We start from the raw sequence: 115343 nt of genomic DNA on the forward strand, positions 1-115343 counted from the left end.
CACGACCGAGACACCCGTGGGCGGGGACCCGGCCGAAGAGCCCTCCGGAGCGCCCTCCGAAAAGCCCTCAGGCAAGCGGAAGTTCACCTTTCCCAGCGCGCTGACCGTCCTCGCGATCGTCACCGTCGCCGTCTGGCTGCTCGCCTTCCTCATCCCCTCCGGGCAGTACGACCGCAATGACTCCGGCGCGCCCGTCGAGGGCACCTACCACCGCGTCGACTCCGGCCAGTCCTTCGTCGACCGGCTGAGCGACCTCTTCCTGTCCCCGGTCAACGGCCTCTACGGCATCCAGGACGAGAAGACCTCGCTGGTCGCGCCCGACAACGTCGGCTCGCTGTACGGCAGCGCGGGCGTCTTCCTCTTCGTGCTCGCCATCGGCGCCTTCATCACCGTCGTCTTCGCCACCGGCGCGCTCGACCGCGGCATCGGGCGGCTCGCGCACCGGCTGCGCGAGCGCGGCGCGCTGCTCATCGCAGGCGTCATGGTCGTCTTCTCCGTCCTCGGCACGGTCGAGGGCTTCGCGGAGGAGACACTGGGCTTCTACGGCCTGATCGTGCCGCTGATGCTCGCCCTCGGCTACGACCGCATGACCGCCGTCGGCGCGATCATCCTCGGCGCGGGCGTCGGCGTCCTGTGCTCGACCGTGAACCCCTTCGCGACGGGCGTCGCCTCCTCGGCCGCCGACATCTCGCTGGGCGACGGCATCGTGCTGCGCTTCGCCATGTGGATCGTCCTGACCGGCGTCACGGTCGCGTACGTCATCCGGTACGCGAAGCGCGTGCGGAAGGACCCAGGGCGCTCCCTGTCCGGGTTCCTGCCGGGCGACCGCGAGCAGTCCGCCGCCGACGCGGGCGAGGTGCCGGAGCTCACCCGGCTGCACAAGGCGGTGCTCGTCGCGACCGGCCTCGTCTTCGCCTTCATGATCTTCTCGGTGGTGCCCTGGTCCAGCGCGCTCACCGGCAAGGCGGACGCGCGGCCCTACGGCTTCGAACTCGGCTGGTCCTTCCCGCAGTTGGCGGCCCTCTTCCTGTGCGCGGCCGTCCTCGTCGGGCTCGTCGCGCGGATGGGGGAGCAGAAGCTCAGCTCGACGATCATCCAGGGCGCGGCCGACTTCGTCTCGCCCGCCCTGGTGATCCTGCTGGCCCGCGGCGTCACGACGATCATGAACAACTCGAAGATCACGGACACGGTCCTGCACTCCATCGAGGGGGTGGTGAAAGGGACGTCGTCCGGGCTCTTCGCGATCATCGTCTTCATCGTGAACCTGCCGCTCGCCTTCCTGATCCCCTCCACCTCCGGTCACGCCACGCTCGCCATGCCGATCCTCGCCCCGCTCGCCGACTTCGCCGGTGTCTCGCGCGCGGTCGTCGTCACGGCCTGGCAGTCGGCCAGCGGCTGGATGAACCTGTGGGTGCCGACCACGGCGGTGACCATCGGCGGCGTCGCGCTCGCCAAGGTCGGCTACGACAAGTACCTGCGGTTCGTGTGGCCGCTGCTCGGCATCCTGGCCGTGCTGATCTGCGCGTTCGTGGCCCTGGGCGCCGCGCTGACCTGACGTACGTACGTGCTGGCCTGACGTACGTACGTACGGTGGAGGGCATGGACGGTCTGAGCGAGCTCGACGCGCGGCTCGTCGACTGCCGGGCCTGCCCCCGCCTCGTCGACTGGCGCGAGGAGGTCGCGCGCACCAAGCGCGCGGCCTTCGCCGACCAGGACTACTGGGGGCGCCCGGTGCCCGGCTTCGGACCGCACGACGCCGCGCTCCTGATCGTCGGCCTCGCGCCCGCCGCGCACGGCGCCAACCGCACCGGGCGGATGTTCACCGGCGACCGCTCGGGCGACGTGCTCTTCCGCGCCCTGTACGACGTCGGCCTGGCCTCGTGCCCCACCGCCGAGAGCGCCGACGACGGACTGACCCTGTACGGCACCCGCATCACCTCGCCCGTGCACTGTGCGCCGCCCGCCAACAAGCCGACCCCGCAGGAGCGCGACACCTGCCGCCCCTGGCTGGTGAGCGAGCTGAGGCTGCTCGCGCCGCGGCTGCGCTCCGTGGTCGTGCTCGGCGCCTTCGGCTGGCAGGCCGCGCTGCCCGCGTTGGCGACGGCGGGCTGGACGGTGCCGAAGCCGCGGCCGGCGTTCGGGCACGGGGCGCGCATCAGGATCGACGGCGCCCCCGGGCCCCTTGACCTCTTCGGCTGCTTCCACGTCAGCCAGCGCAACACGTTCACCGGGCGGCTGACGCCCGCGATGCTGCGCGACGTGCTGCGCGAGGCGGCCACGGCGGCGGGCCTACGCCCGGACGGCCCAGCAGAGCGGGCCGGTGCGGGTGGTGATTCCTAGCGTGGGGGCGTGGACGAGACCCTGGCAGCCAAGCCCTCAGCCGCCGCCTACCGCAATCTGGCCGTCGCCACCGTCGGCTTCACGCTCACCTTCTGGGCCTGGGACCTGGTGGCGCCGCTCGGCAGCGACTTCAAGGACCGGCTCGGGCTGAGCTCCTTCGAGCAGTCCCTCCTGGTCGCCGTGCCCGTCATCGTCGGCTCGCTGGGCCGCGTCCCGGTCGGCGCACTCACCGACCGCTACGGCGCCCGCCGGATGTTCCCGCTGGTCTCGGCGCTCACCATCGTCCCGGTGCTGCTGATCATCCCGGCCAAGGACAGCTTCGGCGCGATGCTCGCGGTCGGCTTCCTGCTCGGCCTCGGCGGCACGACGTTCGCCATCGGCATCCCGCTGGTCAACTCCTGGTTCCCGCCCGCCCGCAGGGGCTTCGCGCTCGGCGTCTTCGGAATGGGCATGGGCGGCGTGGCCCTCTCCGGCTACTTCACGCCGCGCATCGCCAAGCACGGCGAGAACCTGCCCTTCCTCGTCGTGGCGATCGCGCTCGCCGCCTTCGCGGTGCTCGGCGCGCTCCTCATCACCGACCGCCCGGACCGGCCGGTGCCCACCAGCTCGCTGGGCACCAGGCTCGGACAGGCCGGACGGCTGCGGGTCACCTGGGAACTGTCCGCGCTGTACGCGATCGGCTTCGGCGGGATCGTCGCCTTCGGGGTGTACCTGCCCACGTACCTGAAGACCTGGTACGACCTCTCGCCCACCGACGCCGGGACCAAGGCGGCCGGCTTCGCGCTGGTCACCGTCGTCTTCCGGCCCGTCGGCGGCTGGCTCTCCGACCGGATCCACCCGGCCACGGTCACCTCGGCCGCCCTCGCGGTGGTCGCGCTCTTCGCCGTCGTGCAGGCCTTCGACCCGGCCCTGAACCCGATGGGCACGATCTGCTTCCTGGTGATGGCGGCGGGCCTCGGCACCGCGAGCGGCAGCGTCTTCGCGCTCGTCTCGCAGGTCACCCCACAGCCGCAGGTCGGCTCCGTCACGGGCATCGTGGGCGCGGTGGGCGGCCTCGGCGGGTTCGTCCCGCCGCTGGTCATGGGCGCGATCTACAGTGCGAAGGACTCGTACTCGATCGGCTTCATGCTGCTCTCGGACCTGGCGCTCGCGGGCTGCGTGTACGCGTACGGGCGGATGAGAAATGCCAAGGCGGACTGACCCGGCGCCGAGTTAAGGTGCCGCGATGGGCCTCTATCCGGACATCGAACCCTACGACCACGGCATGCTCGACGTCGGCGACGGCAACCACGTGTACTGGGAGGTCTGCGGCAATCCGCTGGGCAAGCCCGCCGTGGTGCTGCACGGCGGACCCGGCTCCGGCTGCACGCCCTTCTTCCGCAGGTACTTCGACCCCGACGCCTACCGGATCTGCCTGCTCGACCAGCGGGGCGCGGGCCGCTCCACGCCGCACGCGAGCGACCCGGCCGCCGACATGGGCGTCAACACGATGAAGCATCTGCTCGCCGACCTGGAGCTGCTGCGGCGCCATCTGGCCGTCGAGCGGTGGCTGGTGTGGGGCGTCTCGTTCGGCTCCGTCCTGGGCCTGAGGTACGCGCAGACGTACCCGGACCGGGTCTCGGAACTGGTCCTCACGGGCGTCGCCACGGGCAGCAGGGCCGAGGTGGGGCTCCTGACGCGAGGCCTCGGGCGGGTCTTCCCCGAGGCGTGGGAGGCGTTCCGCGAGGGGGTTCCCGAGGGGGAGCGGGACGGCGACCTGGCCGCCGCCTACAACCGCCTTCTGGAGTCGCCCGACCCCGAGGTGCGGGCCGCCGCCGCACGCTCCTGGACGGACTGGGAGACCGCGTGCGTGCCGGCGGCGCCGCGGTCCGTGCCGCGGTACGAGGACGCGGCGTTCAGGGCGGGCTTCGCCCGCACCGTCTCGCACTACTTCGCCAACGACCACTGGCTGGGCGGGGACGAGGTGGTCCTGCGGGACGCGCCTTCCCTCGCGGGGATTCCGGGCGTGCTGGTACAGGGGAGCCTGGACTTCGGCAATCTCACCGGCATCCCGTGGCGGCTCCATCAGGCGTGGCCCGGCAGCGAGTTGGTCGTCGTGGACGATGTGGGGCACGACGCGGGCGCGCGGGGGATCTCCGACGAACTGGTGGCGGCGACGGACCGCTTCCGGGGCTGATGCTGCCGTCGGAGTGATCTTCCGGGTGAACTGCCGACGCCTCGGTGGGGGACGGGCCGCCGCCGGGGCGGGGCGACCGCAGACTCCGGGGAACGCGCCGGGTACGGCCGGCGCCGAGCACCCTGGAGCCGCCCGGTGTCCCAGCCGTCGTCCTCCCGCCTGCCCCGTCCCCGTTCCCATCCCCGTCCCCGTCTCTCCTCCCTCACGCGCGTTGTCGCCGCCGCTCTCCTCCTGGGCGCGGCGGCCACCGGCTGCGCGGAGGCCTCCGGCGCGGTGCCCACGTCCCGGGCCGGGGAGCCCCGCGCCGGGGAGCCTCGCGCCGGGGAAGCCGTCCTCGCCGAGGAAGGCGCCCCCGTCGAGGAAGCCGCCCCCGCCTTCTGGGTCGACCCGCACAGCGCGGCCGTCCGCCAGGTCGCCCAGTGGCGCAGGCAGGGCCGTATCGCCGAAGCCCGGCTCGTCGAGCGCATCGCGGGGCGCCCGCAGGCCGTCTGGCTGAACAAGGACGGGCCCGGCGCCGTCGTGCGGTCCCATGTCGAGGCGGCGGCCAAGGCGCGCCGCACCGCGGTCCTCGTCGCCTACTTCATCCCGCACCGCGACTGCGGCGAGTACTCATCGGGCGGCGCCCGCGACGCGGCCCAGTACCGCCGGTGGATCGACGCGTTCGCCGCGGGGCTCGGCACCCGCGGCGCGTACGTGATCGTCGAACCCGACGCCGTGGCCCAACTGGTGGCGGGATGTCCGCGCGCGGACGCCCGGGAGCGCTACGACCTGCTCGCCTACGCGGTGCAGCGGCTGGGGAGCAGGCCCCACACCAGGGTCTACCTCGACGCGGGCAACGCCAGCTGGATCCCCGACGAGCGGCGCCTGGTCACGCCGCTGCGCCGCGCCGGGATCGCCCACGCCGACGGCTTCGCCCTGAACGTCTCCAACTACCAGACGAACAGGGCGAGTTCCGCCTACGGCCACCGGCTCGCCAAGGCGCTCGGCGGCGGCAAGCACTTCGTCGTCGACAGCAGCCGCAACGGCAACGGTCCCTACGACGGCGTCCAGGCCTGGTGCAATCCACCGGGCCGCGCGCTGGGCACCCCGCCCACCACCCGCACCGGCGCCCCCGCGCTCGACGCCTATCTGTGGATCAAGCGGCCCGGCGAGTCCGACGGGACGTGCAGGGGCGGGCCGCGCGCGGGGCAGTGGTGGCCCGAGTACGCGCTCGGCCTCGCCAAGCGGGCGCGCGGCTAAGGGCGTTCGGGGACGACCGCGGTGGCGGTGATCTCCACGAGCTGGCCGGGGTAGCCGAGGCAGGAGACGCCGAGCAGGGTCGAGGTGTGCGGGCCCGCGTGCAGGTCGCAGCCGCGGACGACCTCCCATGCCTCGGTGAGCGCCGCGGAGCCGTCGCCGACCACGTACACCGTGCTGGCCACCACCTGCGACAGATCGCTGCCCACCGCCCGCAGCGCCTCGTCGAGGTTGGCGATGACCTGCGCGGTCTGCCGGGAGACGTCTCCCTCGCCGACGAGCTTCCCCTCGGGGTCGAGGGGGACGGAGCCCGCCATGAACGCGAGGCGGGTCCCCGCTTCGACGACGGCGGCGTGGGCGTATCCGGGAGGCGGGAAGAGGGTGGGCACGACGGTGCGTTCGGGGGTGGTCATACGGCGATCGTGCGGGACCCCGGCCGCGTACGCATCCGAATTGTCGCCGTTCAGCGCACCGCCGCCGGTGAACTCCCGCCCCGTACCCGCAAGGTGGGCTTCCCGGTGCCGTCGGCGGGGGTCGACCAGATGTCCTGTTTGCGGCCGTCCTCGCCCGGCAGCGCGTAGGCGAGGGTGTCGTCGTCCAGCCAGGCGGCCTGGTCGTCGACGTTGCGCCGCTCGGCGAGCGGGCGCTCGCGCATCGTGCGGAGGTCCAGGACGTACAGCCGCCACGGGTCCGAAGTGCCCTTGCTTACGCGCTTCTTGAAGGCGAGGCGCGTGTTGTCGGGGGAGAGGGACGGGCATTCGACGTTCTCGCGCAGCGCGGTCGCCGCCCACTTCCTCATGTCGCCGCGCACGAGATACGTCCTGCCCTTGGTCGAGACGGTCGCGTAGAAGCGGTTGTCGTCCTTCGCGAAGGTCACGCCCCAGTAGTTGACGTCGGGCGCGTGGTAGCGGCGCCCGTCGATCGTGAGGGGGATCTCCTCCATGTTCTTGATCAGGTAGCCGGTGCGGGTGTCCAGGATCGAGGTGCGGGTGGAGAAGGACGAGCCCGCGTAGGAGTCGCCGGTGGCGAACATCGTCCAGGACAGCATCCGGCCCGACGCCGAGACGCGCGCCCGGTTGGGGATGCCGGTCAGCGCGATGCGGCGCTTCTCGCGGAGCCGGTCGTCCAGGACGACGGCGTAGGACTTGGGCGGGATCCCGGCGCGGCGCTGCAGACAGAGTCCGGTGCCCGCGGCGGCGTAGAAGCGTTCGCAGGAGGGGCCGCCGGTGGTGCGCGGCCCCTTTCCGGGGGCCGTCCCGCCGGACGAGGGGAGCCGGGCCACGCGGCCCGCGCCCGCCTCCGTGCTGCGGAAGTACAGCTGCCCCCGGTCGAGGCCGAACTCCGAAGTGGCGTCGGCCGATTCGGCGCGCTGGGCCGCGTGCAGGGTGTACGCGACCGCGACGCCCGCGAGGACGGCGGCGGCCGTGGCGACCGCGACGATGCGGGCGCGCAGGGACCGCGGAGCGGTGGCGGCGGCGGTGGCGCCGGTGGTGGTGGCTGCGGTGCCGGTGTCGGGCCGGGTCATGAGGGCCTTTCGGTGGGGGAGTGCGGAGCCGTCCCGGACTGGGGGTGCGGAGTGGTCCCGGACTGGGGGAGCTGAGCCGTCCCGGCCCGGGGGCTCGGGGCCGTCCCGGTGGGCGGGAACAGGGGCGTCTCCGTACGAGGAAGCAGCGCCGTCGCCCCCGCGAGCGCCGCGGCCAGGGCGAAGGACGCGCAGGTCAGCGCGGGCCCGACGCCCCAAAGGGTCCACGCCGCGCCGAACCCGGCGGCGGCGACGAGCCGGGCGAGGGCCTGCCCCGTCTGCAGCACGGCCATGCCGCTGGCCCGCCGCTCCGGGGCGACCACGGGTGCGGCGAGGGCCATCAGGACGCCGTCGGTGGCGGCGTAGAAGACGCCGAGCAGCAGCAGGACGCCGACGAGCAGGGGCCAGCCGCCGGTGGGCGAGAGCAGCAGGAGGTAGCCGCCGAGCAGTGCCGCGTGTCCCGCGAGGAACGGCACGCGCCGCCCCGTGCGGTCGGCGAGCCGCCCGGCCGGGATCGCGAGCAGCAGATAGACGGCGGCGGAGCCCAGCGGAAGGAGCGGGAACCACGACACGGCGAAGTCGAGCCGCCGCTGGAGGAGGAGGTAGAGGAACGCGTCGCCGATGGTGGCCGCGCCGAGCAGCGCCGCCGCCAGGAGGACGCGCCGGAAGGCCGGGATGCGGAGGAGGTCGAGTGCCTTGTGCCGCTGGGCGGTGGCTGTCCGGCGGTCCGGAGCGGCGACGGCCGTGTGCCCTGGCACGAACGCGACCAGCATCAGGACGCCGAGCAGCCCGAAGCAGAAGCTGACCACGAACACGGCGTCGTACGCGTCCGCGGTCGCCCACAGCAGCGCGAACGCGGCGAGCGGACCGAGCAGCGCGCCCGTGGTGTCCATCGCCCGGTGCACGCCGAAGGCGCGGCCCAGCGCGTCGGGCGGGCTGCTCAGCGAGATGAGGGCGTCGCGCGGCGCGGTGCGCACCCCCTTGCCGATGCGGTCGGCGGCCAGCGCCGCGCCGATCCCCGCGGTGGCGCCGCCCGCGAGGAGCAGGCCGAGCCGGGAGAGCGCGGAGAGGGCGTAGCCGCCGCCGGCCACGAGCTTGTGCCGCCCGCCGCGGTCGGCCGCGTACCCGCCGGCGAGGCGCACCAGCGCGGTCACGCCGTTGTAGAGCCCGTCGAGGAAACCGAACGCCAAGGGGGACAGGCCGAGTTGGAGGACGAAGTAGAGCGGCAGGACGGCGGTGACCATCTCGGAGGAGATGTCCGTGACCAGACTGACCGCGCCGAGCGCGAGGACGGGCCCCGCGACGCGGCCGCGCGCGGTCCCGGACTTCTCCGGGACCGCGGCGGCCGCGTCGCCCTTGGTCTTGGTCACCGCGCCGTTGGAAGCGAGGTACATCGTTGGGCTCCCGCTGGTCTCAGCGGCACTCGTAGGACGGGCTCGTGTCCTTCGTCGAGCCGTCGGTGGCGACGAGGTTCCAGGAGAAGCCCGTGTCGGTGAAGTTCAGCTTGACGACGCCGAAGGTGTTCGTGATCCGCTTCTGGCTGTTGGGCTGCACCTCCTCGATCTTGTACGGGTTGGCGCCGCCCATGCCGCCGAGCAGTTCGACGATGCCGTTGGCGTCGGCCTTGCCGTCCGGGTTCTGCGGGGCGAACCGCTCGTAATGGTGGTCGTGGCCGCCCAGGACCAGCTCGGCCTTGTTGTCGTGGAGCAGCTTCCAGACGGGGCGGCTGACCGGGTTGTTGCCGTGCTCGCCCGAGGAGAAGAGCGGGTGGTGCCAGTACGCGGCCACGCACTTCTTGGAGTTGGCGGCGAGGTCGGCCTTGAGCCAGTCGATCTGCGCGTCGTCGTCGAAGCTGTTGGAGTCGAGCGCGATGAAGTGCCAGTTGCCCTGGTCGTAGCTGTAGTAGCTCTCGCCGTCGGGGTAGGCGACGGACCCGAAATAGGACTTGTAGCCCTTGAGCGCGCCCGCCGGGTCGTACGTCTCATGGTTGCCGGGGACGGGGCGCGTCTTGCTCTTGAAGGCGCCCCAGGACTTGTCGTAGTAGTTCTGGAAGTCCTTCAGGCGCGCGTCGTCGTACTGGTTGTCGCCCATGGTCATCACGAAGGACGGGTTGATCTGCTTGACCAGGGCCGCGGTCTTGGGGTGCTTGCAGCTGCTGCTGCTCGACGTGCACTGCTCGGCGATGTCTCCGGCGGCGACCGCGGTGAAGCCGGCCCTCGGCTCGGCGGTGGGGGAGGCGTCGGCCTCCTCGGCGGGCGACCAGAGCAGTACGCCACCGACGAGGGCGAGCGAGGCGCCCGCAGCCACAGGGATGCCCCAACGGGCCTTGTGTGTACGGGAGTTGCTCGTGCGGGAGTTCATGGCGCGGGGGGTGGGCGACATGTCCGTCTCCTCGATTGGCGTGGGGGGTGCCGGTCGGTCGGTGTGGATGTCTGGCCGTCTCGGGGGAATCCTGGCGATGCGGCATGTGCGCGTCAAGAACTCCGGGTGAACTATTGTTAGGAAACTTTCCTTCCAGTGTTCATCCGTTGGTCGTCCGCAGGCGGTTGCCAGGGGTGGGGGGGGCTGCGCCTCTGAGGGGGGAGGGCCTGCGCCTCTGGGGGGGGGCGGGGGCTTGCGCCTTTGAAGGGGTGGGGGCCTACACCTCTGGGGCGGGAGCCTGGGCTCCCGGGGGTTGTCAGTGGTCTCGCCTAGGGTGGCGGTTCGGGAAAGTGCCGGTGTGAGAGCCGGGTGAGCAGGGGTTGAGCTGGGCGGTGGCGATGACGGCGGATGCGGTGGCGGGCGACCGGGCCCTTCTCGTGCGTTCCTGCGCCGCCGTCTTCCTTCCGGCGGAGCTGCCGCGGGCGGGGCGGGTCGCGTTCTGGCGGGCGGACGGCGGGGAGCTTCCCGAGGGGCGCGGGCTGGACGGCGCGCAGGGGGAGCCCTTCGGCGTGCGCGGTGATCTCACCGTCGCCCGCAAGCACGGCAAGGGCGCCCGTGGCCGCACGGTGCCCGCGCTGTTCCTGCCCGTCGCCGACGCCGTACCGCTGCTGCTCGGTGCCGCGCGCCCGCATCCCGCCGTGGCCTGCTGGGCCGCCGCAGCCCGGCACGCGCTGCACCTGGCGGCGCGCGGAAGGGTGCTGCCCGGCCTGACCGCGGGGGACCTGGACGCCTGGCGCGCGGGACCGCTGGAGGAGGCCGACGTCGCCCAGCTGCGGGCCGTCGCCGCCGCCCTGCCCGCCGAGGGCCACGCGGTGCCGCTGCCGTCATCGGGGCGCGGGCCGTTGCAGCTGCCCCAGCCGTTCGCGCTGGTCAGGGCCTTCGTCGATGCGGTGGTAGACGTCCTGCCGCGTACCCCCGCGGCCGCGTTCGCGGTGGGCGCGCCCTTCGCCGCGCGTGAGCCGCAGCGGCTGCCGGGCGCCCGGGACTGGGCGGCGGAGGTCGCGGCCGGGGTCGACGCGGGCGTACGGGTGTCGCTGCGGCTCGACCTTCGGGCGCACGAGGTGTTCGACGGGGCGGAGGGCTCCGACGCCTCCTCCGGCTCCGACGCCTCCTCCGGCTCCGATGCCCCCTCCGGCTCCGACGCCCCCTCCGGCTCCGACGACTCCCGCGGCTCCGGCGGCGCTGATGCGGGCTCCGCCGCGAGGGTTCCCCGCGCGGCGGTGGCCAGCCCGGCCGCCGCCGTCGTGCAGGTGCACAGCCTCGCCGATCCGACCCTGGTCACCGACGTGCCGGGGCTCTGGGCCGGCACCGACCACTTCGGGCCGCGCGCCCGTGTGGACACGCTGCTCGCGCTGCGCCGCGCGGCCCGCGTCTGGCCGCCGCTCGCGAGGCTCCTGGAGCGGCCGCGCCCGGACGTACTGCCGCTGAGCGAGGAGGAGTTGTACGACCTCCTGGGCGCGGCGGCGGGTCGGCTCGGCGCGGCAGGCGTCGCCGTGCACTGGCCGAGGGAGCTGACCCGCGGCCTCACCGCGACGGCCGTCGTCCGCCCGGCCCCCGGTACCGCCGCCGACAACTTCGACTTCTTCAAGACCGAGGAACTCCTGGAATTCCGCTGGCAGTTGGCGCTGGGTGACCAGGCGGAAGAACCGCTGACGGAGGCGGAGCTCGACCTGCTCGCGGAGGCGCACCGCCCGGTCGTCCGTCTCCGTGACCAGTGGGTCGTGGTCGACCCCGAGCTCGTTCGCAAGGCGCGCAAGCGCGACCTCGGCCTGCTCGACCCGGTGGACGCCCTGTCCGTGGCGCTCACCGGCACGGCGGAGGTGGACGGCGAGCGGGTGCCCGCCGTGCCCATCGGCGCCCTTGCGAGGCTGCGCGAGCGCGTGACGGGCGACCTCGACACCGTCGCCCAGCCGCCCGGCCTGCACGCGACCCTGCGGGACTACCAACTCCGCGGCCTGGCCTGGCTGGACCGCATGACCTCGCTCGGCCTCGGCGGCTGCCTCGCCGACGACATGGGCCTCGGCAAGACGATCACGGTCATCGCCCTCCATCTGCACCGCGCACGGGGCGGCGGTTCGGCGCCGACGCTGGTGGTCTGCCCCGCGTCGCTGCTCGGCAACTGGCAGCGGGAGATCGAGCGGTTCGCGCCGGGCGTGCCGGTCCGCCGCTTCCACGGCGCGGGCCGCAGCCTCGCCGGACTGACCGGCGGCTTCGTCCTCACCACGTACGGCACGATGCGTACGAGCGCTCCCGAACTGGCCGTCCGGAGCTGGGGGTTGGTGGTCGCGGACGAGGCGCAGCACGTGAAGAACCCGCACGCGGCGACGGCGAAGGCGCTCCGCACGATCCCCTCGGCGGCCCGTGTCGCGCTCACCGGCACCCCCGTCGAGAACAACCTCTCCGAGCTCTGGGCCCTGCTCGACTGGACGACGCCGGGTCTGCTCGGCCCCCTGAAGGCGTTCCGCGCCCGCCACGCGCGCCTGGTGGAAGGCGGCGCGCCCGCTGAGACCTCTGCGAACGACGAGGCCCTGGACCGTCTCGCACGTCTGGTCCGCCCCTTCCTCCTGCGCCGCAAGAAGTCGGACCCGGGGATCGCCCCGGAGCTGCCGCCGAAGACCGAGACGGACCACCCGGTCACGCTCACCCGCGAACAGACCTCGCTCTACGAGGCGGTGGTGCGCGAGACGCTGGCCCGCATCGAGGCGTCGGACGGCATGGCGCGCCGCGGCCTGGTGATGAAGCTCCTGATGGCGCTGAAGCAGATCTGCAACCACCCGGCGCAGTATCTGAAGGACGGTGCCCTCACGACACGGACCGGGCGTTCGCGGTCGGGCAAGCTGGAGCTCCTGGACGAGCTGCTCGACACCATCCTCGCGGAGTCCGAGAGCGCGGGCGCGGTCCTGATCTTCACGCAGTACGTGGAGATGGCCCGCCTCCTGGAGACGCACCTGTCGTCCAGGGGCATCCGCTCCCAACTCCTGCACGGCGGTACGCCGGTGGCGCGGCGCGAGGAGATGGTGGACCGCTTCCAGTCCGGCGAGATCCCGGTGTTCCTTCTGTCGTTGAAGGCGGCGGGCACGGGCCTGAACCTCACCCGGGCGGGCCACGTGATCCATTACGACCGCTGGTGGAACCCCGCGGTCGAGGAGCAGGCCACCGACCGCGCCTACCGCATCGGCCAGACCCAGCCGGTCCAGGTCCACCGCCTGGTCACCGAGGGCACGGTCGAGGACCGCGTCGCCGAACTCCTCGCGGCGAAGCGGGCGTTGGCGGAGGCGGTCCTCGGTGACGGCGGCGAGGCGGCGCTCACCGAACTGTCCGACGCGGAGCTGGCGGACCTGGTGGCGCTGAGGAGGACGGCATGAGCGGGCGGGGCGGAACCGGGCGGGGCGGCGAGCCGGGCGGTGCGTCCCGGCAAGGCGGCGGGAGTGGCGGTGCGTCCCGGCGGGGTGGCAGTCCGGGCGGCGCGTCCCGGCCGGGCGGCGGTCGTGGCGGTGGCCTGGGCTGGGCCAGCGGGATGAGTGAGACGAGCCGCATGGGCAGCGGCCGCGTCTTCCCCGCGCTGCCGGCCCACCCCGACCCCACGGCGCCCTTCGCCGCGTCCTGGTGGGGCAACGCCTGGATCGACGCGCTGGAGGAGAGCGCCCTGGACCAGGCACGCCTGGCACGCGGCCGCACGTATGCGCGCGAGGGAGCGGTGGACACCATCACCGTCGCGCCGGGCCGCATCGTCGCGTACGTCCACGGCAGCCGCCCCCGCCCCTACCGCGCGGAGATCCGCCTGCGGACGATGCTCCCCGAGCACTGGGACCGCTTCCTGGACGCGGTGGCCACCGACCCCGCGCACATCGCGGCGCTCCTCGACAAGGAGATGCCGCACGCCCTGGCCGACGCGGCGGTGCGGGCGGACGTCCCGCTCCTGCCCGGCGCCCGCGAGCTGGCCCCGGCCTGCACCTGCCCGGACCGGGGCCACCCCTGCAAGCACGCGGCCGCCCTGGCCTACCAGACGGCCCGGCTCCTGGACGCCGATCCCTTCGTCCTGCTGCTGATGCGGGGCGGCGAGGAGCAGGACCTCCTGGACGAACTGGCGCGCCGCAACGCGCACAGGTCGGCGGCGGAGGCGGCGGAGGGAGCGAAGGCGGCGGTCGGCGAAGGGGCACCCGAAGAGACATCCGAGGAGACACCTCAGGAGGGCCCGCCCCTGCCCGGCATCCCGGCCCGCGAGGCCCTGGCCACGAACTACCGCTCCCCGCTGCCGCCCCCCATGGCGCCACCGGCCCACCCGGGCGAACCCCCGGTCCTGCCGGCCCTCCCCGGCGCCCCGGACCCGACGGCCCTGGAGTTCCTGGTCACGGACGCGGCAGCACGCGCCCACGCGTACCTCACCGAAGGACACGCGTACCTCACCACAGGCGCGGACCCCTTCACGTCCGTGTCCCCCTGGCACGACGCGGTCCGTCTCGCCGCCTCGCACCCCGGCCTCACAGGCCGCCGCACCTTCAGCCGCCAGTTCGCCGAGCTGGCCAGGTCGGTGGGGAGCACCCCCGCGGACCTCTCCCGGGCGGCGGCGGCCTGGCGCCAGGGCGGCGAGGAGGGCCTGGCGGTCCTCGAATCCCCCTGGGACCCCCCGGCGGGCCCCTTCGACCGGGCCCGCGGCGCCCTGACCGCGGCGGACCTCCCCCGCATGACGATCCACCGCAACCACCTCACGAACGCGGACGGCTCCCTCCAACTCCGCTTCGGCCACGACGCCCGCTGGTACCCCTACCGAAGCGAGCCGGGCGCGGACGACTGGTGGCCGGAGGGGGAGGCGGACGTGGATCCGGTGGGGGCGGTCGCGGGAGTGCTCGAAACCTGACGTCGATTTCACGACGGCAGCAAGGGCTCCAGGAACCGGCTCGGCGCACCGTGCCAGAAGATGGCAAGGGCATCACGTGACCGCGTCGCTGCCACGAACAGCAATGAACGGGCGCGCTGCAGTTCGCGTCGATAGCGCAATGCGTCGGTGCGCCGAAGCTGTACTACGGCCTGCCGTGGTACCAGGCCCTCGCTGACACCAGCGATGATCATGCGCTGGTATTCAAGTCCCTTGAACCTGAACATGGTGCCGATGTGTACTCCGTCGTCACCACGTGGGCCGTCGGGACCGATCTCAACCGCTCTGATGCCTGATGGTGCGAGCGCTACAGCCACTTCGCGGGCCATCGCATTGGTCGGAACGCAGATGGCGATCTGTTCCCGGGGGATGTCGTCCCACTCGGCGACGAGGGCGGCGATGGACTCGCACTCCGATGCCCAGTCGGCACTGCCGTGAAGCTGCGGACGGGCGCCACTGAGGACGGACCGATACCCGGCGAGGGACTCTGCGTTGCCGTCGAGATCGTCGAACGTCTCGCCACTCAGGACCTCGAGTGCTGACCCGAGAATCTGCCGCGTGGTGCGATAGCTGAGGGTCAGTTTTGCTGAGCGGCCACGGATGTTGACTCCCAGGCTGCCGAGCGTCACTTGGTTGTTGTAAATGCGTTGATGTGTGTCGCCGACCAGGAAGATGTCGTTGCGATCCCGTGCCACCATTGCCCGGAGCAGCTTCCAATGACCAGGCCGCAAGTCCTGGGCTTCGTCCACGACGATGTGCTGGTAGCGGTATCGGAGCCAGCCCGCCGAACCGTCCTGCAGGTGGATGTTGTCGAGTCCTCCGGATTCCGCCCGTTGCTGTTCGACAGCTCGGATTCGTTGCTCGCGCTCCATCTCCAGACGGGCGGCTCGTTCGGCGACTTGGGCCCACGTCTGGCGGCTCAGCCGATCGAGCCGCTGAGTGAACTTCTCAGCGAGCTGCCAGATCTCGGCGCGTTCGCCGCGCGTGACGTTACGGCCGCGGCCGGCTCGGCGCGCACGGAAGTACTCGGTTCGGGAGACGACGGCCTGGCCAAGGATCACCTGGGTCCACTCGTCGTGCAGGAATTCCGCGTCCCACCTGGTTTCCCCGAGCTCGTCGAGCATGGAACGCCACTCGCGGAGCACTTGGTTGTCGTCGATGGTCTGCTTGCTGCTGCCGGGTTCGGCCTCCCGAACCACGCGCAGGGCCACCTGGTCGACGTGGCTGATCTCGACGCGCGACAGCAGCTGTTCACCGCCGAGCTCCAGCAACCGGGCGCGGAGGTCGGCGGCGAGGTTCTTGTTGTACGTGGTGAGCAGCACTGGTTTGTTGCGGCCCTGCGGAAGATTCTCGACGAGATGCTTGACGCGGTGCAGGGCGACGATGGTCTTCCCTGTGCCAGGGCCACCACCGACGCGAGCGGGACCGGAGTAGTCGCGCTCCACCAACTTGGACTGGGTGGGGTGAAGGAAGACTTTCCAGCGCCCGAAGTCCTCGCCCTCAAGGGCTTCGCGAAGCGCCTCGTCGGTTGTCGTAACCATCGTCGCCGGGCGTTCTGCGGCGGCCTGGAAGTCCTCGGTGTCGATTGGCTCGGGTGCGGTGACAGGGGCCGTCACCTGCTCCAGAACGTCGTCGAACGACTTGCCGTCGAAGAGCGAAAGTAGAATCTCGCCGGTCAGCTGAGGCGCATACTCGATGAGTCCGAGCAGTTGGTCCTCAGTGGTGAGAGTGCGGACCACCGGTACCAGCGGTTCGGCCACGCCGAGCTCGGTGAGCTGTTGGTCCGAGAAGCCGGCGAAGAGAGGCTCTGGCTGAGGTCGTTCGGCCGGCGCCTTGGGGAGGGGGGCCGGGGCGGGCCGCGCGGGAGCTGCCCGTCGGAGCACGCTTTCCTCGACGACCTGCAGGTCGACGTACTCGATACCGCCCGTGACCTGATTGATGCCGTAGGCGAGCCGATCGAGATTCTCGTAGGCCTCTTTGCGGTGCTTGACGGAGGCGATCAGCCAGTCGTTGTCGGCCAGCCTCAACAGCAGGGCGCGGTACTCGTCGTTGACGCGTGCGGACCAGAGCCTGCTGTCCCCCTTCAGCTGCTTCAGCTGAAGCCCCGTGGCCTGTGGATTGGCCTTGAACTTGTGCTGAAAGTCGTACAAGGCGCCTTTGACGGTGCGGGGGAGTTTGAGGATCTCCTTGTCGGCTTTGTCGAGCAGACGCAGCGTCACACTCGTGGTGTTCATCGGTGGGGCTCCCCGTGGGTTGTTCCTTCGTCTTGCCGGTCACTCTGTGCGCTGGTCGTGGGTGTTTGTGCGCCGAGTCGTTGGGCCAGGTCTTCGGCGGTCCAATCGCTCGCGGATCGCACCTCCCACCCGGCGGCTGCGAATGCCCTGTCCCGGTCCTCTGCTTCATAGTCCGGATCGGTGCCCACGGGGCGATGGGCGGCTACCACGCCGACCTTGCGGTCCGGCCAGGCCAGCTCGGCCATCCAGCCGTGGTCGTCGAGTTCGAAGCCGTCCACGGGCGCAGGCACTGCGCTGGAGGCGAGCGCGACGGCCAGCAGCAGGAGATCTGGCTCCTCCGGATCCAGGAGATCCAGGATCGATTCCCAGCCCGTGGTCCTGGGCTCGGATTCCTGTTCCACGATGTCTGGTTGGGGGTCTGTAACCAACTGTGTTGCTTCCTGGACCTCGGGTTCCCCGACCAGTCCGAGGTCGATCCGCGTGGATGTCAGCCATCCGGCACCACCGGTGACCGTGAGGGCATCGGTGGAGAATCCGTCCAGAAGGCTCGTGGTGAGCTGGGCACTGTCGCCTCCACCGTGTTCGAGGAATTGCAGCAGGTTGCTCCAGAACAGCCAGGCTCGCCAGCGCTTCTTGTGCGCATCGGTGTCCGCGACAGCGGCGGCGCTGTCGTCCAGGGTCGTGACAGCTGTCCAGGCAGGGGGCTTGCGCCGGCCGTCCACCGCTGCTGTGATCCGACATCCGGACTGATCGACTGCGGCGAGGACGCGAATCGGCCCGCTCCGACCGTGCAGGGGAGTTCCTCGCAACGCGGCGGCGAATTGGGCGCCCACGGCCTCCTCGGGCACGGCGGCCACATCGGGCCGAGTGCCCGTCAGCCCTGCCACGACAGCCTCTGCCCGCCAAAGCCATACCGCCGCATCGGGAGAGCGGAGGTAGGCGAGCAGAAGGTCTGCCGGATTGATCCATACATTCTCGGCCAGCTCGCCCGGCAGACCGCCGTGTGTCTTGGCGTAGTAGTCGCGGGCTTGCCGCTGCCCATTGTCTCCATACGGCTGCCACGCCGGATCGATCGGGCCCGCGGCGGCGTAGCCGGTGTCTCGTACCTGAGCGCGCCATGCCTTGACGTCGTAGTACGTGAGCTGGAAGACCCGTAGTCCCTCAGCGCGCAGGCGCGTGCGCTTGGTGGCGTCGTCAGCAAGCCGGTTGTGCTTGGCACTGGCATGGAATTCGTAACCGTCGAGATAGAGCGCGAGGCGTGGGCCAGGAGCGTCCAAGCGCTCGAAGAGCACATCCGGCCGTGTTCCGTCCAGGACGCGTTGCTGGGAAACCCGCCAGCTGAGCGTGGCCCCGTCCGAGCCGGTCAGCCGTAGGTCCAGCGAGTAGGTGCCTGCCGTGGTCGTGTATGCGTCCGCGCTGGCCTGCGAGTCGGGCTGACCGGCCCACTGCTTGAGAGTGTCGATGAACATGACCTCGAGATCACTCTCGGCCTGACGTTCCAGAGGGATGTGGTGCGTGGTGGCGACCGGCGAGGTCCTCCAGCCCTCGCCGCTCTCTCCGAGCAACTCGTCCAGCATCTGCCGCACTTCGTTCCTGCTGACCCGGTCGTAGTCGGTGGCCGGGACGCGGCGCAGGAGGCAGCGGTGGCAGCCGTCAAGACCCTTCTCGATGCACGGGCAGCCCTCGATCACCTCCCGTGCCTTGAGCAACACCTCCCGGAACCCGTCCGCGGATGCGAGGCGGTGAAGATAGCCGGTGCCGCCAGGGAGCCGGTCGTAGACGACGAGGAAGCGTCGGGGCCATTCGGTGTCGGTGCCGTCAGGCATCGAGGCAGCAGCGATGTCGATGTGATCGGGGTCGCCGCCGTACCGAGCAGCGATACCCACGAACAGAGCGGCGGTGAAGGACGCAAGCCGCTCCTTGGCCCGCGCGACGGAAGCCGGGAGCAGGATGCGTACGGCTTCCGTGACGAGTTCGTGGGCGAGCAACAGCGGCACGTCCTGACCGTTGCCCTGCCCGTCGGTGCCCGTGGACCGCGTCTTGCGGCGCGGGCACCACAACAAGTGGTGGGCGCTGGCTCTCGTGCTGGACGCCAAGGACTCGGTGAGGGCGCTTTGGGCCTGCTCGACTACAGGGCGGCCGTCAGCGGTGGAGCCACCGCAACTAGTACATACGTAGAAGGGGTTGAGCCGGACATCATCTCCGGCGATGGGGGCGGTGCTGCTGCCGTCCTGGCGATCGAGCCCCACGTTGAGCGTTCTGATCACGGCACGCCGAGAGAAGTCCACGCCGAAGATGGCCGTTTCATGCCGCCATGATCCCGGCGCCAGGTGGACCGGGTCGATGTCGACCGTGGTGAGCATGGCGTAACGGCGGCGATCCCGCTCATCCTTGTCGTCCCGGACACGCGCGTCATCGCGCTTGTCCCTGGCGATGACGCGCTTGGGCTCGAGCACGTACTGGACGCACCCGGCGTCTGCGATTTCCCGGCCGTTGCAGCGCGGACACGGTGACGTATCCGACTTGGCGTTCTCGGTCCTCGCATAGCCACAGGCAGGGCAGAGCCGCCACACCGACCAGGCGCGACGGTCCGGGCTGCCGATGTCCAGGGCGCGTACGACGTGTTTGTAGCCGTTGACGTAGAAGCTGTTGCCAGGCGCGAGTTCGGAGAGGGAGAGTCTGCGGGACCGCTCGTAGTCCCGTACTTCACTGCGGTACGTCTTCTTGGCGCCGCCTGCCTCTTGGTCTCCGTCAGCCTGCTCCTCGGTCCAATAGAGGGTGGCTTCCAACTGAGTGGTCGTATCGGCGAGGCTGTAGTTCGGCAGGAGGCCGAGGTCGACCAGTGCACCATGGGCGCTGGTCTGGCTCAGTTCGCGCAACAAATCACTTGTGGCGCGCCGCTCCGCAAGCAACTCCCTGTGCTCCCGGTCCTGTTCGGGGTCGGACCGGACGAGGCCGTCCATCGCCGCGTCGATGGCTGCGATCCGCCGCCGCAGGTCCTCGCGCCGCGCTGTCCAGTCTTCCTCGGCCTCCTGCAGGGCACGGACGATTCCGCCTGTCGCATACGTCCGCAGCTCGTCGGCGGCATGAGCGGAGACTCCTGTGCGGTCCGTGCCCGAGCCGGGAAAGAGAGCCAGGAAGTCTTCGATCAGGGAGGCGCCGTGGGTGAGGGCGGCATCCGCGAGGTCCTGGCACCAACCGGTGGTACCGAAGAGCGCCGATACCAGCCGCGGGACTGGCTGAAGCTGCTCACCATCGGCAGTGGTGAGCAGCTCTCGGGCAGCGAGGTCCAGCAGATGCGCCGTGTACTGGCGACGCAGGATCTCCACCGCGGACAGGTAGCACCCGGGCGGCACGATGTCGCCTGCGATCATCTCTCGCGGCTCGTCGAGGTAGTACAGGTCACGCGCACGACGTCCGCCGAAAGCGAGCACCAGTGCATTGCCGGTCTTGCGGCCGGCCCGCCCGGCGCGCTGGACGTAGTTGGCCGGGCCCTTCGGCAGTGAGCCGAGGAGTACGGCCGACAAGTCGCCGATGTCGATGCCGAGTTCGAGTGTGGGGGTGCAGGACAGCACATTCGGGTCGGTGTAGTGCGTGCCGTCCCTGAAGGTCCGCTCCACGCGTTCGCGCTGCGGTCGGGTCAGCATGCCTGTGTGTTCCGCCGTGACCACGCGGAAGGTACCGCCTGTCATGTACAGCCGGCGGTAGTAGTCGTTCTGGTAGTCGCGTTCGCGCGAACCGCCGAAGCTGCCGGAGGTGTTGGTGTTGTTGACGGTGACATCGGACTGCGGAGGCCGCAGCATGCCCTTGCATCGATAGCGAGGGCACGGATGGCCGTACCAACGCGTCCTGCGATCAGGCAGGACGACCTGTTCCCAGCCGCAGTCCGCGCAACTCACGAACGCTTTGTTTACCGCCTCGTCGTCGAGCAGGCACACCTGAATGTGGCCCGGTTGCAGCCCGTACACGCGGGTCGTCCGATCCTGTGCTGTCCGGACTGCGAGGAGGCGCTCCTCGGCCATTACGGGCAGCAGCCTGCGCAGATACTCACCGGCTCCCGCTGCGTCGAGGCCGAGGCACCGCCGGGTCCAGTCCTGGTACCAGCCGAGTCTGCCGGTCGCGGCGTCGAAGGACGACTTCTCCTTCGGCGCGTCCAACAGGAAGCGAGGGGCTGCAACTCCGTCGGGGAAAGCCGGCATGCCGTCCGGTCGCCCGCCCCACACTTTGAACCGAGTGACGCCCGCGTCGCGCATCCACGGTTCCAGCCAGCGGTGCCGCACGCCTCCGCGCAATCGGACGCGCTCCAGCAGGCCGCGCACGAACGCCAGATAGCGATCGGACGTCGGAAGCTCGCCCGTCGCCACCAGTTGTCCCGGCAGGGACAGATGTAGATCCCTGGCGAGGGCGGTGATGCGCTCCGGATCGGGAAGGGCGATCTCGGCTGCGGCAGTGCGGGTGAGCTCGAGAGTGCGACCTTGGCGCGAACGCAGCCCGAACTCCATCACGGTGGCGAAAGCAAGCCGCTCCCCGATGAGCTTCCATGTCCGGGCGTCGCCTGTGCCACGCCCGGACAGCAGCCGGTCCACGCCCGGTTCGTCGTGCAGATCCGGTGGCACGACGGCGGCCAGCGCCTGGGGGTCGTCGACGGAGTCGAGCACGTTCCCGATCAGGTCGTTGAGCACCAGGGGCTCACCTGAATCCGCGAGATTGTGGGCGAGTAGCGATCGCAGCGAGAACTTGTACGAGGCATTGGCGACGTATCCGGCACGGTGCGCGGCATCTTGGGTCGAGTCGTTGAAGAGGAGCGTCTTGCGCTCCTCCGGGACGAGCGCGATGTCACCGCCGGTGAACAACTGCGTGACTGTGGCGGAGGCGAGGGCAGCCAGCGCGGTACCGAGGAACCGAATGCCGTTGTCGGTGTTGCAGGCCGGGCAGCGGTCGTCGACGGCTGCCTTGTCCGCCGACTTCTTTTCCGTGATGGCGAGTGCGAACCACCCGTCCTGCAGGTCATCGCGATCCGTGGCCACCGGCATGCGGTAGGTCCCCTGCGCTCCATCAAGCACCACGACCGAGAGGGGGGTGACGCCGCCTGAGGACGGTTTGGCACCCGTGAGGGCGTTGAGGGCATCGTCTCGCTCGGCGGGGGTGGCGGCGATGAAGTACCGAATCCGCCGCTTGTCACGCCCGACCCCCGCGCGCCACACCTTGTCCTGCGCCATGACGAGCTGCTGCGGATCTGCCTCGGGTGACAGGGCGGCCCAGCCGGACCGCCCGCAATTGCGGCAGTAGACGGCCGGCAGATGCACGGCGGCGGGGCGTGCTGCAGTATCCGACCCGGGCTGTGCCTGCGCTCGCCGTGCGTCGCCCGATGGCCAGCCCCCGGACGACCGCTCGTCCTCTTCGCCGATTCCGGCGGGAGGCGCCGCGAGGGCCGCACGGCGCGCGGCGGTGCGGTCATCTTCGTACCACCGGAATTCGGGGCTCGGCCCGACACCGCGGAGTACACGTGTGACGGGCCGCACCCAGAGATGGGCCTCGACGTGGAGCAGCGGCCGTGGGCGCTTCTCGTCCGACTCGGGATCTCGGGCCGCGGACAGCAACGCCACGAACCGAGAGAGGGCCTGCAGTACCAGCCGCGGGTTCTCCCTGGCAGCTCGCCCCCATGCATATCCGAACCGGCTCATCCGGTCGCGCAGTTCCCATTCACTGAGCGGCTCGCCGTCCAGGAGTGACAGCACACCGTGCGTGAAGTCATGCCTCTTGAGCAGCCTGCCGATCTGAAACGCATCGAGGCCACGCCGCCCGAGCAGTCTTTCGGCGAGCCCATCGAGATCCAGTGCATCGGGTCGGGCCTCGACCCCCGGCCCACCGGAGCTCTCAATGACTTCCTTGGGGGACGGGGGTTCAGGCAGTTCGTAATCGACCTCTCCGGTGAATTGCCCGGCGGACATTCTCTCTTCGCCGATGACCGCGTCCTCGGGGAAAGGCATCCCGAAGACCTGCTCAGCCACGTCGAGGATCCCGCGGTCCTGACTGCCGGAGCTTCCGCCCCCGCCCTCGCCGAGTGTTGCTGACGTGGCCACGGGACAGATCGACCCGAGTGGTCGTCCGGGACGGCTCTTCCCTGTGGCAGACGCCAGTCTGCGCAGCAGCATGGCGACATCGGTGCCCTGGGCACCGTCGTACGTGTGGAACTCGTCGAGCACCACATACGTGATGTCGGTGCCCTCCCACAGCGGCCGGTCCTCCCCGCGCTGCAACAGCAGGTCGAGCATTTTGTAGTTGGTGATCAACACGTCCGGAGGCGAGACCCGCATTTCTTCGCGCCGGGTCAGCACACGCCGGAAATCGGTGTCGGGCCGGTCGCCGATGTAGAGGCCGGCAGTGACCTGAGCGAGCTCAGGCTGCGCGAGGTAGTCCCCGATTCGGCCCGCCTGGTCAGTGGCGAGGGCATTCATCGGGTACAGCAGCACGGCCTTGATTCCGCGCCGCCCCTGCGCCTTCTCACGGCGGCAGTGGTCCAGGACGGGCACGAGGAAGGACTCGGTCTTTCCGGATCCGGTCCCGGTGGTGATGAGCGTGGGCCGGGCCGGCCCGTGGAGGGTGGAGAGTCGCTCCCAGGCCTTGGCCTGGTGACGGTACGGCGGGAAGCCGGGGATCCACTCGAGGTGTCGCTGCCACCCGTCGTCCGCCGTGTGGAACGGCGTCCTGATACGCAGATAGGGGCCGCGGAAGATCCCCGTCTCGGGGTGCCCGAGGAACCGCTCCAGAGCGATGCGGGTGTCGCCGTCGGTGAGGGCGTAGGTCGTCGTGAGGTACTGGGTCAGACTGCCGCGGATCTGGGCGGCGGCCAGGGTGGGCCTCACGACGTACTCCTTCGTACCAGGCTGTTGTCCAGGTCAACCGTATAGCGGGCAACTGAGGACGTCCTTCGAATCACGGCTCGTATGAGCGGAACGTTGCCTGGATCGCGCGGAAATGACATGGCTCATCCTGGTGTGCCATGTGGGTGCCATTGACCCTGACCAAAAGGTGTTCGCGCCTTCCCGAAGCCCGCGTAGAGTCACCTGGCTGGTCCATGAGCTGGTCTATGAATCGAGTGCGGGACACGAGCGGGAGAGATCGGGGGAGCGTCTGCATGGCGGAAGCCAAGAAGCCGTATCCGGTGGCGGAACTACTCAAAGCCGTTCGATCGGAAATCCTGGCAGAGCGGCGAGGCGACGGTGGTGATGCGCAGAAGGTCTCACTTTCCGGTGGCCGCCTCGTGTCATCGATGGCAGACCGCTTTGAGTACCTTTTCGTGTGCAGGAAGTGGCACGAGTCCCTGGACGGTATGCCTGTGCTCGTCCGAGCCTCACGCGCGCGTGGCCTGTGGGCGACGGCGGAGGCATCGCGCATGCCCGACGGAGGCGTGCGGCTGGTCACGGCCGAGAATCTGGGGCAGTCGGTGCCCAATGCCCAGATCCGGAAGGACGATTCAGCGGGGCTGGCCCTTGTCGCCCAGCGTCTCGAATCGGTGGGCGAAACCGACAGCGCAGTACGCGTGGAAAGCGCCGGCTGGATCGTCGGCCAGGGCAGCCCGGTGAGCGCACGCGACACCGATCCCGGCCGTTGGATCGCAAACTGGCAGTCGTTGAAGCTGAATTCACGCCAAAGGAATGCCGTCGAGCAGGCGCTGGCAAGCCAGATCCTCTTCTTGTGGGGGCCGCCCGGAACGGGAAAGACGGATGTCGTCGGGCACATCGTCGAGGGCAACTTCCGCCAGGGACTGAATGTCCTCTTCCTAGCTCCGACGAAGGTCGCGGTCGACCAGGCACTGGAACGCATCTGCGACCTCCTTGCCGCTCAGGACGGCTTCTCCGAGGGATTGGTTCAACGCGCCGGCGACATCGAAGTGCCGTCCTTGCGCGAGCGCTACGGCGAGTACGTCGACACGACGCAGATCGCTGCCAGGATTGCCGCCCAGCTGGACGAGGCCCTCACCCAGGCGACGGAAGCCCTCAAGGAATCCCGCGCCCTCATCGCCCTGCATGATGACCTACGGTCCCTTGAGCAGCGGCTTGCAGCGGCCCGCGCGACGACCGTCGAGGCTGCGGCGGCAAGTGCCGCTGCTGAACAGGAAGTACTGCGTGCACAAGCCGACGCAGCGCAGTTGCGCTTCAAGATAGGCCAGCTGGGGCAGCCGGGCGGTCTCTTCGCCAAGCGGAAGGCAGCGCAGCTCGCTGTGCTCCACGCTGAGCTCGGACAGGCCGATGCGGCTGCGTCGGGTGCCGCGCAGCGCCACGTAGATGCCAAACGCTGGGCCGGTGAGGCCGCTGCGGAGATCGGCGAGTTGAGTGGACGTCTCGCCTCGGCCCGGTCTCGTCTCGCAGGGGCTCCCGCACGTCCGTTGCTTGCCGGACAGGCCGAGGCCCTGCAGAAGCAACTCGACGATCTCGATCAGCAGCGCAGGAAGATCCAGGACACGGTTCGATCCAAGTGCCGGGTCATGGGGGCCACCGTTGCCAAGGCGGTCCAGTCGCGCAAGCTGCTCGATCGTGTGGACGTGGTCGTGATCGACGAGGCAGGCATGGTCGATCTTCCCTCTGCCTGGCTCGCCGCGGGCCTGGCCGGGAAACGAGTCATTGTTGCGGGTGACTTCCGGCAGCTGCCGGCTGTGACCAAGGGCGACGGCGACCGGAAAGCGACGGACGAGGAGCGCGCGCACTCACGGCAGTGGGCTGCTCGCGACGCCTTCCACGCGGCCGGTCTGGTGTCCGCTTCCGGAGGAGTCCGCCAGGATCCCCGGCTGGTGGCTCTGGACACTCAATACCGCATGCGTGAGCGCATCTGCGGGCTGGTGAACGCGGTTGCCTATCCGGATGCTCCGCTCGCCACAGGCCGTGACGATCGCAGCAGAATCCCCTTCAACCCACTGGTTGAGGCTCCGGTCCTCCTCATCGACACTTCCAAGCAGCGCATCGCTGGGCCCGACTACAAGGCGAACACGGTGAACGAGGCCGTGGTGCATGAGCTCGTACGCGGTCTCCAGTACGAGGGTGTGCTTCCGGGACGGAAGTGGGGCAACGGCGAAGCGCCAGTGGACGGACGGGCCACCGACAGGCTTGCTGTCATTGCCCCATATCGCGCCCAGGTGAAGGCGCTTCAGGGCAGTTTGAAGTACCGGTTCGGGCAGGAATACGAAGGCTTGGTCGACACGATTCACCGGTTTCAGGGCAGTCAGCGCCCGATCGTCGTATTCGACACAGCCGTCGGCGCAGGCAACGACCCCGGCATCTTCTACAAGGGGACCGGCCTCTCTTCGCAGACCTGTCGACTCCTGAACGTCGCCCTGAGCCGTGCCCAGGATCATCTCGTCGTCGTCGCCGACCTCGACCACCTGCGGAAGCACCTCGCGCCGCACAGTGAGGCCCGCGTCATGATCGACCACCTTGAGAGTCACGCGCAGGTGATGTCGGCCGACCAGCTCGTGCCCACCCGGGAAGCGGCCCAACTTTCCGCCCTCTCCGAGGAGGAACTGTCACGCCCCGCCTTCTTTCCGGCCGACGAGGTCTACAAGGCAGTGGAGTGGGACATCGAGCGGGCTAACACGAGCATCGAGGTCTATTGTCCTTTCCTCGACCCGGCGCCGGTCCGTAAGTGGTCCACTCTGCTCGGGCAGCGCGCGAGTGACGGCGTCCGGGTCGTCCTCTACACCCGTGCCGCAGAGGAGCAGCGCGACGATGCCTCGGCCGAGAAGCATCAGCAGCGGATTGATCAACTCCGGGCGGTGGGTTGCGAGGTGGACTTCCGGGAGCGCATGCACGAAAAGGTACTCATCCTCGACAGCACGGTCCTCTGGCATGGTTCGCTCAACTTGTTGGCGAACAGCGGCCCGACAGACCTGATGATGCGCTTCACCGACCCAGCGTCCTGCGAGCGGGTCAGCCGGGTCATCGAACGGGCTCGGAAGGACAAGCCGGCGTGGAACCCGAGAGCGGCGAGTACTGGTGTGCAGGGCGGTGGCGCAGGCGGTACTCGCCGCGCGGCAACACCGTCGACCGGCGGCATCGGCCCTGGAACGGTTGTGGACGGACGCCTTTATCTCAATGTCCCCTTTGCCGAGAAGGACGAGGCGAAGAAGCTGCTCGGTGCTCGGTGGGACAAGCCGAAGGGGCTCTGGTACGTCGATGCTGCACGCGTCAGCCGTGATCAGGCACGTCGGTGGCTGCCGTGAAGTGTGAGGTGAGGTGCCGGCGTGAGCTCTGCAGGTCGGCGTGTGCCGGGCGGAAGCTCTTCACCGTGGACGGGGCGCTGGTCCCCAATGAGACAGTTCGCACAGAAAGTCTGTGTAGGAGCGGTTCGTCCCCATAGGGGTCATGAGCAGCCCGTGACGGTACGCCTCTTCGGCCAGGAGCGGGCCGTCGCTCTCGCGGAATGCCGGACTGCCGAGAGCGTGCTTCAACTTGTCCTTGGGCTTCTCGATCAGGCCCGTGTCACGGCCGCGGAGTTGCGCGGGAACTTTCCACTTGGGCCGGACCTGGGAGAACGCGGCAGGGAACAGTAAGAGCCACGCCTCGGACTCCCAAGCGGCGAGAGCGAAGGCGGAATCGCAGGGGCTCTCGCGAGAGAGCTCGCCGGCCACGGTCTTGCGGACGGCTTCGTAGCGCTCGTTCGTGTAGCCGTCCAGGTCCTCATGGACGGCGATTCCGACGAGCTGTGCCTTTTGCTGGAGCGCCTTGCCCTTCGCTTTCCCCACCAGGGTGCGCACTCCGTTGGTCAGGTCGGTGCCTGACTTCTTCTTGAGCCGTACGGGGTCGTTGATTCGTACGAGCTTGGTGTCGCCGAGGCCGGGATGGTGGGCCCTGATGATCGGTGCCAGGATCGCGCAGTCATGGGCGTCCTCTCCGGCGAGCACGATCACCCGTCGCGTTCGTTGGCCCGAAGTGGACACCCTTCTGCTCACAGGTCATTCCCCGTCAGATCGCCCCCGAGAACACCAGAGAACCAGAGCTCGCCGAGAGGCTGGTCCCCGGTCTCTTCGACGATGGCGTGCACCTCTTCGACGGAGAGGGCCGGGATGACAGAAGCCCCGTCCTCGTCCCGGTCGCAGACGACGAACTCCTCGGGACGCAGTCGATCGACGAGGGCAGGCGAGTGGGTCGCGACGAGGTACTGGCTGCGCGCGGAGGCCTCGCGCAGTCGCTCCACGATCAGTTCGAGTGCCTGTGGGTGCAGGCCGTGATCGATCTCTTCCACGCAGGTGAGCGTGGGCGGGTGCGGGTCGTACAGGAGGGCCAACAAGCCGAGGAGGCGCACCGTCCCGTACGAGGCATCGGCGAGCGGCGTCGGTCTGCGCAGGCCACGTTCGCGGAGATAGACGGTGACTTGGTCGGCGCTGCCGCCCACAGCTGCGCACTCGATGTCCTCGAGTTGCGGCAGGACGGTGCGGGCGTCGGCGACGAGGTTGTCCCAGACGTCGTCCTCGCGATTGAGGTACAGCAGGAACTCGGCGAGGTTGTCCGCCTGGGGGGAGAGTTCGACGGAGCCCCTGCGAATACGAGAGGGACGCCGGGCGGCCGTCACGTCCATCTCGAATACGCGGAAGGACGATAGCTGTTGTGCGACCTTGGAGACTTCTTCGCCGCCTTCGGCGCGGGCGAGGCGCGGCAGAGTGGACAGACCGCTGCTCAGCCGCTGGATGCCGAAGCTGCTGTCGGACTCCTTGCCTGCTCGCTTCTTGTCGACGATGCGGGCCTGTTCGCCAGAGATGGTGATGCGGCGTCCTCGCCCTTGAGTCCGTTTGAACTGGAAGCTCTCACTGCGCGAGAGGCTGTAGGCGTCCGCTGAGCGTTGGGGCAGGGAACGGCGATTGATGGTGAGCTCGTACTCGTCGGGAGCCTTGAGGCTCGCATGAGTGGTCCAGGTGGCCTTGAGCCGGATCTTCAACGAGGTGGGCGGTCGGGATCCGCCCCAGAAAGCGATCTCGTCGAAGCCGCCGCGTGTGTCTAGGGCGGGCTGGAGGTCGGTGCGGATGATGTCGGCGAGCAGGTCGAAGACCTTCAGGACGTTCGACTTGCCGACGCCGTTGGTGCCCACCAGCACGGTGAGCGGGCCGAGGGGGACGGTCACGTCGCGCAGGCTGCGGAAGTTCTCGACGTGCAGTTCGAGGAGGCGGCGGCCGGTCATGAGGCGCAGCCTATCGGTGAGGGCCGTGTGGCAGTCGATGAGCAGGGCCGATGGCAGTCACTCCTCTCTCTGAACCGTGCAGGTGGAGTTCGGCCCAGACCGTCTTGCCGGGGGCGCCGTTGCGGGGTGTGGTGCCCCATTTGGAGGACAGGGCGGCCACGAGGAGGAGGCCGCGGCCGGATTCGGACTCGATGTCCGTGGAGGTGGTGAGAGGGCACTCCGCTCGGGTGTCCGTGACTTCGATACGGAGGATGCCCTCGGCCTCGGTGAGGCGGAGGTGGAAGTCGCGACCGGCGACGTGGCCGTGGCGGACGGCGTTCGCGGTGAGCTCGGCGGTGATGAGGGCGACGGTCTCGTTGGCGGGTGAGGCGTAGGGGTGGCCCCATTCGTTCAGGCGGTGCGAGGTGAGGCGGCGGGCGAGTCGTGCGCCGCGTGGGGTTGAGGTGAACTGCATTGCGAACTCGTGTGCGGGCGCGGGGTGTTGGGGCATATGCCCTTGTGAGGGAGTTGCTGGCTTCATGGGGGTAACGGTCGCGGTGTGTGCGTAGCGTTGAACAGGCGCGATGCGCTGACCGATGCCGGTTGTACGCGGTCGGTGTGCGGTTGTACGCGGGGTGGGGCGTGACCGGCCTCCTGCGTGGCGCGTTGGCTGCGGGGCTGTGTGGTGCGTAGGGACGGGTGGTGTCGGTCGTGGAGGAACAGCAGCAGGCGGAGGACGAGTACGAGTCCGGGTCGGGGATTCTGCATGTCTTCGGGCGGCAGTTGAAGCTGTGCCGGGAGCGGGCGGGGCTTGACCCGGCGGAGTTGGGGACGCGTACGGGGTGCTCGGCGTCGACGATCGCGTCGTTCGAGCAGGGCAGGCGGATTCCGCCACCGAAGTTCATCGACAAGGCCGATGAAGTGCTCGATGCGGGTGGGGTGTTGAAGGCGGGGAAGGAGGAGGTGGGGCGGGCGCAGTATCCGGCTTTCTTTCGGGATGCGGCGCGGTTGGAGGCGAAGGCGGCGGCCCTTCACGTGTACGCGACGAAGGCCGTACCAGGGCTGTTGCAGACGGAGGAGTACGCACGTGCGGTGTTCGGCATGTGGCGCCCTTTGCTGGACGAAGAGACCATCGGTCAGCGGGTTGCGGCTCGCTTGGCGCGTCAGGAGATCTTCGCCCGTATGTCGCTGCCTACCGTCAGCTTTGTCATCGAGGAGTTCGTGCTGCGTCGCCCGCTGGGAGGATGGCCAGTGATGCGGGGGCAGTTGGAGCAGATCCTGTTGCACGGGCACCGTCGGAACGTCGAGATCCAGGTGATGCCGATCGAGCGCGAGGAGCATGCTGGGCTGGAAGGCCCCTTCACCTTGATCGAGACACGGGAAGGGCAGAGGATCGCATACGTGGAGGGGCATAAGGACAGCCGCCTTTACACGGAGCGGAGGTCGGTGCGGGAGATCGAGGAGGAGTACGGCATCCTCCGGGCCCAGGCACTCACTCCGCGCGAGTCGCTGGCCCTCGTCGAGAAGCTACTTGGAGAGAGATGAACATCGAAACGCCCGGACGGTTTGTGCCCAAGTCGGCATGGTTCAAGAGCAGTTACAGCACAGGCTCGGGTGGTGAGTGTGTCGAGGTCGCGTCTTGGGCGGGTGTGACGCATGTTCGCGACTCGAAGGACAAGGCGGGGCCCATAGTGAGCCTCACGCCGATGGCCTGGACACAGTTTGTCGGCTTTGCCGCCCGACACACTTCGTAGAGTGAAGCGCGACTCTTGCAGTGCCCTGTGATCCTCCACGATTGGTCACGGGGCACTGGTGATGTCCGTCGGCGTCAGGCGTCGGTTGCCTCCAAAGCCGAGGCCGAGGCGGATGCGCGCGGGGTCCAACGGCCGGCGGCGATCTCGGCGTCCAGGCGGGCCTGGAAGTGGGCGTGGGCGGCGCGCATTTCGGTCTCGCGGTCGGCCTTGTAGAAGGGGGCGGTGTAGCCGTCCGGCGGGGGTGTGGCCTCGGGGTTCTCCAGGTGGTCGAGCAGGTCGAGGTAGTCCTGCTTCGTCTGGCCGTGGCCGTACGTGTTGAAGTCGGCGGCGATCTTGCGGCCGTTGGCGTCGAAGTAGGTCGCTGACTCGTAGTCGTACAGCTGCGGGTAGCGCGACTTGAAGATCGCGGCGAGCTGGTCGGCGGTGATGCCGAGCCAGACGGCGACGAGGGCGTCGAGTTCGACCAGTGCTGCTCGGCGCTCGTGCTCAGTGCGGAGCGGGGTGATGTACTCCCAGGTGGGTTTGAGGCCAGCGGCGAGAGGCTTCAGGCCGGGCCAGTTGGGGTTGGCCCAGTCCTCGTAGCCCGCCCAGCGGGGGTCGAACAGTTCCGCCCAGAGTGGGGCGTAGTGGGTGGTGAGGGCGTTTAGGCGGAGAGCGCGGAGGATCAAGGCGGGGGTAAGAGGATGCTTCGGGTCGGGAGCGGGCATCTTGCGGGTCTCGCCGGTTTGGAGGTCGGAACGGCCGGTGATTCGGAGTAGGTAGTCCAGGGGAAGGGATGCCCAGAAGCCCGCGTTGAGGGTGGTGAGGCGGTTGTTCTCAAGTGCCATGGACTGCACAGTGTGCACGTGGGCCGGGCCGGGTGGGATGAGGGCGGCTTGTAGGCTGCGGCTGGTGTTGAATGGGATCATCCGCCGCCAGGCCAGTCGGAAATAGGTAGTGAAGGGTTTCCCGAGCCAGGAGTCTTGGGTTGCCAGATATGTCTTCTCATCGGCGGCTCGCACATAGTTGGCTACGGGCACGCACGCTTCGGGCAGCGCTGTCGGCACGAGCATGTCCCAGTCCCTGTTGCTCCGGCAGGGGATCCTCGGCTCCTTTGAGAAGGGAAGCGCCGAGGCGAAGTGGGGGCCTTGGAGGATGACATCCGCGAGCTCGGGGACGGTCTGGTTTCCCCAGCGGATCAGACCATCCTTCTTGGCGTTCGCTTCGTCGTATCCCCTTGTGATCATGGGGGCGTAATCGGCCAGACTGCCGCGATAGGCGGCCAGCGCCTCGATCGCCCCCTGCTCGCCCACGAGAACCGGGTACAACAGGGGGGTCTGTGCCGCTCCTCCAGGCGCGCCGGTGAGTGCCTGCCAACTGGCCAGCAGGGACGTGTCCACATGCACCACGCGCTGACGGTGCGGGCGAATGTCCCACGAACCGTTGTGCTTGATGCCGGGTGCCGCGCCCCGTCCGTCATGGGCCAGCGAATCAGGCAGCACGTCAGCATCGCGCAGCTCGCTGAGATGCAGGAAGTCAGGATCCCGTGATGTGCCGTAGATGTGCATCCCGAATTCCTGTGCACGGTCGAGGTCTTCGAATGCCCAGTTGGCCGAGTTCACAAAGTGCGCATGGACCCGGAGATGGCGGTACGCGGCAGCTCGGATCGCGCCCTCGCGCGTGCCGCCGAAGTGCGTGTCCGGGTGGATCAGGCCTGCGCTACCGCGCGATGCAGTGTGCTGCCAGACCTGATCCATGAAGGCTCGATACAGGTCTCCCTGCGTGCCGACGAGAAGTGGGTACGAGGCTGGGCTGCCCAATACTGAGACGGCTCCTGCGTGGGCTGCCAGCTCGGTGAGAAGGAAACTCCGGTTCTCCGCATGCGCACCCAGAACGTCTTCCTTCCGGAGGCGCCATTCCGCCGGATTAGGCTTCTCCGCCAGCACAAACCAAGGTTCCAACTCCGCCAGAACCAAATCCTCCTGCCACCGAGGCCGCACCCAAGGCGGATTCCCCACCTGAAGATCAAACCCACCCCGCGCGGCGAAGACCTGCGCGAACTCCAACTCCCAATGGAAGAACCCCTGCTGCTCAGCGATCTCCGTCGCCACAGCCGTCCACGGGAACCGACTCTCCAGCCAGTACGAACGGTCCATGCCCATCCAGTCGGGCAGTTCGTCCTCGTAGCGCTCCAGATCATCGAGGTTGTCGAAGGAGCCGACGAGGAACTTCCCCGAGACATCGTGCGTACCCAGCAGCGCCTCGGCGAAGTCGAGCCAGTCGCCCAGGTCGGCCAGAGGGATCACATCGCGGCGCTGCCCAGCGAAAGCCTTCTCCTCCTTGCGGGAACCCTTGCGGCGCTTGTCGATGTCGGCCCGCGTGACCTCCCGGACCGTGACGTTGCCGAGGAGGTCGACCTCCTCGTACGTACGGACCACTTCAGCGGCGTCCGGCACATCACCGGTAACGCCACCACCCAGCGCCGAACCACGCGCTGCCGCATCCTCCGCCCGCGGGTAGATCCCGTCCGAACCGTCGAGAAGCCCCGCCTCCTGCACCGGCCAGAACCACAACGCGCACCACGCGTCCATGACCTTCTTCAGGCGCCAGTACGGCGTGTCCACGGCCTCCAGGTCGGCCAGCACCTTCTCCCGCTGCACCGCCACCTCAGGCGTGCGCAGCCAGCCGTCCTCCGCACCCCACACCTCGATCCGCCGCGAGATGTCCCGCTCCGAGATCTCCAGGCGGCGCGTCACAAGACCCCACAGGTACTCGGCCCGCCGAGCCAGCCCCTGCAACCGCTCCGTCTGCCGCTTCGACGGCGACTTGGTGATCGCCTTCCGCCACGCGGCCAGCGCCTTCGCCTGCTCCGGTGCCAGCGTCTTGGCTTCCTTCTCGGCGGCGACCGCGCCCCACTCCTTGGCAGGAAGGAGGAAGTGATGCACCGCCCCAGCGGGCAGACCGCCAGGCGCCTCCGACAGCGGGAAGCGTTCCGGCGTGCAGCCCAGCCAGCCGCCCTTCTTCAGCCGCTCCTCCGAATAGATCTCCCGCCGTCCCCCAATAAGCGAGTTGCCCCGCCGCAAATGCAGCCCGAACCACGGCGCCTCCATCCCCGGATGCATCGTGTTCAGCCACAACGAGACCTCGGCTAGCTCCACAGCCGTCGAATTGAGGTCCACACCATAGGAGTTGTGGAGCGCGATGTACGCCTTTGCTCGCTGCAACTCAACCGCGTAGCGCTCCGTATCAATCGCGACGCCCAGCTCATCCTGCCGCCGCCGCAGATACTCCGCCGCCACCTGATTGATGGCCTCGTTCAGGAACGCGCCCGAACCCAGCGCAGGTTCACAGATCTTCCAGTCCAGCAGCTCACGCGCCTGCGTCACCGCCCCGTCCTGGTCCAAGCGGTGCTGCAACGCCAGCTGCACCGTCACCTTCGTCAGCGACTCCGGCGTGTAGTACGACGCCGACGTCTGACGGTCGCGTCCCGACAGGCGGTACACGAACGACCCAGGCCGGTACCGGACCCGTACCTCCTCGCCCGTCTCCTCGTCCTTGCGCCGCACGAAGACGGAGTCCGCGTACTCGTCCGCCTTGGAGGCCGGGACCAGCCACGAGCCGTCCTTGGAGTCGCCGCCCTTCGCGACCTCGTACAGCTCCTCGCTCGCCACGAAGCCCGAGTACGACATCAACCCCTCGTACACCGCGCCCAGTTGGTTGATACCGAGCTGTGCGTACGAGATGAAGCCGCCGCGCTCGCCCTTCTTGCCACGCGTCAGCATGAGCAGGCGCAGGACTCGGTACAGGGTGGCGTTCCTGAGCCGCGTGTCCACATACCTGGTCACGCCCGTCTCGTCCTCGTCGAACCGAGGGTCCCGGACCGACTCCTTGCCGATCAGCCGGATCGACTCCGGCTCGAAGAGCTTGGAGTGCAGGGGTTCGAAGCGCAGTCCGATGCCCTCGGAGACCTTCTGGCCAGCGGCACCGGAGTCGGCTGTCGCCGCCTCGCCATGCGTGCGCCGCGCCCGATACCCCTCCTGCACCTTCCGGAACAGCAGGTCGAGTGACTCGTACAGGTAGACGCCTTCCCGGGCCTTCTCGCCGACCAAGTCCCGTTCCGCCACCAGTTCCCCGAGGCGTCCAAGCCCGTACCCCTGGTGGTACTCGGGGTAGTCCGACGGCACGATGCCCAGTTCCGGGCGTGCCTCCGCGTACAGCAGGAACAAGATCCGGTACAAATACCGCAGCGATTCCCTCGTCAACTGCCGGGACAGCTCAGGAAGTTCCTTCACGTCCTCAGGGCGGACCCCCGCACACCGCATCCGCTCCAGGATCTCGTTCGCGATCAGCTCCACCGACAGGCGCAGGCCGTCCCGCAGCTCCGATGAGACTCCCACCGCGTGCTTCGTGGATTTGTCGACGAGGCCCGCGAGCGGGTTTTCGCCGCCCTCTTCCGGCGTACGCAAGGAATCCGCGCCGAACAGGGCCGCCACGGTGTCCAGCTCGCCGCCCGCGCGTGCGTCGTTGCGCTCCAGTGCCGAGTCCAACGACGCCGCCAGGTAGCGGCCCTCGCCCCACACCGCCCGGTCGGCCAGCACGATCACGCCGCCCACCAGCAACAGGACGTAGCGTGGTGCTTCTTCGCAGGCGAACAGGAACGACGCCAGCTTCGAGCCCGTCCTGATCTCCGCGGAGCCTTCCAGCGGGAGGCGGTGCAGCAGGCGCCCCGCCCCGTCCGGCTGCAGTGCCGCATCCGGCTCCGCCGCCCAGCCGCAGTCCAGGGCCACCAGGCCCGGCTCCGCGTGTGCGACTCGCACTTCGTAGGTGTGGTCCGCGCGTGCCACCGTCAGTGTCTGCGGCTTGGCGTCGTAGCCCAGTGCGCGCAGCACTGACGCGTTGAGCTCCGCTGCCTGTTCCCGCCACGCGGGCGCGTCGTACGTCGACGCGTCGGCGTCAGTCTGTTCCGTCGCCGCCTCGGCGAAGAACGCACGCGCCTTGAAGTAGGGGCGGCGCAGCTCGCGCAGGCCGACGCGCGGGGTCGTCGGTAGGGCATCGGCGGAGACAGGCGGGCCGGACGTGTCGTTCGCGGAGGACTCGGCGTCCTTGGCTGCTTCTTCCCGCTCCTTCCACGCTGCGAGCAGGCCCGACTTGAGGTCCTTCGGGAAGACCTCGGCCAGGTAGTGCGCGGAGAAGTAGTCGCCGCGGTTGACGAGGGAGTCGTACGTCATGGCTGAGAGAACCTCGTGGGATCAGGCGGCGGAGTCGAGGACGGCGAGGACCCGGAGCATCGGGCGGCCGGTGGTCAGGAGCGAGTCGGCCAGGTCCGAGAGGTCGGACTTGGTGTTATCGCCCCCCAGCGTCGGCTGCTCCCACTTGCCCAGGCGCAGCTTGTACTCCTCGATCGGTTTGTGCAGCGCCCTGTCCCAGTCGTCGCTGTGGCGGCGCAGGAAGTCCTCCGCCGCTTCCAGCGCTCCGGGGATGCCGGCGCTGAGCAGGTCGAGGTCGTGGTGGTGGAGCGGGTTGGCCATTTTCGGGCCGACGCCCGCGTTCCGCAGTATGCCGACCATGTCGTCGGTCACCTCGCCTGCCCGTACCGCCATCCACTTCACTACTGTCGGGCGGCCGAGAGCGTTCGAGAAGATGCCTTGGACGAGGTAGGTGGGGGTCTCCACGTCCGCCGTGATGACTGGGGCCTCCTGGCGCCCCAGGCGTACGAGGACCTTGTCCGTCAGCCATTCCACGACCGGGTGGAGGTCGGTGAGGAGGGAGATCTCGGGCCAGCTGGACGATGACGACTCTCGGGCGCGGGTGAGTGAGAGATCCGCGAGCTTGCGGTTCAACGTCACCAACAGGCGCTCATGCAGGCGCTGTTCGCGTCGGTAGTCCGGCGGGAGCGCCTTCATGCGGTGCGTCAGGTCCGACGGCGGCTTGAAGGAGATCAGACCCGTCTCCGGGTCCTGGTCCAGCTCCAGTTGTTTCTGCGCGTCCGGGAAGACCTCGCGTACGGCCTCGTCGATGAACTCGCGCGTGCCGGTGAACAGGCGGGGCACGTCGGCGGGGGCGGGCGGTGCGTCGCCGTCCACCTCTTCGGGGTCGTCGCCCACCGCGCCGAAGAAGTCCGCCAGGAAGTCCGTGCCGGAATCGTCGGAGGCGGCTGCCGTCGCCGTCGCGTCCAGGGACTCGTCGACCGTGCGGCCGCGCAGCAGATCCTGGATGAGGGACTTCTCTTCCGCCTCCGCCCGGTACAGGCCCGAAACGGCCTCTGCCGTGCCAAGGCTCCGGTGGGCCTCGTCTTCGCGTTCCAAGAGGCGTTCGGCGACCGTGCGGTCGTCCTTCGCGTCCTCGACCTCGCTCGTCAGGATCAGCGCGCGGAACTGCGGCTTGTGTGCCTGGCCGTAGCGGTCGATGCGGCCGTTGCGCTGCTCGATGCGGATCAGGGACCACGGCACGTCGTAGTGGATGAGCTGGTGGCACTGGCGGTGGAGGTTGACGCCCTCGGAGGCCACGTCGCCCGTGAAGAGGATGCGTACGGGGGTGTCGGCGAGGCCGAAGTCCTCCACGCACTGCATCTGTTGCTCGTCGGAGAGACCGCCGTGCATCACACGAGCCGCCTCGCGCAAGGCCTTGCCCTTGAAACCGAGGGCCGCGGGGACGGCCGAGCGCAGCCACTCCAGAGTCTGGACGCGCTCCGAGAAGACGACCACTCGCTGCTCGCTGCGCGGACCGACGCCGATGGCCTTCAACTGCTCGACCAGCGCCGTGAACTTGGCCGAGTCCGTGTCGGACATGCCCTCCGAGAGCTCCGCGAGGCGGTGCAGCGCGGTCAGTTCCGCTGCGGTCGCGGCCGGGGAGTCCTTCTTCTCCAGGGTCTTGATGCGGGTGGCGACCGTTGCTCGCAGAGCCGTGGGCGAGGACAGGAAAGACTTCAGCAGTGTGTATGGGAAGAGTGGCACGTCACTCACCGAGGTGCCCTCGGCCGGCAGCCACACCTGCGCCAGCTCCTCGAAGATCTTCTCCTCGGCCGGGGTTGCCGCACAGTGCACCGACTCGCTCGGTCCTCGGTCCGCCCACTGGCCCTTCATCTGCTCGCGGACTTCGGGGCTCACCTTCGTCCGGCGGATGAAGAGATGCTCGATGTCCTTCGACTCGTAGCGCTCCGGGTCGCGGATCGCGGCCGGGTCGAGCAGCGAGATCAGCTCGGCGAAGGAGCGGGCGTCCCCGTTGTGCGGGGTTGCCGAGGCCAGGATGAGGGCGTCCGTCTGCGGGGCGAGGACACGGGCTAGCTGGTTGCGGAGCGAGCCACGGTTGATGAGGTTGTGGGACTCGTCGATGACGACCGCATCCCACTTGATGTGTTCCAGGTGGTGCTTGTACTGGTCGGTGTTTTTGAGCGTGTCGATGGAGACGATCACGCGCTTGAAGTACGTGAAGGGGTTCCGCCCCGCTGGGATCTCGCGCTGCACCTTTTCGATGCCCGCCGAGTCGAGACGGATCAGCGGGATCGCGAAACGGGTCCAGAGTTCGTGCTGGAACTGTTCCAGCACGTGCTGCGGTGTGACCACCAAGATGCGTTCGCCGCGGCCCCTGCGGATCAACTCAGCTAGCGTCAGGCCGATTTCGAGGGTCTTGCCGAGGCCGACCACATCCGCGATCAGCATGCGGGGGCGCAGGTTCTTGCCGGAGAGCGCGAGCTGCGCGGGGCGGTGCTGGTAGGGGAGGGAGTCCAGCAGGAAGCTGTCTGCCAGAGCCAGGCCGCGTTCCGACTGCGGGAGCGGGGTCTTGCGCAGCACCGCTTCGAGGAATAGGCGGCTTCGGCGGAAGTTGGGGGAGTCGTCGACGGTCAGCGTGGTCCGGCGCGGATCCAGCAGTTGTACGTCGTCGAGTTCCGTGAAGAACACGGCCTCCTGGTCGCGTACGAACTCCGAGACCCCGACCACATCAAGGCGGTCGCCGTCGTTGTCGGTACCCGACACATTCCGTACGAGCCATTCCTCGTCACGGACCTCGATCTGCGAGCCCGGCGGGTACTTGGCGATCTCCGGCGCGTTGTCCTGCGGGACATCCTGTGCGGCGCCGGCCTGGTCGACGGTCACGTGCCGTGCCTCCTGTGCTGAATGAATCTCACGTGGTGCGGATGGCGCCTGTCCTGCGCGGGACTCGGCGGGTCGAGCTGGGCTCAGAACTTCGCGCCCTGGGCGTAGGCCTCACGAAGCTGCTGGGCGACGCGCCTGGCCTGCGCAGAATTGCGGAGCGGCCCGGGGCCGGTGCGCTCCCGGCCGCGACGGGCGGGCGGTGGCGTGCCGGGGGCGGCGATGGGGCGGCCCGGGGGCTGGTCGCGGGCCGTGGGGCTCGGCTCGACTTTCACCGTCGGGGTGTACGAAGCCGGTGCCGGGGCCGACTGAGCGAGCGGGACCGTGGCAGCCGTCGGCGCAGGCAGCGTCTCGGTGGGCAGGTCTGCGAGCGCGGCTGCGGTGGCAGGAGCAGAGGGCGGGGGCGGAGCGACGGGAGCGTCCTGCTGGGCGGTGGCCATGGTGTGCGCGGTGAGGCGGCGCCTGGCCTGCGCGACCTTGAGACCCTGCGCTTCGATCACGGCACGGCACTGCTGAACGATCTCCCTCAGTGAGGGCCGGGCCAGTGGGTCGTAGGCGAGCATCCCCGAAAGGAGCGGAACCAGCTCGTCCGGGGCTCCCTCCAGGTCAGGTTCCTGGTCCGCCTTGGTGATCAAGTGGAAGAGGGCGTGGATGTTGTCGGCCTGGAAGGGATAGTGACCCGTCGCCGCGTGGAGCAGGACGGCTCCGAGTGCATACGCATCGACCGCCGGAGTCAGCGGCTTGACTCCGTTGGCCTGCTCGGGAGCCATGCACGCGGGTGTGCCGAGCACGGTGTTCGGGGCGGTGAGCGACGCGCTGGACTCGGTGAACACCGCGAGACCGAAGTCGATGATCTTCGGTCCGTTCGGGCCGAGCAGGATGTTGGCGGGCTTGAGGTCGCGGTGGAGCAGCCCCTGCTTGTGGACTCCGGCGAGCGCCTCGGCGAGCGTGGCACCGAGCGAGGCGACCAGGACCGCTGGCAATGGACCATAAGTGGTCACGTGCTTGCGCAGGTCCGGCCCATCGACGTATTCAGTGGCCAGCCAAGGCTGCTCGGCCTCGGGATCTGCGTCCATGAAAGCGGCGATGCGCGGACCCCAGATCGTCTTCAGGACTTCGATTTCCTGGGCAAAGCGCAGTCGAGTTTCCGAGTCGACCACTGACGGCTTGATGACCTTGACCGCAGCAGGCTCACCACCTTGGGATTCCCCCAGATAGACCTGGCCCATGCCGCCGTGGCCGATGCGTCCGAGCAGCTCGAAATCGCCGAGCTCGGTCGGATCCTCGGGGCTCAGCGGCGCCGCATTCACTTGAGTCGTCCCTTCGCCCTGGCCAGCCGGTATGTGCCAGTCGTAACGGTAGTCGAACGGGCAGCGGTGCGTACCCGGTCCTGCGTGACCGGGGAATCGGGAGGCGAGCGGTGACTTTCGGGCATACATTTCAGGCCTTTCGGTCTGGCGGAAAATACCGTTCCGGCCATGTCACATGAAGGCTGCTGATACATAGCGTGGTAGGGGGCCGCCTGTGCAGAGGGCGGCCCCGTGCTGATTTCGCCCTGTTCCGGAGGTTCCGCCCGATGCACACCACGCCGACGAGCGGTAATGCACGCCCCGGCGAAGGCGATCCCGGACTCGAACGGCTGCGGGCCTCGCTCAGCGGATGGCGGGACGCACTGCTCGACATGGGCGGGCGGAACCAGCTGCTGAACTTCCGGCACACCAAGACGGCGACGCTGGAAGTCGAGGCACCGCAGGTCGGCGACGTCCTCGCCGGACTGGAGCGGGGCTGGGACTTTGCGCCGGTCGGGAGTGTTACGGAGGGCGCGGAGTCCACGGATGGCGTCGAGCTGACGAAGCCGGTGCCTGCGGGCCGGGCTGCTGGGCTGGTCACGCAGAAGACCACTCAGGCCGGACTCGACAGCGCCCTGTACCGGCTGCGCACGCAGTCCCGCCAGGCCTTCAACGACTACGGCCTGTGGATTCTGTGGCTGGGCGTCGGGATGCTCGACTGGAAGGAGGGGGACGTGCAGGAGGGCACCAGTGCTGCCCCTCTCGTACTCGTTCCCGTCGAGCTGGACCGAGACGGCCAAGGCCGGGTGCACCTAAGGGCGGCACAAGACCAGGAGTCCTTGCACAATCCGGCACTCGCTGTCCGGCTGGCGCGGGCGGGCGTGGACGACTGGGAGGCGGTGACGGAGGCGGACGCCGACGATCTGCATGCCGTCCTTGCCGCTGCTCGCCGTGTCGCCGCCGCGCAGAACGGCTGGGCGGTGGCCGAGCGGGTCGTGCTCGGTCTTTTCCATTCCCACAAGGAGGCCATGTATCAAGACCTCCAGCAGAACGAAGAGCAGATCCTTCAGCATCCGCTGATCCGCGCCGTCGCCCTCGGGCCGGATTCGGGGCTGCCCGACGATCTGATCGGGTTCGATCCGCCTGAGCTGGAGCGGATCGACGAGATTCAGCTGCCGGAGCGGACACCGCTGGTCCTGGACGCCGACGCATCGCAGCGCCAGTGCATCGCTGCGGCGCTCGACGGGCGGTCCTTCGTGATGAGCGGCCCGCCCGGCACGGGAAAGAGCCAGACCATCACCAACATGATCGCCGCGTTGATGCACGCAGGGCGGAGCGTTCTGTTCGTCAGTGAGAAGGCGGCTGCGCTGGATGTCGTACGGAACAGGCTGTCCGATGTCGGACTGGGTGACTTCGTATTGGCCCTGCACAGTGGCGACACCACGAAGAAGGCGGTCGCGACCGAACTCGGGCGAGTGCTGACCACACAGGTCAGAGCCACGGGAGCAGCGGCCCACGAGCTCGACCGAGCGAGGCAACTACGCGAGGAGTTGTCCGCGTACGCCGCTGCCATGAATGAGCCGCGGGGGGTGCTTGAGCGCACCCTGCACGAGGTGCTGGGGCGCCTCGTCCAGCTCGATCAGGCAGGTACCCCACAGCTGACCGTCCGCATGGGCAACCCCGACCGGGTGCGGACGCTGAGCGCCGGCGCTGTACAGGAGTTGATCACTGCGGCGCAAGCGGTCGGAAGGGCATGGCGGCCTGCTGTCGAAGGCGAGACTTTCGCCTGGCGTGGACTGGTAGGGGGTGCACCGCTCGGCACACTCTCGGAGGCGGCCGATGCGCTCGCCGACCTGCAGGCGGCGGCCGAACGCAGGCCGTTCGCCGCCACCACTCCGGAGCCGAGCACGGCCCACGAAGTGAGGGAGGTCCTGCGCCACGTGCGACCGGGCCTTCCCATGCGTGAACCGTCGAGCGTGGAGGCTCTTCCCGACGCCCCTTCGGCGGTTCTCGCGAACCTCGCCGATGTGCTGGGGATGCGGAAGCCCGAATCCGTGGAGGAGGCCCTCGTTCTCTGCGAGTTGGCGGATCTTGCCACTGCCGCCAACCGCCCACCGACGCAGTGGTTCGACTCGGCGGTGCTGCGTGCCGCACAGGACGCAGCCGACGAACTGCGCCGGGCGAGAGGTGCAGAGAACACAGCCGGTGCCGCAGCTGCGGATCTCTTCGGCGAACAAGTCCTGACAGCTGATGGGCTGCCTGAGCTCGTGGAGCGCTTTGCCACTCAACACCGGGGTCTGATGGCACGGTTCTCGTCCCAGTTCAAGGCTGACCGAGATGCGGTCGTGGCGCTGACCCGTAGTGGCACGTGGGACAAGGCTTGCGTGGGGCGATTGGAACAGGCGCTCACCTGGCAGCGTGCGAGCGCGGAGACCAAGCGGCTTGCCGACGCTCATGTGGCTCTGCTCGGCGGTTACACGCCGCGTACCGAAGACGAATTCGTGCCGTTGGACAAGGCGCTGGCTGTCGCGTGGCGCATCGACGCACTCGCCGAGCGTTCCGAGCGACGTGATCTGCTCGCCGCACAGCTGGCGGACGGCACGGTCGCGAACCCGATCATCGCACTGCAGGCCAGGACGGCACGTGGTGCTCTTGCCGACTGGTGCGACATCGCGGAACGGCGCGTCGCTGAGTGGGAGAAGACCGCGGGCCGGCTCCTGGCGCTCTTCGACGATGCACGGCAGATCCAGCTCCACCCGGAGACGATGGGGACGCTGGAGCAGGCCCGACGCGCGATGGCAGTGCTCCAGGCGGATCCCCACGGGCCGGACGAGTGGCAGGCCTACAACCACGGGCTTGCCGTACTGAACCGCTTCGGCGCGGGAGAGCTCGTGCAGCGCTGCGTGGAGCGCGGCATCTCAGCAGAACAGCTTCCTGAAGTGGTGGAGCGAGGCCTTCTGCAGGCATGGGCCGATGCGGTGTTCGCCGACGACTCACGGCTGCGGACCACACGATCCGCGGACCTTGACGCGCGGCTCGAGGAGTTCCGTAACGCCGACCGGCGGCTGGTTGAGGCTGCTCACGGTGCGGTCATCGAGGCCTGCAACAGCCGCAGGCCACGCAGCTTCGGGGGCGGCTCCGCAGCGGTGATCACCCGTCAGGCTGCGCTGAAGACCCGGCACATGCCGGTGCGGGAACTGCTCGGCCGCACCCGAGAGGTGGTCCACGCAATCAAGCCCTGCTTCATGATGAGTCCGTTGACCGTAAGCCAATTCCTGCCCGCGGACTACAAGTTCGACGTCGTCATCTTTGACGAGGCGTCCCAGGTGCGACCGAGCGATGCAGCCAACTCCATCTACCGCGGCACTTCACTCATCGTCGCCGGTGACGAGAACCAGCTCCCGCCCACATCCTTTTTCGATGCAGCTGTGGGGGACGAGCCGGATGAGTACGACGAGGATGTGCCCGACGTCTTCGAGTCTTTGCTCCATGCCTGTAAGGCGGGCGCCATGCGGGTTCTGCCGCTTCGTTGGCACTACCGAAGCCGTCACGAAGACCTCATCGCTTTCAGTAACCGCTCGTTCTACAAGAACTCGATGGTCACCTTTCCCGGAGCGCGCGACCAGGGCAACGACGTGGGGGTCGCCTTCTTCAAGGCGGACGGCGTGTACGACAGGGGAGGCCGCAAGGACAACCGTGCCGAAGCGGAGCTTGTGGCACGACGGGTCATTCACCATTTCGACACTCGCCCCGGCAGCAGTCTCGGTGTGGTCGCGCTGTCGCAGGCACAGGCCTCGGCGATCGAGCAGGCCGTCGAGCAGGCGCGGATCGACCGGCCGGATCTGGACCGCTGGTTCACGGAGGACCGCCTCAGCGGCTACTTCGTCAAGAACCTCGAGTCGGTGCAGGGCGACGAGCGTGACGTCATGATCATGTCCGTGGGCTATGGCCCCGACGAACACGGCAGGATCGGCCTGAACTTCGGTCCGATCAACCGAGACGGCGGCTGGCGGCGCCTCAATGTTGCGGTCACCAGAGCTCGGTACCGTATGGAGGTCGTCGCTTCCTTCCGAGGCAGTCAGCTCGGGGAGAGCACAAACGACAGTGTTCAGCACCTCAAGCGCTACCTCGAGTACGCGGAGAACGGCCCCGCCGTCCTCGCGCAGGATGTCATCCAGCAGGAGGCCGGGACCGACAGCCCCTTTGAGGAGTCCGTGCTGAGTGTGCTGCGAAACTGGGGCTACGACGTGCAACCACAGGTCGGGGTCGCCGGGTACCGCATCGATCTCGGACTGAGGCATCCCGAGTCTCCGGGATCGTATGCGTTGGGAATCGAATGCGACGGTGCGATGTACCACTCCTCGCGGGTGGCGCGCGACCGTGATCGGCTTCGCCAGCAGGTCCTGGAGGGATTGGGCTGGCGGCTGTATCGCATCTGGGGTACCGACTGGTATCGGGATCGGGCAGCCGCCGAACTGAGGCTGCGCGAGGCGGTGGAGCATGCCGTTGCTCAGGCGCCACTCCAAGACGCCCGACGCGAAACATCCGAAGCCGAAGTATCGAGTGACGATGAGGCTTGCCCGGACCTTGCCCGGCGCGACGAGGCATTGGTCAGGGGGAGCCTGGTCGAAGCGGTCAGGGTTCCGGTCGACCTACAGCAGGAGAGGCCGTGGAGCGCTTCGTACGAGATGGCCGACGTGATCGTCTCCACGGTCGCAGAGCTGCACACTCCTGAGGCGCGCCGAGCGCTACGGCGCGCTCTCATGCAGGTGATCGAGGTGGAAGGCCCAGTCCACGAAGAAGTGTTGGTACAGCGGACCCGTGAGGCGTGGGGTGTGGCCAAGGCCGGTAGCCGGATCCGGGACAACATCACCTACGTGCTGGATGCCCTGGTGAGTGAGGGTGGGGTGGAAAGGGCGGAGGGGTTCGTGCAGGTCTCCAGCTTCCTCGACACGAGGGCGCGTAGGCCGGTCCCGGGGTGCGTGCGCAAGGTAGGCCATATCTGTTCGGCAGAGAGGCAGTTGGCTCTCTTCGAGCTGGCTTCCGAGTGCCCGGGAATGTCCTCGGAGGAACTTCACCGGCAGGTGTGTGAGCTCTTCGGATGGAAGCGGCTCGGCCCTGACATCAGAGCTGCCTTGGAAGCTGATCTCGATGTGTTGTTCCGGGAGGGGCACCTGACCGGATCGAAGGAACGGATCGTCGCACGCATGAGGTGACGGAGCCTCATGGAGGCTCCACGCCGTCACGCCCCGAGCGAGCCGGAACGGAGCGCTGAGGTCAGGCTTCACGGGCGCCCGAGTTCCGCCATCCGCTGGATGACTGTCGCGAAATGGTGGGATGCCGACCAGGCCAGCCATTGAGTGGCTCCGCCGGCCTTGCCGCTGATTCGCTTCCGGCGTGCGCATTCGTGCAGACATGCGTCGCCCCAAGACGTTGCGGAGCCGGAGGCCGGCCAGTCCGACGACTTGGTGAGGTCGTCGCAGAGGGTGAAGAAGTCGTCATTCCCGGGGAGTTGACGATCGTAGATGCGGATTTGCCAGCTGTCGGCGACGGTGTACGCGAGGAACGGATGGAGGGAGCTGGGGTCCGCGACGGCACGCCGAAGGGGATGAACGATGCCGTAGTCCGAGAACTCGATGCTGCAGTCCAGGACGTGGTCGGTCGCCTGTTGCCAGAGCTCGGCATCGCGCCGAAAGACTGAGAAGGGGACGCGAGGCGTTACGTCCTCAAAAGTTGCAGGGAAGGCTCCGGCTGCGAGGGAGATGGAGCGCCACCGGGCTCGCCGCAGCCAGGACAGGGCGTTGACGGTGCTCTGCAAGGTTCTGGAGAAGTCATCGGCGGCACTGAGCGGTCCGGCGTCGAGGAGAAGGTCTGTGTCGTGAACGCAGATCCCCACATCCCGCAGCACGCCACCAATGCGGTCAGCCGCACGGTCTGCGCCGGGCGCGACGTCGTGGACAGTGAGGCGCAGGCAGGCTCCGCACTGGTGCCGTTCGATGATCTCGCGTGCCGCTGTGAACGTCTTGGCTGCCGAGCTGAATCGGACGACGGGCACGAGGAACGGCATGTCTGCTTCGGAACAGACCGCCGCTATCCGCGAGACGCGAGCCGCGGCGCTGGGCGGTGCCTCCAGCTCAGGGCAGTCGACTGCGATCACTGTCCCCGGTTCCAGGAGGCGCTTGCTGAGATGCAGGCAGAAGGTCCCGATGGGGTCTTGCCCGATGGGATCCGGGGCTACCTCGAAGAGAGCGGACAGTGCCACGCGCTCTGACGGCGAATGCTTGCTGAGCGCCAGGAACTCCCACTCCTTGCCTTTCAGGATTGGCATGTAAGTGGTTGTCACCGCTACCCCCGAAGCAGCTGGTTTCCGCTTACGGAGCACCACGTATTTCGAGAGTCAGTGACATAAGGGGATCAGGAAAGTTCACATTCGGTCAGATAGCGACTCTCCGCAACATGCCCACCCTCCTCAGGCGCGTAGGTGAGACAGGAGGTCTTCGGAGGCTGGGTAAGGGTGTTCGGCCGGGAGCAGTGCGGTTGCCGCGGACAGGTTCCTGTCGCGTACCAGAGCGTGGACCTCGTGCGCCAGGCCCGTGACGTCCGTGATGGAGACCGTCCACTCGTCCGCGTAGCGGCCGGACGCCTCGCCCGCCAGGCCCAGTTGGAGGGAGCGGTGGGGGAGGGCGTTCAGGTGGAGGTCGCGTTCCGGGTCCCACTGGACGCGGGCCGGGGAACGGCGCAGGTCGCGCTTCCAGGCCGCCTGGTCGGGGTGGAGACCGCGGACGTAGTGCGACAGGCAGGCGTGGCGCAGCGCCCAGTCGAAGCCCTCGCGAGTGATCTCGACGGCGAGCACCGTCTGCTGGCCCTCCTTCGTCGCCCAGCCGCAGCGGTACATCATCCAGAGGAAGGACGGCTTGATCCACGTCATGCGGTCCCGCTTCCAGGCCGCGGGGAAGCGTCCGGTGCGGGCGGCGGGGGCGCCGAGTTCAGGGGCGTACGCCTGGTAGACGGTGATCGTCGAGTCGGTGTGCCGGGCGCGGATCTGGTGGCTGGGCGTGTGCGGTGCGGTGGGGGTGGGGGCGGCGGTGTGCTGGGCGTTCATGGGGCCAGCGTGCGGGCCCCCGCGGTGGTACGCCACTGAATTGTCGGCGGGCCGCGTTACGGTGAAGGCCTTCGACGTGGAGGAAGTGGAGAAGGGGGTCTCGTGGACGCTGAGTTGACCGCGCTGGCGGCGGCCGGGGCGACGGCGCTCGTGCAGCAGATGGTGACCGAGGGGTGGACGCAGGCGCGGGACAGGATCGCGGCGCTCTTCTCGCGCGGTAGCGGCGGCACCGGTGATGCCGACGAGGAGGTCCTGGTCGGGGAGTTGGAGGAGGCCCGCGCCGAGGTCGTGGCCGCGCGGGACACCGGGGACGAGGAGACCGCCGCCGACGTGCAGACGGAGTGGCGTTCGCGGCTGCGGCGCAGACTCGCCGCCGATCCCGCGGCCGCAGCCGAACTGCGGGCCCTGCTGGACGAGTTGGCAGGGGCGGAGGGCGACGGGGCTCCCGGGGGCGGCATCACGTACAACAACACCAACCATCTCAGCGGTGGGGTGTACCACGGCACGGTGATCCAGGCCCAGAACATCGGCAGGCTGGACCGAGGCAACTAGAGGCAACTACTAGCACTGGCAGGACAGTTCACTCATGCACGCGATGACCGACGAGGCCTTCCTCGGCCATGTCGCCGAGCGGCTCGCCGCGTTGCCCGGCGTGCGCGCCGTCACCCTCGGTGGCTCGCGCGCACAAGGCACCCACACACGCGAGAGCGACTGGGACACCGCCGTCTACTACCGAGGGTCCGCCTTCGACCCCGCCGAGCTGCGCAAGATCGGCTGGGAGGGCGAGGTCTTCGGCATCGGGGACTGGGGCGGCGGCGTCTTCAACGGAGGGGCCTGGCTGACCGTCGACGGGCGCCGCGTCGACGTGCACTACCGCGACCTGGACGTCGTCGAGCACGAGCTCGCCGAGGCGGAGCGGGGTCGCTTCCACTGGGAGCCGCTGATGTTCCATCTGGCCGGAATCCCCAGCTACCTGCTCCTCGCGGAGCTCGCCGTCAACCGCGTCCTCAGCGGCGAACTGCCCCGGCCCGCCTACCCCGACGCGCTGCGTCGCGAAGCCCCCGGCATCTGGCTCGACCGCGCCCGCCTCACCCTCGGCTACGCCCGCGCCAACAACGCCCCGCGCGCCCAGTACACCGAGGTCGCGGGCGCCGTCGCCACGGCGGCGATGGCGGGCGCCCACGCGGTGCTCGCGGCGCGCGGGGAGTGGGTCACCAACGAGAAGCGGCTCCTGGAGCGGGCCGGCCTGCGGGGCGTGGACGCGATCCTCGCCTCGCTGGGTGCCGGAGGCGAGGAACCGCAGGCGCTCGCCTCCGCGTTGACCGCGACGGAGGAGCTGATCACGACGGCCCACGAAGGCGCGGCGTGACTCCCGATCAGAAGTCCACCCGCGTCCGCTCGTCGAGCCGCGCCACGGAGTCCTGCGCGAACGCCTTCTCGTAGTCGCTGCGGATCTCCTCGATCTGGACGTCCCGCTTGCGCGCCTCGCCCGTCGGGTACAGGAGGATCAGCTCGTACGAACGCTCGCGCTCGATCTTGCCGTTGGAGTCGCGCCACTGCCCGCGGCCGTCCTGGATGGTCAGCCCGTCGGAGAAGGCCGGGGTGACCTCCTTGTCGATGAAGGCCATGAACTGCTTGTCGGTCACGGCGGGCCCGCCGTCGGGCCGCTCCGTGCCGAAGAAGAGCCGCGTCTCGACGAAGGGCTTGCCCCGGGTGACCGTCGACGTCGACGCCGACGTGGCGGCGCGGTCGGCGGAGTTCGTACCACCGTCGCCGTCCAACGACGCGTACGCGGTGGGGGCACCGACGGCCAGCAGGGCGGTGGCGGAGACGGCGACGGTGATCCGGGTGGCGGAGAGGCGGGGGAGGGTGAAGGCCACGGGGCGTTCCCTTTCTGGGCAGGTGGGTCCACTGCTTCTGATCACGGCGGGCAGGTCCGCCGCTTCCGGCGGACAGATCCACAACGGCCGCACACCGTAGCGGACCTCCGTGCCCCGGACGCCCCGCTTTCGTCGGTATGGCCTGATTCACGCCCGGCGGTTTCACGCCCGCGTGGCACGCCCGTCACAGAGCGGCGGGCCCAGCCGGTACGCCGCGAGGTCACGCCATCCCGTGCCCGGCCCGTCCGTCACGATCAGCCGCACCGTGTCGACATGGCTGACGAGCGGCAGGTGCGGGGCGAGCTCCGACTCCAGGGCGTCGTAGGCCGCTTCGTAGGTGTCGGGGCCCTCGTGGTTCGCGAGGGTCAGGTGGGGGTCCAGGGGCGGGGTGAAGATGCCGCGGTAGGGGACCGCCTCGGGCCAGCGTTCCGTGAGGGAGGTGGTCAGGGCGCGGATCGGGGCGGCGGGGGCCGGAGGGAGGTAGAGGACGCCGGGGTAGCGGCGGAACTCCGTGAAGGAGAGCGTGAAGGGGGAGTGGGCGGCGAGGAGCGACGCCAGGGCGTGGGTGGTCGACGGGGTCAGGCGGGATGCGTTGAGGAACGGGTAGAGGACCGTGACGTGCGCCGGGAAGCCGGCCCGCACGAGCGGGTTGGCCTCGGGGACACGGATCGTGAGGGCGGTGTCGCCGGGGAGGTCGGGCCAGCCGGCGTCCACCGGGTCGGCGTCGTCCGTGCCCGTGTGTACGTCTGCTGTCGTAGCCCCGTACACCTCTTCTGTCTCAACACTCACGATGCGTTCTGCCTCGACACTCACGACGCGTTCTGCCCCCAACACTCACAACGCGCCAGTGTCCCACGCCCCTCCTTAAGACGCCGTCTTCCCCTGCGTCACTCGACTCCCGTACGTTGCCCGAGACTTGACTGGAGCATGGCGTGAGGGGGCGGTGGGCGTGAAGGTGCGCAAGGGTGTGCGGGGTCTGATGGTGGGGGCCCTCGTGGGCTGGGGAGTGCTCGGTGGGGCCGGGGCCTCAGCGGGAGCCGACGGCACCGCCGACTCGTACTCCGCCACCACCGGCGTAGGCGTTCACAACGCCTACGAGAAGGACAAGTACCCGTACTTCGCCGACGCCCTCGACTCCGGCGCCGGGATGCTCGAACTCGACGTGTGGACCAACGTCTTCGGCAGCGGCTGGCGGGTCTCCCACAGCAACCCCCTGGGCAACGCCAACAACTGCGAGAACGCCCGCAGCGCCGCCGAGCTGCGGACCAAGCCGCGCAACCAGAGCCTCGCCGGGTGCCTCCAGGACATGCGCAGCTGGCACGACGCCCACCCCGGGCACCGGCCGATCCTCGTCAAGGTCGAGCTGAAGGACGGGTTCCAGGCGAAGAACGGGCGCGGGCCCGCCGATCTCGACGCGCTCCTGAAGGGCGTGCTCGGCGACGCCGTCTACCGTCCGGGCGAGCTCGCCGCGGGACACGCCACCCTCGACGACGCCGTGCGCGACAAGGGCTGGCCGGGGCGCGCCGAGCTCGCGGGGAAGTTCGTGGTCGAGCTGATCCCCGGCACCGTCGAGCAGGGCAACCCCGCCGACACCCTGTGGACCGACCGCGAGTACGCCACCCATCTGCGCGACCTCGCGGGCGCAGGGCGTCTCGGTGACGCCGCGGCCTTCCCCGCCGTGCTCGGCGCGGAGGCCGGTGATCCGCGCGCGCGGTACGCGGACGCGTCGATCCGGCCGTGGTTCGTGCTGTTCGACGGGGACGCCTCCGCGTACGCGGGCGGTTCCATCGACACCCGGTGGTACGCCGACCGCCGCTATCTCGTCGTCATGACCGACGCCCACAACGTCGCCCCGGCCATCGACGGGACGCGCCCGACCGAGGCGCAGGCCAGGGAGCGGGTCGAGCTGCTCGCGCGGCGGCACGCCAGCATCGTGTCGGCGGACTGGTATCCGCTGCCGGGCGTCCTGTCGACCGTGCTGCCGCGCGGCTGACGCGGGTGAGCGGTTCAGGGCGTGGGTGCCGTCACGGGAGAGCGGTTCAGGGCGTGGGTGCCGTCACGGGTGAGCGGTTCAGGGCACGGGTGCCCTCACGGGAGAACCGTTCAGGGCACGGGTGCCCTCACGGGAGAACCGCTCAGGACACAGGCGCCGTCACGGCTGGATCCGTATCCACACCGGCGCGTGGTCCGACCCCGCCGCGTCCCTCCGCACTGCCGGATCCCCGTCCGCCACCGACGGCAGCGCGGCCGCGGATGCGCCCTCCGCGCCCGTGCCCGCGGCCCGTACATGGTCCAGGAGGCCCCGGCTCACCAGGACGTGGTCGATGAGTTCGCGCCGGCCCGCGTGGATGCGGGAGAACCGCTGGTCCTGCGGGATCAGCGGGGCCACGTTCCACAGGCGCGTCGCGTCGCCCTTGTCCGGGTGGTCGAAGCCGGGCGTGCCGATCTCGGAGCCCGGCGGGCCGAGCAGGAGCTGCGTCGTCGCGGCACCGACCTCGTCGTTGAGGTCCCCGAGCACGGCGACGTCGTGGTCGCGGCCGTCGCCCCGCAGCAGCCGGTCGGCGAGCGCGCGCACCACGGTGGCCTCGGCCGTGCGGCGGTACAGGGCGTAGGCGCCGAACCGCGCGCGCTCGCCCTCGTCGCGCGGCTGGAAGCGGCCGCCGGGGTACGAGAGCAGCTTCGACTTCAGATGGCAGACCACCGCGTCGAAGAAGAAGGCCCGCGTCGACACCGTCACGGCGAGGATCCCGCGTCCGGTCCGCGCCGTCGTCCGCCCCGTGTCGTCGATCTGCACCGGGCGCATCGGGTCCAGGAGGCAGTTCTGGTCGGTGACGACGGAGACCGGGAGGCTGCTGAGGAAGCCGACCCGGATGCCCCGGTCGTCCGCGTGCCGCGAGAGCGTCACGTGCCAGGTGCCCTCCAGCAGGCCCGCCAGGTCTTCGAGAGCGGCCGGGTCGCCGACCTCCTGCACGCCGAGGACGCTCGGCCGCAGCGCGCCGATCGTCGCCGCGAGCGAGGCCAGCTTCGCCTCGTACGCCGCCTTGTCCTTGGGCCCGAAGCGCCCGCCGGGCCGGTAGAGGTTCTCCAGGTTCCAGGTGCCGATGATCATGGCCGAACTCCCTCTCTCCTGCTGGGGCGGCCCCCTCGGCCGATCGGCGGGTGAGGTCAGCGTGCCCGTGAATCCGCGTCCGCGACAGAGCCGCCGGATGCGCACTCGCACTACCGTGAAGAGATGACGCCGCCTCCCGCGCAGGGCCCCGCCCACCTCATCACGCCAGGCTCCGCCGACCTCGTCGTCACGGGCTGCACGGCCCTGACCCATGACCCGCACGGACAGATCGTCTTCGTCGACGACGCCACGATCGTCGTACGCGATGGAGTCATCGCCGCCGTCATCGCCTCTGCCGACGCCTCTGCCGACGCCTCTGCCGACGCCTCCGTCACCGCGGGCGGCGCCGGGGCGGTCCCGGACGCCGCCGAGCACATCGACGGGCGCGGCACCGTCGCCCTCCCCGGTCTCGTCAACTGCCATACGCACACACCGATGGTGGCCCTGCGCGGCATCGCCGAGGACCTGCCCGCCCACGCGTGGTTCAACGACTGGATCTGGCCCATCGAGTCGAACCTGACCGAGCGCGCCGTCGGGCTCGGCGCGCGGCTGGCCTGCGCCGAGATGATCCGGGGCGGCGTCACCACCTTCGCCGACCACTACTTCGCCATGGACACCGTGGCTGCCGCGGTCGAGGAGAGCGGCCTGCGCGCCGTCCTCGGCCAGGCGTACTTCAGCTCTCAGGGCCCAAAAGGGCGCGCCGCGTCCCTCGACTTCGCGCTGCGGCAGCGGGGCGCGGCCGACGGGCGCATCACCACCTGCCTCGCCCCGCACGCGCCCTACACCGTCGTCGACGCCGACCTCGCCTCCACCGCCGAACTCGCCCGCGAGCACGGCCTGTTGGTGCACATCCACGCGGCGGAGAACCGCGAGCAGACGGACAACAGCCTGTCCCGGCACGGCCGCACCCCCATCGAGGTCCTGGAACGCGCGGGTCTCCTCGACACGGACGTGCTCCTCGCGCACGTCACCGGCCTCGACACCGAGCGCGACCTGCCCGCTCTGGGTCGCGCCACCGGCCGTGTCGCGGTCGCCTCCGCGCCGCGCGGATACCTCAAGTTCGGCTGGGACACCACGCCCGTGCGGGCCCTGCGCGAGGCGGGCATCCCGGTCGGCCTGGCCACGGACGGCGCCGCGTCCAACAACACCCTCGACGTGTGGGAGTCCATGACGCTCACCGCGCTCGTCCAGAAGAACGTCGAACGCGACCCCACCTGGCTCACCGCCCGCCAGGCCCTGGACCACGCCACCCTGCAGAGCGCGCGGGCCGTGGGACTCGGCGACGAGATCGGCAGCCTCGCCGAAGGGCGCCGCGCCGACTTCGTCCTGGTGGACGTGGTGGGACCGCACACCCAGCCGGTCCACGACCTGGCCGCCACGCTCGTGCACAGCGCACGCTCCAGCGACGTACGCACGACGGTCGTGGCGGGCCACGTCCTGATGCGCGACCGCGAGCTGCTCACGCTCGATGTGCCGGGCATCGTGGGGGAGTTGAACGCGCTCCTCCCCGAACTCGTCGACCGCAGCCATGGGAAGCGGATCCAGGAGTACGAGGGGTGAGCCGCCCCGAGCCACCGTGCGTCGTCCCCGGCACCCTCCTGAAGATTTTCTGGAACTTCTTCGCCCGCGAGCGATGAGTTCGGTGAACTCCGCAGGTCCACCCTTCGCAGACGTACGCGCCCGAAGGGTGGAGGAGACACGCCATGGGACTTCCGGACATCGTCACGCGCGAGGAGTGGGCCGTCGCGCGTGAGGAGTTGCTGGCCAAGGAGAAGGCGGCCACCCGCGCGCGCGACGCGCTCAACGCCGAGCGGCGCGGGCTGCCGATGGTCGAGGTCGACAAGGAGTACTACTTCGACGGTGCCGACGGGAAAGCCACCCTGCTCGACCTCTTCGACGGACGCGACCAACTCGTCGTCTACCACTTCATGTTCGCCCCCGAGTGGGACGCGGGGTGCCGCAGCTGCTCCGGGTTCCTCGACCAGATCGGGCACCTCGCGCATCTGCGGGCCCGCGGCACGAACTTCGTCGCGGTCTCGCGCGCGCCGTTCACCAGGCTGCTGGCCTTCAAGTCCCGCATGGGCTGGACCGTGCCCTGGTACTCGACGAACGACGGCGACTTCAACTACGACTTCGGTGCCTCCTCCGTCGAGGAGCCGCACGACGTGCCCGCGATCAACTGCTTCCTGCGGGAAGGCGACCGCGTCTTCCACACGTACGGGACGTTCGCCCGCGGTCTGGACGGCCTCGGCTCCACCACAAGCCTCCTCGACCTCACCGCGCTCGGGCGCCAGGAGGAGTGGGAGGAGCCCAAGGGCCGGGCGTCGGTGCTGGGCGCCCCGGCGGGCAGCGCGCGGGTGCGGTATCACGACGAGTACGAGGACTAGTAGGAGGACTGGTACGAGGGCGAGTACGAGGACTGAGGCCGTCGGGAACCCGGGGAGAACCCTTGAATTGCCTCAACTCCGTGTCATTTGGGTCACGTTGCGATCCCTGGAGGGGGGTCCGTGCGTTCTCCTCAGTACAGAGTCTTGGGACAGCTTCTCGGGACAGAGTCTTGGGACTGCGTACGAAGCGGGAACGGAACGACACGGGGGACGGGATCATGATGAACGGACGAGTGGTGTTGGAGCGGTTTCCCGCGGGCGGGCCGCGCGGTTCGTGGCCCGCGGAGGAGTTCGCGCGGGCCCGCCGGCAGGAGGGGCGCCCCGCGGAGGTCGTGATGGACCTCGCGTCGGACGCCTTCCTGGTGATCGTGCGTGAGCCGGAGGAGGCCGAGGCGATGGCCGCGGTCGCGTGAACCGCGCTCAGTGGGCCAGGGCTCAGTGGGCCAAAGCTCAGTGGGCCAGGAACTGGTCCGCCTGGAGCGCGTACAGCTCGGCGTAGACGCCCCCCGTGGCGAGCAGCTCCTGAGGGCTGCCGGACTCCACGAGGCGTCCCGCGTCGAGCACATGGACCAGATCGGCGTGGCGCACGGACGCGAGCCGGTGCGTGATGAGGATGACTGTCTGCCCGGTGCCTGCCAGGGCCCTGATCTTCTCGAAGACCTCCAGCTCGGCCCGTGCGTCGAGCGCGGCGGTCGGCTCGTCGACGATCAGGATCCGGCCCCGCCGGTACGCGGCCCGCGCGATGCCGAGCCGCTGCCACTGGCCGCCGGACAGCTCGTGTCCACCGGTGAACGCCTTGGCGAGCAGCGTGTCCAGGCCGCGCGGCAGATCGTCCACCACGTTCTCCGCGCCGGCCTCCGCCACCGAGGTGCGCAGCCGTTCGTCGGTACGGGCCGCGCCCGCGCGGCCGATCGCGATGTTCACGCGCGCCGTGAACGGCCACCGCTTGAAGTCCTGCGCGACCATCGCGATCCGCTCCGCGAGCAGACCGCGATCCGCGGTGGCGGCGTCCACGTCGTCCCACAGGATCCGGCCGCGGTCCGGCGCGTACAGCCCGGCGAGCAGCTTGACCAGGGTCGTCTTGCCGGAGCCGTTCTCGCCGACCAGGGCGACGATCTTGCCGGTGGGCACGGAGAGGGAGACGTCGCTGAGCGCGTCCCTGCCCGAGGTGCCGGGATAGCGGAAGGTGACGTTCTCGAACCGGATCTCGCGCGGCTCCCGCGGCAGCTCCACGCCGCCGACCGGGATCGCGCGCCGGGCCGCCTCCACGAACAGCCGGTCCAGGTCGCCGACGAACAGGGCGTCCTCGTGCAGGGAGTTGATCTCCAGGACGAGGGTGTCCAGGCTCGAAGCGCCCGTGCGGATCGCGATGACGGCGGTGCCCGCCACCGACAGGGCCATCGCCCCGGCGAGCAGCAGACCGCCGAGCGTCGCATACGTCGCCGCGGTCGCAAGTCCCGTCCAGGCGGCGGCGATCAGGCCGGTCCGGGCGGCGAGCCGGGCCAGGCGCGCCTGCTCCTCCTCGGCCGCCTCCGACATCGACCGGAAGTGGCGCAGCAGGAAAGGCCCGACGCCGTGCACGCGGATCTCGGGCGCCGCGGCGGCCTCCGTGAGCAGGCCGCTGATCAGTCGGCCCGCCCTGGCGTGCTGCACCCAGGCGTGGAAGGAGCGGTACCGGCGCCGCGCGATGGTCAGGGCGCTCCACGCACTCGGCAGCGTCATGGTCACCAGGAGCGGTAACAGCACCGGGTGCAGGACGGTGAGGACACTCGCCGCGGCGATCAGCGAGATCATCGCGTTCACCACGCGCGTCGCGATGGCGATCATGCGGCGGGCGGACGCGGCGCCGTACTGCGCGGTGTCCAGGAGCTTGTGGAACGCGTCGTCCTCGATCGCCGAGAGCTCCACGTTCGCCGCCCGCTCCAAGTACTGTTCCGTGGCGACGCGTTCGACCTTCGGTTCCAGACGGCCCGTCGCGTAGGTGGACGCGGCGCGCAGCAGCGCGGCGGCGAACAGGACGCAGGCCATGGTGATCAGGGCGGGGCCCGCGCCGCGCAGCCGGTCCTCGATCGGCGCCTCCGTCATGAGGCGCGCGAGCACGCTGTTCACCGCGAACAGGCTGACCGCCTGGGCGAGTCCACGGGCCAGCTCCGCACCGAGCACGATGCGCGCGGCCTGCCGGTCGGCCTGCCACGCGAGCCTGAAGCTCGCGCCGAGCAGGGCGGGCAGCCGCCGCAGCATGGCGCGGAAGCCCAGCTGGAGGAAGGCGTCCTCGTGCTGTGACCAGCCGGTGTCGTAGCGCAGAGGGCCGCCGAAGAGGAGCTTCTCGGACTCCGACGTCTGTGATGTGGGTGTACCGGATGGGTTCTTCGCTTCGTCCAACCTGATCTCCGTGTCGACAGGGGAAGCGGCCACTATCGCGGCGGTCGCGGGGTGCGGGCAGGGCGCGTGCGGACTCCGCCACGGCGTACCCGGGGCACGCCCGGGGCGCTCGCCACAGCACAGGGGCGGCCGGGGCGGTTGCAACCCCGGGCAACTCTTGCCCGCTCACCGGGCCCGGGGTGCCATACCCCATGGACGCAACTCCGTACCCGTACAGGCAAAGGAGTTATTCCGTGACCGACACTCTCCGGACATCCGAGGTCCCCCGTGCGCATGGCCTCGACGGTCCCGCGCTGCTGGGCGCCTACCGCACGATGCGTACCATCCGTGGCTTCGAGGAGCGGCTCCACGAGGAGTTCGCGACAGGCGACATCCCCGGTTTCGTCCATCTGTACGCGGGCGAGGAGGCCTCCGCGGCCGGGATCTGCGCGCACCTCGACGACGAGCGCGACGTCATCGCCTCCACCCACCGGGGCCACGGCCACTGCATCGCCAAGCACGTCGACGTGAAGGCGATGATGGCCGAGATCTACGGGCGCACGACGGGCTCGTGCCACGGCAAGGGCGGCTCGATGCACATCGCCGACCTCTCCAAGGGCATGCTCGGCGCCAACGGCATCGTCGGCGGCGGGCCGCCCCTGGTCTGCGGTGCCGCGCTCGCCGCGAAGGTGCGCGGGGACGGCGGCGTCGGCGTGGCCTTCTTCGGCGACGGCGGCAGCAACCAGGGCACCACCCTCGAATCCCTCAACCTCGCCTCGGTCTGGCGGCTGCCCGCGGTCTTCGTCGCCGAGAACAACGGCTACGCGGAGGCCACTTCGGCGAAGTGGTCGGTCGGCGGCGGCTCCATCGCGGCCCGTGCGGCGGCCTTCGGGATGCCCGGCGTGACCGTGGACGGCTTCGACTTCTTCGCGGTGCACGAGGCGGCGGGCGAGGCCGTCGAACGCGCCCGCTCCGGGGGAGGCCCGACCCTGATCGAGGTCCAACTCACCCGCTATTACGGGCACTTCGAGGGTGACCAGCAGACCTACCGGGCCGACGAGGTGCTGCACGCGCGCACCGAACTCGACTGCCTGCTGCGCTTTCGCGCGGCCGTGGTCGGCGCGGGCGAGCTCACGGACCGGCAGCTCGACGAGGTCGACGCCGAGGTCGCCCTGCTGATCGACGAGGCGGTCGCCGAGGCGCGGGCGGCGCCCCTGCCGACCCGTGCGGACCTGGAGACGGACGTCTACATCTCGTACAACTGACGATCATCTGAGGGGAGTCGGGGCCGGATGGCACGCAGCATCAGCTACCGCGAGGCGATCAACGAAGCACTGGCACAGGAGATGGAGCGCGACCCCTCGGTCGTCGTCATGGGGGAGGACAACGCGGGCGGCGCGGGCGCGCCGGGCGCGGACGACGCGTGGGGCGGAGTGCTCGGGGTGACCAAGGGGCTCCAACCCCGTTTTCCCGGGCGGGTGTGGGACACCCCGATCTCGGAGTCGGCGTTCATCGGGGCGGCGATCGGGGCCGCGACACGCGGTCTGCGCCCGGTCGCCGAGCTGATGTTCATCGACTTCATGGGCGTCTGCTTCGACCAGATCTTCAACCAGGCGGCGAAGTTCCGGTACATGTTCGGCGGCAAGGCCGTCACACCCGTCGTGATCCGCGCGATGTACGGGGCGGGACTGCGGGCGGCGGCCCAGCACTCCCAGGCCCTGTACCCCGTCTTCACCTCCGTGCCGGGACTGAAGGTCGTGCTGCCCTCCTCGCCGTACGAGGCCAAGGGCCTGATGATCCAGGCGATCAGGGACGACGACCCGGTGATCTTCTGCGAGCACAAGGCGATGTACGACGTGGTGGGCGAGGTCCCCGCCGAGAGCTACACGATCCCCTTCGGCGAGGCGGACGTCGTGCGGGAGGGCGGGGACGTCACCGTCGTCGCGTTCGGCCGGATGGTCTCCGTCGCCTGCGAGGCCGCGGACGAACTGGCCGGCTCCGGCGTGCGGTGCGAGGTGATCGACCCGCGCACCACCAGCCCGCTGGACGCCGAGACGATCCTGGAGAGCGTCGAGCACACCGGGCGCCTGGTGGTCGTCGACGAGTCGGGGCCGCGCTGCGGCATGGCCGCGGACATCTCCGCGCTCGTCGCCCGCGAGGCGTTCGGCGCGCTGCAGGCACCGATCGGCACGGTCACGGCACCGCACACACCCGTGCCGTTCAGCCCACCCCTGGAGGACCTCTACATGCCGGACGCCGGGCGGGTCGCCGCCGCGGTCAAGACCGCCGTCGAGTGGAAGCCGTGACGGGGGCGGGGCCGGTGCCGGTGCCGGGGCCGGGGCCGGGGACGGGGACGGGGACGGGGACGGGGACGGTGCCGGACCCGCGGATCACCCCTGTGACCCTGCCCAAGTGGGGTCTGTCCATGACGAGCGGGAAGATCACCGAGTGGCTCGCGGCCGAGGGGGACACGGTCGCGGCGGGCGACGACCTCGCCGAGATCGACACCGACAAGATCGCCGGGACCCTGGAGGCCCCGTGCGACGGAGTGCTCCGCAGGATCGTCGCCGAGCCCGGCGGCGCGGCCCCCGTGGGCTGCGCCATCGCCCTCATCGCCCCGGCGGACGTACCGGAGACGGTGATCGAACGGGCGGCGGCGTACGCGCGGGAGTACCTGGCGCGCGGCGTACCGGTCGAGGACGAGGCGGGGCCGGTCACCGGCGTCGCCCACGTCGACGGCACCGCGCTGGCGTACGCGACCTCGGGCGCCGGAGAGGCGGAGGTCGTCCTCGTACACGGCTTCGGCGGCGACAAGAACTCCTGGCTCTTCGTCCAGGAGGCGCTCGCCGCGCGCCACACCGTGTACGCCCTGGACCTCCCGGGTCACGGCGAGTCGGCCAAGGACGTGGGCGACGGCGGCCTGGACACGCTGGCCCGTGTCGTCACGGGTTTCCTCGCCACGCTCGGCATCGAACGCGCGCATCTGGTCGGCCACTCGCTGGGCGGCGCGGTCGCCGTCGCGGCCGCGGCCCGCGCCCCGGACCGCGTCGCGTCCCTGACCCTCCTCGCGCCCGCGGGCCTCGGCCCCGACGTGGACGCCTCCTACCTCCGGGGCTTCGCGGCGGCGCGCACGCGGCGCGAACTGAGACCGCACCTGCTGAAGCTCTTCGCCGACGAGGCCCGTGTGACCCGGCAGTTGGTGGACGACCTGCTCAAGTACAAACGCCTGGACGGCGTGGACGAGGCACTGCGGACGCTGCTCACCACCTTGCTCACGGAGTCCGACGCGCAGGCCCTGGACGTACGGGACCTGCTGACCGGCCCGGCGTCGGCGATCCCGACGGTCGCGCTCTGGGGCTACGAGGACCGCGTCGTCCCCGCATCCAACGCGGCGTCCCTGAAGGGCAGAGCGGAGACGCGCCTGGTGCGGGGCGCGGGACACATGCCGCACATGGAGACACCGGGGGAGGTGGTGTCAGCGGTGGAGGAGGCGCTCGCGAGCGCTAGGCGCTGAGGGACCGTTCCCACCCCGGCACCGTCCCCGTGACCCGGCACAGCGCCAAGTACAAGGGAATCGGAGGGGTATAGGGAACCTCATCCTCCGGCCGGTTGATCAGTACGGGCTGCCGCCATGCGTCCCGCACCACCGCCCCCGCGGAGTAGGCGACCTGCGCGGGCCACTCCATGGCGACGTCGGAGTCCGCGGGGACGATCCACCACCAGCGCGGCCCGTCCTCGTACACACACCCCACGCGGGGCAGTCGGGACATCAGCCGGGGTCCGAACGCCGCCGGCACCGCCACCGCGTCGCAGCCGAGCGGCTCGGTCATCCCTTCGGGCAGATCGAGCCGCAGGGGTGGTGGTGTCGGCGCTCCGGCGCGCTGCCGCTGCCGCTGTCGCGACAGACGGACCAAGCTGTTCAGATCCAACGGCCGCACCGTACCCGCGCTCACATGCCCCCCGCCCGCATTACTGCCACGCTCGACTCACTCAAGAACTGAGAACCAAGAACCAAGAACTGAGAACCAAGAACTGAGAACCAAGAACTGAGAACCAAGAACTACGCACACGCCGGCGAGGTCGTCGCCGTCCGTCGCAACTCCGCCCACACCGTGAGCCCGATCCCGGGCCCCGCGTCGTGGACGCCCCACGCACTGCTCACCGCGTCGACAAGAAGCAGTCCCCTCCCGTGCTCCTCGTCGGCCCCCCTGTGCACCGGGCGCGGCGTTCCTGAACCGCACCCTTCGTCACGTACGGCTATCCGCAGCTTCTCCGGATCCGCGCACAGCTCGCAGATGATCCGCCGGCTCGCGGTGTGCACCACGGCATTGGTGACCAGTTCGGAGAGGACGAGTGCCGCCGCGTCGCGGGCGTCGTCGTCGCACACGGCCCACCCGTCGAGCTGGTCGCGCATCAGGCGTCTGGCCTGCGCGACGGAGCCCGGACGCGGGGCGAGGGCGAAGCTGACGCAGACCTCCGCGGCCTCGGGCCACGCCTCGGCGAGATCGCCAAGACGGCCTCCGGCGGCTTCGGTTCCTAACGGCGCGGGCGGAGTCACGCTCTCCACTATCGCCCCGCCCTGAACACCTTGGCAAGGGCCACTCTGAAAAGTGCACAGTGGCGTGTGCCTCCGAGAGTGCGCATGGCACACTGCTCGCTACAGCTCGCGGTGCGGTGTGAGTTGAGGCAACGCGGAGTCAGGTGGAGGTAGGAGACGTGAGCGAACCGCGGTCCGCGCCGACCGTTGGCCAGGTCGTTCTCGGTCGTCGCCTGCAGGATCTGCGCGAGGGCGCGGGCCTGAAACGCGAGGAGGCCGCGAAGATACTGCGCGTCGCCCCCGCCACCGTCCGTCGCATGGAGACGGCAGAGGTCGCGCTGAAGATCCCGTATCTCCAGCTGCTCCTGAAGTCGTACGGCGTCGCCGACGACGAGGCCGACGCGTTCGTGACCCTCGCCGAGGAGGCCAACAAGCCGGGCTGGTGGCAGCGGTTCCACGACATCCTGCCGGGCTGGTTCAGCATGTACGTCAGCCTGGAGGGGGCGGCCAGCCTCATCAGGTCCTACGAACCCCACTTCGTGCCGGGACTCCTGCAGACCGAGGAGTACGCACGCGGAGTGATGCGCTCCGGGGCCATCGGCCAGACCAGGCCCGAGGACATCGACCGGTACGTCGCGCTGCGCATGGAACGCCAGGCGCTGCTCACCCGTGAGGACGCGCCCCGGCTGTGGGTCGTGATGGACGAGACCGCGCTGCGCAGGCCCGTCGGCAGCGCGGACGTGATGCGCGAGCAGCTCGACCGGATGCTCGAAGCCACCGAGATGCCGCATGTCACGCTGCAGATCGCGCCGTTCTCCGCGGGGCCGCACCCCGGGACGTACGGACCGTTCGTGCTCTTCAGGTTCGCGGTGCCGGAACTGCCCGACATGGTCTACAGCGAGTACCTGACCGGCGCGGTCTACCTGGACGCGCGCAAAGAGGTGGCCACCCACCTGGAGGTCATGGACCGCATGGCGGCGCAGGCCGCCACCGCACAACGCACGAAGGAGATCCTCAGGGATCTCCGCAAGGAGCTGTGACATGGACCGACATCGAGCCGGAACGCGCCCAGCCGGTCCGCGTTCACCCGGAGCCCGCGACGACTCGCGCAGCGAACCCCGCGGCGAGTCCCGGATCTACAACGGCATGCCCGCCCGTGACCTCGGCAACGACGGCTGGCACAAGCCGTGGAGCGGCGGCAACGGCGGCAACTGCCTGGAGGCCATGAAGCTGGCCGACGGGCGCGTCGCGGTGCGTCAGTCCACCGACCCGGACGGCCCCGCGCTCATCTACACGCGTGGCGAGATCACCGCGTTCATCCAGGGCGCGAAGGCGGGCGAGGCGGACTTCCTGCTCTCGTGACGGCCCAGCAGTCCCCGTAGTCCCGACCATGCCGAGCCCCTTGGAGCCGCTGTGACCGACCCGTCGTACATCGACACCAGCAAGCCGCACCCGGCACGGATGTACGACTGGTTCCTGGGCGGCAAGGACAACTACCCGGTGGACGAGGAGATGGGCCGCCAACTCGTCGCCATGGACGGGCGGGTCCTGACCACGGCGCGGGCCAACCGGGCGTTCATGCAGCGCGCCACGCGCTGGCTCACGGGCCAGGGCGTGCGGCAGTTCCTCGACATCGGCAGCGGGATACCCACCGAGCCGAACCTCCACCAGATCGCCCAGGGGATCGCGCCGGACACCCGCGTCGTCTACTGCGACAACGACCCGATCGTCCTCGCCCACGCCGGAGCGCTGCTGCGCTCGACGCCCGAGGGCGTCACCGAGTACATCCAGGCGGACTTCCGCGAGCCCGAGAAGATCCTCGAAGAGGCCGCGCGGGTCCTGGACTTCGACCGGCCCGTCGCCCTCTCGCTCGTGGCGCTGCTGCACTTCATCGCGGACGAGGACGGCGCGTACGAACTGGTGGACCGCCTGATGCGGGCGTTGCCGTCCGGCAGCCATCTGATGCTGTCGCACGGCACGGGCGAGTTCACCCCAGAGACGGCGAAGCAGGCCGCCGAGCTGTACAAGGCGCGCGGCATGACGCTCGCGCTGCGCACACGCGCGGAGGTGGAGCGCTTCTTCGAGGGGTACGAGATGGTGGACCCCGGGGTGGTGGTCGTCGACCGTTGGAAGCCAGAACCGGGCGAGCGGGCGCCGGAGTCGGGGGACGGGCCGACGCCGGGTTATGGAGCGGTGGGGCGGAAGCCGTGAGGTCCGCCTCTGGGAAGCGCTTGACCTGGGCGGGGCTTCGGCGTCTGCCTGTCGCGTAGCCCCGTAGCCCCGTAGCCCCGTAGCCCCGTAGCCCCGTAGCCCCGTCACGTCCTCACGCCGTCATAGGCCGGTCGAACGGCGCGATCGGGGACGGGAGTTCCGTCGCGCCCGTCAGCCAGTGGTCCACGGCCGCGGCGGTCGCTCGGCCCTCTGCGATGGCCCAGACGATCAGGGACTGGCCGCGTGCCGCGTCGCCGGTCGCGAAGACTCCGGGGACGTTCGTCGCGAAGCGTGCGTCGCGGGTGAGCGTGCCCCGGTCGTCGACGTGTACGCCGAGTTGGTCGAGCAGGCCGCCGGGCGTGCGTTCGGGGCCGGAGAACCCGAGGGCCAGCAGGACCAGGTCGGCCGGGAGTTCCCGTTCCGTGCCGGGCAGCGGCTGCCGTGCCGCGTCGACTCCCGTCAGGTGCACCGCCCGCACGTGCCCTGCCCCGTCCCCGCTGAAGCGGAGCGTGGACGCCGCGAACAGGCGCGCGTCGGCGTCCGCCGCGGGCGCGGTGGCCAGCTGCCCCGCCTCCTCGTGCGCCGCGGAGAGCCGATACAGCTTGGGGTACGTCGGCCAGGGGTCCGTCGTCTCGTCGCGCTCCTCGCCGGGGCGTTCGTAGATGTCCAACTGGGTGACCGACGCGGCTCCTTCGCGCACCGCCGTGCCCAGACAGTCCGCCCCCGTGTCGCCACCGCCCACGATCACGACATGCCGGCCCGCGGCGCTCATCGGCGAGACGTCCAGATCCCCCTCGCCCACGCGGTTGGCCAGCGGCAGATACGACATGGCCTGCTCGACCCCGGCCAACTCCCGCCCAGGCACGTCCAGTTCCCGCCGGGCCGTGGCGCCGACCGCCAGGACCACGGCGTCATGGCGGCCCCGCAGCTCCGCCGCGCCCACGTCCCGCCCGATCTCCGTCGACGTACGAAATCGCACGCCCTCGGCCGTCAACTGCCCCAGCCTGCGCTCCAGATGACGCTTCTCCATCTTGAACGCGGGGATCCCGTACCGCAGCAGTCCGCCCACCCGGTCGTCCCGCTCGTACACCACGACGGTGTGCCCGGCCCGCGTCAACTGCTGCGCGGCGGCGAGGCCCGCGGGCCCGGAGCCGACGACGGCGACCGACCTGCCGGAGAGCCGCTCCGGCGGCCGCGGCGGCGCGAGGCCTTCCGCCCAGGCGCGGTCGGCGATGGCGACCTCGACGTTCTTGATCGTCACCGCGGGGGCGTTGATCGCCAGGACACAGCCCGCCTCGCACGGTGCGGGGCACAACCGCCCCGTGAACTCGGGAAAGTTGTTCGTGGCGTGCAGCCGGTCCGCCGCCGCGCGCCAGTCGGCCCGGGACACCAGGTCGTTCCACTCGGGGATCAGATTGCCGAGCGGGCACGCCTCGTGGCAGAACGGAACTCCGCAGTCCATGCAGCGGTCCGCCTGCCGCTCGACGATGGGCAGCAGCGCTCCGGGGACGTACACCTCGTCCCAGTCCCGCACCCGCTCCCCGACGGGGCGGCGCGGCCATTCACGGCGGGGGGTGGTGAGGAAGCCCTTGGGGTCGGCCATGGCCGTCTCCCTCGCACAGGCCTTTTCGCACAGGCCTTCTCGCGCAGGCCTTTTCGTCACCATACGTCGGCACGCGGCCCCCGGCACCCGGGCGACGTGCCGTCCCGGCCCAGGTCAGGGCCGGGCCCCGGTCAGGGCCGGGCCCCGGTCAGGTCAGCGCGAGGACGAAGGCCGCGGTTGCGCCGATCGACGCGACACCGCGGACGTGGTTCCACGCCGTCCACTCCTTGACGTACGTACGCCAGTACGCGGCGCCCTCCTCGCTGTCCGGGTCGACCTTGGCCAGGGCGTCGTTGCGCGGAATGTTCGCCGCGACGGTCACCCCGAACGAGCCGATCAGATACAGCGCGCAGCCGACAAGGAGTTCCACGGTGCCCTCCTCCGGCCAGAGCACGAACGTCACCACGGCGAGCACCGCACACAGCCCCGTGGCTCCCAGGAAGATGGCCATGAAGGGCGGGGTGACCGCGGCGACGTTGATCCGGTTCATCGCGGCGATGCCCTGGGCCGGCGGCAGCGCGGCCAGGCCTTTCATCACCATCGTCGAGAACGCCGCGAAGACCCCGGCGGCGAGTCCGCAGGCAAGCGCCCCGAGCACGGTGAGTGCGAAGTACGGTCCGTCGATCATGGCAACTCCCGTGGGTGCTGGGGTGATTACGTTCGGATGGGCGTCCCGCGGCTGACTGATCCTGCACGGCGCCTGTCATCACCACAAGTCAATTGCCACGAGCCGCGAACGGCCATGCGCGACACCCGCGCCCCCATACGCAGCCGTCTTCCCTGTCGCGGGCAGGCATGCCGTAAGGGCGAGCGGGGGCTCCCCCGGCCGAGCGGAGTCGAGAGCTTGGGGAAGGGTGGCGCACCCCTCGATTCCGGGCACCGGTTCACCGAGGCCTCAGGAGACGCTCCCGACCCCCGGTTCCCGCCACCCCCGCAACACCGCCTCCACCCCAGGCGCAATCCTCCGCCGCGCCTCTCCCCGAGGCACCCCGCTCATCAGCAACCGGTCATAAGGCGTAGCCACATGCCGCACAGCCGCCACGACCGCCGCCCGCACCGCCCCCTCCGAAAGCGCCCGTCCCGCCGCACTCCGCCCCACCCGCCCGCTGCCCCGCACCGAGGCATGCGCCGCGATGGCGTCGGCCCGCTCCTGGGGGCACCCGGGAAAGAGCCGGCGGATCTCCGCGGCGAACGCCCGCGTGAACCGCACGTCCTCCGCCGCCCGCCGCGCCGCGTCCCGCACCCTGCGCCGCGCCCGCGCCTCCGCGTCCGCCAGGCACCGCTCCTCGGCACGGGCGAGCGCCGCCTCCTCGACGAGGACGCCCTGCCGTTCGTAGCGTGCGCGGCGGCGGTGGAAGCGGACGACGACCGCGGAGAGACCGCTGTCCTCGCGGGCCCGCCGCGTGAGTGCCGTGTCGCCGCGCGGCAGGTACACGAGGTGCCCGAGGTCGGCGCAGTCCAGGCAGCGCGGCTCGCCGCCCTCCAGGACGAGCAGCGGCAGCGGCCCGGAGCGGCACTCCGCGCAACGGCGCCGCTTCAACGGCTGGAAGACCACGAGCCCTGCCATGCCCGTTACCTTCCCCGTCACGGGAGCCCACGACCGTCCTCCGCCGTCCTCCGCTGTCCTCCGCCGTCCTTCGCCGCACGCCGCGGCACCCGGCATCATGGGGGCCGTGCGACTCGAACCGATCACCTGGGAACGCCTGGCCGACACCCTCGCCGACCGTCTGCTCGACCTGAAGACGGCCGACGGCGGCGACTGGCCGCGGATCGCCTTCGACGGAGCGCCGGCCGGCGGCACCGGCGACCTCGCGCGCCGGGTGAGCGACGCGCTGCGCCTGCGCGGACGGACCTCGCTCGTGATCGGCACGGAGGACTTCCTGCGGCCAGCGTCGCTGCGGTTCGAGTACGGCCATGAGGACGTGGAGGCGTACTACAGCGGGTGGTTCGACACGGGCGCGTTGTGGCGCGAGGTCCTCGGGCCGCTCGACCCCGGTGGCACGGGCCGGGTCCTGCCCGACCTGTGGGACCCGGCGGCCGACCGTGCCACCCGCAGCTCGTACGTCCGACTTCCGCCCGGCGGCGTGCTGTTGCTGCACGGGCCGCTGCTCCTCGGCCACTGGTTCCCGTTCGACCTCACCGTGCACGTGCGGCTCTCGCCGGGAGCCTTGAGGCGACGTACACCGCAGGCCGAGCAGTGGACGCTGCCTGCCTTCGAGCGGTACGAGACGGAGACGGACCCGGTGGCGGCGGCCGACGTGGTGGTGCGGGCGGACGACCCACGGCACCCGGCGTGGAGCGGCTGACCGGCCCAGGGCGGTGGAGCGGCTGACCGGTCCGCGGTGGTGCGGCTGACCGGCCCGGAGTGGCCGACCGGCTCCGGATGCGTGCCACCCCCGGCGCCGCGAGAATGAAGGGCGCCGGGACCAGCGGTGCCTTCGCGCCGCTCCGGACACTGCCCGGCAACGGGAGGTAGTGATGACCACCGCCGGAGACATCATGCACCGGGGCGCCCAGTGGATCCCCATGCACGAGACCCTGGACCGCGCCGCCCAGCTGATGCGCGAACTCGACGTGGGCGCACTGCCCATCAGCGACGAGAACGAACGGCTCTGCGGCATCCTCACCGACCGTGACATCGTCGTCGGCTGCGTGGCCATGGGCCACGACCCGGCCAAAGTCACCGCGGGCGACATGGCCAAGGGCACGCCGCGCTGGATCGACTCGGGCGCCGACGTCGACGAGGTCCTGCGGGAGATGCAGGGCCATCAGATCCGCCGCCTGCCGGTGATCGAGAACAAGCGGCTCGTCGGCATGATCAGCGAGGCGGACCTGGCCACGCACCTCACCGACGACCAGCTCGCGGGCTGGGTCGAGAGCGTGTACGCCAAGGGCTAGCCGCCGATGGCGAGTTCGGGGCTCACAACCAGCCGTTCCGCCGGAAGCCGCGGTACAGCGTGAAACAGATCGTCGCGATCACGGACATGACCAGCGGATAGCCGAACTGCCAGTGCAGCTCGGGCATGTGGTCGAAGTTCATGCCGTACATGCCGCAGACCATCGTCGGCACCGCGATGACCGCCGCCCAGGCGGTGATCTTCCGCATGTCCTCGTTCTGCGCGACTGTCACCTGGGCGAGGTGCGCCTGGAGGATCGAGTTCAGCAACTCGTCGAAGGCGGCGATCTGTTCGGTGGCCCGCTTCAAGTGGTCGTCGACGTCGCGGAAGTACGCCTGTATCTCCGGGGCGATGACCCGCATCGGCTGGGTGGCGAGCACCTGGAGCGGCCGGCCGAGCGGCACCACCGCCCGCTTCAGTTCGAGCAGTTCGCGCTTGAGCTGGTAGATCCGGCCGGGGTCGGTCCGCTCGCCGTCCCTGGCGAACACGGCGGACTCGACCTGGTCGATGTCCGACTGCACCGCGTCCGTCGCCGCGAGGTAGTCGTCCACGACCTGGTCCGCGATGGCGTGCAGCACCGCGGCCGGGCCCTGGGCGAGCTGCTCGGGCGCCGCCTCAAGCTCCTCGCGCAGCGGGCCGAGCGAGCCGTGCCTGCCGTGCCGGACGGTGATGACGAACTCCCGGCCGACGAAGACCATGATCTCGCCGGTGTCCACCACCTCGCTGGTCGCGGTGAGTTCGGTGTGTTCCACGTAGCAGACGGTCTTGAAGACGGCGAACAGCGTCTGGTCGTACCGCTCGACCTTCGGGCGCTGGTGCGCGTGCACCGCGTCCTCCACGGCGAGGGGGTGCAGGTCGAAGAGATCGGCGATGCCCGCGAACTCGTCCTCCGTCGGCTCGTGCAGCCCGAGCCAGACGAAGCCGTCGCCGTTCTTGCGGACGCGCTCCACCGCCTCGACCAGGTCGTGGGCGGACGGCTGGCGCACCCCCTCCCGGTACGTCACGCAATTCACCACCGACGAGCCCAGCGGGGAGCGCGCGGGGTGACTCAGGTCGACGCGCCCGGCGCGGTGGCGCAGCCGTGCGACCTTCCGCAGGCCGCCGACCGTGCGCAGGCCACCGGCCTTGCCCAGGCTTCCGACCTTCCGCAGATTGCCTGCCATCGACATGTGTGGCTCCTCGCACCGACGACTTGGCGTGCCAGTCTGCCAGTACGTTCCGACACTTCGCCGAGGCCTGTGGGAACGGAGTATTCCGCACCGGAACATCCGGTTCTGCTACCCGGGAGCAAGCAGGACAACTGGGATGATCACGGCATGACGCGAATCGACGGACATCTCCTCGACCCCCGGCAGTACTCCGATCCCGGGCAGCTCTCCGACCACCGCCGACTCCCCGACCACGGGCCGTCCGCGGCACAGTCGCGCCGCGACGCCTTCGCCGCCCTCTTCGACCCGACGACCTTCGGGCACATCGAACGCCTGGGCATCGGTCCCGGCTGGCGCTGCTGGGAGGTCGGGGCCGGCGGCACCTCCGTGATCTCCTGGCTCGCCAAGCGGGTCGGCCCCACCGGCCGGGTCCTCGCGACCGACACCGACACGTCCTGGCAGACGCGGGCCGCACGTTCGCCCCTCGAGGTGCGGACCCACGACGTCGCCGTCGACGCGCCGCCGGTCGAGGGCTTCGACCTGGTGCACGCGCGGCTCGTCCTGGCCGATGTCCCGGACCGGGAGCGGGCCTTGGCGTCGATGCTGAGGGCGCTGCGGCCCGGCGGCAGGCTCCTGATCGAGGAGGCCGACCCCGCGCTGCAGCCGCTGGCCTGCCCCGACGAGCACGGCCCCGCACAGGAGTTGGCGAACCGACTGCGCCACGGGGTGCGCGCGCTGCTCGCGGAGCGCGGAGCCGATCTCACGTACGGGCGACGGCTGCCGCGGCTGCTGCGTGAGGCGGGCCTGCGCCAGGTGGAGTCCGACGTGTACTTCCCGCTCGCCTCGCCCGCCTGCGCCGACCTGGAGACCGCGACGCTCCGCCAGTTCCACCCGGACCTGACCGCCGCGGGCCTGGCCACGGCGGAGGACATCGACGAGCACCTGGCGAACGTCGCGACGCGCACCATGGACCTGGCGACGGCACCGCTGATCGCGGCGTGGGGGAGGAAGCCGTAAGCACCCCCCGGAGGAAGCCGTAAGCACCCTCCGGAGGAAGCCGTAAGCACCCCCGCGCCCCCCGCGCCCCCCCCGCACCGCCACCTCCCGCTACCCCCGTACCGGCGGTGGCCTGCCTCCCACCCGTTCCACGGCCCGCGCCCCCGCCCCGCACCCCTCGCCCGCCGCCTTGAGGAGCCCCGCTCCGTCGAGCCGCGCGGCGAGGAACGCGCCGGTGAACGCGTCGCCCGCGCCCGTCGAGTCCCGTACGCGCGCGGGCGGTGCGGGGGCCCGGCCGAGCACCTCGCCGTTACGCGCCACCCATGCCCCCTCGGCGCCCGACGTGACCACCACGGAAGGAAAGCGGCGGCTCAGCTTCGACGCCGCGTCGGCGGGGTCGGGCAGCCCGGTGAGAAGCTCCGCCTCGTCGCGGCTCGGCAGCAGCGTCTCCACCCCGTCCACCGCCGAGAGGAACCGCTCGGCACCCGACTCCGCGAGGAACCCCGCCGACGCGGGATCCACGCTCACCGGCACTCCACGCGTGCGCGCCGCCGCCAGCGCGGTCCGTGCCGCCGCGCGGCCCGGCTCGGCGAAGAACAGGTAACCGGAGAGGTGCAGCAGGGCCACGCCGTCGAGCAGGTCGGGCGACCAGTCGGCGGGGGAGAGCCGCAGCGAGGCACCGTTGTCCGTGAGGAACGTCCGCTCGGCCGCGGCGGCCCCGTCCACCAGGCAGATCACCGTCCCTGTCGGCGCGGTGGGGTCGACCACGAGCCGGGGCCGCACCCCCGCGCGCGTGAGCGCGTCCTCGTGCCACGCCGCCGCGTCGGCGCCGACCCGCCCCAGCAGAGCCACGTCCGCGCAGCCCCAATACGCCGCCCAGCACGCCACGTTGGCCCCCGCGCCGCCGGGCACGGTACGGATCTCCGCGGCGGTGTCGGTGCCGGTGACAAGGGCCGTACGGTGCCGGGCGACGATGTCGGTGACGACATCCCCGACCACCAACAGCCCACCACTGCCTGCCTCCGCGCCCCCGGCATGCCCCGTGCCCCGCAGATCCACCACCGCGCGAGGCCCCTCGCCCCGCACCGTCACCGCCCCGCCCACGCCACCGCGATGCGCCCCGCCAGGCGGGTGTTGCCGCGGACCGCCGCGAGGTTGGCCTCCAGGGAGGCGCCGTCGGTGCGGCGGACCAACTCATCCAGGAGGAACGGCGTGATCGCCTGCCCCGTGATGCCCCGCTCCTCGCACGCCTCCAGGGCCTCGGCGAGCACGCGCGCGTGGAGGCCGGGATCCAGCTGCTCGTCCAGTGGCACCGGATTCGCCACGATCAGCGCCGAGTCGGGCCCGTCGAGCGCGTCCTGCGCCCGCATCACCTCCGCGACCTCACCGGGGCTCCGCAGCGTCCAGTCCACCGGGTGCCCGGAGTCGGCGAGATAGAAGCCGGGGAAGCGGTCGGTCCCGAACCCCGCCACCGCGACGCCCAGCGTCTCCAGCCGTTCCAGCGTCGCCGCCACGTCCAGGACCGACTTCACGCCCGCGCACACCAGCGTGATCCTCGTGCGGGCGAGCAGCCCCAGATCGGCCGACTCGTCCTGCGTCACCGTCCACTGCCGGTGCACCCCGCCGAGCCCGCCCGTGGCGAACACCCGTACACCCGCGCGCGCGGCGAGCAGCGCCGTCGCCGACACCGTCGTCGCCCCGCTCGCACCCGTCGCGAGGGCGAGCGGCAGATCGCGGTGGCCCAGCTTGCGGATGCCGTCCTCGTTCGCGACCCGCCCCAACTGCTCCTTGTCCAGGCCGACATGGGGTCGTCCGTCCAGGACGGCGATCGTCGCGGGGACGGCACCCTCGTCGCGTACGACCGCTTCGAGCTCCTCGGCCGCCTGGAGACTCCGCGCGCGCGGCAGCCCGTGCGCGATGATCGTGGACTCCAGGGCCACCACGGGCCGCCGCTCCGTGACAGCTGTCTGTACCTCGTCGGACACCACCAGCACGGGCCTGCCTCCTGCCTGTCGGGTCTCCCCTCATCCCTGGCGGGCCGAGCCCTCCGCCAAACCCGACCCCGGCCGAGGCGGACCGCGCCCCCCGGCTAGGGTGACCGGCCATGACCACGAATGATCAGGCTGTTGCGTCTTTTGCCGTGCACATCCCCGACGTCGAGCTGGAGGTCGAGCCGCTCGACCCGGAGCAGATCGTCTCCGGCGACCCGGTGGTGACCGGCAAGGTGCTGTGGGAGTCCGCCGACGGCAAGCAGCTGCGCGGCATCTGGCAGATCACGCCGGGCGTGGTCACCGACACCGAGGCCAACGAGCTCTTCGTGGTCGTCAGCGGCCGGGCCACCGTCGAGGTCGAGGGCGGCGACACCCTGGAGATCGGCCCCGGCGACGCGGCCGTGCTGCGCGAGGGCGACCGCACCACGTGGACCGTGCACGAGACGCTGCGCAAGGCGTACCACATCACGCTTCCCTGACCACGGGGCCCACGGGGCCCACGGGGCCCACGGGGCCCACGGGGCCCACGGGGCCCACGGGGCCGACTCGGCCAACTCCCGGCGGCCGCGCGGGAGTCACGTCTTCCTGACCGCCCTGCGGACGGCGAGCGCGGCCATCGGCAGCAGCACACAGGCGCCGATGAGGTTGAGCCAGCCGTAGCTAGCCTTGGCGACGATCAGCCCCGCGGCCGCGCCGCCGATGCCCGCGGCCGCGTTCATCGTCAGGTCGGAGAGGCCCTGCACGGCGGCCCGTGCCGACTGCGGCACCGAGTCGGTGAGCAGCGCGGACCCGGAGACGAGCCCCGCGGACCAGCCGAGCCCGAGCAGGAAGAGACCGGCCGCGGTCCGGGCGTGGCTCGGCCCCGCCGTGCCGGCGAGCAGCGCCGCACAGCTCAGCAGACCGACCGCGAGGCCGATCACGGAGAGCCTGCCGAACCGGTCGGCGAGCCAGCCCATCACCGGCGAGAACGCGTACATGCCCGCGATGTGACCGCTGATGACAAGACCGACCAGCTCCAGGCTCGCGCCGTGGTGCCCCAGGTCGACCGGCGTCATCACCATGATCGAGACCATCACTGTGTGCGAGGCGGCCACCGTCACCAGCGCGAGCCGGGCCATGGGAGACGCGGCCACCGCGGCGATCCCCGCCTTCAGGGAACTGCCCCGCGGCGCCTCGTGCTGCTCCGGGTCCAGGGCGCGGGCGGTGAGCAGCGGATCGGGCCGCAGCAGCACCGCCACGACCAGCGCAGCCACCGCGAAGATCCCGCCGGCGAAGAGGAAGGGCCCCGCCTCCTTCGAGATCGCGCTGTCGGCGAAGACGCGGCTCGTGGGCGCGGCGATGTTCGGCCCGAGGACCGAGCCGATCGTGGTGGCCCAGATGATGAGCGAGATGGAACGGCCGCGCCGGTCGGGCTCGGCGAGGTCGGCCGCGGCGAACCGCGCCTGCAGCGTGGCCAGCGAGCCCGCCCCGAACGCCGCCATGCCGAGCAGCAGCAGCGCGAAGCTTCCGACCACCGAGGCGAGCACCACGATCCCCGCGCCCAGCGCGCCGATGACATAGGCGAGGACGAGCCCGGCACGCCGCCCGCGCGCGTTCATCAGCGCGGCGAGCGGCAGCGAGAGCAGGGCCGTGCCGGCCGCGGAAGCCGTCGGCGCGAGGCCGGACACCGCCTCCGTGCCGCTCACGTCGGTCGCGAGGACCGGGGCCAGGGTGATGCCGACCGGCACCCCGAGCCCGCCCAATATCTGACCGGCGATCAATACGGCGTTCGTACGACGGCGCAGTGCGGGCAGCGCCTCCGGCGCGGGTATGTCAGGAGCGTCGAGGGTCGAAGTCACTGACGCAGTGTGCCAGGGCGCCCGTGCGCACGTAACCACGCGGAGCCGGGGCCTGGCCACGTCCGAAGGCGTCAGAACAGCGGCTGCGGAAGCACTCCCTCCAGCGCGAGCAGCTGCCGCTTGGTCTCCAGGCCGCCCCCGAAGCCGCCGATGCCCCCGTCGCTCTCCACCACGCGGTGGCACGGCACCACGACCGGCAGGGGATTGGCGCCCATGGCGATGCCCACGGCCTGGGCCGCGCGCGGCTGGCCGACGCGTCCTGCCAGGTCGCCGTACCCCACGACGGCGCCGTACGGCACGCCGGAGGCGAGCTCGCGCAGCACCTGGCGGTTGAAGCCGGAGATCAGCGACCAGTCGAGCGGCAGCTCGAAGTCGTGGCGCTCACCCGCGAAGTACTCCGCGAGCTGCCGTATCGCCTCGGCGAGAAGGGGCGAATCCGGTGCGTGGAGCGGCTCGGCGCCCAGGCGGGAGCCGAGCTTCTCCAGGGTCTTGTCGCGCACCGCGTCCGTGGCGTGGAAGGCCACGGTGACCAGTCCCTCGTCGGTCGCGGCGAGCAGCAGCGGACCGATGTCGCTGCCGACGACGGCCCACACGACCTGACGCTGCTCCCGCTCCTGCGCATTCGCGTTCATGCCGACCACCGTACGACCGCCCACTGACAACGCGACGGCGCGGCCGGTCCTCGCGCAGCGCCTCAGTCCTCGCGCAGCGCCTCGCGGACGACGTCAGGGGTGTTGGTGATGATCCCGTCCACGCCGAAGCCCGCGGCGCGCACCGCGTTCGGGGCGTCGTTGACGGTCCATGTGAAGATCTCCAGAGGCTTGCCGTGCGGGCCCTTGAGCGCGTGGATCGCGGAGACGTAGTCGGCCGAGATGGACGTGTGCGTGGAGTTGATCTGGTCGGCGAACTTCGCGTACGCGGGCAGGTCGGCCACCGCGGGCGTGCCGAGGAAGCCCGTCTTCACGTCGGGCCGCAGCTTGTGCACCGTCTTCACGCTGTCCGCGCTGAAGCTCTGGATGACGAGCTTGCTCTTGACGTGGTGCTTGTCGAGCCAGCCCGTGTCGCGGAGCACCCGCAGGCCCTCCTTCTCGATGCCCGGGTACAGCTCGGGCTTCTTGAACTCGAAGACCAGCTTCTGGTGGTTGTGCGACACCCGGCGCATGTACTGCTCGAGCGTGGGCACGCGCTCGCCCGCGTACTTCGGGCTGAACCAGCTGCCCGCGTCGAGCTTCGCGATCTCCGCCGCAGTGAAGTCCGCGACCTTCCACGGGGCGCGGTCGGGGAAGAGCTCCTCGACGTTCGTCGTCCGCTTCAGGGTGTCGTCGTGCATGATCACGAGCTCGCCGTCCCTGGTCCGCTGGACGTCGTTCTCGACCCAGCGGAAGCCCATGTCACGGGCCTTGTCGATGGCCGCGAGGGTGTTCTCCGGAGCGTAGGCCGAGGCGCCGCGGTGGGCGACGACCAGTGGTCTGTCGTGCCGGACCGCGCTCTGTGCCGCGGGCGTCCGCGTCGAGGACGTCTGCGCGGTGGCGGTGGCGGTGGGGAGGACGAGTGCGCCGGCTCCGAGAAGGGCGGCAGTGGTGACGGCAGCGCGTGCGTACACGTGTACTCCTCGCGTCGAGAGGTCGCGGACCGGTCGAGAGTGACAGTCCACGGCCAACGGGAGACAGGTGCAGGATGGCCACAGGTTGAACGGAGTCGACAAACTCTGGGACCCCGCGCGTGGGTAACGCGATTCTTTGCCGGAAAATCGTTCGTACGTTCCGGCGCGAGCTTTACTCTCTGCCTCAGCCGACGGTCTTTCAGATGGCCGCCGACAGGGGGTGCATCGGGCGTTATCAGGGCATTCGGGCACAACAGGCGGAAGGGCTACCGCGCATGCAGGGCACGGTCGACGGGTTCAGCTACGGAGTCGTCACACCGGTGGTGGCCTATCTCATGGCCTGTCTGGGAGGAGCGCTCGGTCTGCGCTGCACGACCAGATCGCTGCTCGTGGCGCACTCCTGGCGGCCCGGCTGGCTGGCGCTCGGCTCGGCCGCGATCGGGTCCGGAATCTGGACCATGCACTTCGTGGCGATGATGGGCTTCACCGTCGAGGAAGCCCCGATCCACTACGACAAGGCGCTGACCTTCGCGAGCCTGGCCGTCGCCATCGTCATGGTCGGCATCGGCATCTTCATCGTCGGCTACCGCGGCGCGACGGGCACCGCGCTCTTCACCGGAGGGACCATCACGGGCCTCGGCGTGGCCACGATGCACTACCTGGGAATGGCCGGTATGCGTCTTCGCGGGACGCTGGAGTACAACACCCTCACCGTCGCCGCGTCCGTGGTGATCGCCATGTGCGCCGCGACCGCCGCGCTCTGGGCGGCGGGCCAGGTCAAGGGTCCCCTCTGGAGTCTGGGCGCGAGCCTCGTGATGGGTCTGGCCGTGAGCGGCATGCACTACATGGGCATGGCGGGGCTCAGCGTCCATCTGCACGGCTCGGGCGTCGCGCCGCCCGGCGACTCGCCCGCCGAGATCCTCGCGCCCATGATGATCGGGCCGCTCGCCTTCCTGCTCCTGGCGGGCGTGATCGTGATGTTCGACCCGCTGATGGTGATGGGCGGCCAGGCCGACACCAGAAGCCCGGCGAACGGCGGCCGCCCCCGGCAGCCCTACCCCGTCCCGCGCTCCGGCGACCGCCACGTGCCGGGGCCGCGCCGCCGGACCCGCAGCCGCACCCGCCCCGGCTCCCGCACCCCGCAGAACTGGTGACGGGACGCCGCTGAGCGGGCGATCGGGCCCGGTTGTCAGTGCGGGGTCGTACGGTGGATTCCATGCGGCCCGTATCCAAGATCGAACGCACGGTGGCGCCCTTCGAGGTCGTCAGCCCGTACCAGCCCAGCGGCGACCAGCCGGCGGCCATCGCCGAGCTGGAGCGGCGCATTCGCGCAGGTGAGAAGGATGTCGTCCTCCTCGGCGCGACCGGCACCGGCAAGTCGGCCACCACCGCGTGGATGATCGAGAAGCTCCAGCGCCCCACTTTGGTGATGGCGCCGAACAAAACACTGGCCGCCCAGCTGGCGAACGAATTCCGCGAGCTCCTGCCCAACAACGCCGTCGAGTACTTCGTCTCGTACTACGACTACTACCAACCCGAGGCGTACGTCCCTCAGTCGGACACCTACATCGAAAAGGACTCCTCGATCAACGAGGAGGTCGAGCGCCTGCGCCACTCCGCCACGAACTCGCTGCTCACCCGCCGCGACGTGGTCGTGGTCGCCTCCGTCTCCTGCATCTACGGCCTCGGCACCCCCCAGGAGTACGTGGACCGGATGGTCCCCCTCAAGGTCGGCGACGAGATCGACCGCGACCAGCTCCTGCGCCGCTTCGTCGACATCCAGTACACGCGCAACGACCTCGCGTTCACCCGCGGCACCTTCCGGGTGCGCGGCGACACCATCGAGATCTTCCCGGTCTACGAGGAACTGGCCGTCCGCATCGAGATGTTCGGCGACGAGATCGAGGCGCTCTCCACCCTCCACCCGCTCACCGGCGAGGTCATCAGCGACGACGACCATCTGTACGTCTTCCCCGCCTCGCACTACGTAGCGGGCCCGGAGCGCATGGAGAAGGCGGTCAACGGCATCGAGAAGGAGCTCGCCGAGCGCCTCGCCGAGCTGGAGAAGCAGGGCAAGATGCTGGAGGCCCAGCGCCTGCGCATGCGCACCACGTATGACCTGGAGATGCTCCGCCAGATCGGCTCCTGCTCCGGCGTCGAGAACTACTCGATGCACTTCGACGGCCGCGAGCCCGGCTCCGCCCCGAACACCCTCATCGACTACTTCCCCGACGACTTCCTCCTGGTCCTCGACGAGTCGCACGTCACGGTCCCCCAGATCGGCGCGATGTACGAGGGCGACGCCTCCCGCAAGCGCACCCTCGTCGACCACGGCTTCCGCCTGCCCTCCGCCTTGGACAACCGCCCCCTGAAGTGGGAGGAGTTCCTCGGCCGCATCGGGCAGACGGTCTACCTCTCGGCAACCCCGGGGAAGTACGAACTCTCGCGCGGCGACGGCTTCGTCGAGCAGATCATCCGCCCCACCGGCCTCGTCGACCCCGAGGTCGTCGTCAAGCCCACCGAGGGCCAGATCGACGACCTGGTGCACGAGATCCGCACGCGCACCGAGAAGGACGAGCGCGTCCTGGTCACCACGCTCACCAAGAAGATGGCCGAGGACCTCACCGACTACTTCCTCGAACTGGGCATCCAGGTCCGCTATCTGCACAGCGACGTCGACACGCTGCGCCGTGTCGAGCTCCTGCGCGAGCTGCGGGCCGGTGAGTTCGACGTCCTGGTCGGCATCAACCTCCTTCGTGAAGGCCTCGACCTGCCCGAGGTCTCCCTGGTGGCGATCCTCGACGCCGACAAGGAGGGCTTCCTACGCTCGGGGACCTCCCTGATCCAGACCATCGGCCGCGCCGCGCGCAACGTCTCCGGCCAGGTCCACATGTACGCCGACAAGATCACCCCGGCGATGGAGAAGGCCATCGAGGAGACCAACCGCCGCCGGGAGAAGCAGATCGCGTACAACAAGGAGAAGGGCATCGACCCGCAGCCTCTCCGCAAGAAGATCAACGACATCGTGTCGCAGATCGCGCGCGAGGAGGTCGACACCGAGCAGCTCCTCGGCTCCGACTACCGCAAGCCGAAGGCGGGCAAGGGCGCCAAGGCCCCGGTGCCCTCCCTCGGCAACGAAGCGGCCAAGACCGGCAAGACGGCCGCCTCTTCGAAGACCAAGGCCAAGGGCAAGAAGGGCGCGGAGACCGTCCCGACCGACCGCCCCGCGGCCGAACTGGCCGAGCAGATCGAGGAGATGACCGAGCGCATGCGCGCGGCCGCCGCCGACCTGCAGTTCGAGATCGCCGCACGGCTCCGTGACGAGGTGTCGGAGATGAAGAAGGAACTGCGGCAGATGAGGGAGGCGGGCCAGGCCTAGGAGCACGCCCGGGGCAGGGGAAACGGCGTACTGGACGGTCTGTTGCAAGACCGCCACAAAGTGCGGCCCGGAGTGCGACCGCCCAGGTCGCACTGCATAGGGTGCTGGGCAACCGCAAGAGGCGGTTGCCCAGGCAGTTCGAGAGGGGACAGCGCGTGACGGTCAACATGACCAAGGGTCAGGCCATCAGCCTGCAGAAGAACGACGGGGGCGCCCTGTCCGCGGTGCGCATGGGACTCGGATGGCAGGCGGCCCCGCGCCGCGGCCTGTTCGGCTCGCGCACCCGTGAGGTCGACCTGGACGCGTCGGCGGTCCTGTTCGCCGACAAGCAGCCGGTGGACGTCGTGTTCTTCCGTCACCTGGTCAGCGACGACGGCTCGGTGCGGCACACCGGCGACAACCTCGTCGGCGGTGTCGGCCAGGGCGGGGACGACGAGGCGATCCTCGTCGATCTGCAGCGGGTCCCCGTCCACATCGACCAGATCGTCTTCACGGTGAACTCCTTCACCGGCCAGACCTTCCAGGAGGTGCAGAACGCCTTCTGCCGCCTGGTCGACGAGACCAACGGCCAGGAGCTCGCCCGCTACACCCTGGACGGCGGCGGTCAGTACACCGCGCAGATCATGGCGAAGGTCCACCGCGCGGGCGCGGGCTGGCAGATGACGGCCATCGGCAACCCCGCCAACGGCCGTACCTTCCAGGACCTGATGCCGTCGATCCTGCCGCACCTGTAGGCACGTCCGGGCACGTCGAGGCGGCCAGGCACATCCGTACGTCCGCACGTATCAGTACGAGGGCTCGACGGGGGCCCTTCGAGGGGGAACGAAGGCAATGACGGCCGAGCTGGTGCGGGGGCAGAACCACCCGCTTTCCGGAACCCGCCTGGAGATCCGTGTCTCGGCCGGCAAGCCGGTCGTGGCGGGCGCCACGCTCGGCGACGACCAGGGCAGGGTCCGCGGCGTGGAGTGGGTGGCCCACCCCGGTTCGCCCACCCTGCCGGGCCTTGAGGTCTCCAAGCAGGCGGCCGCCGACCACCGGCTCGCCGTGGACCTCGATGCCGTGCCGGACACCGTCCACCGGGTCAACGTCCTGCTGGCGCTGCCCGTCGGCGTCGGGGGCCCGGTCAGCTTCAGCGCCCTCGCCGCCCCGTTCGTCGCGGTCACCGGGCTCGACGGCGCCGAGGTCGCCAGCTACACCATCACCGACCTGGACGCCGAGTCCGCCGTCGTCGCCCTGGAGCTCTACCGCCGCCAGGGCGCCTGGAAGGTCCGCGCCGTCGGCCAGGGGTACGCGGGCGGCCTCGCCGAGATGCTCACCGACCAGGGCCTGCCCCAGGCCCGCGAGCTGGCGGGCGCGATCGACGACGCGGTGGCGCGGGGCCTGGCCCGCTCCGTGGCCGCGCCCCCGCCCCGCCCGTCGGACGACGCCCGCGTGCGCACCGCGGCCCAGGGAGAGCCCGCCCCGCCGCAGGGCCGGCCCGCCCCGGGACAGGGCCAACCCGCCGCGCCCCCGCAGCAGCCCGGCGGCGACGCGGCCGATGCCCCCGCTCCGGGCGGCCCCATCAACTACACCCACCCCGCCCGCCAGACCACCGCGCCCCCGCCGCCTCCGCCGACCGCGCCCCCGGTCCGCCCGGGGGAGCCCGCCCAGCCCGTCGCGGGCGACGCCACCGGCTGGTCCATGGAGGAGCGGCTCTACAACCAGGTGTGGGGCATGTTCGAGGACCTGGCCCGCACCACGGCCGCGTACCGAAGCGCCGTCGACTTCGCCGACTCCCGCATGGAGCAGGAGCTCGACAAGGTCCTTTCCGACCCGCGCAGCCGCATCGGCGGCGCGGGCGACCCCGCGCGCGAGAGCGCCCGCGCCAAGCACGCCGACCTCGTCGGCCAGGCCAGGGCCGCCCTCGACCGCGACCTCGCCCAGCTCGCCGCCGAGGCCGACGTCGTCGAGCCCGCCCTCCCCCCGGCGTACGCCGCGTGGAGCAGCCCCGTCTGGCACGCCTACCGCGCGCCCATGGAGATCCCGATGGCGCTCCGCCTCGGCGACCTCCACCTCCCCGAGCGCACCGACCTGCGGATCCCGATGCTCGTCCGGCTGCCCCTGGAGCGCGGCCTGTGGATCGACAGCGGCAAGGCCCTCACCAACTCCTTCACCGACTCCGCAGAGCTGCGCAGGATCGCCGTGGACACCGCGGTCGCGCACGCGGCCCGGCTCCTCGCGGTCTACCCCGCAGGTGAGTTCCAGGTCCACGTCATCGACGCGGCGGGCTCCGCCGCGCCCTCCCTCGCGCCGCTCGTGACGGCCGGCGTGCTCGCCGAGCCCCCCGCCACCGGCGCGGCCGGTGTCTCCGCGGTCCTCGCCAAGCTCACCCAGCGCGTGGACCTGGTCCAGATGGCGGTCCGCGGCGGCGCCGCCGACGCGCTGCCCGCGGACCTGGACACCGCCGAGCAGCTCCTGATCGTCAACGACTTCCCGCACGGCTTCGACGACCGCGCCGTGACCCAGCTGCGCTACCTCGCGGACGAGGGCCCGGCCGTCGGCGTCCACCTCATGATGGTCGCCGACCGCGAGGACGCCGCGGAGTACGGCCCGCTGCTCGACCCCCTGTGGCGCGCGCTCCTGCGGCTTACGCCGGTGCCCGACGACCACCTCGCCGACCCCTGGGTCGGCCACGCGTGGACGTACGACCCGCCGGCCTTCCCCTTGGGCAGCCAGATCCTGGGGCAGGTCCTCGACCAGGTCGCCACGGCCAGGCGCAACGGCGGGCGTTGACGGCAAAGCGACTTTCGTACGCCTCTGACCTGGCCTTTTGGCTTTTGATTGCCGTTACCTTTACCAACCCTTGGTGTTTCGAGTAGGCTCCTGTCAGCGGAGGGGAGTACTCCCGGCTGCGACGTGCCCGTCAATACGGACCGCCATCGGTCCCGGGGCGTCGGCCCGACTGGCGGCGGTGGACCGTCTCGGGTGGAAGAGACCTCCGGCAGCGACGACGCTGATCAATAGCCGTACGAAGCCGGAGGCGCAGTGGACGTTTCTATGACCATGTGGGTGGCGACCGTTCTCGGTCTGTGTGCCCTGATCGCGGTCGACTTCTTCATCGGGCGCAAGCCCCATGACGTGTCGATCAAGGAAGCCGGAATCTGGACGATCGTCTGGATCGTCCTCGCGGCGCTCTTCGGTGTCGGCCTGATGATCGCGGGCGAGAGCCAGGCGTCCGGCGAGTTCTTCGCGGGCTTCATCACCGAGAAGTCGCTCTCCGTCGACAACCTCTTCGTCTTCATCCTGATCATGGCGAAGTTCTCGGTGCCGACCCATCTCCAGCAGCGCGTGCTGCTGTTCGGTGTGCTGATCGCCCTGGTCCTGCGAGCGATCTTCATCGCCGCCGGCGCCGCGGTCATCGCCAACTTCTCCTGGGTCTTCTACATCTTCGGCGCCTTCCTGATCTACACCGCCTGGAAGCTCATCCAGGAGGCGCGTGCCGACGAGGAGGAAGAGGACTGGGAGGAGAACCGCCTCCTGAAGTCCATCGAGAAGAAGTTCGGCGTCTCCGACCGGTACGAGGGCACGAAGCTCTTCGTCCAGCGGAACGGCAAGAAGATCATGACGCCGCTCATGGTCGTCATGCTCGCCATCGGCACCACCGACGTGCTCTTCGCGATGGACTCCATCCCGGCGATCTTCGGCCTCACCCAGGACCCGTACATCGTCTTCACCGCCAACGCCTTCGCCCTCATGGGTCTGCGGCAGCTGTACTTCCTGATCGGCGGGCTGCTCAAGAAGCTGGTCCACCTCAGCTACGGCCTGTCGGTGATCCTCGGCTTCATCGGCGTGAAGCTCGTGCTGCACGCCCTGCACGAGAACGGCGTGAACGTCCCGGAGATCTCCATCCCGTTCTCGCTCTCCGTGATCTGCGGTGTCCTGGTGATCACCACGATCACCAGCCTCATCGCCTCGAAGAAGCAGGCGGCGAAGGAGGCCGAGGCCGCTGCCGCCGGCGACGCCTCGAAGGACAGCATCGAGGCCTGACGGCACCAAGCGCACACCGAGCACCAAGTAGCGACACCCAAGCGCCCGGGGCAGCATCGAGTCATGGTCACTCGGCTCCGGGCGCTCGGCATGCAATGGACGGCCGCGGTGCCGATCCTCGCGGTGGTACTCCTCGCTCTCACCTGGGGGCGGAGTCTGCCCGGCCTGATCGTCGCCCTGGTGACGCTGGTCCTCGCGGGCTCGGTCCTCGCCGCCGTCCACCACGCCGAGGTGATCGCCCATCGCGTCGGCGAGCCCTTCGGCTCGCTGGTCCTCGCGGTCGCGGTAACGATCATCGAGGTGGCGCTGATCGTCACCCTGATGGCCGACGGCGGCGACAAGAGTTCCACGCTCGCCCGCGACACCGTCTTCGCCGCCGTGATGATCACCTGCAACGGCATCGTCGGCGTCAGCCTCCTGGTGGGCTCCCTGCGCCACCGCGTCGCCGTCTTCAATCCCGAGGGCACCGGCGCCGCCCTCGGGACCGTCGCGACCCTGGCCACGCTCTGCCTGGTCCTGCCGACGTTCACCACCACCAAGCCGGGCCCGGAGTTCACCACGGCCCAGCTCACCTTCGCGGCGGTCGCGTCCCTCATCCTGTACGGCCTGTTCGTGACGACCCAGACCGTCAGGCACCGCGACTACTTCCTGCCCCTCACCGAGCACGGCGAGGTCATCGACGCCGGCAGCCACGCCGAGGGCCCCTCGTCCCGGCAGGCGATGATCAGCCTCGGGCTGCTCGGGCTCGCGCTGATCGGCGTGGTCGGCCTCGCCAAGGGCGTCTCGCCGACGATCGAGTCGGGTGTGGAGAGCGCCGGCCTGCCGCATGCCGTCGTCGGCGTGATCATCGCGCTGCTCGTGCTGCTGCCCGAGACGATCGCGGCCGTGCGCGCCGCCCGCCGCGACCGCGTGCAGACCAGCCTGAACCTCGCCCTCGGCTCCGCGATGGCCAGCATCGGCCTGACCATCCCGGCCGTCGCGATCGCCTCCGTGTGGCTGTCCGGGCCGCTCGTGCTGGGCCTGAGCTCGACCCACATGGTGCTGCTCGTCCTCACGGTGATCGTCGGCACGCTCACGGTCGTGCCGGGGCGCGCGACACCGCTTCAGGGCGGCGTCCACCTGGTGCTGTTCGCGGCGTATCTGGAGCTGGCGATCAATCCGTAGGCGTACGCGGTCGATCCCCGAGAGTCAGGCGTACGCCCTGTCGCTCACCCCGTGGCCGCCACCGGTTCGACGGCCCTGACCGGCCGCGTCTCCGGAAGCAGCGCGAAGCACCCGAGGCTCAGCAGCGCGATGCCCGACAGATACGCGGCCACACCCCACGGCGTCCCGTCCCCTTGCGCCACCGCAGTCGCCACGATCGGCGTGAGCGCCCCTCCGAGCACCCCGCCGAGGTTGTAGCCGACCGCGGCGCCCGTGCAGCGCACCCGCGGCTCGTACAGCTCCGGCAGATACGCGGCGATCACGGCGAACATCGTGATGAACGCGAGCATCGCCACCAGGAACCCGGAGAACATCAGCAGCGGCTGCCCGGTCGAGAGCAGCGCGATCATCGGGAACATCCAGAGCGCGATGGCGGTGCATCCGATCAGACACAGCGGCCGCCGTCCGTACCGGTCGCCGAGCATGGCCGCCAGCGGCGTCAGGGCGCCCTTCACGACCACGGCCGCCATGATGCAGGCCAGCATCACGGTGCGGCTCACCCCGAGCCGCTCCACTCCGTAGGCGAGGGACCAGGTCGTCACGGCGTAGAACACCGCGTACCCGACCGCGAGCGCGCCCGCCGTCAGGAGCACCAACCGCCAGTGCCCGCGGACCACTTCGGCGAGCGGCACGCGCGCGTGCTCACTCAGGCGCAGGAAGTCCGGGCTCTCCGCGAGCGAGGTGCGCAGCGCGAGACCGGCGACCGCGAGGACCCCCGCCGCCCAGAACGGCACCCGCCACCCCCACGCCGCGAACTGCGCGTCGGTGAGCAGTGCGGAGAGGGCCAGCATGATGCCGTTGGCCAGCAGGAAGCCGACCGCTGGCCCGATCTGCGGAAAGCTCGCCCACAGCGCGCGCCGCTCGGCCGGTGCGTGCTCCGCGGTCAGCAGCACGGCACCGCCCCACTCGCCGCCGAGCCCGAACCCCTGCAGGAAGCGCAGCACGAGGAGCAGCAGGGGAGCGGCGATCCCGATCGATTCGTACGTCGGCACGCAGCCGACGGCGACCGTGGCGAGGCCGGTCAGGAGCAGCGACGCGATGAGTACGGGCCGCCGTCCTCGCCGGTCGCCGATGTGCCCGAAGACGACGGACCCGAGGGGGCGCGCCACGAAGCCCACTCCGAAGGTCGCGAAGGCGGCGAGTGTGCCCGCCAGCGGAGAGAACGTCGGGAAGAACAGCGGCCCCAGGACCAGTGCGGCCGCCGTCCCGTAGACAAAGAAGTCGTAGAACTCGATGGCGGTCCCGGCGAGGGAGGCGGCCACGAGGCGCGGAAGTGACGGTGGGGCGGTCGGGGGCAGGGGATCGGTCCGGTGCGGAGGGTCGGTCTGGTTCGGGGGGTCGGTCTTGCGCATGCCGCGTCAACTACCCACAGTGACGACCAGTTACGCAGAGGTGGTCGACCCTCCTCGGTGCGTCCTCTCCTCAGGGTGTCCCCTCGCCAGTGCGTCCCCTTCGTCAGTACGTCACGGTGATGCGCCGCTCGCGTCCGTCGACCCGCACGATTCCTCCGTAGGGGATGACCAGTTGAGGATCGGTGTGCCCGAGGTCCACGTCGAAGACCGCCATGGTCTCGGGCGCGTACGTGTCGAGTGCCCGCAGTACGGCCTCGCGCTGCTCGCGCGCGTGCGCGGCCTTCGCGTCCGCCTCTTGCGGGCGGGCGAAGGACCAGGCCTTGGCGCGTCCCATCAAGAGGGCGGGGAAGCGCTGGAGGAGACCGCGCTCGCCCATGGTGCGCAGGATGCGGAACACGTGGTCGGCGCTGAGCAGTTCCTCGCAGGTCTCCAGGAACAGCACACCCCCGTCGTACGCGGAGAGGTCCCGCTCGATCTCGCGGTCCGCCATCAGGAGCCAGGAGAGGATCTCCAGCTCGCCGCCCCAGGAGCGGCCCTCCACGACCCTCTCGGGGCCGTGCCAGAGCCAGCCGCCCGCCGGCTCGGTCGGCGGCTCCTGCGCGAACGTCGCGGGGTCGTCCCAGGGCAGGTCGATGTCGCGGAACCGCTCCGCCGGCCGCAGTTCGTAGGGCCCTGAGGTGAACAGCGCGGCGCGCAGCGAATCCTCGGTCGCGGGCGCCATCGCGCCGGGGCGGCCGAGTTCGCACATGACGGTCGCGCCGTGGTAGCCGACGATGCCCGACCGCCACAGGTACGCGAGCAGAGTGGTGTTGTCGCTGTAGCCGAAGAACGGCTTCGGGTTCGCGCGGATCAACTCCCGGTCGAGGTGCGGGAGTACGGTGATCTGGTCGTCACCGCCGATGCTCGCGATGACGGCCTTGATCGTCGGATCGGCGAACGCCGCGTGGATGTCGGCGGCGCGCTCCTGCGGCGTCGCGCCCATCTTCCGGGTCGTGGGGTACTCGACGGGTTCGAGGCCGAAGTCCTCGCGGAGTCGCTTCAGGCCCAGCTCGTAGGGGAGCGGGAAGAGTTCCGGCAGACCGCTGGAGGGTGAGAGCACGGCGACGCGGTCCCCGGGGGACGGCTTCGGCGGGTACACGGGTTCGACGATCATGCCGAGAGCGTAGGCGGGCGCTATGGAGGGCGCACCTGACTTACGCGGCCTCCCGCGCGCGGGAGGCGTGATAGACCTCCCTTATGACGCGCAGCCTCGCCACCGCCCCGATCATGATCCTGAACGGCCCGAACCTGAACCTGCTGGGTCTTCGTCAGCCCGAGATCTACGGCACGGACACCCTCGCCGACGTCGAGGCCCTGTGCGCCAAGGCGGCGGCCGCGCACGGCGGGACCGTGGACCTGCGACAGAGCAACCACGAGGGCGAGTTGGTCGACTGGATCCACGAGGCGCGCGAGCACCACGTGGGCATCGTCATCAACCCCGCGGCCTACTCCCACACGTCCGTCGCGATCCTGGACGCGCTCAACACCTGTGACGGGATGCCGGTGTTGGAGGTGCACATCTCCAACATCCATCAGCGCGAGGCCTTCCGGCACCACTCCTACGTCTCGCAGCGCGCCGACGGCGTCATCGCGGGCTGCGGCGTGCAGGGGTACGCGTTCGCGGTGGAACGGGTGGCGGCACTGGTCGCCGCCCGCGCCTGACGCGCCCGCGCACCCCCTCGGTTCACCAGCCCCGCGCGCGCCACTCGCCGAGGTGGGGGCGCTCGGTGCCGAGCGTCGTGTCGTTGCCGTGGCCGGGATAGACCCACGTCTCGTCCGGCAGGGTCCCGAAGATCTTCGTCTCGACGTCGTCGATGAGGCTCGCGAAGGCCTTCGGGTCCTTCCACGTGTTGCCGACGCCGCCCGGGAAGAGGCAGTCGCCGGTGAACACGTGCGGGTGGCCGTGCGGGTCGTCGTAGACCAGCGCGATCGAGCCCGGGGTGTGACCCACCAGGTGGCGGGCGGTGAGCTCGACCCGGCCGACCTTCACGGTGTCGCCGTCGTCGACGAGGACGTCCGTCGGCACGGGGATGCCCTCGGCGTCCGCCCGGCCCGCGTACGTCCGCGCGCGGGTCGCCGAGACGACGGCGGCTAGCGCCTGCCAGTGGTCGCCGTGCTGATGCGTGGTGACGACGGACGCGATGCCGTCGTCACCGATCAGCGTCAGGAGCGTCTCGGCGTCGTTCGCCGCGTCGATCAGCAGCTGCTCGCCGGTCGCCCGGCAGCGCAGCAGGTAGGCGTTGTTGTCCATCGGCCCGACGGCGACCTTGGAAATCATCAGGTCCGGCAGCTCGTGCACATCCGCAGGTCCGCCGACCTTCACCGCTCCGCTGTACGTCATGTGCGCCAGCCTATAGCGGGGGCAGGGCGGGCAGGAGGCCCCCTTCGGCCGTCAGTGCGGAGCCGTCGCGCCGCCCCGCGAGCCAGCCGACCAGATCGGGCGCGGGCCCGGAGACGACGACCTCCGGCTCACCCTCGCGACCCGTGCTCCACGCGTGCGTGCCGTCCGTGATCCGCGTGGGCGGGACGCCGGCGTTGCCCGTGAACCGCGCCGCGAGGAACGCGATCTCGCGCTGCACGAACTCCTCGGGGAGGTCCTCCAGTTCGTACCCGATGTCGAGGTCGACGTGGTGCAGGTCCACCTCGACCCACCGCCGGAACGGGACCCGCGACGCGGAGTCGGTGACTCCGTTGCGCATCTCGATCGTGCGGGACCAGTCGGCGGGGACGGCGGCCTGCGCCTCGAAGCGGGCCATGCTCTCGCGTACGTCGTCGAGCTGCGCGGCCGGCGGGCGCGGGGCGTCCCGCTCGATGTCCGCGTCCCGCGCCTCGGCGCTGGAGTACATCGGCCGCCCGGCGAGGACGTTCACCAGTGCGTCCGCGTTCCGCGCGAGGTGGGCGAGGACATGGCCGCGGGTCCAGCCCGGAAGCCGTGACGGTTCGGCGATCGAATCGTTGTTCAGTTTCGTGGCTGCGGTGAGCAGCCGGTCGGTCGCGTCACGTACAGACGCCAGGTCGCGCACATGATCAATCATGCGGTCGACGATAGCCGCGCCACACGTTCGGGTGAAGGTGTCGGGGCGGCCCCGTAAATCGAATGCACGTGCTATAAGGTCGACGGCGGCGTCGGGCATTCTTGATGGCCCGGGTTTGTTGTGAACCAAGGAAGCAGCCCGGCGTTGTCAGTGGCTCGCCCTAGTCTGTGAACGACGGGGGTTTTGCCCCTGTCACCACTCTCAAGAAAGGTGCGGACCGGCGTGGCCGACCGTCTCATCGTCCGTGGCGCGCGCGAGCACAATCTCAAGAACGTCTCGCTCGACCTCCCGCGTGACTCCCTCATCGTGTTCACCGGTCTCTCCGGGTCGGGCAAGTCCTCGCTCGCGTTCGACACGATCTTCGCCGAGGGCCAGCGGCGGTACGTCGAGTCGCTGTCCTCCTACGCCCGGCAGTTCCTGGGCCAGATGGACAAGCCCGACGTCGACTTCATCGAGGGGCTCTCCCCGGCGGTCTCCATCGACCAGAAGTCGACCTCGCGCAACCCGCGCTCCACGGTCGGCACCATCACCGAGGTCTACGACTACCTGCGCCTGCTCTTCGCGCGCATCGGCAAGCCGCACTGCCCCGAGTGCGGCCGGCCCATCTCCCGGCAGTCGCCGCAGGCCATCGTCGACAAGGTCCTCGAGCTGCCCGAGGGCAGCCGCTTCCAGGTCCTGTCGCCGCTGGTGCGCGAGCGCAAGGGCGAGTTCGTCGACCTCTTCGCCGACCTGCAGACCAAGGGGTACAGCCGCGCGCGGGTCGACGGCGAGACGATCCAGCTCTCCGAGCCGCCCACGCTCAAGAAGCAGGAGAAGCACACCATCGAGGTGGTCGTCGACCGCCTCACGGTGAAGGACTCCGCCAAGCGCCGCCTGACCGACTCCGTGGAGACCGCACTCGGCCTCTCCGGAGGCATGGTCGTGCTCGACTTCGTCGACCTCCCCGAGGACGACCCCGAGCGCGAGCGCATGTACTCGGAGCACCTCTACTGCCCGTACGACGACCTGTCCTTCGAGGAGCTCGAGCCCCGCTCCTTCTCCTTCAACTCGCCCTTCGGCGCCTGCCCGGACTGCACCGGCATCGGCACGCGCATGGAGGTCGACCCCGAGCTGATCGTCCCGGACGAGGACAAGTCGCTCGACGAGGGCGCCATCCACCCCTGGTCGCACGGCCACACCAAGGACTACTTCGGCCGCCTCGTCGGCGCCCTCGCGGACGCCCTCGGCTTCTCCACCGACATGCCCTGGGCCGGACTGCCGCAGCGCGCCAAGAAGGCCCTCCTGTACGGCCACAAGACCCAGATCGAGGTCCGCTACCGCAACCGCTACGGCCGCGAGCGGGTCTACACCACGGCCTTCGAAGGCGCCGTCCCCTTCGTCAAGCGCCGCCACAGCGAGGCCGAGAGCGACGCGAGCCGCGAGCGCTTCGAGGGCTACATGCGCGAGGTGCCCTGCCCCACCTGTGAGGGCACCCGCCTCAAGCCGATCGTCCTGGCCGTCTCGGTCATGGGGAAGTCCATCGCCGAGGTCTCCGCGATGTCCATCAGCGACTGCGCGGACTTCCTCGCGGAGCTGAAGCTGGGAGCCCGCGACAAGAAGATCGCCGAGCGGGTCCTCAAGGAGGTCAACGAGCGGCTGCGCTTCCTGGTCGACGTCGGCCTGGACTATCTGTCGCTGAACCGCGCCGCGGGCACCCTCTCCGGAGGCGAGGCCCAGCGCATCCGCCTGGCCACCCAGATCGGCTCCGGCCTGGTCGGCGTGCTCTACGTACTGGACGAGCCCTCCATCGGTCTCCACCAGCGCGACAACCACCGCCTGATCGAGACCCTCGTACGCCTGCGCGACATGGGCAACACCCTCATCGTCGTCGAGCACGACGAGGACACCATCAAGGTCGCCGACTGGGTCGTCGACATCGGCCCCGGCGCGGGCGAGCACGGCGGCAAGGTCGTGCACAGCGGCTCCATGAAGGAACTGCTCGCCAACGACAAGTCGGTCACCGGGCAGTACCTCTCGGGCAAGAAGTCCATCCCGGTCCCGGACGTGCGCCGCCCCGCCGACCCCTCCCGTCGGCTGACGGTGCACGGCGCCCGCGAGAACAACCTGCGGGACATCGACGTCTCCTTCCCGCTGGGCGTCCTTACGGCGGTCACGGGCGTCTCGGGCTCCGGCAAGTCGACCCTCGTCAACGACATCCTGTACACGCACCTGGCAAGGGAGTTGAACGGCGCCCGTTCCGTTCCCGGCCGCCACACGCGCGTGGACGGCGACGAGTTGGTCGACAAGGTCGTGCACGTGGACCAGTCGCCCATCGGCCGCACGCCCCGCTCGAACCCGGCGACGTACACCGGAGTCTTCGACCACGTCCGCAAGCTCTTCGCGGAGACGACCGAGGCGAAGGTGCGGGGCTACCTCCCCGGGCGCTTCTCCTTCAACGTCAAGGGCGGTCGCTGCGAGAACTGCTCCGGTGACGGCACCATCAAGATCGAGATGAACTTCCTCCCGGACGTGTACGTCCCGTGCGAGGTGTGCCACGGCGCGCGCTACAACCGCGAGACGCTGGACGTGCACTACAAGGGCAAGTCCATCGCCGAGGTCCTCGACATGCCCATCGAGGAGGCGCTCGGCTTCTTCGAGGCCGTGCCCGCCATCGCACGTCACCTGAAGACGCTCAACGACGTCGGCCTCGGGTACGTACGCCTCGGTCAGTCCGCGCCCACCCTCTCCGGAGGCGAGGCCCAGCGCGTGAAGCTGGCCTCCGAGCTCCAGAAGCGCTCCACGGGCCGGACCGTCTACGTACTCGACGAGCCGACCACCGGTCTGCACTTCGAGGACATCAGCAAGCTGATCACGGTCCTCTCCGGCCTGGTCGACAAGGGCAACACGGTCATCGTCATCGAGCACAACCTCGACGTCATCAAGACCGCGGACTGGGTCGTCGACATGGGCCCCGAGGGGGGCAACGGCGGCGGTCTGGTCGTCGCCGAGGGCACCCCCGAGGAGGTCGCCGGAGTGCCGACCAGCCACACCGGCAAGTTCCTGCGGGACATCATCTCGGCGGACCGGATCAGCGACGCGCTGCCCTCGCAGGGCCGCAAGCCGGTCAAGAAGGCCCCGGCGAAGAAGACCGCCGCCAAGAAGGCCGTGGCGGCGAGCGCCACGGCCACGAAGAAGACGGCGACGGTCAAGGCGGACACCACCGCCAAGAAGGCCGCCTCTCCGAAGAAGGCGGCCACCACGAAGAAGGCAGCTGCCGCGAAGAAGGCGGCCCCCGCCGAGAAGGCCGCCACCAAGAAGGCGACCGCCACGAGGACGACGCGGGCCCGCAAGGCCTGACGCCCCTTCGGCACACCGCAGCGCCCCGCCCCTCACCAGGGGCGGGGCGCTCGTGCGTCGTACGCGTCGTACGCACGGGGCGTACGACCCCGCCGACCCGAACCCCCCTTGTCCGGCGCCCCGTTCCCATGGTCGGCTTGTCCCATGCCCGTACGCAGCGAACGCGCAGGCCCCGTCACCACCGTCGTCCTGTCCCGCCCCGCCGCGCGGAACGCCGTCGACGGGCCCACCGCCCGCGCCCTCGCGGAGGCCTTCCGAGACTTCGAGGCCGACCCCGACGCCTCCGTCGCCGTCCTGTGGGGCGAGGGCGGCACCTTCTGCGCGGGCGCGGACCTCAAGGCCATCGGCACCCCGGACGGCAACGTGGTCACCAAGGACGGGGACGGCCCCATGGGCCCGTCCCGGATGCGTCTGTCCAAGCCCGTGATCGCGGCGATCTCCGGGCACGCCGTCGCGGGCGGCCTCGAACTCGCCCTCTGGTGCGACCTGCGCGTCGCCGAGGAGGATGCCGTCCTCGGGGTGTTCTGCCGCCGCTGGGGCGTCCCGCTCATCGACGGCGGGACGGTGCGGCTGCCCCGGCTGATCGGTGAGAGCCGCGCCCTCGACCTGATCCTGACGGGCCGCCCCGTGGGCGCCGCGGAGGCTCTCGGCATGGGCCTGGTCAACCGCACCGTGCCCCCCGGCACCTCGCGCGCGGCGGCCGAGCGCCTCGCCGCCGAGATCGCCGCGTTCCCGCAGACCTGCCTGCGGCGCGACCGGCTCTCCGTGCTCGACCAGGGCGGACTGCCCGAACAGGAGGCGATGGCGGTCGAGTTGGGGCACGGCCTGCACTCGCTGGCCCATGCCGCCGAGGGTGCCGCCCGCTTCGCCGCGGGAGCGGGTCGGCACGGGGTTTTCACGGACCACTGAGGGCGTGCCGATGCCCACCCCTTCGTACGTGGGCTCCCGAGGTTCAGCCCTGCTCCCCTTCGTACGTGGGTTCTCGAGGTTCAGCCCTGCTCCCCTTCGTACGTGGGCTCCCGAGGTTCAGCCCTGCTCCGCCTCGGGCTCCAGGAACTGCATGTCCAGCTGGATCTTCACCACTTCACCGAGCAGGCCGGGGGCGAAGTCGAGGCCGAACTCGCTGCGGCGGATATCGCCCGACGCCTCGAACCCGGCGTGCCTGCGGTCATGGCCGGGGAAGCCCTGCACGCCGCCGAACTCCACGGCCAGCGTCACCGTCCTGGTCACGTCGCCGATGGCCAACTCGCCCTCCATGGACCACTCCTCGCCCGCGCCCTCGATCCGCGTCGAACGGAAGGTCATCGTCGGCCGCTTCTCGACGTCGAGCAGGTCGGAGGCGACCACGTGCGCGTCCCTGTCCTTGTTGCCCGTGTCGATCGAGGCCAGCGCGATGGTCGCGGTCACCGATGAGGCCTCGGCGCTCTCGCCCACCACCAACTCGGCCTGGACGTCGGTGAAGCGGCCACGCACTTTGGAGATGCCGAGGTGACGGATGGAGAAGTTCACCGCGGAGTGGAAGGGGTCGATCTCCCAGACGCCCGCGGTGAGCGGCAGCGCGGGGGCGGTGGAAGAGGCGCGAGAGGCGGGGGATGTGGAGGAGTCGGAGGCGGCGGGGGAGTCGGTTGCGTTCGTGTCAGTCGATTCGAGAGTCATGCGCCCACCTTGCGGCGCTCCCCGCGGCCGAGGAAGGCCGAGCCGAGACTGGTAGTGACAGGGCCACGATCCGCGCGGCGCCCGCTGATACGTTCGCACCGTGAGCGAGAACGAGCTGGGCGTCTTCCTGCGTACGCGCAGGGAGGCCGTGACACCCACCGAGGTCGGGCTGCCCAGCGGCCCCCGCCGCCGCACGCCCGGACTGCGCCGCTCCGAAGTCGCGACCCTCGCTGGGATCAGCGTCGAGTACCTCGCCCGGCTCGAACAGGGCAGGGACCGCCACCCGTCCGCCCAGGTGCTCGGCGCGCTCGCCGACGCGCTGCGCCTGAGCATGGAGGAGCGCATCCATCTGCGCCGTCTGGAGAAGGAGATGGGCGCGGGCAACCCCTGCTGCCCGACGGCCGTGCCCCCCGCGGACTCGGTGCGCCCCACCGTGCGCGCGATCATGGACAGCCTGGAGCCCACGCCTGCCGTCCTGCTCAACCGCCTCGCCGACGTCCTCGCCTGCACGGAGGGGTACCGGCGGATCGCGGCACCGCTCGGCGTACTGGACGGTGAGCGGCCCAACCTCGCCCGGTTCGTGTTCACCGACGAGCGGGCCCGCGCCGCCTACGCCGACTGGGACCGCCTCGCCGACGACCTGGTCGGACACCTCAAGACGGAGTCCATGCTCGACGACCCCCATGTGCGGGGATTCACCGACGAGTTGACGGTCATGGCGGGCGCCCCGTTCGCCGACCGCCTCAGCGGAGCGCCCACGCTGCCCCGGCGCACCGGCGTCGAACCGATCGCCCACCCCGAGGCGGGCGCCCTCCGCCTCTCGTACGAGACGCTGGCGCTGCCCGACGTCGATCCGCAGCGCCTGATCGTCTACGTACCCGCCGACGACGCCACGTCGGCGGCCCTCGACCGGCTCAACGGCCGCAGGCCCGGCGGCCTGCACGCCGTCAACGGCTGACGGTTGACGGCTGACGGTTGACGACTGACGGCTGACCCCGGCGGGCCTCCGGACTGCCGAGGAACCGGCCCCGAGGCCTCGGGCGTCCCTTCCCCATGAAGCGATACTGGACGAGGGCCCTGGTCGCCTTCCTCGCGACCGTGTGTACCGTCGCGGTCATCTTCATCTGGGTGAGCGGGGACGCGGGCCCTCCGACGCGCCACCGGCCGGACCCCCGCTTCGAAGGCGCCTCCCTCGTCCACTTCGAGTCGGGCACTCATGTGCGCGGCAGCTCCGTGCGGACGGTGCTGCGCTCACGCCACGACGTGACGGCGTTCAGCGGCTGGTTCCCCCGCCTCGACGTCGAATCCGATCTCGCCGGACGGGACTTCCGCACCGAAGCGCTCATCGCCTTCATGTGGAGCACGGCCTGTACGAAGGGGGATTCGGCGGTACTGACCTACGCCGAGCCCACGGGCTTCTCCGTGCGCCTGACGGACACGACCACCAGTCAGACCTGTACGGAGCCGTACAGTGCCATCGCGGTGTTCGCCGTACCGCGGGACGAGGCGCCGGAGGACGTGCGCATCGGCGGTACCTCGCCGGGACCGCCGGGCCCCGCGGAGCAGATCGCGTTCGCGCCGCTGCGCGAGGCGGCACGGCCGCGCGGTGCGGAGGTCAGCCAGCCCGACCAGCTCCGGGACTTCCTGGACGGGCTGCCCGAGGAGCGGAAGGGCTCCCGACCGGAACTGGAGGACCTGCCCGAAAGCGGCGCGGGACAACGCCTGTTCGCGTACGTCGTCCAGGGCTGCCGGCACACCGGTGCCGTGCTGCGCATCACCGAGAAGCGCATGGTCCCGGAGCCGGTGGGCGGCGAGGGGGTCCGCTGCGTCGCGCCGGAGTCGTTCGTGGCGGTGTTCCGCGTACCTGCCCAACAGGTGCCGCCCTCGGCAGCCGTGGGGTGACTTGGTCGGTTGACCTAGTCGAGCTCCGCCGCGTACGGCGGCTCCGCGCCCGCCCGTGAGCACGTGACCGCCGCCGCCCGCGCAGCGAACCGCAGGACGTCGGCGAGAGCCGAGGCGTCGAGCCCGGCCAGCGCCTCCGCCGACAGCGCGTCGCGCGCCGAAAGGCCGTGCAGCAGAGCCGCGTTGACCGTGTCGCCCGCGCCGATCGTGTCCACCACGTCGACGCGCTCGCCGGGTACGCGCAGCTCCGTGCCGCCCCGCGGGTACAGGGACAGGCCGTCTCCGCCGCGCGTGACGACCACGGCAGCGGGCCCCGCCGCCAGCCACTCGTGCGGGGTGCCGCCGAGCCAATCGGCGTCCTCCTGCGACAACTTGAGCAGCGTGACCGACGGCAGCCAGCTCTTGAACCGGGCGCGGTAGGCGTCCGCGTCGGGGATCAGACCGGCGCGGATGTTCGGGTCGAGCGTCGTGAAGACGCCGCGAGCGGACGCGCGGCGCATCAGCTCCTCGTACGCGCTCGCGCCCGGCTCCAAGGCGAGCGAGCAGGTGCCGAACGACATCGCCCGTACCCCGTCGGGGAGTTCGGAGGGCACCTCGAAGAACCGGTCGGCCGTGCCCTCGACGTAGAAGGAGTACCCGGCCGAGCCGTCCGCGTCGATCGAGGCGACGGCGAGCGTCGTCGGCTCGGGGCCCCGCTGCACGTACGACAGGTCGACGCCCGCGGCCCGCAGTCCGCCGAGCAGCGCATCGCCGAACGCGTCCCGTGACACGCGCGAGCAGAAGGCGACGGGAGAACCGAGCCTGCCGAGCGCGACGGCGGTGTTGTAGGGGCCGCCGCCGAGGCGCGGCGCGAGCGTGGCCAGACCCGCGCCGCCGCCGGGCCCCTGTGCGCCGGGCCCCTGCGCGTCGGACCTTTGCACGCCCTGCGCCTCTTGCGCCTCTTGCGCCTCCCGCGCATCCTGCGGAACGAGGTCGATCAGGGCCTCTCCGGCGACGACTATCACGGGTGGTTCCTCTCGGGCGCTGCCTGGGCTCGGCTCACGGCGCCGCACGTGGGCGCGGCGTCCCGTTCAGGCTAGGCCGTGCGCGGGGCCTCGGCCCGGAGCGGGCGGCACTCGGGCACGCCCGCGCCCGACACGGTCACGGAGCCTCGCACCGGTATGGTCTGATCCGTCACCGATGCCCCTGACCTGTGGAGACACCATGTCCGGCACGCCTCCTGCCCGTCGCACCGTGCTGCGGGCCGCCGCTCTCGCCCCGGCCGTCGGGCTCGGGCTCACCGCCTGCTCGTCCGGCGGCGACGGCGGCTCCCGGTCGGCGCCGACGGCGCCGGTGGACCTCGGGGAGTCCGACGACGTGAAGGTCGGCGCGTCGAAGCTGTACACGGACCGGAACGTGGTCGTCAGCCGGGTCTCCGACGACGAGTACAAGGCGTTCAGCACGATCTGCACCCACGCGCGCTGCCCGATCAACAAGCTGGAGGGGCACAAGCTCATCTGCCAGTGCCACGGCAGCCAGTTCGACGCCACGAACGGCGAGGTGCTGAAGGAGCCGGCCGTCAGCCCGCTCGCCGAGCTGCCGGTGAAGGTGGAGAACGGCAAGATCATCGCGGGCCCCGAGAAGAAGGCCTAGAGGCCCCCTTCAAAAGAGGGCCTGGCCGCCCCCCCACAGAAGAAGGCCTGGCCGCCCCTCCAGAGGCCCCGCTCACTCCCAGTCCCACGCGATCCCCAGAATTCCCGCCCGCACCTGCGGTTCCACCAGGTGCACCGAGCGGTGGCTGCCGCTCAGCGTCAGCTCCTGCCGGCCGCCGCGCGGGGCCGCGGCCGAGTGCTGGGCGAAGCGGTGGCAGCGTACGGGCAGGGCCTGGCCGTCGAAGCGGACCTGCAGGGCGTACTGCCCGCCCGCGTAGGTGAAGCCGCGCACGTACTCGGTGGCCACCCCCGCCGTGCCGTCCTCGAAGCCGTAGCCGAACAGGTGGGTGTCGCCCGCGCGCAGACGGGTGTCGAAGAGCAGCTCGGCGACCAGCACGCCCGTCCCCTGGTGCCATCGCACGCGTCCCGTACGGCAATTCTCCAGGGCGCGCACCCGGACGAGGTCGGGGGCGCAGCCGGGGTCTCCGTAGTGGATGGCCACATAGCGGTCCACGCCGTCCCGGTGCGCGCGCACGACGTGCTGCGAGTCGCGGCCGACCAGTTCGCGCAGCGCGCCGATCCGCACCCGCTCGTGGTGGCCGATGGTGTGCAGGCCGCCGTCGACGGGGGAGTCGAGCTCGGCGAGGAGGGACCGCAGCACGTCGGCCGCCTCCACCAGTGAGCGGTACGAGCGCGCGGCGGGCCGTTCCTGGTCGGCGCGGTCGGACGGCTGGACGAGGAGGCGGATCAACGACTCCTCGGGGAGCTGCAGTATCTCTTCGAGGGCGCGGACGGCCCGCAGGGACTCGGCGCGCTGGGGACGGCGGGCGCCCTGCTGCCAGTAACTCAGGCTCGTCACGCCGACATTGACCCCCTGCCGGGCCAGGTGGTGGCGTATGCGCTGCAGGGGCAGCCGGCGCGCGGCGATCGCGGTGCGCAGCGCCACGTGGAACGGTCCCGTGCGCAGCGCGGCCTCCAGATCCGCCGAGGGCTCGCCCTCTTCATCCGCTTCGTTGTGCTCGTCCGCGAGTCGTGTGGCGTGCCGCAATGCGGACTCCTTCTGTGAACGTTCACTTCTGTTGCCCCGGCGTTCATGCCGGTGAAAGCGGGGTGCCAGGTCGGCGTACGGCCCATGTTCACATTTGTACGACGTCGTTCACGGGCCAAGTAATGCCGTATTGAAGCTTGTTGACCTGCACTCGACAACACTCGATGCTCAATCGCAGCGTCCGGACGCGGTCCTCCACACCCCACATCCCCGCTTGGGAGGAACGCGATGCGCCAACCACACAGCAGGAGGAGCGGCACAGGCAGACGGAGACACCTCTCCGCGCTCGCCGTCGTCGCAGCAGCCCTCTTCGTCGCGCCGACGGCCACGGCCACGGCGGCCCCGCTCGCCCCCGCATCCACCCCCGTCGCCGCGGTCGCGCCCGCGGCGAACGGCACGAGTGCCGCCGACCCGTCCGTCCTGGCCGCCAAGCGCCTGAACATCACCATGCAGGCGCAGCAGAAGACCAACTGGTGCTGGGCCGCGGCCGGCAACACCATCGCGACGTATCTGGGCCGCAACTACAGCCAGAACCAGTTCTGCAACGCCGCCTTCGGGCGCAACCAGAACACCGAGTGCCCCAACAACCAGGCCACGCTCGGCAATGTGCAGAACGGCCTGCGCTGGGCCGGCATCAACCCCGGTTCGTACGTCACCGGCTGGCTGCGCTACCCGACCGTGAAGGCCGAGATCGATGCGGGCCGCCCGGTCGAGACGCGGATCCAGTGGTCCAACGGCGGCGGCCACATGCACGTCATCTACGGCTACGACGACGCCAACAGCTGGGTCTACTGGGGCGACCCCTGGCCCTCCAGCGACCGCTACAACTGGGCCTCGCACGCCTGGTACGTCGACAACAACACCTTCTCCTGGACCCACTCGCTCTACCGGATCGGGGCGTGAGAGCGATGACCCGTCACCTTCCCCGCAACCTGGTTCCCCGCCACCTGGTCAAGGCCGCGCTCGCCGGCTCGGCAGCCACCCTCCTGCTCGGCCTCGCGGCCCCCGCCGCCTCCGCGGACTCAGGCCCCGCGGCACCCTCCGCGGCCTCCCGCGCCGCCGCGCACAAGGCGGCCACGGCACCGCAGACCCTCGACACGCTCTCCCGCTTCTTCGCGCGGGAGGGCGCGGTCAGCAGGTCCGCGGCGGACCCGCGGATCGAGGGCGGGAGCGTGCCCGTGTACTACCTCTCCCCGGAGTTCGTCGCGGGCAAGAAGGACGCGCCGATCGCCCGCCTGGAGTTCCTCGCGGGCAAGGCGGTCTCCTCCGACGGCCAGGAAGCGTCCCTGTGGACCGTGAAGCAGGGCAGTTCCTGGCAGGTCGTGAACATCGCCACCGGGGACGACGAGACCCACTACGCGCGCGTGGGCGCTCAGAAGTCCCCCGGAGGCACCGTCTTCCACGAGCCGCAGATCAACGCCTGGTACGTCCGGACCGACGGGGACGATGCCCACGCGCGCGTGCTGCCGCTCGACAAGGATGCGGTGCGCGCCGTGGGCGCCGAGGGCACCTCGGTCGCCGCCTACCGCAAGCGCGTCCAGAAGGCGTACGGCGACAAGCTGCCCGGCTCCGCGTACGAGAAGTCGGGCAAGGCGGGCGGCTACGGCACCGAGAAGCCCGCGAAGGAGTCCGTGGGATCCGTGCAGGGCCCGGTCACGGTGGCCTCCTCGATAGCCGGCGCGGGCGCCCTGCTCGCTCTCGGCATCTCCGGTACGGCACTGATGCGGCGCCGCACGGCGCGGCGCCGGAGCTGACCCCGAAGGGCGGCGGCCGGGACACCGGCCGCCGCTCGCGCACACCGGAGCGTCAGTCGCGCACCGGGACGTCAGCTCAGGGCGCTGCCCGCACGCCACTCCTTCCAGCCGACGTTCCAGCCGCCGTACCCGTTGCCCGCCGCCACGGTCTCCTTGGAGCCGACGACCCGCACGATGTCTCCGGGGATCACGGCTTCGTAGAAGCGGCGTGCCGTCCCGTCCGTGGCCAGGCCTATGCAGCCGTGCGTGACGTTGCTTTCCCCCGCGGCGGCGTTCGCGTTCGGGTTCTCGTGGAGGTAGGTCCCCGAAGTCGTCAGGTGGACCGCGTAGTTGTAGTAGTCCTTGTACGCCCTTCCGTAGCCCACCGTCCGCGAGTCCATGAGCACCCGGGACTGCTTGTCGAGGACGACCATCGTGCCGTTCCAGGTGTCCATGCCCGCGGCGCCCGCCGTGACCTTCACGCGGCGCGTCCTGCCGTCCTCCACCACGGTCATGGTGTGGGTGCGCACGTCCACGGTGGCGACGAGCGAACGGCCCACCTCGAACGTCCGAGTGGTCCCTGCGCCCACCCGGACGGTGACCTTCGTGCCGGGCTTCCACGGCTCGCGCGGCCGGTAGTCCACACGCTGCCCGTCGTGCAGATTGCGGTCCTTGACCCAGCTCCACGACCCGCTCACCCCGGGGCCGGCCGTCACCTTCAACCGCCGCTCGACCGCGGCCCGTTCCGCGACCGGCACGGGGCGGTCGAACGTGAGCGACACCGGCATGCCGACGCCGACGGTCTGCCCTTCGGAGACGTTGATCCGCGCGCCCTCGAGGGCGGCGGGCTCCACGACGGGCTTCGGCTTCGCCTTTTCCTTCTCCTTCACGGACGCCCCGCGGTCGGCCGCCGTCGTCGCGGGCTTCGGGTCGGCCGCGCCGCCGTCCTGCCCGGCCCCCGCGGAGCAGCCCGCGAGCACCAGTGAGCAGAGCGTCGCCGAGCAGAGCGCCGCCGCCCCCCACACGCGCGCATTGCGCCTCGTCCTGATTCCTGTGGTCATCGGTCCCCCTGGGCTGTGTTTCGATGTACGCGACCTGTACGCACGCCAGAGGCGGCAGGTTGCAGACGAATCCCAGGAATTTCCGATCACGTGATCCGGCACGGCCGGACGGGGGCGCGGGGGCATGACGGAGGACGAGTTCGACGCGTTCTACGCCTCCGCCTTCCCGCGCCTGGTCGGCCAGTTGTACGCCCTGACCGGTGACCACGGCGAGGCGCAGGACGTGGTCCAGGAGGCGTTCGTACGGGCCTGGGACCGCCGGCAGAGCTTCCTCGCCGACGAGGCGCCCGAGGCGTGGATCCGCACGGTCGCCATGCGCCTGGCCGTGAGCCGCTGGCGCAGGGCCAGGCGCTGGCTCGACCTGGTGCGCAGGAACCCGCCCGCCGACCGCGTCCCCGGCCCTGGACCCGAGCACACCGCCCTGGTGGAGGCGCTGCGCACGCTCCCGGACGCGCAGCGCACGGCCGTCGTCCTGCACCACCTGTGCGACCTCAGCGTGGAGCAGGTAGCCTCCGAGACCGGCTCGCCCGTGGGCACGGTCAAGGCCCGCCTCTCGCGCGGCCGGGCGGCGCTCGCCGAGCGGTTGGCCGCGGAGCGGGACGACGACGGCGACGAGCGGAGCGCGAAGGAGGGTGGCCGTGTCCGATGACCTGACCTCCGCGCTCAAGGACCTCGCGGCCGACCACCAGAGCCCGGCCCCCGTCGCGGGAGCCGAGATCCGCCGCAGGGCCACTGTGCGCCGCCGCCGTCGCCGTACCGCGTACGCGGGAGCGGCCCTGGTCACCGCCGCCGTCGCCGCGACCGTCACCGCGGGGCTGCTGTCCGGCTCCGACGACCGCACCCGCGAGCGCCCCGCCCCCGTCGCGACGGACGGCACCGGAAAGCCCGCCGCCACGGTCGACCTGTCCCGGCGCCGGATGACCGTCGGGGGCAGGGAACTCCCCGTCTCGGGAGGCACCACGCAGCACCCCACGCCCACCGGCCGCCTCACGGTCGTCGCCACGCACCGCGAAAAGCGCATGCCCGCCGGGGACTTCGGCCTCGGCGGGGAGTACGACCTGAAGCTGCCCTGGGTGATCGAGCTGCGCACCCCGGACGGCGGGACGAACTACGTCGTCGCCATGACCTACGACGAGAAGGCCCCCGGCACCAGGGACATCACCAGGGGCTGGATCGGCCTGCGCCCCGACGACGCCCGGTGGCTCCACGACCGGCTCGAACCGGGCGACGTCATCGCCGTCACCGCCGGCGGATCCGGACGCTGACCCGCGCTGTCGGACCTCGCCAGTAGGCTGTCCGACATGGCCGACCCTTCCAGCTACCGCCCCAAGCCGGGACAGATCCCCGACGCCCCGGGGGTCTACAAATTCCGCGACGAGCACCGCCGGGTGATCTATGTCGGGAAGGCCAAGAGCCTGCGTCAGCGCCTGGCCAACTACTTCCAGGATCTGGCCAATCTCCACCCGCGTACGCGCTCCATGGTGACGACGGCCGCCTCCGTCGAGTGGACGGTCGTCACCACCGAGGTCGAGGCGCTCCAGCTGGAGTACTCCTGGATCAAGGAGTTCGACCCCCGGTTCAACGTCAAGTACCGCGACGACAAGAGCTATCCGTACCTCGCCGTGACGATGAACGAACAGTTCCCGCGCGTGCAGGTGATGCGCGGAGCGAAGAAGAAGGGCGTGCGCTACTTCGGTCCCTACGGCCACGCGTGGGCGATTCGCGACACGGTCGACCTCCTCCTGCGCGCCTTCCCCGTCCGCACCTGCTCCGCGGGCGTGTTCAAGAACGCCGCGCGCACCGGCCGCCCCTGCCTGCTCGGCTACATCGGCAAGTGCGCGGCGCCCTGCGTGGAGCGCATCACCCCCGAGGATCACCGCCAACTCGCCGAGGACTTCTGCGACTTCATGGCGGGCCGCACGGGGACGTACATCCGCCGCCTGGAGCGCCGGATGACGGACGCGGCCGAGGAGATGGAGTACGAGAGGGCGGCACGCCTGCGCGACGACATCGAGGCCCTCAAGAAGGCGATGGAGAAGAGCGCCGTCGTCCTCGCCGACGCCACGGACGCGGACCTCATCGCCCTCGCCGAGGACGAACTCGAAGCCGCCGTGCAGATCTTCCACGTCCGGGGCGGACGCGTGCGCGGTCAGCGCGGCTGGGTCACCGACAAGGTCGAGGCCGTCACCAGCGGCGACCTCGTCGAGCACGCGCTCCAGCAGCTGTACGGAGAGGAGAGGGGCGACGCCGTGCCCAAGGAGGTGCTCGTCCCCGCGCTGCCCGACCCCATAGAGCCGGTCCAGGAGTGGCTGACCGAGCGCCGCGGCGCGAACGTCTCGCTGCGCATCCCGCAGCGCGGCGACAAGAAGGCCCTCATGGAGACCGTCGCGCGCAACGCCCAGCAGTCCCTCGTCCTGCACAAGACCAAGCGCGCCTCCGACCTGACGACCCGCTCCCGCGCCCTGGAGGAGATCGCCGCCGCCCTGGAGCTGGACAGCGCCCCGCTGCGCATCGAGTGCTACGACATCTCGCATCTCCAGGGCGACGACGTGGTGGCGTCGATGGTCGTCTTCGAGGACGGCCTGGCCCGCAAGAGCGAGTACCGCCGCTTCCAGATCAAGGGCTTCGAGGGCCAGGACGACGTGCGCTCCATGCACGAGGTGATCACGCGCCGCTTCAAGCGCTACCTCGCCGAGAAGGAGAAGTCGGGGGAGTGGGTCGACGAGGAGACCGGTGAGATCGCCGACACCGGGCCCACCGAGGAGGACGGCCGCCCCAAGCGCTTCGCCTACCCGCCCCAGCTCGTCGTGGTCGACGGCGGCCAGCCGCAGGTCGCGGCCGCCAAGAGGGCCCTGGACGAGCTCGGCATCGACGACATCGCGGTCTGCGGCCTCGCCAAGCGCCTGGAGGAGGTCTGGGTTCCCGACGAGGACGACCCGGTGATCCTGCCGCGCACGAGCGAGGGTCTCTATCTCCTGCAGCGGGTACGCGACGAGGCGCACCGCTTCGCCATCACCTACCAGCGGGTCAAGCGGGCCAAGCGCTTCCGCGCGGGCCCCCTGGACGAGGTGCCGGGCCTCGGCGACGCGCGCAAACAGACGTTGATCAAGCACTTCGGTTCGGTGAAGAAGCTCCGATCCGCGACAATCGACCAGATCTGCGAGGTTCCGGGCGTGGGGCGCAAGACGGCCGAGGCCGTCGTGGCGGCCTTCGCCCGTGCGGCACCCGCCGCACCCGCCGTGAACACGGCGACCGGAGAGATCATGGAAGAGGAGGAGCCCGTGACCGCGGGCACCTCGGAGGAACGACGGGGGCAGGAGACATGAGCGAGCACGACGAAGGTGGAGAGCAAGTGAGTGCGGGCACGGCGATCGAGACGCCAGGAGTACCGGACGCGGCGATCCCCGAACTGGTGATCATCTCCGGCATGTCGGGCGCCGGACGCAGCACGGCGGCCAAGTGCCTGGAGGACCTCGGCTGGTTCGTGGTCGACAACCTGCCGCCCGCGCTGATCCCCACCATGGTGGAGCTCGGCGCCCGCTCGCAGGGCAACGTCGCACGCATCGCGGTCGTCGTCGACGTACGCGGCAGGCGCTTCTTCGACAACCTCCGCGACTCCCTCGCCGAGCTGGAGTCGAAGAACGTCACGCGGCGCATCGTCTTCCTGGAGTCCTCGGACGAGGCCCTGGTCCGCCGTTTCGAGTCGGTCCGCCGCCCGCACCCGCTGCAGGGCGACGGCCGCATCGTCGACGGCATCGCGGCCGAGCGCGACCTCCTGCGCGAGCTGCGCGGCGACGCCGACCTGGTCATCGACACCTCCAGCCTGAACGTGCACGAGCTGCGCGCGAAGATGGACGCCCAGTTCGCGGGCGAGGAGGAGCCCGAGCTGCGGGCCACGGTCATGTCCTTCGGCTTCAAGTACGGCCTGCCGGTCGACGCCGACCTGGTCGTGGACATGCGCTTCCTGCCCAACCCCCACTGGGTCCCCGAGCTGCGCCAGTACACCGGCCTGAACGAGGAGGTCGCGGCGTACGTCTTCAACCAGCCCGGCGCCAAGGAGTTCCTCGACAGGTACGCCGAGCTGCTCCAGCTCATCGCCGCGGGCTACCGCCGCGAGGGCAAGCGCTACGTGACGATCGCGGTCGGCTGTACGGGCGGCAAGCACCGCTCCGTCGCCATGTCGGAGAAGCTCGCGGCGCGCCTGGCGTCCGAGGGCGTGGAGACCGTCATCGTCCACCGGGACATGGGGCGCGAATGAAGCCCAACCGCCGGACCGTCCGCCTGAGCAGGCTGGGCCGCAAGCGGGGCACCCAGCCGAAGGTGGTCGCGCTCGGCGGGGGCATGGGCCTGTCCGCCTCGCTCGCCGCGCTGCGCCGCATCACCGGAGCCGGAGACCTCACCGCCGTCGTCACGGTCGCCGACGACGGCGGCTCCAGCGGGCGCCTGCGCGACGAGCTGGGCGTGCTGCCGCCCGGCGACCTGCGCAAGGCGCTCGCCGCGCTGTGCGGCGACGACGACTGGGGCCAGACCTGGGCCCGCGTCATCCAGCACCGCTTCCAGTCCAAGGGCGACCTGCACGAGCACGCGGTCGGCAATCTGCTGATCGTCGCCCTGTGGGAACAGCTCGGCGACCACGTCCAGGCCCTGGACCTGGTCGGCCGCCTGCTCGGCGCGCAGGGCCGCGTGCTGCCCATGTCGGCCGTTCCGCTGGAGCTCCAGGCCCTGGTCAAGGGCCACGACCCCGAGCGCCCGGACGACGTGGACACGGTCCGCGGGCAGGCCACGGTGGCCCTCACCCCCGGCGAGGTCCAGTCCGTGCACGTCGTGCCGCACGATCCGCCGGCCGTCCCCGAGGCGGTCGCCGCCGTCCTCGACGCGGACTGGGTGGTGCTCGGCCCCGGGTCGTGGTTCTCCTCGGTGATCCCGCACCTGCTGGTCCCCGAACTGCTCGACGCGCTCACCGAGACGAAGGCCCGCAAGGTCCTCTCGCTCAACCTCGCCCCGCAACCGGGAGAAACCGAAGGCTTCTCTCCGCAGCGTCATTTGGAGGTTTTGGCCCGACACGCCCCTAAACTCGCCCTGGACGTGGTGCTGGCCGACGAGGCCGCCGTGCCCGATCGTGAGTCCCTGACCGATGCCGCCAAGCGGCTCGGTGCCACGGTCGAGCTGGCGCCCGTGGCCCGGCCCGACGGGACTCCGAGGCACGATCCGGAGCTCCTGGCAGCCGCGTACGACCGTATTTTTCGGATGCATGGAAGGATCGGCCCATGGCGATGACGGCAGCGGTGAAGGACGAGATCTCCCGGCTCCCCGTCACCCGGACCTGCTGCAGGAAGGCAGAGGTCTCGGCGATCCTGCGGTTCGCGGGCGGCCTTCACCTGGTGAGCGGCCGCATCGTGATCGAGGCGGAGCTGGACACCGCGATGGCCGCACGGCGGCTCAAGCGGGACATCCTGGAGATCTTCGGGCACAGCTCGGAGCTGATCGTGATGGCCCCCGGCGGGCTGCGGCGCGGCTCGCGCTATGTCGTCCGCGTGGTCGCGGGCGGCGACCAGCTGGCCCGCCAGACGGGTCTGGTGGACGGCCGCGGCCGCCCCATCCGCGGTCTGCCGCCGCAGGTGGTCTCGGGGGCCACCTGTGACGCGGAGGCTGCCTGGCGCGGGGCGTTCCTCGCGCACGGCTCGCTCACCGAGCCCGGCCGTTCCTCCTCCCTGGAGGTGACCTGCCCGGGTCCGGAGGCCGCGCTCGCGCTGGTCGGTGCCGCGCGCCGGCTGAGCATCGCCGCCAAGGCCCGCGAGGTGCGCGGCGTGGACCGCGTGGTCGTCCGTGACGGCGACGCGATCGGCGCGCTGCTCACCCGGTTGGGCGCACACGAGTCGGTGCTCGCCTGGGAGGAGCGGCGGATGCGGCGCGAGGTGCGCGCCACCGCCAACCGCCTGGCCAACTTCGACGACGCGAACCTGCGCCGCTCGGCCCGCGCGGCCGTCGCCGCCGGTGCCCGCGTGCAGCGCGCCCTGGAGATCCTCGGTGAGGAGGTGCCCGAGCACCTCGCGGCCGCCGGGCGCCTGCGCATGGAGCACAAGCAGGCCTCCCTGGAGGAGCTGGGCGCGCTCGCCGATCCGCCGCTGACCAAGGACGCGGTCGCGGGCCGCATCCGCCGCCTCCTGGCCATGGCCGACAAGCGGGCCCAGGACCTGGGCATTCCGGGTACGGAGTCCAACCTGACCGAGGAGCTCGCGGACAACATGGCGGTCTGACCGGGCCGGACCGAGGGTCGGACCGGGGCGGGCTGAGGGCCGGATCCCGTCCCGTACGTCTCACGAGCCGCCGGTGTCCCACAGGGCACCGGCGGCTTTCGCATGCCCGCCCCGCACGCCTTCACCCGCCGTATTGACATGATCATGCACTGTAACGAGCCTGGCATCCCGCACATCTGTGTCGGACAACCGCAAGGGGGGCTCATGAGACGAAGAGCGAGCGCGAGATCGATCCTCGCCGCGAGCGCATTACTCATCGGCGGCCTCGTGGCCGCACCGCACGCCCAGGCCGCCGGGCCCGCGAAGGCCCCGGCCGCCGACGACCCCGCGGCCGTGAAGGTCTACCAGGCCGACGTCACCAAGAAGCAGATACCGATCCTGGTCAAGGCCGGCCAGGACGCCCACGAGCTGGCGGGGCAGACGCCGAAGAGCGGCACCGGCCGCGTCGAGCTGTATCTGACCGAGGGCCAGGCCAAGGCGATCGAGCGCCAGGGCATCGAGCTCAGCGAGCACAAGGTCTCCAAGGCCGCTCAGAAGCGGCTGAAGGCCGCGGGGGACGGCGTCTTCCGGCCGTACAGCGGAAAGGGCGGGCTCCAGGAGGAGATCGTCAAGACCGGGCAGGCCCACCCCGACCTCACCAAGGTCGTCTCCATCGGCAAGACCCTCCAGGGCAAGGACATCCTCGCCCTGAAGCTCTCCAAGGGAGCCAAGAAGTCCAAGGACGGCTCCAAGCCGTCCACGCTCTACCTGTCCAACCAGCACGCGCGCGAGTGGATCACTCCCGAGATGACCCGCCGCCTGATGCACCACTACCTGGACAACTACGGCAAGGACAAGCGCATCACCAAGCTCGTGAACTCCACCGAGCTGTGGTTCGTGCTCTCCGCCAACCCCGACGGGTACGACTTCACGCACGCCGCCGACGGCGACCGCCAGTGGCGCAAGAACCTCCGTGACGTCGACGGCGACGGCAGGATCGCTCCGGGGGACGGCGTCGACCTCAACCGCAACTTCGCCTACAAGTGGGGCTACGACAACGAGGGTTCGTCGCCCGACGCGTCGTCGGAGACCTACCGCGGCACCGGACCGATGTCCGAGCCCGAGACCAAGGCGATCGACCGCTTCCAGAAGCGCATCGGCTTCACCTACGGCATCAACTACCACTCCGCGGCCGAACTGATCCTCTACGGAGTGGGCTGGCAGGTCGCCACGCCGACCCCGGACGACGTGCTCTACAAGGCGCTCGCCGGCACCCCGGAGAAGCCCGCGATCCCCGGCTACCACCCGCAGGTCTCCTCCGAGCTCTACACCACCAACGGCGAGGCCGACGGCCACGCGGGCAATGTCAACGGCATCCCGATGTTCACCCCGGAGATGTCCACCTGCCAGACCGCGTCGAACGTGGACCCGGGCGACGCATGGAAGCCCGAGGACTGCGCGTCCATCTTCACCTTCCCGGACGACGAGAAGCTGATCCAGCAGGAGTTCGCGAAGAACGTTCCCTTCGCGCTCGCCGTCGCCGAGACGGCGCTCCACCCCGACCAGCCGGTCTCCGTCACCGACATCGAGGCCCCCGACTTCACCCCGGACTCCTTCACCACCTCGTACGCGCGCGCAGGGGACCAGGAAGTCGCCGTCACCGCACGCAAGTCCGTGCGCGACAAGGGGCTCAAGTACCGCGTCAACGGCGGCCGTACGCAGTCCGCCGATGGCGGGCTCAAGGCCTGGAAGGGCGGCGAGACCTACGGCGGCGACGACAACCTCTACTTCGACGAGTACCGCGCGAAGGTCGAGGGCGCACGCGTGGGCGACAAGGTCGAGGTGTGGTTCACCGGCCGCACGAAGAAGGGCCGCACCGAGAGCGAGCACTTCACGTACACCGTGGCCGAACGCCCCAGGGCCGACACGCTCGTCGTGGCCGAGGAGGGCACGACGGCGACGCAGACCCAGAAGTACGTCGACGCGGTGAAGGCCAACGGCCGCTCGGCCGCCGTCTGGGACGTCGCCACGCAGGGCGTCCCGCACCCGCTCGGCGTCCTGTCCCACTTCTCCGCGGTGGTGCACTACACCGGTGACCCCGTCCCCGGCGCGCCCACCCAACTCGCCCTGCGCGACTACCTCAACGAGGGCGGCAAGCTCATCGAGTCCGGCGAGCGCGCCGGCGGCAACGTCGACCTCGGCGAGGCCCTCACCGACGACTTCGCGCAGTACTACCTCGGTGCCTACGAGCGTCTGTCGGCGCCCGGCGTCAAGAGCTTCACCGGCAGCGGCGCCCTCGCCGGGGTGAGCACTCCGCTCGCCGCCGCCGACGCCAACGCGCTCGACAAGGCGGGCCGGTTCACCGTCACCTCCGACAACCTGCCGCCCAAGCAGTTCCCGCAGTTCAAGAGCGAGGCCGCGGGCTCCTACCCCGGTCTCACCAACCCGTACGCGCCCTTCGAGGGCCAGGGCATGGCCTCGGCCACCCACGCCGACCGGGACTGGAAGCGGCTCACCCACACCTTCGACCTGACCGGTGTCACGGCCGCCGACGCCCCGGAGCTTCGGTTCGCCCTCAACTGGAGCCTGGAGCCCGGCTACGACCACGGGCTCGTCGAGGCCCACACCGCGGGAGCCGACGACTGGACCACGCTGCCCGACAAGAACGGCAACTCGTCCGGTGCCGTGCCCGCCGAGTGCGAGGCCGGCTTCTTCCTCAACGGCCACCCGTTCCTGCGCCACTACCTGACGTCCGGCGCGGGCGGCTGCACGGCGAGCGGTACGAGCGGTGCCTGGAACAGCTTCACCGGCTCCTCCAGCGGCTGGAAGCCCGTCGCGTTCGACCTGAGCGCCTACGCGGGCAAGAAGGTCGAGATCTCCCTCAGCGCCGTCACCGACCCGTCCAGCGGAGGCCGCGGGCTCTTCGCGGACAACGCGCAACTGGTCGTCGGCGGCGATGTCAAGGAGATCGAGGGATTCGAGTCCTCGCTCGGCTCCTGGAGCGTCGCTCCGCCCCCGGCCGGAAGCCCCAATATCACAGGCGACTGGACCCGGACCGGGGAGCTCTACAAGCCCTACGCGGCGGTCACAGCGCGTGACAGCGTGCTGCTCGGCTTCGGGTTCGAGCATGTGCCCGGAAGTGCCGAGAGGGCCGCTCTTATGGGCGCCTCCCTGGCACATCTGCGCAGCTGACGCTGCGTAATCAGGACCTAGGTCCCGGTGGCCCGTATTCCTACTGGGGGGTACGGGCCACAGTGCCGCCCGCAGGGCCTCTCGATGTCACCTCAGGGCCTTCAGAGAGGTAGGGTCGGAGGCGGTCGGGGACATCCCATACAACTCGCCGGCGTCTAAAACCGGCGTACCAACGAGGAGATCGGTTCGTGACGATCCGCGTAGGCATCAACGGCTTTGGCCGCATCGGTCGCAACTACTTCCGCGCGCTGCTCGAGCAGGGTGCGGACATCGAGATCGTGGCTGTCAACGACCTGGGTGACACCGCGACCACCGCTCACCTGCTGAAGTACGACACCATCCTGGGCCGCCTCAAGGCCGAGGTGTCGCACACCGAGGACACCATCACCGTCGACGGCCACACCATCAAGGTGCTGTCCGAGCGCAACCCCGCCGACATCCCGTGGGGCCAGTTGGGCGTCGACATCGTGATCGAGTCCACCGGTATCTTCACCAAGAAGGCCGACGCCGAGAAGCACATCGCCGGCGGTGCCAAGAAGGTCCTCATCTCGGCTCCGGCCAAGGACGAGGACATCACCATCGTGATGGGCGTCAACCAGGACAAGTACGACGCGGCCAACCACCACGTCATCTCCAACGCCTCCTGCACCACCAACTGCGTGGCGCCGATGGCGAAGGTTCTCGACGAGAACTTCGGCCTGGTCAAGGGCCTGATGACGACGGTCCACGCGTACACCAACGACCAGCGCATCCTGGACTTCCCGCACAAGGACCTGCGCCGCGCCCGCGCCGCCGCCGAGAACATCATCCCGACGACGACCGGCGCCGCGAAGGCCACCGCCCTGGTCCTCCCGCAGCTCAAGGGCAAGCTCGACGGCATCGCGATGCGCGTCCCGGTCCCGACCGGCTCGGCCACCGACCTGGTCGTGGAGCTGGAGCGCGAGGTCACCAAGGACGAGGTCAACGCCGCGTTCAAGAAGGCCGCGGACGGCGACCTCAAGGGCATCCTCTTCTACACCGAGGACGAGATCGTCTCCTCGGACATCGTCAGCGACCCGGCGTCCTGCACCTTCGACTCCTCCCTGACCATGGTCCAGGAGGGCAAGACGGTGAAGATCCTCGGCTGGTACGACAACGAGTGGGGCTACTCCAACCGTCTCGTCGACCTCACCGTCTTCGTCGGCGGTCAGCTCTAGTCACCAGAGCAGGCACCCAGATGTGAGCACAGGGTCCGGACCGCGCAACGCCGCGCGCTCCGGGCCCTGTTGTGCGTCAGTCCACCCAAGGAGTCCAGTTCATGAAGACGATCGACGAGCTTCTCGCCGAAGGCGTCGACGGCAAGCGGGTCTTCGTCCGCGCCGACCTCAACGTGCCGCTCGCCGAGGGCACCATCACCGACGACGGCCGCATCCGCGCCGTCCTGCCGACCGTCAAGGCCCTCGCCGAGGCGGGCGCCAAGGTGGTCGTGGCCTCGCACCTGGGCCGCCCCAAGGGCGCCCCGGACCCGGCCTTCTCGCTGCTGCCCGCCGCCGAGCGGCTCGGTGAACTCCTGGGCGCGCCCGTCGCGTTCGCGCAGGACACCGTCGGCCCCGCCGCGCACGAGGCGGTGGACGGCCTGCAGCCCGGCCAGGTCGCCGTCATCGAGAACCTCCGCTTCAACGCGGGCGAGACCTCCAAGGACGACGCCGAGCGCGGGCAGTTCGCGGACCGGCTCGCCGCCCTCGCCGATGTCTACGTGGGCGACGGCTTCGGCGCCGTGCACCGCAAGCACGCGTCCGTGTACGACCTCCCGGCCAAGCTTCCGCACTACGCGGGCTACCTCATCGCCACCGAGGTCGGCGTCCTCAAGAAGCTCACCGAGGACGTGAAGCGCCCGTACACCGTCATCCTCGGCGGCGCCAAGGTCTCCGACAAGCTCGCCGTCATCGACGAGCTGCTCGGCAAGGCCGACCGGCTGCTGATCGGCGGCGGCATGGCCTACACCTTCCTCAAGGCCAAGGGGTACGAGGTCGGTATCTCCCTCCTCCAGGAGGACCAGATCCCGGTCGTCACGGAGTACATGGAGCGCGCCGAGGCGAACGGCGTCGAGCTCGTTCTCCCCGTCGACGTCCTGGTCTCCACGGACTTCCCCGACCTGAAGACGAAGGCTCCGGCCGACTTCAAGACCGTCGACGCGGACCAGATCCCCTCGGACATGGAGGGCCTGGACATCGGCCCCAAGACCCGTGAGCTCTTCGCCTCGAAGATCGCCGACGCCGAGACCGTCTTCTGGAACGGCCCGGTCGGCGTCGCCGAGCACCCCGACTACGCCGAGGGCACGTCCGCCATCGCGCGAGCCCTGCTCAACTGCGACGGCTTCACCGTGGTCGGCGGCGGCGACTCCGCCGCGGCCGTCCGTAACCTGGGCTTCGACGAAAACGCATTCGGCCACATCTCGACCGGCGGCGGCGCCTCCCTCGAATACCTCGAGGGCAAGACGCTCCCCGGCCTCGCCGCACTGGAGGACTGACCCCGCATGACCACCCGTACGCCGCTGATGGCGGGCAACTGGAAGATGAACCTCAACCACCTCGAGGCCATCGCCCACGTCCAGAAGCTTGCCTTCGCCCTGGCCGACAAGGACTACGACGCCTGTGAGGTCGCCGTCCTGCCGCCCTTCACCGACCTGCGCTCCGTGCAGACCCTGGTCGACGGCGACAAGCTCAAGATCAAGTACGGCGCCCAGGACATCTCAGCGCACGACTCCGGTGCCTACACCGGCGAGATCTCGGGCCCGATGCTGTCCAAGCTGAAGTGCACCTACGTCGCCGTGGGTCACTCCGAGCGCCGCCAGTACCACAACGAGTCCGACGAGGTCTGCAACGCCAAGGTGAAGGCCGCCTTCAAGCACGGCCTGACCCCGATCCTCTGCGTCGGCGAGGGCCTGGACATCCGCAAGGCTGGACAGCAGGTCCAGTACACGCTGAACCAGATCGACGGCGGCCTCAAGGGCGTCCCGGCCGAGCAGGCCGAGACCATCGTGATCGCGTACGAGCCGGTCTGGGCGATCGGCACCGGCGAGGTCGCGACCCCCGAGGACGCGCAGGAGGTCTGCGGCGCGATCCGCGGCCGCCTCGCCGAGCTGTACTCGCAGGAGCTCGCGGACAAGGTCCGCATCCAGTACGGCGGCTCCGTGAAGGCGAAGAACGTCGCCGACATCATGGCGCAGCCCGACGTCGACGGTGCCCTGGTGGGCGGCGCGGCGCTGGACGCCGACGAGTTCGTCAAGATCGTCCGCTTCGGCGACCAGTGAGTATGCGGTAGCGGCGATACGACGTACCCTTGCGGGGGTCGGAGGCTTCGACAGCTGGCTGGAAAGCTCGCCAGGGAAAGGCCGCCGACCCCCGTCGTCGATTCAGATCCGGTCGATTCAGATCCGAGGAAGTTGGTCCAGCTGTGGTTATGGGGTTCTCGATCGCCCTCATCGTCTTCAGCCTGCTGATGATGCTGCTGGTGCTGATGCACAAGGGCAAGGGCGGCGGTCTCTCCGACATGTTCGGTGGCGGCATGCAGTCGTCCGTCGGTGGCTCCTCCGTCGCGGAGCGCAACCTCGACCGCATCACGGTCGTGGTCGGTCTGCTGTGGTTCGCGTGCATTGTCGCGCTGGGCCTGCTGATGAAGGCGAACAACTAGCGCCAGGCACTGGCTGCTTGTCCGGTGCGCGCCCGCGTGCGCGGCTTATCATGGGGCTTGCGTCCGGGGGTGGGGTGTAACTCCCAACAGTGGACGCGCGTTGGGCCTTACGTAAACTGAGGCGCCCGCAGCAGCACCATCACGCAGGGAGTTACGACCGTGGCAAGTGGCAACGCGATCCGAGGAAGTCGGGTCGGGGCGGGGCCGATGGGCGAGGCCGAGCGCGGTGAGTCCGCGCCGCGACTGCGCATCTCCTTCTGGTGCTCGAACGGGCACGAGACGCAGCCGAGCTTCGCCAGCGACGCGCAGGTCCCCGATACGTGGGACTGTCCCCGCTGCGGCTTTCCGGCCGGTCAGGACCGGGACAACCCGCCGGACCCGCCGCGCACCGAGCCGTACAAGACGCACCTGGCGTACGTGCGTGAGCGGCGCAGCGACGCGGACGGCGAGGCGATCCTCGCGGAGGCGCTCGCCAAACTGCGGGGCGAGATCTAGGACTTGAGCACCGGCCGGACATCCACTGGGTGTCCGGCCGGTGGTCTTTTGCCGCCATGCGTGCGGCTTTCTCGTGACGTGCCCGGACAGACAGGTCTCGACCTCTCATACCGGCCCTCGATCAATTAGGTTGGTCGTGCAGCGGGGCCAAGGTACGTACAGGGTCGAGAGAAGGCTGAAGTCCGAGATGAACGCAGAAAGCCGCGCCAGGCTCAATCAGACGCCCGAGTGGACGGCGCTCGCCGAGCACCGCGAGCGGCTCGGGGAGGTGCAGCTGCGCGAGCTGTTCGCCGCGGATCCGGCGCGCGGCACGGCGTACACCCTCCAGGTCGGCGACCTGCACATCGACTACTCCAAGCATCTCGTCACCGACGAGACGCTGGCGCTCCTTCGCGAGCTCGCCGCCGCCACCGACGTCTTCGGGCTGCGGGACGCCATGTTCCGCGGCGAGAAGATCAACACGACGGAGGACCGCGCCGTCCTGCACACCGCGCTGCGCGCCCCGCGTGACGCCGTGATCGAGGTCGACGGCGAGAACGTGGTGCCGGCGGTGCACGCCGTGCTCGACAAGATGGGTGCCTTCTCGGAGAAGGTCCGCTCCGGCGAGTGGACCGGGCACA

The 115343-nt window shown here is 70.3% G+C and carries 91 protein-coding genes (1 of these 91 running past the window's edge); 54 read left to right on the forward strand and 37 right to left on the reverse strand.

Going from position 1 to position 115343, the window contains the following annotated elements; translation table 11 throughout:
• The first annotated feature begins 16 nt into the window (after nt 1-16).
• The 5 genes from AB0B50_RS23555 to AB0B50_RS23575 all read left to right on the forward strand — a co-directional run bounded on the left by AB0B50_RS23555 (nt 17) and on the right by AB0B50_RS23575 (nt 5755).
• Complete coding sequence (locus AB0B50_RS23555) at nt 17-1555, forward strand: Na+/H+ antiporter NhaC family protein (RefSeq protein ID WP_362335858.1); 1539 nt, start codon at nt 17-19, stop codon at nt 1553-1555.
• Nucleotides 1556-1599: 44 nt separating this feature from the next.
• On the forward strand, nt 1600-2340 hold the full coding sequence (locus tag AB0B50_RS23560) for a uracil-DNA glycosylase (protein WP_362335167.1): 741 nt from the start codon (nt 1600-1602) through the stop codon (nt 2338-2340).
• A gap of 9 nt (nt 2341-2349) precedes the next feature.
• On the forward strand, nt 2350-3540 hold the full coding sequence (locus AB0B50_RS23565) for an MFS transporter (RefSeq protein WP_362335170.1): 1191 nt from the start codon (nt 2350-2352) through the stop codon (nt 3538-3540).
• A gap of 25 nt (nt 3541-3565) precedes the next feature.
• Nucleotides 3566-4516, forward strand: a complete 951-nt coding sequence (gene pip, locus AB0B50_RS23570; RefSeq protein ID WP_362335173.1) for a prolyl aminopeptidase — start codon at nt 3566-3568, stop codon at nt 4514-4516.
• A 135-nt stretch (nt 4517-4651) separates the two neighbouring features.
• Nucleotides 4652-5755 carry a glycoside hydrolase family 6 protein gene (locus tag AB0B50_RS23575; RefSeq protein ID WP_362335176.1) on the forward strand — a complete coding sequence of 368 codons (1104 nt, stop codon included), beginning with the start codon at nt 4652-4654 and terminating at the stop codon, nt 5753-5755.
• Here AB0B50_RS23575 and AB0B50_RS23580 read toward each other — a convergent pair.
• From AB0B50_RS23580 to AB0B50_RS23595, 4 genes are read right to left on the reverse strand one after another with little or no spacing between them, the layout of a single operon-like run.
• Nucleotides 5752-6165, reverse strand: coding sequence for a RidA family protein (locus AB0B50_RS23580; RefSeq protein WP_362335179.1), 414 nt, complete (start codon nt 6163-6165; stop codon nt 5752-5754). The genes AB0B50_RS23575 and AB0B50_RS23580 overlap by 4 nt on opposite strands.
• 50 nt (nt 6166-6215) lie before the next feature.
• The gene (locus AB0B50_RS23585) at nt 6216-7277 is read right to left on the reverse strand and encodes a hypothetical protein (protein WP_362335182.1); all 1062 of its coding nucleotides are present in this window, start codon (nt 7275-7277) and stop codon (nt 6216-6218) included.
• Entirely contained in the window at nt 7274-8668 is a 1395-nt protein-coding gene (locus tag AB0B50_RS23590; RefSeq protein WP_362335185.1) for an MFS transporter, read from the reverse strand. Before AB0B50_RS23590 ends, AB0B50_RS23585 begins: the two co-directional genes overlap by 4 nt.
• Nucleotides 8669-8687: 19 nt before the next feature.
• Nucleotides 8688-9656: a metallophosphoesterase gene (locus tag AB0B50_RS23595; protein ID WP_362335188.1), complete on the reverse strand. Its 969-nt coding sequence runs from the start codon at nt 9654-9656 to the stop codon at nt 8688-8690.
• Nucleotides 9657-10033: 377 nt separating this feature from the next.
• Here AB0B50_RS23595 and AB0B50_RS23600 point away from each other — a divergent pair, with 377 nt between their 5' ends.
• On the forward strand, nt 10034-13060 hold the full coding sequence (locus tag AB0B50_RS23600; RefSeq protein WP_362335861.1) for a DEAD/DEAH box helicase: 3027 nt from the start codon (nt 10034-10036) through the stop codon (nt 13058-13060).
• 170 nt (nt 13061-13230) lie between these two features.
• Entirely contained in the window at nt 13231-14553 is a 1323-nt protein-coding gene (locus AB0B50_RS23605; protein ID WP_362335864.1) for an SWIM zinc finger family protein, read from the forward strand.
• Nucleotides 14554-14561: 8 nt separating this feature from the next.
• Here AB0B50_RS23605 and AB0B50_RS23610 read toward each other — a convergent pair whose 3' ends face one another.
• Both AB0B50_RS23610 and AB0B50_RS23615 read right to left on the reverse strand, forming a co-directional pair.
• Entirely contained in the window at nt 14562-16805 is a 2244-nt protein-coding gene (locus tag AB0B50_RS23610; protein WP_362335191.1) for a UvrD-helicase domain-containing protein, read from the reverse strand.
• The gene (locus tag AB0B50_RS23615) at nt 16802-23671 is read right to left on the reverse strand and encodes a DEAD/DEAH box helicase (RefSeq protein ID WP_362335194.1); all 6870 of its coding nucleotides are present in this window, start codon (nt 23669-23671) and stop codon (nt 16802-16804) included. The genes AB0B50_RS23610 and AB0B50_RS23615 overlap by 4 nt, the downstream gene beginning before the upstream one ends.
• A gap of 272 nt (nt 23672-23943) precedes the next feature.
• Between AB0B50_RS23615 and AB0B50_RS23620 the strand changes: the two genes are divergently transcribed.
• On the forward strand, nt 23944-27021 hold the full coding sequence (locus tag AB0B50_RS23620) for an AAA domain-containing protein (protein ID WP_362335197.1): 3078 nt from the start codon (nt 23944-23946) through the stop codon (nt 27019-27021).
• A gap of 60 nt (nt 27022-27081) precedes the next feature.
• Here AB0B50_RS23620 and AB0B50_RS23625 read toward each other — a convergent pair whose 3' ends face one another.
• The 3 genes from AB0B50_RS23625 to AB0B50_RS23635 are packed head-to-tail and all read right to left on the reverse strand — an operon-like array spanning nt 27082 to nt 29427.
• Nucleotides 27082-27708, reverse strand: coding sequence for a hypothetical protein (locus AB0B50_RS23625; RefSeq protein ID WP_362335199.1), 627 nt, complete (start codon nt 27706-27708; stop codon nt 27082-27084).
• Between the two features lie 38 nt (nt 27709-27746).
• The gene (locus AB0B50_RS23630; protein ID WP_362335202.1) at nt 27747-28973 is read right to left on the reverse strand and encodes an AAA family ATPase; all 1227 of its coding nucleotides are present in this window, start codon (nt 28971-28973) and stop codon (nt 27747-27749) included.
• A 10-nt stretch (nt 28974-28983) separates the two neighbouring features.
• Complete coding sequence (locus tag AB0B50_RS23635; protein ID WP_362335204.1) at nt 28984-29427, reverse strand: ATP-binding protein; 444 nt, start codon at nt 29425-29427, stop codon at nt 28984-28986.
• Between the two features lie 236 nt (nt 29428-29663).
• Here AB0B50_RS23635 and AB0B50_RS23640 point away from each other — a divergent pair, with 236 nt between their 5' ends.
• Both AB0B50_RS23640 and AB0B50_RS23645 read left to right on the forward strand, forming a co-directional pair.
• On the forward strand, nt 29664-30497 hold the full coding sequence (locus AB0B50_RS23640; protein WP_362335207.1) for a helix-turn-helix transcriptional regulator: 834 nt from the start codon (nt 29664-29666) through the stop codon (nt 30495-30497).
• Nucleotides 30494-30706, forward strand: coding sequence for a DUF397 domain-containing protein (locus AB0B50_RS23645; RefSeq protein ID WP_362335210.1), 213 nt, complete (start codon nt 30494-30496; stop codon nt 30704-30706). Before AB0B50_RS23640 ends, AB0B50_RS23645 begins: the two co-directional genes overlap by 4 nt.
• Nucleotides 30707-30780: 74 nt before the next feature.
• On the opposite strand, the gene AB0B50_RS23650 is transcribed toward AB0B50_RS23645, so the two are convergent.
• The 3 genes from AB0B50_RS23650 to AB0B50_RS23660 all read right to left on the reverse strand — a co-directional run bounded on the left by AB0B50_RS23650 (nt 30781) and on the right by AB0B50_RS23660 (nt 40085).
• A complete protein-coding gene (locus tag AB0B50_RS23650; protein ID WP_362335213.1) occupies nt 30781-35913 on the reverse strand; it encodes a class I SAM-dependent DNA methyltransferase in 5133 nt (1710 codons plus the stop codon).
• A 21-nt stretch (nt 35914-35934) separates the two neighbouring features.
• Nucleotides 35935-38778, reverse strand: a complete 2844-nt coding sequence (locus tag AB0B50_RS23655; RefSeq protein WP_362335215.1) for a DEAD/DEAH box helicase — start codon at nt 38776-38778, stop codon at nt 35935-35937.
• Between the two features lie 83 nt (nt 38779-38861).
• Nucleotides 38862-40085: a protein kinase gene (locus tag AB0B50_RS23660; RefSeq protein WP_362335218.1), complete on the reverse strand. Its 1224-nt coding sequence runs from the start codon at nt 40083-40085 to the stop codon at nt 38862-38864.
• 266 nt (nt 40086-40351) lie between these two features.
• On the opposite strand from AB0B50_RS23660, the gene AB0B50_RS23665 reads away from it, so the two are divergent.
• On the forward strand, nt 40352-45280 hold the full coding sequence (locus AB0B50_RS23665; RefSeq protein ID WP_362335221.1) for a DUF3320 domain-containing protein: 4929 nt from the start codon (nt 40352-40354) through the stop codon (nt 45278-45280).
• Nucleotides 45281-45348: 68 nt separating this feature from the next.
• On the opposite strand, the gene AB0B50_RS23670 is transcribed toward AB0B50_RS23665, so the two are convergent.
• Together AB0B50_RS23670 and AB0B50_RS23675 are read right to left on the reverse strand one after the other, a co-directional pair.
• Nucleotides 45349-46392: a hypothetical protein gene (locus tag AB0B50_RS23670; protein ID WP_362335224.1), complete on the reverse strand. Its 1044-nt coding sequence runs from the start codon at nt 46390-46392 to the stop codon at nt 45349-45351.
• A gap of 141 nt (nt 46393-46533) precedes the next feature.
• Complete coding sequence (locus AB0B50_RS23675) at nt 46534-47166, reverse strand: DUF4291 domain-containing protein (RefSeq protein ID WP_362335227.1); 633 nt, start codon at nt 47164-47166, stop codon at nt 46534-46536.
• Between the two features lie 102 nt (nt 47167-47268).
• Between AB0B50_RS23675 and AB0B50_RS23680 the strand changes: the two genes are divergently transcribed.
• Nucleotides 47269-47718, forward strand: a complete 450-nt coding sequence (locus tag AB0B50_RS23680) for a hypothetical protein (protein WP_362335230.1) — start codon at nt 47269-47271, stop codon at nt 47716-47718.
• A 34-nt stretch (nt 47719-47752) separates the two neighbouring features.
• Nucleotides 47753-48535 (forward strand): nucleotidyltransferase domain-containing protein, encoded by a 783-nt coding sequence (locus AB0B50_RS23685; RefSeq protein ID WP_362335233.1) that lies wholly within the window; start codon nt 47753-47755, stop codon nt 48533-48535.
• A gap of 7 nt (nt 48536-48542) precedes the next feature.
• Here the strand turns inward: AB0B50_RS23685 and AB0B50_RS23690 are convergent, their stop codons facing one another.
• Nucleotides 48543-49046 (reverse strand): DUF3574 domain-containing protein, encoded by a 504-nt coding sequence (locus AB0B50_RS23690; protein ID WP_362335236.1) that lies wholly within the window; start codon nt 49044-49046, stop codon nt 48543-48545.
• Nucleotides 49047-49208: 162 nt separating this feature from the next.
• Complete coding sequence (locus AB0B50_RS23695) at nt 49209-49835, reverse strand: 2'-5' RNA ligase family protein (protein WP_362335239.1); 627 nt, start codon at nt 49833-49835, stop codon at nt 49209-49211.
• A gap of 190 nt (nt 49836-50025) precedes the next feature.
• Between AB0B50_RS23695 and AB0B50_RS23700 the strand changes: the two genes are divergently transcribed.
• Complete coding sequence (locus AB0B50_RS23700; RefSeq protein WP_362335866.1) at nt 50026-51039, forward strand: phosphatidylinositol-specific phospholipase C domain-containing protein; 1014 nt, start codon at nt 50026-50028, stop codon at nt 51037-51039.
• Between the two features lie 159 nt (nt 51040-51198).
• Here AB0B50_RS23700 and AB0B50_RS23705 read toward each other — a convergent pair whose 3' ends face one another.
• Nucleotides 51199-52155, reverse strand: coding sequence for an endonuclease/exonuclease/phosphatase family protein (locus tag AB0B50_RS23705; RefSeq protein ID WP_362335242.1), 957 nt, complete (start codon nt 52153-52155; stop codon nt 51199-51201).
• 123 nt (nt 52156-52278) lie between these two features.
• On the opposite strand from AB0B50_RS23705, the gene AB0B50_RS23710 reads away from it, so the two are divergent.
• The 3 genes from AB0B50_RS23710 to AB0B50_RS23720 all read left to right on the forward strand — a co-directional run bounded on the left by AB0B50_RS23710 (nt 52279) and on the right by AB0B50_RS23720 (nt 54955).
• Nucleotides 52279-53715: an amidohydrolase gene (locus AB0B50_RS23710; protein ID WP_362335245.1), complete on the forward strand. Its 1437-nt coding sequence runs from the start codon at nt 52279-52281 to the stop codon at nt 53713-53715.
• 143 nt (nt 53716-53858) lie between these two features.
• On the forward strand, nt 53859-54542 hold the full coding sequence (locus tag AB0B50_RS23715) for a DUF899 domain-containing protein (RefSeq protein ID WP_362335248.1): 684 nt from the start codon (nt 53859-53861) through the stop codon (nt 54540-54542).
• A gap of 221 nt (nt 54543-54763) precedes the next feature.
• Complete coding sequence (locus AB0B50_RS23720) at nt 54764-54955, forward strand: hypothetical protein (RefSeq protein WP_362335868.1); 192 nt, start codon at nt 54764-54766, stop codon at nt 54953-54955.
• Between the two features lie 37 nt (nt 54956-54992).
• Here AB0B50_RS23720 and AB0B50_RS23725 read toward each other — a convergent pair whose 3' ends face one another.
• Nucleotides 54993-56924 (reverse strand): ABC transporter ATP-binding protein, encoded by a 1932-nt coding sequence (locus tag AB0B50_RS23725; RefSeq protein WP_362335250.1) that lies wholly within the window; start codon nt 56922-56924, stop codon nt 54993-54995.
• Between the two features lie 233 nt (nt 56925-57157).
• Here AB0B50_RS23725 and AB0B50_RS23730 point away from each other — a divergent pair, with 233 nt between their 5' ends.
• The 3 genes from AB0B50_RS23730 to AB0B50_RS23740 all read left to right on the forward strand — a co-directional run bounded on the left by AB0B50_RS23730 (nt 57158) and on the right by AB0B50_RS23740 (nt 60417).
• Nucleotides 57158-58168, forward strand: coding sequence for a thiamine pyrophosphate-dependent dehydrogenase E1 component subunit alpha (locus AB0B50_RS23730; RefSeq protein ID WP_362335252.1), 1011 nt, complete (start codon nt 57158-57160; stop codon nt 58166-58168).
• Nucleotides 58169-58195: 27 nt separating this feature from the next.
• The gene (locus AB0B50_RS23735) at nt 58196-59209 is read left to right on the forward strand and encodes an alpha-ketoacid dehydrogenase subunit beta (RefSeq protein WP_362335255.1); all 1014 of its coding nucleotides are present in this window, start codon (nt 58196-58198) and stop codon (nt 59207-59209) included.
• A 92-nt stretch (nt 59210-59301) separates the two neighbouring features.
• Nucleotides 59302-60417, forward strand: coding sequence for an acetoin dehydrogenase dihydrolipoyllysine-residue acetyltransferase subunit (locus tag AB0B50_RS23740; protein ID WP_362335258.1), 1116 nt, complete (start codon nt 59302-59304; stop codon nt 60415-60417).
• Here the strand turns inward: AB0B50_RS23740 and AB0B50_RS23745 are convergent.
• Together AB0B50_RS23745 and AB0B50_RS23750 are read right to left on the reverse strand one after the other, a co-directional pair.
• Entirely contained in the window at nt 60407-60826 is a 420-nt protein-coding gene (locus AB0B50_RS23745) for a hypothetical protein (protein WP_362335871.1), read from the reverse strand. The two genes, AB0B50_RS23740 and AB0B50_RS23745, sit on opposite strands and share 11 nt — an antisense overlap.
• Nucleotides 60827-60963: 137 nt before the next feature.
• A complete protein-coding gene (locus AB0B50_RS23750) occupies nt 60964-61461 on the reverse strand; it encodes an ATP-binding protein (protein WP_362335261.1) in 498 nt (165 codons plus the stop codon).
• Between the two features lie 158 nt (nt 61462-61619).
• On the opposite strand from AB0B50_RS23750, the gene AB0B50_RS23755 reads away from it, so the two are divergent.
• From AB0B50_RS23755 to AB0B50_RS23765, 3 genes are read left to right on the forward strand one after another with little or no spacing between them, the layout of a single operon-like run.
• Entirely contained in the window at nt 61620-62480 is an 861-nt protein-coding gene (locus AB0B50_RS23755; RefSeq protein WP_362335264.1) for a helix-turn-helix transcriptional regulator, read from the forward strand.
• Between the two features lies 1 nt (nt 62481).
• On the forward strand, nt 62482-62802 hold the full coding sequence (locus tag AB0B50_RS23760; protein WP_362335267.1) for a DUF397 domain-containing protein: 321 nt from the start codon (nt 62482-62484) through the stop codon (nt 62800-62802).
• 51 nt (nt 62803-62853) lie between these two features.
• Nucleotides 62854-63651, forward strand: a complete 798-nt coding sequence (locus AB0B50_RS23765; RefSeq protein WP_362335270.1) for an SAM-dependent methyltransferase — start codon at nt 62854-62856, stop codon at nt 63649-63651.
• Between the two features lie 112 nt (nt 63652-63763).
• Here AB0B50_RS23765 and AB0B50_RS23770 read toward each other — a convergent pair whose 3' ends face one another.
• The 3 genes from AB0B50_RS23770 to AB0B50_RS23780 form a co-directional block, all read right to left on the reverse strand.
• The gene (locus AB0B50_RS23770; protein WP_362335273.1) at nt 63764-65254 is read right to left on the reverse strand and encodes a glutamate synthase subunit beta; all 1491 of its coding nucleotides are present in this window, start codon (nt 65252-65254) and stop codon (nt 63764-63766) included.
• A 148-nt stretch (nt 65255-65402) separates the two neighbouring features.
• A complete protein-coding gene (locus AB0B50_RS23775; protein WP_362335276.1) occupies nt 65403-65882 on the reverse strand; it encodes an anthrone oxygenase family protein in 480 nt (159 codons plus the stop codon).
• A gap of 267 nt (nt 65883-66149) precedes the next feature.
• Nucleotides 66150-66821: a DUF2293 domain-containing protein gene (locus tag AB0B50_RS23780; RefSeq protein ID WP_362335279.1), complete on the reverse strand. Its 672-nt coding sequence runs from the start codon at nt 66819-66821 to the stop codon at nt 66150-66152.
• A gap of 97 nt (nt 66822-66918) precedes the next feature.
• Here AB0B50_RS23780 and AB0B50_RS23785 point away from each other — a divergent pair, with 97 nt between their 5' ends.
• A complete protein-coding gene (locus AB0B50_RS23785) occupies nt 66919-67560 on the forward strand; it encodes a uridine kinase (RefSeq protein ID WP_362335281.1) in 642 nt (213 codons plus the stop codon).
• A gap of 172 nt (nt 67561-67732) precedes the next feature.
• Complete coding sequence (locus AB0B50_RS23790; RefSeq protein ID WP_362335284.1) at nt 67733-68152, forward strand: CBS domain-containing protein; 420 nt, start codon at nt 67733-67735, stop codon at nt 68150-68152.
• Nucleotides 68153-68174: 22 nt separating this feature from the next.
• Here AB0B50_RS23790 and corA read toward each other — a convergent pair whose 3' ends face one another.
• The gene (gene corA, locus AB0B50_RS23795; RefSeq protein WP_362335287.1) at nt 68175-69320 is read right to left on the reverse strand and encodes a magnesium/cobalt transporter CorA; all 1146 of its coding nucleotides are present in this window, start codon (nt 69318-69320) and stop codon (nt 68175-68177) included.
• A 147-nt stretch (nt 69321-69467) separates the two neighbouring features.
• On the opposite strand from corA, the gene AB0B50_RS23800 reads away from it, so the two are divergent.
• A complete protein-coding gene (locus AB0B50_RS23800) occupies nt 69468-70316 on the forward strand; it encodes a methyltransferase domain-containing protein (RefSeq protein WP_362335289.1) in 849 nt (282 codons plus the stop codon).
• Nucleotides 70317-70406: 90 nt separating this feature from the next.
• On the opposite strand, the gene AB0B50_RS23805 is transcribed toward AB0B50_RS23800, so the two are convergent.
• Both AB0B50_RS23805 and AB0B50_RS23810 read right to left on the reverse strand, forming a co-directional pair.
• Complete coding sequence (locus AB0B50_RS23805; RefSeq protein ID WP_362335874.1) at nt 70407-71348, reverse strand: PfkB family carbohydrate kinase; 942 nt, start codon at nt 71346-71348, stop codon at nt 70407-70409.
• Between the two features lie 35 nt (nt 71349-71383).
• Entirely contained in the window at nt 71384-72289 is a 906-nt protein-coding gene (locus AB0B50_RS23810; RefSeq protein ID WP_362335291.1) for a pseudouridine-5'-phosphate glycosidase, read from the reverse strand.
• 110 nt (nt 72290-72399) lie between these two features.
• Between AB0B50_RS23810 and AB0B50_RS23815 the strand changes: the two genes are divergently transcribed.
• The gene (locus AB0B50_RS23815; protein WP_362335293.1) at nt 72400-72765 is read left to right on the forward strand and encodes a cupin domain-containing protein; all 366 of its coding nucleotides are present in this window, start codon (nt 72400-72402) and stop codon (nt 72763-72765) included.
• Nucleotides 72766-72861: 96 nt separating this feature from the next.
• Here the strand turns inward: AB0B50_RS23815 and AB0B50_RS23820 are convergent, their stop codons facing one another.
• The 3 genes from AB0B50_RS23820 to AB0B50_RS23830 form a co-directional block, all read right to left on the reverse strand.
• Nucleotides 72862-74124, reverse strand: a complete 1263-nt coding sequence (locus AB0B50_RS23820) for an MFS transporter (RefSeq protein ID WP_362335296.1) — start codon at nt 74122-74124, stop codon at nt 72862-72864.
• Between the two features lie 71 nt (nt 74125-74195).
• On the reverse strand, nt 74196-74756 hold the full coding sequence (locus AB0B50_RS23825; protein WP_362335299.1) for a methylated-DNA--[protein]-cysteine S-methyltransferase: 561 nt from the start codon (nt 74754-74756) through the stop codon (nt 74196-74198).
• A 62-nt stretch (nt 74757-74818) separates the two neighbouring features.
• A complete protein-coding gene (locus AB0B50_RS23830; protein WP_362335302.1) occupies nt 74819-75727 on the reverse strand; it encodes a glycerophosphodiester phosphodiesterase family protein in 909 nt (302 codons plus the stop codon).
• A gap of 275 nt (nt 75728-76002) precedes the next feature.
• Between AB0B50_RS23830 and AB0B50_RS23835 the strand changes: the two genes are divergently transcribed.
• The 6 genes from AB0B50_RS23835 (at nt 76003) to AB0B50_RS23860 (ending at nt 84296) form a co-directional block, all read left to right on the forward strand.
• Nucleotides 76003-76881, forward strand: coding sequence for an MHYT domain-containing protein (locus tag AB0B50_RS23835; protein ID WP_362335305.1), 879 nt, complete (start codon nt 76003-76005; stop codon nt 76879-76881).
• A 62-nt stretch (nt 76882-76943) separates the two neighbouring features.
• On the forward strand, nt 76944-79106 hold the full coding sequence (gene uvrB, locus AB0B50_RS23840; protein ID WP_362335308.1) for an excinuclease ABC subunit UvrB: 2163 nt from the start codon (nt 76944-76946) through the stop codon (nt 79104-79106).
• A gap of 155 nt (nt 79107-79261) precedes the next feature.
• A complete protein-coding gene (locus AB0B50_RS23845; protein WP_362335311.1) occupies nt 79262-79840 on the forward strand; it encodes a TerD family protein in 579 nt (192 codons plus the stop codon).
• A gap of 97 nt (nt 79841-79937) precedes the next feature.
• Nucleotides 79938-81878 (forward strand): TerD family protein, encoded by a 1941-nt coding sequence (locus AB0B50_RS23850; RefSeq protein ID WP_362335313.1) that lies wholly within the window; start codon nt 79938-79940, stop codon nt 81876-81878.
• 252 nt (nt 81879-82130) lie between these two features.
• Entirely contained in the window at nt 82131-83132 is a 1002-nt protein-coding gene (locus AB0B50_RS23855) for a TerC family protein (RefSeq protein WP_362335317.1), read from the forward strand.
• A 63-nt stretch (nt 83133-83195) separates the two neighbouring features.
• Nucleotides 83196-84296 carry an ionic transporter y4hA gene (locus AB0B50_RS23860; protein ID WP_362335320.1) on the forward strand — a complete coding sequence of 367 codons (1101 nt, stop codon included), beginning with the start codon at nt 83196-83198 and terminating at the stop codon, nt 84294-84296.
• Between the two features lie 44 nt (nt 84297-84340).
• On the opposite strand, the gene AB0B50_RS23865 is transcribed toward AB0B50_RS23860, so the two are convergent.
• Complete coding sequence (locus AB0B50_RS23865; RefSeq protein ID WP_362335323.1) at nt 84341-85687, reverse strand: MFS transporter; 1347 nt, start codon at nt 85685-85687, stop codon at nt 84341-84343.
• A 103-nt stretch (nt 85688-85790) separates the two neighbouring features.
• The gene (locus AB0B50_RS23870) at nt 85791-86840 is read right to left on the reverse strand and encodes a S66 peptidase family protein (protein ID WP_362335326.1); all 1050 of its coding nucleotides are present in this window, start codon (nt 86838-86840) and stop codon (nt 85791-85793) included.
• 83 nt (nt 86841-86923) lie between these two features.
• On the opposite strand from AB0B50_RS23870, the gene aroQ reads away from it, so the two are divergent.
• Nucleotides 86924-87388, forward strand: coding sequence for a type II 3-dehydroquinate dehydratase (gene aroQ, locus AB0B50_RS23875; RefSeq protein ID WP_362335329.1), 465 nt, complete (start codon nt 86924-86926; stop codon nt 87386-87388).
• A gap of 22 nt (nt 87389-87410) precedes the next feature.
• Here the strand turns inward: aroQ and AB0B50_RS23880 are convergent, their stop codons facing one another.
• Entirely contained in the window at nt 87411-88067 is a 657-nt protein-coding gene (locus tag AB0B50_RS23880) for an MBL fold metallo-hydrolase (protein WP_362335332.1), read from the reverse strand.
• 10 nt (nt 88068-88077) lie between these two features.
• On the reverse strand, nt 88078-88761 hold the full coding sequence (locus AB0B50_RS23885) for a maleylpyruvate isomerase family mycothiol-dependent enzyme (protein ID WP_362335335.1): 684 nt from the start codon (nt 88759-88761) through the stop codon (nt 88078-88080).
• Nucleotides 88762-88983: 222 nt separating this feature from the next.
• On the opposite strand from AB0B50_RS23885, the gene uvrA reads away from it, so the two are divergent.
• Nucleotides 88984-92097, forward strand: a complete 3114-nt coding sequence (gene uvrA, locus AB0B50_RS23890) for an excinuclease ABC subunit UvrA (RefSeq protein ID WP_362335338.1) — start codon at nt 88984-88986, stop codon at nt 92095-92097.
• 144 nt (nt 92098-92241) lie between these two features.
• The gene (locus tag AB0B50_RS23895) at nt 92242-93006 is read left to right on the forward strand and encodes a crotonase/enoyl-CoA hydratase family protein (RefSeq protein WP_362335341.1); all 765 of its coding nucleotides are present in this window, start codon (nt 92242-92244) and stop codon (nt 93004-93006) included.
• Nucleotides 93007-93123: 117 nt separating this feature from the next.
• Here AB0B50_RS23895 and AB0B50_RS23900 read toward each other — a convergent pair whose 3' ends face one another.
• Entirely contained in the window at nt 93124-93753 is a 630-nt protein-coding gene (locus tag AB0B50_RS23900; RefSeq protein WP_362335343.1) for a YceI family protein, read from the reverse strand.
• Between the two features lie 100 nt (nt 93754-93853).
• Here AB0B50_RS23900 and AB0B50_RS23905 point away from each other — a divergent pair, with 100 nt between their 5' ends.
• Entirely contained in the window at nt 93854-94711 is an 858-nt protein-coding gene (locus tag AB0B50_RS23905) for a helix-turn-helix transcriptional regulator (protein WP_362335346.1), read from the forward strand.
• 95 nt (nt 94712-94806) lie between these two features.
• On the forward strand, nt 94807-95655 hold the full coding sequence (locus tag AB0B50_RS23910; protein WP_362335349.1) for a hypothetical protein: 849 nt from the start codon (nt 94807-94809) through the stop codon (nt 95653-95655).
• Between the two features lie 14 nt (nt 95656-95669).
• Here AB0B50_RS23910 and AB0B50_RS23915 read toward each other — a convergent pair whose 3' ends face one another.
• Nucleotides 95670-96659, reverse strand: a complete 990-nt coding sequence (locus AB0B50_RS23915; RefSeq protein WP_362335352.1) for a carbohydrate kinase — start codon at nt 96657-96659, stop codon at nt 95670-95672.
• Nucleotides 96660-96858: 199 nt separating this feature from the next.
• Here AB0B50_RS23915 and AB0B50_RS23920 point away from each other — a divergent pair, with 199 nt between their 5' ends.
• A complete protein-coding gene (locus tag AB0B50_RS23920; RefSeq protein WP_362335354.1) occupies nt 96859-97287 on the forward strand; it encodes a Rieske (2Fe-2S) protein in 429 nt (142 codons plus the stop codon).
• 72 nt (nt 97288-97359) lie between these two features.
• On the opposite strand, the gene AB0B50_RS23925 is transcribed toward AB0B50_RS23920, so the two are convergent.
• Nucleotides 97360-98334, reverse strand: coding sequence for a hypothetical protein (locus tag AB0B50_RS23925; RefSeq protein ID WP_362335356.1), 975 nt, complete (start codon nt 98332-98334; stop codon nt 97360-97362).
• A gap of 228 nt (nt 98335-98562) precedes the next feature.
• On the opposite strand from AB0B50_RS23925, the gene AB0B50_RS23930 reads away from it, so the two are divergent.
• Together AB0B50_RS23930 and AB0B50_RS23935 are read left to right on the forward strand one after the other, a co-directional pair.
• A complete protein-coding gene (locus AB0B50_RS23930) occupies nt 98563-99237 on the forward strand; it encodes a papain-like cysteine protease family protein (protein ID WP_362335359.1) in 675 nt (224 codons plus the stop codon).
• Between the two features lie 5 nt (nt 99238-99242).
• Nucleotides 99243-100088: a hypothetical protein gene (locus tag AB0B50_RS23935; protein ID WP_362335362.1), complete on the forward strand. Its 846-nt coding sequence runs from the start codon at nt 99243-99245 to the stop codon at nt 100086-100088.
• A gap of 71 nt (nt 100089-100159) precedes the next feature.
• On the opposite strand, the gene AB0B50_RS23940 is transcribed toward AB0B50_RS23935, so the two are convergent.
• Entirely contained in the window at nt 100160-101128 is a 969-nt protein-coding gene (locus AB0B50_RS23940; protein WP_362335365.1) for a L,D-transpeptidase, read from the reverse strand.
• Nucleotides 101129-101252: 124 nt separating this feature from the next.
• Between AB0B50_RS23940 and AB0B50_RS23945 the strand changes: the two genes are divergently transcribed.
• The 13 genes from AB0B50_RS23945 to pgi all read left to right on the forward strand — a co-directional run.
• Nucleotides 101253-101777, forward strand: coding sequence for a SigE family RNA polymerase sigma factor (locus tag AB0B50_RS23945; RefSeq protein ID WP_362335368.1), 525 nt, complete (start codon nt 101253-101255; stop codon nt 101775-101777).
• A complete protein-coding gene (locus tag AB0B50_RS23950) occupies nt 101767-102393 on the forward strand; it encodes a L,D-transpeptidase (protein ID WP_362335371.1) in 627 nt (208 codons plus the stop codon). The genes AB0B50_RS23945 and AB0B50_RS23950 overlap by 11 nt, the downstream gene beginning before the upstream one ends.
• Before the next feature lie 36 nt (nt 102394-102429).
• Nucleotides 102430-104454, forward strand: coding sequence for an excinuclease ABC subunit UvrC (gene uvrC / locus AB0B50_RS23955; protein ID WP_362335374.1), 2025 nt, complete (start codon nt 102430-102432; stop codon nt 104452-104454).
• On the forward strand, nt 104451-105386 hold the full coding sequence (gene rapZ / locus AB0B50_RS23960; protein WP_362335377.1) for an RNase adapter RapZ: 936 nt from the start codon (nt 104451-104453) through the stop codon (nt 105384-105386). The genes uvrC and rapZ overlap by 4 nt, the downstream gene beginning before the upstream one ends.
• Nucleotides 105383-106405, forward strand: a complete 1023-nt coding sequence (yvcK, locus tag AB0B50_RS23965) for a uridine diphosphate-N-acetylglucosamine-binding protein YvcK (protein ID WP_362335379.1) — start codon at nt 105383-105385, stop codon at nt 106403-106405. Before rapZ ends, yvcK begins: the two co-directional genes overlap by 4 nt.
• On the forward strand, nt 106396-107385 hold the full coding sequence (gene whiA, locus AB0B50_RS23970; protein WP_362335382.1) for a DNA-binding protein WhiA: 990 nt from the start codon (nt 106396-106398) through the stop codon (nt 107383-107385). Before yvcK ends, whiA begins: the two co-directional genes overlap by 10 nt.
• A gap of 204 nt (nt 107386-107589) precedes the next feature.
• Complete coding sequence (locus AB0B50_RS23975) at nt 107590-110556, forward strand: M14 family zinc carboxypeptidase (RefSeq protein ID WP_362335385.1); 2967 nt, start codon at nt 107590-107592, stop codon at nt 110554-110556.
• 188 nt (nt 110557-110744) lie between these two features.
• Nucleotides 110745-111752, forward strand: coding sequence for a type I glyceraldehyde-3-phosphate dehydrogenase (gap, locus tag AB0B50_RS23980; RefSeq protein ID WP_362335388.1), 1008 nt, complete (start codon nt 110745-110747; stop codon nt 111750-111752).
• A gap of 101 nt (nt 111753-111853) precedes the next feature.
• Entirely contained in the window at nt 111854-113065 is a 1212-nt protein-coding gene (locus tag AB0B50_RS23985) for a phosphoglycerate kinase (protein WP_362335391.1), read from the forward strand.
• 6 nt (nt 113066-113071) lie between these two features.
• Nucleotides 113072-113848, forward strand: a complete 777-nt coding sequence (gene tpiA / locus AB0B50_RS23990) for a triose-phosphate isomerase (RefSeq protein WP_362335394.1) — start codon at nt 113072-113074, stop codon at nt 113846-113848.
• 149 nt (nt 113849-113997) lie between these two features.
• Nucleotides 113998-114228 carry a preprotein translocase subunit SecG gene (gene secG / locus AB0B50_RS23995; RefSeq protein WP_055702100.1) on the forward strand — a complete coding sequence of 77 codons (231 nt, stop codon included), beginning with the start codon at nt 113998-114000 and terminating at the stop codon, nt 114226-114228.
• Nucleotides 114229-114387: 159 nt separating this feature from the next.
• On the forward strand, nt 114388-114723 hold the full coding sequence (locus AB0B50_RS24000; protein ID WP_003957010.1) for an RNA polymerase-binding protein RbpA: 336 nt from the start codon (nt 114388-114390) through the stop codon (nt 114721-114723).
• 187 nt (nt 114724-114910) lie between these two features.
• Nucleotides 114911-115343, forward strand: partial view of a glucose-6-phosphate isomerase gene (pgi, locus tag AB0B50_RS24005; protein ID WP_362335397.1) — the 5' end (the start) only. 1220 nt of this gene lie beyond the right edge of the window; 433 of the gene's 1653 nt are visible here — the first part of the coding sequence; it begins with the start codon at nt 114911-114913; its stop codon lies beyond the right edge, outside the window.

This window comes from Streptomyces sp. NPDC041068 (assembly GCF_040647455.1).
In the GTDB taxonomy this organism is placed as follows: domain Bacteria; phylum Actinomycetota; class Actinomycetes; order Streptomycetales; family Streptomycetaceae; genus Streptomyces.

Excerpts from the sequence above, each read along its gene's own strand:
- AB0B50_RS23580 (WP_362335179.1), bottom strand. The coding sequence starts at position 6,165 with ATGACCACCCCCGAACGCACCGTCGTGCCCACCCTCTTCCCGCCTCCC.
- AB0B50_RS23975 (WP_362335385.1), top strand. The coding sequence starts at position 107,590 with ATGAGACGAAGAGCGAGCGCGAGATCGATCCTCGCCGCGAGCGCATTA.
- AB0B50_RS23865 (WP_362335323.1), bottom strand. The coding sequence starts at position 85,687 with ATGCGCAAGACCGACCCCCCGAACCAGACCGACCCTCCGCACCGGACC.
- AB0B50_RS23600 (WP_362335861.1), top strand. The coding sequence starts at position 10,034 with ATGACGGCGGATGCGGTGGCGGGCGACCGGGCCCTTCTCGTGCGTTCC.
- AB0B50_RS23610 (WP_362335191.1), bottom strand. The coding sequence starts at position 16,805 with ATGAACACCACGAGTGTGACGCTGCGTCTGCTCGACAAAGCCGACAAG.
- secG (WP_055702100.1), top strand. The coding sequence starts at position 113,998 with ATGGGGTTCTCGATCGCCCTCATCGTCTTCAGCCTGCTGATGATGCTG.
- AB0B50_RS23800 (WP_362335289.1), top strand. The coding sequence starts at position 69,468 with ATGACGCGAATCGACGGACATCTCCTCGACCCCCGGCAGTACTCCGAT.
- AB0B50_RS23870 (WP_362335326.1), bottom strand. The coding sequence starts at position 86,840 with ATGATCGTCGAACCCGTGTACCCGCCGAAGCCGTCCCCCGGGGACCGC.
- AB0B50_RS23825 (WP_362335299.1), bottom strand. The coding sequence starts at position 74,756 with ATGAACGCGAATGCGCAGGAGCGGGAGCAGCGTCAGGTCGTGTGGGCC.
- tpiA (WP_362335394.1), top strand. The coding sequence starts at position 113,072 with ATGACCACCCGTACGCCGCTGATGGCGGGCAACTGGAAGATGAACCTC.
- AB0B50_RS23590 (WP_362335185.1), bottom strand. The coding sequence starts at position 8,668 with ATGTACCTCGCTTCCAACGGCGCGGTGACCAAGACCAAGGGCGACGCG.
- AB0B50_RS23720 (WP_362335868.1), top strand. The coding sequence starts at position 54,764 with ATGAACGGACGAGTGGTGTTGGAGCGGTTTCCCGCGGGCGGGCCGCGC.
- AB0B50_RS23775 (WP_362335276.1), bottom strand. The coding sequence starts at position 65,882 with ATGATCGACGGACCGTACTTCGCACTCACCGTGCTCGGGGCGCTTGCC.
- AB0B50_RS23930 (WP_362335359.1), top strand. The coding sequence starts at position 98,563 with ATGCGCCAACCACACAGCAGGAGGAGCGGCACAGGCAGACGGAGACAC.
- AB0B50_RS23910 (WP_362335349.1), top strand. The coding sequence starts at position 94,807 with ATGAAGCGATACTGGACGAGGGCCCTGGTCGCCTTCCTCGCGACCGTG.
- uvrC (WP_362335374.1), top strand. The coding sequence starts at position 102,430 with ATGGCCGACCCTTCCAGCTACCGCCCCAAGCCGGGACAGATCCCCGAC.
- AB0B50_RS23935 (WP_362335362.1), top strand. The coding sequence starts at position 99,243 with ATGACCCGTCACCTTCCCCGCAACCTGGTTCCCCGCCACCTGGTCAAG.
- AB0B50_RS23860 (WP_362335320.1), top strand. The coding sequence starts at position 83,196 with ATGGTCACTCGGCTCCGGGCGCTCGGCATGCAATGGACGGCCGCGGTG.
- uvrB (WP_362335308.1), top strand. The coding sequence starts at position 76,944 with ATGCGGCCCGTATCCAAGATCGAACGCACGGTGGCGCCCTTCGAGGTC.
- AB0B50_RS23595 (WP_362335188.1), bottom strand. The coding sequence starts at position 9,656 with ATGTCGCCCACCCCCCGCGCCATGAACTCCCGCACGAGCAACTCCCGT.
- AB0B50_RS23780 (WP_362335279.1), bottom strand. The coding sequence starts at position 66,821 with ATGGCAGGGCTCGTGGTCTTCCAGCCGTTGAAGCGGCGCCGTTGCGCG.
- AB0B50_RS23880 (WP_362335332.1), bottom strand. The coding sequence starts at position 88,067 with ATGACGTACAGCGGAGCGGTGAAGGTCGGCGGACCTGCGGATGTGCAC.
- AB0B50_RS23710 (WP_362335245.1), top strand. The coding sequence starts at position 52,279 with ATGACGCCGCCTCCCGCGCAGGGCCCCGCCCACCTCATCACGCCAGGC.
- AB0B50_RS23585 (WP_362335182.1), bottom strand. The coding sequence starts at position 7,277 with ATGACCCGGCCCGACACCGGCACCGCAGCCACCACCACCGGCGCCACC.
- AB0B50_RS23705 (WP_362335242.1), bottom strand. The coding sequence starts at position 52,155 with ATGATCATCGGCACCTGGAACCTGGAGAACCTCTACCGGCCCGGCGGG.
- AB0B50_RS23790 (WP_362335284.1), top strand. The coding sequence starts at position 67,733 with ATGACCACCGCCGGAGACATCATGCACCGGGGCGCCCAGTGGATCCCC.
- AB0B50_RS23670 (WP_362335224.1), bottom strand. The coding sequence starts at position 46,392 with ATGCCAATCCTGAAAGGCAAGGAGTGGGAGTTCCTGGCGCTCAGCAAG.
- AB0B50_RS23885 (WP_362335335.1), bottom strand. The coding sequence starts at position 88,761 with ATGATTGATCATGTGCGCGACCTGGCGTCTGTACGTGACGCGACCGAC.
- AB0B50_RS23895 (WP_362335341.1), top strand. The coding sequence starts at position 92,242 with ATGCCCGTACGCAGCGAACGCGCAGGCCCCGTCACCACCGTCGTCCTG.
- rapZ (WP_362335377.1), top strand. The coding sequence starts at position 104,451 with ATGAGCGAGCACGACGAAGGTGGAGAGCAAGTGAGTGCGGGCACGGCG.
- AB0B50_RS23675 (WP_362335227.1), bottom strand. The coding sequence starts at position 47,166 with ATGAACGCCCAGCACACCGCCGCCCCCACCCCCACCGCACCGCACACG.
- AB0B50_RS23605 (WP_362335864.1), top strand. The coding sequence starts at position 13,231 with ATGGGCAGCGGCCGCGTCTTCCCCGCGCTGCCGGCCCACCCCGACCCC.
- whiA (WP_362335382.1), top strand. The coding sequence starts at position 106,396 with ATGGCGATGACGGCAGCGGTGAAGGACGAGATCTCCCGGCTCCCCGTC.
- AB0B50_RS23685 (WP_362335233.1), top strand. The coding sequence starts at position 47,753 with ATGCACGCGATGACCGACGAGGCCTTCCTCGGCCATGTCGCCGAGCGG.
- AB0B50_RS23630 (WP_362335202.1), bottom strand. The coding sequence starts at position 28,973 with ATGACCGGCCGCCGCCTCCTCGAACTGCACGTCGAGAACTTCCGCAGC.
- aroQ (WP_362335329.1), top strand. The coding sequence starts at position 86,924 with ATGACGCGCAGCCTCGCCACCGCCCCGATCATGATCCTGAACGGCCCG.
- AB0B50_RS23645 (WP_362335210.1), top strand. The coding sequence starts at position 30,494 with ATGAACATCGAAACGCCCGGACGGTTTGTGCCCAAGTCGGCATGGTTC.
- AB0B50_RS23940 (WP_362335365.1), bottom strand. The coding sequence starts at position 101,128 with ATGACCACAGGAATCAGGACGAGGCGCAATGCGCGCGTGTGGGGGGCG.
- AB0B50_RS23900 (WP_362335343.1), bottom strand. The coding sequence starts at position 93,753 with ATGACTCTCGAATCGACTGACACGAACGCAACCGACTCCCCCGCCGCC.
- AB0B50_RS23985 (WP_362335391.1), top strand. The coding sequence starts at position 111,854 with ATGAAGACGATCGACGAGCTTCTCGCCGAAGGCGTCGACGGCAAGCGG.
- pip (WP_362335173.1), top strand. The coding sequence starts at position 3,566 with ATGGGCCTCTATCCGGACATCGAACCCTACGACCACGGCATGCTCGAC.
- AB0B50_RS23920 (WP_362335354.1), top strand. The coding sequence starts at position 96,859 with ATGTCCGGCACGCCTCCTGCCCGTCGCACCGTGCTGCGGGCCGCCGCT.
- AB0B50_RS23665 (WP_362335221.1), top strand. The coding sequence starts at position 40,352 with ATGCACACCACGCCGACGAGCGGTAATGCACGCCCCGGCGAAGGCGAT.
- AB0B50_RS23770 (WP_362335273.1), bottom strand. The coding sequence starts at position 65,254 with ATGGCCGACCCCAAGGGCTTCCTCACCACCCCCCGCCGTGAATGGCCG.
- AB0B50_RS23785 (WP_362335281.1), top strand. The coding sequence starts at position 66,919 with ATGGGGGCCGTGCGACTCGAACCGATCACCTGGGAACGCCTGGCCGAC.
- AB0B50_RS23560 (WP_362335167.1), top strand. The coding sequence starts at position 1,600 with ATGGACGGTCTGAGCGAGCTCGACGCGCGGCTCGTCGACTGCCGGGCC.
- AB0B50_RS23620 (WP_362335197.1), top strand. The coding sequence starts at position 23,944 with ATGGCGGAAGCCAAGAAGCCGTATCCGGTGGCGGAACTACTCAAAGCC.
- yvcK (WP_362335379.1), top strand. The coding sequence starts at position 105,383 with ATGAAGCCCAACCGCCGGACCGTCCGCCTGAGCAGGCTGGGCCGCAAG.
- AB0B50_RS23715 (WP_362335248.1), top strand. The coding sequence starts at position 53,859 with ATGGGACTTCCGGACATCGTCACGCGCGAGGAGTGGGCCGTCGCGCGT.
- corA (WP_362335287.1), bottom strand. The coding sequence starts at position 69,320 with ATGTCGATGGCAGGCAATCTGCGGAAGGTCGGAAGCCTGGGCAAGGCC.
- AB0B50_RS23650 (WP_362335213.1), bottom strand. The coding sequence starts at position 35,913 with ATGACGTACGACTCCCTCGTCAACCGCGGCGACTACTTCTCCGCGCAC.
- AB0B50_RS23760 (WP_362335267.1), top strand. The coding sequence starts at position 62,482 with ATGGACCGACATCGAGCCGGAACGCGCCCAGCCGGTCCGCGTTCACCC.
- AB0B50_RS23850 (WP_362335313.1), top strand. The coding sequence starts at position 79,938 with ATGACGGCCGAGCTGGTGCGGGGGCAGAACCACCCGCTTTCCGGAACC.
- AB0B50_RS23835 (WP_362335305.1), top strand. The coding sequence starts at position 76,003 with ATGCAGGGCACGGTCGACGGGTTCAGCTACGGAGTCGTCACACCGGTG.
- AB0B50_RS23700 (WP_362335866.1), top strand. The coding sequence starts at position 50,026 with ATGGTGGGGGCCCTCGTGGGCTGGGGAGTGCTCGGTGGGGCCGGGGCC.
- AB0B50_RS23945 (WP_362335368.1), top strand. The coding sequence starts at position 101,253 with ATGACGGAGGACGAGTTCGACGCGTTCTACGCCTCCGCCTTCCCGCGC.
- AB0B50_RS23815 (WP_362335293.1), top strand. The coding sequence starts at position 72,400 with ATGACCACGAATGATCAGGCTGTTGCGTCTTTTGCCGTGCACATCCCC.
- AB0B50_RS23735 (WP_362335255.1), top strand. The coding sequence starts at position 58,196 with ATGGCACGCAGCATCAGCTACCGCGAGGCGATCAACGAAGCACTGGCA.
- AB0B50_RS23635 (WP_362335204.1), bottom strand. The coding sequence starts at position 29,427 with ATGCAGTTCACCTCAACCCCACGCGGCGCACGACTCGCCCGCCGCCTC.